The sequence below is a fragment of the Aristophania sp. ESL1142 genome (assembly GCF_058107345.1).
In genome coordinates, this window is sequence record NZ_JBYLUH010000001.1 from 590,001 (window position 1) to 672,500 (window position 82,500).

General features: G+C 47.3%; 63 protein-coding genes, 4 tRNA genes, 2 rRNA genes and 1 riboswitch (2 of these 70 running past the window's edge). Of the genes, 41 read left to right on the top strand and 28 right to left on the bottom strand.

The annotated features are described in order from the left end of the window. The 3 genes from AC3B6P_RS02670 to AC3B6P_RS02680 all read left to right on the top strand — a co-directional run. Positions 1 to 1,131, top strand: a 23S ribosomal RNA gene (locus AC3B6P_RS02670) (it extends 1,609 nt beyond the left edge of the window). A 103-nt stretch (positions 1,132 to 1,234) separates the two neighbouring features. Beyond that, positions 1,235 to 1,349, top strand: a 5S ribosomal RNA gene (gene rrf / locus AC3B6P_RS02675). 32 nt (positions 1,350 to 1,381) lie between these two features. Beyond that, positions 1,382 to 1,458 (top strand) — tRNA-Met (locus AC3B6P_RS02680). Between the two features lie 281 nt (positions 1,459 to 1,739). Here the strand turns inward: AC3B6P_RS02680 and AC3B6P_RS02685 are convergent. The 11 genes from AC3B6P_RS02685 to AC3B6P_RS02735 form a co-directional block, all read right to left on the bottom strand. Beyond that, on the bottom strand, positions 1,740 to 3,098 hold the full coding sequence (locus tag AC3B6P_RS02685; protein ID WP_489804602.1) for an amidohydrolase family protein: 1,359 nt from the start codon (positions 3,096 to 3,098) through the stop codon (positions 1,740 to 1,742). Positions 3,099 to 3,179: 81 nt separating this feature from the next. Next, the gene (gene adhP, locus AC3B6P_RS02690) at positions 3,180 to 4,199 is read right to left on the bottom strand and encodes an alcohol dehydrogenase AdhP (protein WP_489804603.1); all 1,020 of its coding nucleotides are present in this window, start codon (positions 4,197 to 4,199) and stop codon (positions 3,180 to 3,182) included. A 226-nt stretch (positions 4,200 to 4,425) separates the two neighbouring features. Continuing rightward, positions 4,426 to 4,848, bottom strand: coding sequence for an organic hydroperoxide resistance protein (locus AC3B6P_RS02695; protein WP_489804604.1), 423 nt, complete (start codon positions 4,846 to 4,848; stop codon positions 4,426 to 4,428). A gap of 122 nt (positions 4,849 to 4,970) precedes the next feature. After that, positions 4,971 to 6,020, bottom strand: a complete 1,050-nt coding sequence (locus AC3B6P_RS02700) for an NAD(P)-dependent alcohol dehydrogenase (RefSeq protein ID WP_489804605.1) — start codon at positions 6,018 to 6,020, stop codon at positions 4,971 to 4,973. Between the two features lie 156 nt (positions 6,021 to 6,176). Beyond that, complete coding sequence (gene mdoH, locus AC3B6P_RS02705) at positions 6,177 to 8,318, bottom strand: glucans biosynthesis glucosyltransferase MdoH (protein WP_489804606.1); 2,142 nt, start codon at positions 8,316 to 8,318, stop codon at positions 6,177 to 6,179. Continuing rightward, complete coding sequence (locus AC3B6P_RS02710; RefSeq protein WP_489804607.1) at positions 8,315 to 9,859, bottom strand: OpgD/OpgG family glucan biosynthesis protein; 1,545 nt, start codon at positions 9,857 to 9,859, stop codon at positions 8,315 to 8,317. The genes mdoH and AC3B6P_RS02710 overlap by 4 nt, the downstream gene beginning before the upstream one ends. A gap of 119 nt (positions 9,860 to 9,978) precedes the next feature. After that, positions 9,979 to 10,641, bottom strand: a complete 663-nt coding sequence (gene bioD / locus AC3B6P_RS02715; protein WP_489804608.1) for a dethiobiotin synthase — start codon at positions 10,639 to 10,641, stop codon at positions 9,979 to 9,981. Positions 10,642 to 10,643: 2 nt separating this feature from the next. Further along, complete coding sequence (locus AC3B6P_RS02720) at positions 10,644 to 11,429, bottom strand: methyltransferase domain-containing protein (protein WP_489804609.1); 786 nt, start codon at positions 11,427 to 11,429, stop codon at positions 10,644 to 10,646. Then, positions 11,426 to 12,088: an alpha/beta hydrolase family protein gene (locus AC3B6P_RS02725; protein WP_489804610.1), complete on the bottom strand. Its 663-nt coding sequence runs from the start codon at positions 12,086 to 12,088 to the stop codon at positions 11,426 to 11,428. The genes AC3B6P_RS02720 and AC3B6P_RS02725 overlap by 4 nt, the downstream gene beginning before the upstream one ends. Before the next feature lie 2 nt (positions 12,089 to 12,090). Then, the gene (locus AC3B6P_RS02730) at positions 12,091 to 13,269 is read right to left on the bottom strand and encodes an aminotransferase class I/II-fold pyridoxal phosphate-dependent enzyme (RefSeq protein WP_489804611.1); all 1,179 of its coding nucleotides are present in this window, start codon (positions 13,267 to 13,269) and stop codon (positions 12,091 to 12,093) included. Beyond that, positions 13,266 to 14,546 carry an adenosylmethionine--8-amino-7-oxononanoate transaminase gene (locus AC3B6P_RS02735; RefSeq protein ID WP_489804612.1) on the bottom strand — a complete coding sequence of 427 codons (1,281 nt, stop codon included), beginning with the start codon at positions 14,544 to 14,546 and terminating at the stop codon, positions 13,266 to 13,268. The genes AC3B6P_RS02730 and AC3B6P_RS02735 overlap by 4 nt, the downstream gene beginning before the upstream one ends. 196 nt (positions 14,547 to 14,742) lie before the next feature. Between AC3B6P_RS02735 and AC3B6P_RS02740 the strand changes: the two genes are divergently transcribed. The 12 genes from AC3B6P_RS02740 to AC3B6P_RS02795 all read left to right on the top strand — a co-directional run bounded on the left by AC3B6P_RS02740 (position 14,743) and on the right by AC3B6P_RS02795 (position 32,836). Beyond that, positions 14,743 to 15,264 carry a hypothetical protein gene (locus AC3B6P_RS02740; protein WP_489804613.1) on the top strand — a complete coding sequence of 174 codons (522 nt, stop codon included), beginning with the start codon at positions 14,743 to 14,745 and terminating at the stop codon, positions 15,262 to 15,264. Positions 15,265 to 15,295: 31 nt separating this feature from the next. Further along, a complete protein-coding gene (locus AC3B6P_RS02745; protein ID WP_489804614.1) occupies positions 15,296 to 15,832 on the top strand; it encodes a DUF5384 family protein in 537 nt (178 codons plus the stop codon). Between the two features lie 357 nt (positions 15,833 to 16,189). After that, a complete protein-coding gene (locus tag AC3B6P_RS02750; protein ID WP_489804615.1) occupies positions 16,190 to 19,738 on the top strand; it encodes an autotransporter outer membrane beta-barrel domain-containing protein in 3,549 nt (1,182 codons plus the stop codon). 29 nt (positions 19,739 to 19,767) lie between these two features. Further along, positions 19,768 to 20,328: an invasion associated locus B family protein gene (locus AC3B6P_RS02755; protein ID WP_489804616.1), complete on the top strand. Its 561-nt coding sequence runs from the start codon at positions 19,768 to 19,770 to the stop codon at positions 20,326 to 20,328. A gap of 56 nt (positions 20,329 to 20,384) precedes the next feature. Next, positions 20,385 to 21,266, top strand: a complete 882-nt coding sequence (locus tag AC3B6P_RS02760; RefSeq protein ID WP_489804617.1) for a DMT family transporter — start codon at positions 20,385 to 20,387, stop codon at positions 21,264 to 21,266. A 345-nt stretch (positions 21,267 to 21,611) separates the two neighbouring features. Continuing rightward, positions 21,612 to 23,807, top strand: coding sequence for a peptidase domain-containing ABC transporter (locus AC3B6P_RS02765; RefSeq protein ID WP_489805527.1), 2,196 nt, complete (start codon positions 21,612 to 21,614; stop codon positions 23,805 to 23,807). Continuing rightward, complete coding sequence (locus tag AC3B6P_RS02770) at positions 23,804 to 25,285, top strand: HlyD family type I secretion periplasmic adaptor subunit (protein ID WP_489804618.1); 1,482 nt, start codon at positions 23,804 to 23,806, stop codon at positions 25,283 to 25,285. Before AC3B6P_RS02765 ends, AC3B6P_RS02770 begins: the two co-directional genes overlap by 4 nt. Positions 25,286 to 25,299: 14 nt before the next feature. Beyond that, on the top strand, positions 25,300 to 27,090 hold the full coding sequence (locus AC3B6P_RS02775; RefSeq protein ID WP_489804619.1) for an SEL1-like repeat protein: 1,791 nt from the start codon (positions 25,300 to 25,302) through the stop codon (positions 27,088 to 27,090). Further along, complete coding sequence (locus AC3B6P_RS02780) at positions 27,083 to 30,028, top strand: glycosyltransferase (protein ID WP_489804620.1); 2,946 nt, start codon at positions 27,083 to 27,085, stop codon at positions 30,026 to 30,028. The genes AC3B6P_RS02775 and AC3B6P_RS02780 overlap by 8 nt, the downstream gene beginning before the upstream one ends. 143 nt (positions 30,029 to 30,171) lie before the next feature. Continuing rightward, positions 30,172 to 31,083, top strand: a complete 912-nt coding sequence (locus AC3B6P_RS02785; RefSeq protein WP_489804621.1) for a hypothetical protein — start codon at positions 30,172 to 30,174, stop codon at positions 31,081 to 31,083. A gap of 46 nt (positions 31,084 to 31,129) precedes the next feature. Beyond that, on the top strand, positions 31,130 to 32,350 hold the full coding sequence (locus AC3B6P_RS02790) for a glycosyltransferase (protein WP_489804622.1): 1,221 nt from the start codon (positions 31,130 to 31,132) through the stop codon (positions 32,348 to 32,350). 33 nt (positions 32,351 to 32,383) lie between these two features. Further along, the gene (locus AC3B6P_RS02795) at positions 32,384 to 32,836 is read left to right on the top strand and encodes a hypothetical protein (RefSeq protein WP_489804623.1); all 453 of its coding nucleotides are present in this window, start codon (positions 32,384 to 32,386) and stop codon (positions 32,834 to 32,836) included. A gap of 76 nt (positions 32,837 to 32,912) precedes the next feature. On the opposite strand, the gene dps is transcribed toward AC3B6P_RS02795, so the two are convergent. Then, positions 32,913 to 33,422 (bottom strand): DNA starvation/stationary phase protection protein Dps, encoded by a 510-nt coding sequence (gene dps, locus AC3B6P_RS02800; RefSeq protein WP_489804624.1) that lies wholly within the window; start codon positions 33,420 to 33,422, stop codon positions 32,913 to 32,915. 63 nt (positions 33,423 to 33,485) lie between these two features. Next, positions 33,486 to 36,020 (bottom strand): glycosyltransferase family 2 protein, encoded by a 2,535-nt coding sequence (locus tag AC3B6P_RS02805; protein ID WP_489804625.1) that lies wholly within the window; start codon positions 36,018 to 36,020, stop codon positions 33,486 to 33,488. Positions 36,021 to 36,275: 255 nt separating this feature from the next. Between AC3B6P_RS02805 and pstC the strand changes: the two genes are divergently transcribed. Genes pstC through phoU form a run of 4 tightly spaced genes read left to right on the top strand, consistent with a single transcriptional unit; the run spans position 36,276 to position 39,642 of the window. Continuing rightward, positions 36,276 to 37,220 (top strand): phosphate ABC transporter permease subunit PstC, encoded by a 945-nt coding sequence (pstC, locus tag AC3B6P_RS02810; protein ID WP_489804626.1) that lies wholly within the window; start codon positions 36,276 to 36,278, stop codon positions 37,218 to 37,220. Further along, positions 37,217 to 38,089, top strand: a complete 873-nt coding sequence (gene pstA, locus AC3B6P_RS02815) for a phosphate ABC transporter permease PstA (RefSeq protein ID WP_489804627.1) — start codon at positions 37,217 to 37,219, stop codon at positions 38,087 to 38,089. The genes pstC and pstA overlap by 4 nt, the downstream gene beginning before the upstream one ends. A gap of 28 nt (positions 38,090 to 38,117) precedes the next feature. Beyond that, positions 38,118 to 38,924, top strand: coding sequence for a phosphate ABC transporter ATP-binding protein PstB (gene pstB, locus AC3B6P_RS02820; protein ID WP_489804628.1), 807 nt, complete (start codon positions 38,118 to 38,120; stop codon positions 38,922 to 38,924). Between the two features lie 4 nt (positions 38,925 to 38,928). Continuing rightward, on the top strand, positions 38,929 to 39,642 hold the full coding sequence (phoU, locus tag AC3B6P_RS02825; RefSeq protein ID WP_489804629.1) for a phosphate signaling complex protein PhoU: 714 nt from the start codon (positions 38,929 to 38,931) through the stop codon (positions 39,640 to 39,642). Between the two features lie 132 nt (positions 39,643 to 39,774). Here phoU and AC3B6P_RS02830 read toward each other — a convergent pair whose 3' ends face one another. Then, positions 39,775 to 41,193: an amino acid permease gene (locus AC3B6P_RS02830; protein ID WP_489804630.1), complete on the bottom strand. Its 1,419-nt coding sequence runs from the start codon at positions 41,191 to 41,193 to the stop codon at positions 39,775 to 39,777. A 194-nt stretch (positions 41,194 to 41,387) separates the two neighbouring features. Next, positions 41,388 to 42,077: a TetR/AcrR family transcriptional regulator gene (locus AC3B6P_RS02835; RefSeq protein WP_489804631.1), complete on the bottom strand. Its 690-nt coding sequence runs from the start codon at positions 42,075 to 42,077 to the stop codon at positions 41,388 to 41,390. 125 nt (positions 42,078 to 42,202) lie between these two features. Between AC3B6P_RS02835 and AC3B6P_RS02840 the strand changes: the two genes are divergently transcribed. Genes AC3B6P_RS02840 through AC3B6P_RS02855 form a run of 4 tightly spaced genes read left to right on the top strand, consistent with a single transcriptional unit; the run spans position 42,203 to position 48,440 of the window. Continuing rightward, on the top strand, positions 42,203 to 43,390 hold the full coding sequence (locus tag AC3B6P_RS02840) for an efflux RND transporter periplasmic adaptor subunit (protein ID WP_489804632.1): 1,188 nt from the start codon (positions 42,203 to 42,205) through the stop codon (positions 43,388 to 43,390). A 6-nt stretch (positions 43,391 to 43,396) separates the two neighbouring features. Next, positions 43,397 to 46,573, top strand: a complete 3,177-nt coding sequence (locus AC3B6P_RS02845) for an efflux RND transporter permease subunit (RefSeq protein WP_489804633.1) — start codon at positions 43,397 to 43,399, stop codon at positions 46,571 to 46,573. Continuing rightward, a complete protein-coding gene (locus tag AC3B6P_RS02850; RefSeq protein ID WP_489804634.1) occupies positions 46,563 to 48,050 on the top strand; it encodes an efflux transporter outer membrane subunit in 1,488 nt (495 codons plus the stop codon). Before AC3B6P_RS02845 ends, AC3B6P_RS02850 begins: the two co-directional genes overlap by 11 nt. A 27-nt stretch (positions 48,051 to 48,077) precedes the next feature. After that, on the top strand, positions 48,078 to 48,440 hold the full coding sequence (locus AC3B6P_RS02855; RefSeq protein WP_489804635.1) for a hypothetical protein: 363 nt from the start codon (positions 48,078 to 48,080) through the stop codon (positions 48,438 to 48,440). Here AC3B6P_RS02855 and pnuC read toward each other — a convergent pair. The 3 genes from pnuC to AC3B6P_RS02870 are packed head-to-tail and all read right to left on the bottom strand — an operon-like array spanning position 48,437 to position 52,526. After that, entirely contained in the window at positions 48,437 to 49,090 is a 654-nt protein-coding gene (gene pnuC / locus AC3B6P_RS02860) for a nicotinamide riboside transporter PnuC (RefSeq protein ID WP_489804636.1), read from the bottom strand. The two genes, AC3B6P_RS02855 and pnuC, sit on opposite strands and share 4 nt — an antisense overlap. Next, positions 49,032 to 50,177, bottom strand: a complete 1,146-nt coding sequence (locus AC3B6P_RS02865) for a phosphotransferase enzyme family protein (protein WP_489804637.1) — start codon at positions 50,175 to 50,177, stop codon at positions 49,032 to 49,034. The genes pnuC and AC3B6P_RS02865 overlap by 59 nt, the downstream gene beginning before the upstream one ends. A 3-nt stretch (positions 50,178 to 50,180) precedes the next feature. Continuing rightward, positions 50,181 to 52,526 (bottom strand): TonB-dependent receptor, encoded by a 2,346-nt coding sequence (locus AC3B6P_RS02870; protein ID WP_489804638.1) that lies wholly within the window; start codon positions 52,524 to 52,526, stop codon positions 50,181 to 50,183. 73 nt (positions 52,527 to 52,599) lie between these two features. Beyond that, positions 52,600 to 52,711: riboswitch (TPP riboswitch) on the bottom strand. 126 nt (positions 52,712 to 52,837) lie between these two features. Between AC3B6P_RS02870 and rpe the strand changes: the two genes are divergently transcribed. Then, a complete protein-coding gene (gene rpe, locus AC3B6P_RS02875; RefSeq protein WP_489804639.1) occupies positions 52,838 to 53,491 on the top strand; it encodes a ribulose-phosphate 3-epimerase in 654 nt (217 codons plus the stop codon). A 6-nt stretch (positions 53,492 to 53,497) separates the two neighbouring features. Next, on the top strand, positions 53,498 to 55,108 hold the full coding sequence (locus AC3B6P_RS02880) for a heparinase II/III family protein (protein WP_489804640.1): 1,611 nt from the start codon (positions 53,498 to 53,500) through the stop codon (positions 55,106 to 55,108). A gap of 46 nt (positions 55,109 to 55,154) precedes the next feature. Here AC3B6P_RS02880 and tyrS read toward each other — a convergent pair whose 3' ends face one another. Further along, entirely contained in the window at positions 55,155 to 56,411 is a 1,257-nt protein-coding gene (tyrS, locus tag AC3B6P_RS02885; protein WP_489804641.1) for a tyrosine--tRNA ligase, read from the bottom strand. A gap of 33 nt (positions 56,412 to 56,444) precedes the next feature. Further along, entirely contained in the window at positions 56,445 to 57,113 is a 669-nt protein-coding gene (locus AC3B6P_RS02890; protein WP_489804642.1) for an alpha/beta hydrolase, read from the bottom strand. A gap of 425 nt (positions 57,114 to 57,538) precedes the next feature. On the opposite strand from AC3B6P_RS02890, the gene AC3B6P_RS02895 reads away from it, so the two are divergent. The 5 genes from AC3B6P_RS02895 (at position 57,539) to putA (ending at position 64,721) form a co-directional block, all read left to right on the top strand. Then, on the top strand, positions 57,539 to 58,654 hold the full coding sequence (locus tag AC3B6P_RS02895; RefSeq protein WP_489804643.1) for a cysteine desulfurase family protein: 1,116 nt from the start codon (positions 57,539 to 57,541) through the stop codon (positions 58,652 to 58,654). A 111-nt stretch (positions 58,655 to 58,765) separates the two neighbouring features. Beyond that, entirely contained in the window at positions 58,766 to 59,080 is a 315-nt protein-coding gene (locus AC3B6P_RS02900) for a ferredoxin family 2Fe-2S iron-sulfur cluster binding protein (RefSeq protein ID WP_489804644.1), read from the top strand. 37 nt (positions 59,081 to 59,117) lie between these two features. Beyond that, positions 59,118 to 60,206 (top strand): tRNA 2-thiouridine(34) synthase MnmA, encoded by a 1,089-nt coding sequence (gene mnmA, locus AC3B6P_RS02905; RefSeq protein ID WP_489804645.1) that lies wholly within the window; start codon positions 59,118 to 59,120, stop codon positions 60,204 to 60,206. 2 nt (positions 60,207 to 60,208) lie between these two features. Then, positions 60,209 to 60,877: a glutathione S-transferase N-terminal domain-containing protein gene (locus AC3B6P_RS02910; protein WP_489804646.1), complete on the top strand. Its 669-nt coding sequence runs from the start codon at positions 60,209 to 60,211 to the stop codon at positions 60,875 to 60,877. Between the two features lie 208 nt (positions 60,878 to 61,085). Further along, on the top strand, positions 61,086 to 64,721 hold the full coding sequence (putA, locus tag AC3B6P_RS02915; protein ID WP_489804647.1) for a bifunctional proline dehydrogenase/L-glutamate gamma-semialdehyde dehydrogenase PutA: 3,636 nt from the start codon (positions 61,086 to 61,088) through the stop codon (positions 64,719 to 64,721). A gap of 86 nt (positions 64,722 to 64,807) precedes the next feature. Here putA and AC3B6P_RS02920 read toward each other — a convergent pair whose 3' ends face one another. Beyond that, positions 64,808 to 65,746: a hydrogen peroxide-inducible genes activator gene (locus AC3B6P_RS02920; RefSeq protein WP_489804648.1), complete on the bottom strand. Its 939-nt coding sequence runs from the start codon at positions 65,744 to 65,746 to the stop codon at positions 64,808 to 64,810. A 196-nt stretch (positions 65,747 to 65,942) separates the two neighbouring features. Between AC3B6P_RS02920 and ahpC the strand changes: the two genes are divergently transcribed. Both ahpC and ahpF read left to right on the top strand, forming a co-directional pair. Then, positions 65,943 to 66,509, top strand: a complete 567-nt coding sequence (gene ahpC / locus AC3B6P_RS02925; RefSeq protein ID WP_489804649.1) for an alkyl hydroperoxide reductase subunit C — start codon at positions 65,943 to 65,945, stop codon at positions 66,507 to 66,509. 133 nt (positions 66,510 to 66,642) lie between these two features. Continuing rightward, entirely contained in the window at positions 66,643 to 68,208 is a 1,566-nt protein-coding gene (gene ahpF, locus AC3B6P_RS02930) for an alkyl hydroperoxide reductase subunit F (RefSeq protein WP_489805528.1), read from the top strand. Between the two features lie 85 nt (positions 68,209 to 68,293). On the opposite strand, the gene AC3B6P_RS02935 is transcribed toward ahpF, so the two are convergent. Then, positions 68,294 to 68,368 (bottom strand) — tRNA-Thr (locus tag AC3B6P_RS02935). A gap of 119 nt (positions 68,369 to 68,487) precedes the next feature. Here AC3B6P_RS02935 and AC3B6P_RS02940 point away from each other — a divergent pair. The 3 genes from AC3B6P_RS02940 to AC3B6P_RS02950 are packed head-to-tail and all read left to right on the top strand — an operon-like array spanning position 68,488 to position 72,244. Further along, entirely contained in the window at positions 68,488 to 69,972 is a 1,485-nt protein-coding gene (locus tag AC3B6P_RS02940; RefSeq protein WP_489804650.1) for a paraquat-inducible protein A, read from the top strand. After that, positions 69,969 to 71,636: a PqiB family protein gene (locus AC3B6P_RS02945; RefSeq protein ID WP_489804651.1), complete on the top strand. Its 1,668-nt coding sequence runs from the start codon at positions 69,969 to 69,971 to the stop codon at positions 71,634 to 71,636. Before AC3B6P_RS02940 ends, AC3B6P_RS02945 begins: the two co-directional genes overlap by 4 nt. Then, positions 71,636 to 72,244, top strand: a complete 609-nt coding sequence (locus AC3B6P_RS02950) for a PqiC family protein (RefSeq protein WP_489804652.1) — start codon at positions 71,636 to 71,638, stop codon at positions 72,242 to 72,244. Before AC3B6P_RS02945 ends, AC3B6P_RS02950 begins: the two co-directional genes overlap by 1 nt. A gap of 89 nt (positions 72,245 to 72,333) precedes the next feature. Here the strand turns inward: AC3B6P_RS02950 and nusG are convergent, their stop codons facing one another. The 3 genes from nusG to AC3B6P_RS02965 form a co-directional block, all read right to left on the bottom strand. Further along, positions 72,334 to 72,864: a transcription termination/antitermination protein NusG gene (gene nusG, locus AC3B6P_RS02955; protein WP_489804653.1), complete on the bottom strand. Its 531-nt coding sequence runs from the start codon at positions 72,862 to 72,864 to the stop codon at positions 72,334 to 72,336. Between the two features lie 9 nt (positions 72,865 to 72,873). Next, the gene (secE, locus tag AC3B6P_RS02960) at positions 72,874 to 73,128 is read right to left on the bottom strand and encodes a preprotein translocase subunit SecE (RefSeq protein WP_489804654.1); all 255 of its coding nucleotides are present in this window, start codon (positions 73,126 to 73,128) and stop codon (positions 72,874 to 72,876) included. Positions 73,129 to 73,197: 69 nt separating this feature from the next. Further along, positions 73,198 to 73,274 (bottom strand) — tRNA-Trp (locus tag AC3B6P_RS02965). A gap of 183 nt (positions 73,275 to 73,457) precedes the next feature. Between AC3B6P_RS02965 and AC3B6P_RS02970 the strand changes: the two genes are divergently transcribed. The 6 genes from AC3B6P_RS02970 to AC3B6P_RS02995 all read left to right on the top strand — a co-directional run bounded on the left by AC3B6P_RS02970 (position 73,458) and on the right by AC3B6P_RS02995 (position 78,737). Beyond that, positions 73,458 to 73,531, top strand: a tRNA-Gly gene (locus AC3B6P_RS02970). A gap of 277 nt (positions 73,532 to 73,808) precedes the next feature. Beyond that, a complete protein-coding gene (gene atpH, locus AC3B6P_RS02975; RefSeq protein WP_489804655.1) occupies positions 73,809 to 74,381 on the top strand; it encodes an ATP synthase F1 subunit delta in 573 nt (190 codons plus the stop codon). After that, positions 74,381 to 75,919: a F0F1 ATP synthase subunit alpha gene (atpA, locus tag AC3B6P_RS02980; protein WP_489804656.1), complete on the top strand. Its 1,539-nt coding sequence runs from the start codon at positions 74,381 to 74,383 to the stop codon at positions 75,917 to 75,919. Before atpH ends, atpA begins: the two co-directional genes overlap by 1 nt. Positions 75,920 to 75,930: 11 nt before the next feature. Beyond that, a complete protein-coding gene (locus tag AC3B6P_RS02985; RefSeq protein WP_489804657.1) occupies positions 75,931 to 76,821 on the top strand; it encodes a F0F1 ATP synthase subunit gamma in 891 nt (296 codons plus the stop codon). 22 nt (positions 76,822 to 76,843) lie between these two features. Continuing rightward, on the top strand, positions 76,844 to 78,307 hold the full coding sequence (gene atpD, locus AC3B6P_RS02990; protein WP_489804658.1) for a F0F1 ATP synthase subunit beta: 1,464 nt from the start codon (positions 76,844 to 76,846) through the stop codon (positions 78,305 to 78,307). A 4-nt stretch (positions 78,308 to 78,311) separates the two neighbouring features. Then, entirely contained in the window at positions 78,312 to 78,737 is a 426-nt protein-coding gene (locus AC3B6P_RS02995; RefSeq protein WP_489804659.1) for a F0F1 ATP synthase subunit delta/epsilon, read from the top strand. A gap of 1,126 nt (positions 78,738 to 79,863) precedes the next feature. Here AC3B6P_RS02995 and AC3B6P_RS03000 read toward each other — a convergent pair. The 3 genes from AC3B6P_RS03000 to AC3B6P_RS03010 all read right to left on the bottom strand — a co-directional run. Next, positions 79,864 to 80,337: an OB-fold protein gene (locus AC3B6P_RS03000; protein WP_489804660.1), complete on the bottom strand. Its 474-nt coding sequence runs from the start codon at positions 80,335 to 80,337 to the stop codon at positions 79,864 to 79,866. Between the two features lie 200 nt (positions 80,338 to 80,537). Next, on the bottom strand, positions 80,538 to 81,860 hold the full coding sequence (locus tag AC3B6P_RS03005) for a c-type cytochrome (protein ID WP_489804661.1): 1,323 nt from the start codon (positions 81,858 to 81,860) through the stop codon (positions 80,538 to 80,540). Between the two features lies 1 nt (position 81,861). Beyond that, positions 81,862 to 82,500: the 3' end of a GMC family oxidoreductase gene (locus tag AC3B6P_RS03010; protein ID WP_489804662.1), read on the bottom strand. It continues 954 nt past the right edge of the window; only the last 639 of its 1,593 coding nucleotides appear in the window; its start codon lies off the right edge, out of view; the stop codon is at positions 81,862 to 81,864.

The following is an 82,500-nucleotide window of genomic DNA, read 5'->3' on the forward strand; positions in this document are numbered from 1 at the left end:
TATGGGTGGCACAGACCAGGGGGTAGCGACTGTTTAGTAAAAACACAGGGCTCTGCGAAATCGAAAGATGACGTATAGGGCCTGACGCCTGCCCGGTGCCGGAAGGTTAAGAGGAGATGTGAGAGCATTGAATTGAAGCCCCGGTAAACGGCGGCCGTAACTATAACGGTCCTAAGGTAGCGAAATTCCTTGTCGGGTAAGTTCCGACCTGCACGAATGGCGTAACGACTTCCCCGCTGTCTCCAGCATCGGCTCAGCGAAATTGAACTCCCCGTGAAGATGCGGGGTACCCGCGGTCAGACGGAAAGACCCTATGAACCTTTACTGCAGCTTTGCAGTGGCATCAGGAAAATTCTGTGTAGGATAGGTGGGAGGCATTGAAGCAGTGGCGCCAGTCACTGTGGAGCCGTCCTTGAAATACCACCCTGACTTTTTCTGATGTCTAACCGCGGCCCATAAGCTGGGTCCGGGACCCTGCATGGCAGGCAGTTTGACTGGGGCGGTCGCCTCCTAAAGGATAACGGAGGCGCGCGATGGTGGGCTCAGGTCGGTCGGAAACCGACTGTCGAGTGCAATGGCATAAGCCCGCCTGACTGCGAGAGTGACAGCTCGAGCAGAGACGAAAGTCGGCCATAGTGATCCGGTGGTTCCACGTGGACGGGCCATCGCTCAACGGATAAAAGGTACTCTAGGGATAACAGGCTGATCTCCCCCAAGAGTCCACATCGACGGGGAGGTTTGGCACCTCGATGTCGGCTCATCACATCCTGGGGCTGGAGCAGGTCCCAAGGGTTCGGCTGTTCGCCGATTAAAGTGGTACGTGAGCTGGGTTTAGAACGTCGTGAGACAGTTCGGTCCCTATCTGCCGTGGGTGTAAGAGACTTGAGAGGATTTGTCCCTAGTACGAGAGGACCGGGATGAACGAACCTCTGGTGCACCGGTTGTCACGCCAGTGGCATAGCCGGGTAGCTAAGTTCGGAATGGATAACCGCTGAAAGCATCTAAGCGGGAAACCAGCCTCAAAACTAGGTCTCATAGAGCCGTTCAAGACCAGGACGTTGATAGGTCAGGTGTGTAAGTGAGGTAACTCACTTAGCTAACTGATACTAATCGCTCATATCTCTCACACATCAACACATGCACAGTCATCTCCTACTCACAAAATAACTAAAAAGAAATACTTCTCAATAAGCACTAACCCCCTCACTCTTTACCTTAAGGGTGAGCGGGAAGACCTGGTGGCTATGGCAGGGGGATTAAACCCGATCCCATCCCGAACTCGGCCGTAAAACACCCTAGCGCCTATGATACTGCACCTTAAGGTGCGGAAAAGTCGGTCGCCGCCAGGTCCCCTCGCTCACCCTCATATATACCCCACCAATGCGGGGTGGAGCAGCCCGGTAGCTCGTCAGGCTCATAACCTGAAGGCCGCAGGTTCAAATCCTGCCCCCGCTTCCAAATACATACTCCCATACACTAAAAATAATACCCAAAGATGCTTAGCCTCATCTCACTATGAGGGCAGCACATTCAATCAATATGCCTCATTGGTGATATAAGAGCCCCATAAAAAGCTAAAAAGCAGGATACACTCTTTCTAGAAAAATACAGTTCTGCTTGTTACAAGAGCCCCTGTTAAAGGGATTGGAACCCATATCCAGCATCAAGGATCAATGCTGCTCCCTCTCATTACCAATATAATATGACGGTCCGCGCTTATTTGGAGGAAAAACGACTAATCAGGGAACAGTGATAGGTCCTGGAGTGCTTGTTCCACTGTGCCAGACTTCAACTATCTTGTTTAAACTTCCAAAATCGCTGACAGGATTGCCTCTCACTACTAGAAGATCAGCCTTCTTGCCGGGAGACAGGACGCCTCTATCCTGTAAGTTTAACAGATGAGCCGCATTCTCTGTCGCTATATGAATTGCCGCAAGTGCAGGGAGGCCCGCCTCTTTGTAAAGTGCAAGTTCCCGTTGCTCCGCAACTCCAGGAACCCTGCTCGGAAATGCACCACTATCCGTGCCAAAGCCAATTCGTACGTGCGCTTGATAAAGAAGTTGTAGATTTTTTATATTGATAGCAAGCGATTCACGAGCATTCTGTGCATCCTTACTATGGGTGTGCTCTTCCGCCCAAGCAGGGTCATTGATCTGTTTAACAAAAGAAGTCCCTAACCACACCTTATAAAAAGCTTCTCTCGTCCAGGGTTGTTTTTCAGCCCAGGCTGTCGTGGATTCATCAAGTTCCAATGTTGGAATATACCATATCTGGTGCGTTTTCATTTTCTGAATAACATCGCCAGGAATTATTTTATCTCTGACTCCATGGGCAATAATATCTACTCCATCATTAATGACTTCTTCAGCATCGGCCAGATCATGAATATGAGCTGCGACACGAAGGTGGTCTTTGTGAGCCTGATCAATAACGGCTTTTATGATGTCTGGAGACATTTTACGAGGTAGTGAGCCATAGAATGTATCTACCCAGATTTTGACCAAATCTGTTCCTTCAGATGCCATTTCATCAACGGCTTTGCGGGCTTCTTCTGGTGTAGCTGGGCGTATAATCTGGTTGGGACCGATTTTCAGTGGTGGTGCGCCATCAGGGACGCCAATGCCCTTATCAACACCATAAAGATCAATTGGCAGTTTGCCTTCATGGGCTTCTTGCCGCAAAGGATTGAATATTTCGGGGTTGTTTAGACCAAGGGCATTTACTGTTGTAATTCCATAACGTCTATATTGCGTCAGTGTTTGCTCAATATTACTTCTTGTATAAAATTGTGGCCCACTCTCTGTGTCTTTGATGAGGCCTATATGAGAATGGTCAGAGACGAGTCCTGGCAGGACGGTATCGCCGGACCGGTTTATAATCTTTACATGAGATGGTAATTTTATATTTTTACCAAGAGCGATGATTTTATCATTCTGAAATAAAAGCGTTGCGTTTTCGAGTGGAGCCTTTCCTGTTCCATCTATGATGCGGATATGCGTCATAGCAACGGCAGGAGGCATTGTATCCGCCAAGGCCGTCCCTGAAAGAAGGCTTGTGCTTAATATGATGCTAACTATGAGATGTTTAGAAGTCATCATATGCTTTAGCTCCATTCACCCTGAATTATAAAGGCCCCCGTGAAAGCAGGAGCCTTTATAAAAATGTCTCTAGACGGATAATTAAGCCGCTTTAGGTCCAAAATCGATGACCATACGGCCACGGATTTTACCCTGTTCCATTTCTTCGAAAATATCATTGATATCTTCGAGAGGACGCATGGTCACTTTAGGAACGACTTTTCCTTCTGCGCCGAACTTGAAGGCCTCAACCAGGTCTTCACGCGTACCAACCAAAGAGCCGACCAGTTTAATGCCGTCAAACACGAGACGAGGAATGCGCAGGCTCATTGCGTCATTAGGCAGGCCAATAGCCACGACACATCCACCAGCGCGGACAGATTCAACAGCAGCGTCAAAGGCAACTTTCGCGACGGCAGTCACGATCGCAGCATGGGCACCGCCAAATTTCTCTTGAATGACTTTAGCTGCATCTTCTTTTTTGGAGTTGATGACGTAATCAGCACCCATGGATTTGGCAAGTTCAAGCTGACCATCTACAACGTCGACAACAATGACTTTGGCGTTAAAGACGTTCTTGGCATATTGCATGGCAAGGTTTCCCAGACCACCAGCACCGAAGACGACAAACCACTGTCCTGGCTTGACACCAGACATTTTAACGCCTTTATAAGTGGTGACGCCTGCACATGTGATGCTGCTTGCTTCTGCTGAGCCAAGGCCTTCAGGGACTTTTACAGCATAATCGGCAAGAACGATGCACTGTTCAGCCATGCCGCCATCAACGGTATAGCCAGCATTTTCCACACTACGGCATAGTGTTTCATTGCCTGATACACAATATTCACAATGTCCACAGCCAGAGAAGAACCAGGCAACGCTAGCCCTGTCGCCAACTTTCAGAGAGGTAACGCCAGGACCGACTTCCTTGACAATGCCAATCCCTTCATGACCAAGAATCACACCGGTCTTGTCACCATAATCTGCATTTTTGACATGAAGATCCGTATGGCACACGCCGCAACATTCCATATCGAGGAGTGCTTCACCATGACGAAGGGGGCGGAGTGTTTTATCAACGATAGCGACTTTATGGTCTTTCGTTGCAACGGCAGCTTTCATAGAAATTCTCTCATGTTACCGGACCTTCGGTGCTGAAAAGCAGGGGGCCGGCTATAAGGTTAGAACACGTAGGAGAGTATAAGGCCATTATAGAAGTTTGGTCATTACAATAATCTGTGAATGACTGAAAAATTGATGCCTAATAGTAAAAATAAAAAAAAGCATAATAAAAGCCAGTTCACTTAAGATGAAACTGGCTTTTGTAAAAAGAAAATTTAATTTCGATTTAACTTAATTCAATTGTTGTTTTTATATTGTTTCTGGTTGCATTAGCGTAAGGGCAAACATGTTCTGTCTTCTTGAGTAAGTCTTTCGCCTGTTCTTCTGCCATGCCTGGGAGTGAGGCCCTGATATCAACTTCGAGACCAAAACCCTCATCAGAACGTGGACCAATACCTACGCTGACTTCAACTGTAGCCTCAGAGGGGAGAGAGATCTTTTCATGATGTGCTACGAATTTCATAGCGCCCAGGAAGCAGGCTGCATAGCCAGCGGCGAAAAGCTGCTCGGGGTTATTGCCTTGATCATTGCCGCCCAGTTCCCTCGGTGTACCAAGATCAACCTTGAACTTCCCATCCAGTGTTTCAGCGTGGCCATCACGTCCGCCAGTAGCGCGAGCAGCCGTGGAATATAATACATTAACTGACATATGAGACTCCATATATTTCCAGAACTATTCTAGTAATGCGCTCAATTTGTTGTAAATGATTTAATGCAAGAACCATTTTTTAAAGAGAATAAATAGCTCCTGCGTTCAAACCGCATGAAAAGTTATTTTTCCGTGAGGGAGGCCATATCAATAACAAAGCGATAGTGGACATCACCTCGTTCAAGACGTTCAAATGCTTCATTGATCTCGTCAATGCGGATCATTTCACATTCAGGCAGAATATTCTTTTCTGCACATAAATTGAGCATTTCCTGTGTTTCAGCGATTCCGCCAATAAGAGAACCAGCGATGCGTCGTCTTCCCATGACCATAGGCACGGAAGATGTTTCTGATAGTGGTCCGATCTGCCCGACGATTACGAGTGTGCCATCAATATCAAGCAGTGGCATATAAGGGTCAAGGTCATGCTGATAGGGGACAGTATCAATAATGACGTCAAAATGACTGGAGGCCTGTTCCATGGCTGCTTTGTCAGAAGAGACGAGATAATGATGCGCACCAAGTTTCAGGGCATCTGATTTTTTCCGGTCTGAACGGCTGATGACCGTAACTTCGGCTCCCATGCCAGCAGCCAGTTTGACAGCCATATGGCCTAGGCCCCCCAGACCAATCACACCGACTCTTTTGCCCGGACCAACGTCCCATTGCCGAAGGGGGGAATAGGTCGTGATTCCAGCACAGAGCAAGGGAGCAGCACGAGAAAGGTCTAATGTCTCAGGGACGTGCAGGACAAATTCTTCCCGTGCAATGATATGCTTCGAATAGCCGCCATAGGTGTTCTGTCCGTCGATCCTGTCTGGGCTGTTATAAGTCTGTGTGTTGCCTTCACGACAATAAGGCTCATTGCCTTTTTCACATTGATCACAATGCTGGCAAGAATCAACCATACAGCCAATTGCAGCGAGATCACCTTTCTTGAATTTTTTAACATCAGTCCCGGTATCAATAACACGCCCGATGATTTCATGGCCTGGGACAATAGGATAGACAGTCCCATGCCAGTCATTACGGACCTGATGCAGGTCTGAATGACAGACTCCACAATAGAGAATTTCTATAACGACATCATTTCTCCGGGGGGAACGTCGCTCAAATGTAAAAGCTTTCAGAGGAGAGTCGCATGATGTTGCGGCATATCCGATGGTTTTCATAGTGATATATACCTTTTAAGTAGAAATAATATCTGATTATAGTAATTCCACGATCCTTAATAAAGATATATTATTTTATAAAATTGTAATTATATAATGTTATTAAAATACATATTATAATAAATATCCTTAATTTCTGCTTTATTGTATTTTTGTTTAGGATATTGGTTTTTCTTTTAATAAAGCAAGGGCCTCAGGGCAGCTGAGTACAGCAGCTTTTTCTTGGCGTGAGAGAATATCCAGTGCGTTTTTGAGGGTAGGGCTTTCTTTCAGCTTAATCATGCCCGTCAGAAGAGGTACGTTAATGGGTTCGCCCGGTTTGCGAGGGGGGGGGAGGGTATGGAGATGCGCCTCTCTTAATACAGGGTCATTATGCAAGGACTGAAAAGCCTCAGAAGAGCTCTCATCTGTCAAAGGTGGCAATTCCTGTTGGACTAATTTCAGTACTTCAGGAGGGGTGCTTTCCTCAGGGATAAGAAGCAGTTTGTACTTTCTGGCTGTTTCTCCTACCGATTTGCTTGCGGTCAAGGCAACGAGAGGGATTGCTAGAACAAGTCCGATCAGTACGGGAAGCATCCATAGGAAAAGCGGGAGTGAGACCGACCAGGCTGCCACACTGAGGGCAATTCCAACCGCACTATAGAACCAATAACCATGAGTGACCTCTTTAAGGGAGACCCGGCCTTCTATTCTATTTTGGGTTTTCCAACCTGAATCGCGTCCGAGAAGAATGGAAAGAATGGCTGAGGTCTGTATCAGCATGGCGATGGGTGCGATAAGGCCGCCAATAAGAGTTTCTATTACGACTGATAGCGTCAAGCGTAGCCGTCCTCCTGCGCGATGAGCTGTAATGGAGTCCAGACAGGTTGCAATCAAGGCCAGAAATTTGGGTGCCAGGAGAATAATCATGGTCCCGATGAAGACGTTTCGTGCCTGAATGGGGTCTACGTGAGGCCAATGAGGATACAGAGAGCGCTCTGTGCTGAAATATTCAGGGTGATAAAAATGCGCCTGAAGTGAGATCAGAATCCCGCAGAGCAGGAATAAAAGCCATAGAGGTGACATAACATAGGCCCCCATCCCAACTAGCATATGTGAACGGCTGATCCAATGGAGCCCCTTGGCGAAGAGGATGCGGCTATGTTGAAGATTTCCCTGACACCAGCGTCTGTCTCGTATGGCAATATCAGTGAGGGAGGGAGGGCTTTCCTCATAAGAGCCGAAAAGACCGGGTACCATGTGAATGGCCCATCCTCCGCGGCGCATAAGGGCCGCCTCAATAAAGTCATGGCTTAAAATATGTCCGCCAAATGGAGGTTTTCCCTTTAAATGGGGAAGGCCCGCTTGCTCGGCAAAAGCCTGTGTGCGGATGACGGCATTATGGCCCCAGAAATTCCCTTCGGAGCCATGCCACCAGGCAATGCCGTGCGCGATGAGGGGGCCGTAAATACGCCCGGCAAATTGTTGCATACGGGCAAAGAGTGTGTGCCCTCCTACGATGGTGGGCAGGCTCTGAATAAGGCCGATGCCGGGATGTGTCTCCATTGCAGCCGTAAGGCGTACGATCAAGGCACCGTCCATCACACTGTCAGCATCCAGCACCAGCATATGGGGGTAATTTCCCCCAAAATGGGTGACCCAGTCCCCTATATTGCCAGCTTTACGATCAGTGTTCTGGAAACGACGGCGATAGAAAACATGGCCTTGGGCATAAGGCTGTTTCTGTAATTCGATGAAAGTTTGTTCTTCCTGAAGCCAGATATCAGGATCAGTCGTGTCGGAGAGGATGAAAACATCAAATGATTCAGTGCGCCCTGCTTCCTGCAGACTTCTGAGTATAGCGCGGATATTGGTGATGACACGCTCTGGAGGCTCATTATAGGTTGGCATCAGAATGGCAGTGCGCTCCCTTAGTTGAGGGAGAGGGCCGTCACGTGTAATCCCTAAGCCCAATCCGCCGTGACGTAAGAGAGAGACAAAACCACCTAGCGCAGAAATAAAAGAGAGGCTGATCCAGAAACTCAGAATGGCAAAAAGCACAAGAATCACGATGCCAAGTATGGAATAGCCGAATGAGTTGAAGACTTTATTGATTTTCTCAACGCTGTAGGCCGTCAGTAAAAGAGAGCCGCCAAAAACACCAAGGCGGTGCAGCCAAAGCCACGCAGGTGTGGTTGGTAAACGCCAAAACGGCCGACCATGCCGGTCAGGCTTTTGGCGTAGATTTTGTATTGGCATGGCCAGAGGTGCTTCTGGTGGTAGAAAAGCACTTGGAAGAGAGGAAGATAAGTCGTTCATGATGTCCAACGATAGAGCCAGGTTTCTGAAATAGGCCCTTGATCTGTGGCAAGTTGTGCGCGTAATTCGCACAGTTTCTCATCACCCGGAATGAACTCAAATGTCGTTCTAATGCCCTGGATATAAGGGTTCGGCTCAATGACAATATTACGTATTGTTCCTGGTCTTGCCCCGGCAATAAGATGAAAATTCGTGTCTTTAGGGAGGGTCAGGAATGGCTCTCCGGTAAAATCAATGACGAAGAAATGTGCTTCTGGATGATCGACCACTCCCCCTACGCGGGTTGCTGCGACACGGGCTAAATGGGTCGGCCAAGGCGTATCCCATCCCCAATACATGCGGTATGTATAATTATAGACATGTCCTTTTAGTAAAGGATCTTTTGGGCGCCAGAAGGAGACGATATTGTCATTTACTTCACTTGGTGTAGGAATCTCTACGAGTTCAATTGCCCCTTCGCCCCAGTTTCCTACAGGTTCAATCCATAGGGAGGGCCGTTTTTCGTAATGGAGGGCCAGATCTTCATAGTCATGAAAATCCCTTTCCCTTTGCATAAGACCGTAACCATAGGTACCTGTATCGGTAAAAGCAGAGATCTGTAGGTCCGTCGGATTATCTAGTGGGCGGTAAAGCTGTTGTTTGGCACCTGTCCAGATCTGTAAGGCCTCACTATCATGTGCCGCAGGGCGCCAGTCATTAACATGGCTATGATTATTGGTGTCGAAATAGAACATGCCTGTTAATGGGGCGATTCCTCCATTTGCGATATCACGACGGGGGAAGAACGTAGATTGCACGTCAAATAAAGTCGTCTCACCAGGGCGGATTGTAAAGCGGAAAGCACCTGTCAGGGAGGGGCTGTCCATCAGGGCATGGACTACAAGGGATTGGGAGTCGGGCAACGGTTTTTCAAGCCAGAAAGCCTTGAAGAAGGGGAATTCCTCTCCTTTAAGGGTCCCGGTATCTTTTGCAAAGCCACGCGCAGAAAGCCCATAAATCTGGCCTTTGGCGAAGGAACGGAAATAGGAGGCCCCTAAAAAGACGGCACATTCTTCCATGACGCCGGGCGTGTTTATGGCATAGCGGATCCGAAGACCTGAAAAGCCTATATCGCCTGATATTTTCAGAGAGGGATCGCCGTAATTATAGAGATTTGCGTCATAGGCGATTTCAGTCGCTTCACCATTGACAACCTCGAACATATGCACACGTGGTTTATAGAGATAACCACGTGGAAAAAACTCCACGTCAAAAGCGAGTTTGTCAGTATGCCAAAGCGCTTTGTCAGAGATATATTGAATGGACGTAAACTGATCGAACCCCATATTGGAAAGCATGTCGGGCAGATTATGAGAAGGGGCGACATAATCTTTATGGGAAAGAGATCTGGCTAAGGCCCTGACGGTGTTTTCATCAAAACTATGAGACTCATGAGAAGGAGATGTAGCTGCCCGCGCTCTGGACATACCAGCACCTAGAGCTGTGAATCCTGCTCCGGCCCCGAGGCTGGTTTTTATAAGATCGCGTCTGAATAACTTCATAAGAGCCTGAATCCTCAGTTATCTCAATAAATCAGCTCACTCTCTCTTATGGAAGAAATGATACCATAATCTAGAGAAAGGATAAAAAAGCCGAAAAGCCTGAAATTTTTCTGGAGATATTAGCGAAATGTAACCGAGTCTTCTATACCCAGTCTGTGAAGTGGGGGAATAATTTGTGCCATCATTGCGATACTCTCAGCAGACAAGTCTTCACAAAAAGGCAGATGAAACAGATAGTTCGCACCGCTATATCTTTCGATAAGGGAACGATTATCGGGGTTTTCCCCACCATTAAAAATAAAGCCGAGGACAGGGACACAACGTCGTGATAAGGCTTCAAGACTGAGAAGTGTGTGGTTTACTGTTCCGAGACCAGGCCGCGTTACAAGAATGACAGGCAACCCCATCCTGCCGATAAAATCTATCATCAGATGCTCAGAGGTGACCGGGACCATAAGCCCTCCTGCACCTTCTATAATCAAAGGGTGGTCATTACAGTCCGGGATGGACAGGGACTCGATATCAAGGGTGCGGTTTTCTTTCTGCGCTGCCATAAGGGGTGAAAGGGGCGCCTGGAGTGTACAATAAGGGGGGATGATCCGTTGCGGCGTAAGTTGCGCAAGTTTCTGGACGGTTTCGGTATCCCCGATTTCATCAGATAATCCTGTCTGGAATGGTTTCCAGTAATAGGCTCCCCATGCTGCCGTCAGGACGGCACTGACCATGGTCTTTCCCACACCAGTATCTGTGCCTGTTATAAAAACACCCTTGATCTTACGCATCTTCAATCCTTGTGAAACATGCCGAAAGCGACCTGATAGGTAATCTCGTCATAGGTCTTGTCAAACAGGGTCATGGCTTTTCTTAATGCTGGGGCGCTTGGAGGATTATGGCCTAATCGAGGTAAAGAAGCTCCAATTTTTTTCAGATTTCGCAGAAAATCATGCGAGGAAAGCACTTTTTCTTTCATAGCCTCGATAAACCATTCTCCATGCCCTCCTAGAGGCCAGTCTGCCTGTAGACTTGAAAGTTCAGGATAATCAGGAATCCCGCAGGAAATTAAGGCATTTTTGCAGATTATCCGCCATTCATGAAAACTGCCATAGGCCAGGGTTGTAAGACAAATTGTGCCTTCTGGTGCCAGATATTCTGCAAAAAGCTTTAAGGCAGGGGATATGTCTGGAAACCACTGGATACAGAGATTGGAGATAATGAGTGAAACTTCATGAAAAGGAGGTGGTGGCTTTAATGTCTCGCCATCCATCTGGTGGAAGAGAATGTTTGTTTCAGAAAACCCTCCCTGTTTTATTTTCTGCTCCGCGCGTTTGAGCATCTCTGGGGAAATATCTGTAATAATATGTGTCGAGGTGGGGTAAAGGGTGAGCAGTTTTTCGGTCAGGTGGCCTGTCCCACATCCTATTTCCAAAATGGTTGTAGGAGATGTTTTGACGTTCTGGCTAAGGAGATCAGCCAGTTTTTGCGCTGTTTCTTTCTGTATCACAGAGGCTGAATCGTAGTCGACAGCCTTGTCAAAGTGACGGGCGATTTCCTTGGTTCGTGAAAAACTCATGAAAAGGAGAAGCCTATTTTAAGTGTTTCACGAATGATCTGAAGAGAGGCAGCCTTATGCGTTATGGGTAGAAGGTGGCCTCCTTCCCAGCAACAGCTTTTCCATAAAAGTGGGTTATGAGGGCGTGTCAGCCCCGCACGGGCAGGGGAAAGAGGGTCTTGTGAGCCGATAATATTGATAAGGGGTTTTTCCCATTGGGAGAGCTGGGTGCGGGTATCTTTATCGCGTAGAAATGCCAGTCCTGCCTGAAGGTATGATTTTTCAGGCAGGGAGGAGGGTGCTGGAGTATTGTCCCCGCAGAGAGCGCGAAACTGGTTAAGTGTTGTCTGGGGAGCCTGTTCCAGTCGTAGACTCATTCTCTGAAGAATTCGGTCAGGAACGCCCTGAGGGAAGGTGGGAGCGAATGAAAAACGGGGAAATCCGTTAAAAGCAATTAACCCTCTACAAGATGGATCATTCTGGTAAAGAGCCGTCATCACTCCTGCTGAATGGCCAATAGCCAGATAAGGAAGAGCGGGTGGCATCCTGTCGGGCTTATCCCCAAAATAACCGGCCTCATAAAAATAACAGGGAATATCAGAAAGGTTTTCATGGAGTGCGTTCCAGAAAGAACGATCGTACCCCCAGCCATGGATAAAATAAAGCGCCAAGGAAGCCATGATTAAGCCATTTCTACAGTTTGAGAGAGAACAGAGATCAGGCGGGACAGGTCATCTCTTGAAAGAGTGCTATGAAATGCCAGTCGCAGGCGGGCTGTATGAGGCGGCACCGTCGGAGGGCGGATGGCTGTGCAGAAAAATCCCTGCGTGCGCAGATAATGAGCGAGAGCCAGAGCTTTTGAGGAATCGCCAATCATAATGGGAATAATCTGTGTTGTCGAAGGAGCTGTCTGGAGGCCGATTTTATTCATAGCCTCTCGGAAAAGAGAAGATTTTTCTTCAAGTTCGAAGCGGTCAGAATCAAGAGACGGCATCAGGTCAAGAGCTGCGTCCAGTGCCCCTAATATGGAAGGAGGCAGGGCTGTGCTGTAAATAAAACCTGATGCAAAATTGGCTATAAAATCGCAAAGTGCTTTTGAGCCGGTAATAAAAGCTCCCATACCCCCTAGGGCTTTACTGGCAGTGCTCATGGTAATATCAGCTAGACCGTTGCCTAATCCCCTTCCATTCTGTCCAAGCACGCCTGTTGCATGTGCCTCATCTATATAAAGGGCAGCGTGGAAGCGATCTGCCAGAATGCGAAGGGCCGGAATATCAGCTCGGTCACCATCCATTGAGAAGACGCTCTCCGTCATAATGAATTTCAACCCTGGCTGTGAAGCGTTCTGGGTTAGGATTGTCTCAAGATGATTGAGGTCATTATGACGGAAACGATATTGTTTAACCCCTGCAGCCGCACATCCCATATGAAGGCTGGCATGGTTGAGGCGGTCAGTGAAAAAAACTGCGTCGTGATGAGTGTTCTGTCGGGAAAGAAAATTCAGGGCAGGGATAAGAGACGCATTTGCCTGCCAGCCTGTGGCAAATAATATGGCGGCTTCGCACTGTTTAAAAAGCGCCAGTTTTTCTTCCAGAGCCTGATGGAGTGTCAGTGTGCCGTTCACAAGTCGTGAGGCGCAGCTTCCTGTGCCATGGAGGTCTGCCCATTCAGCAGCTCTTCGTCTCAGGAAAGGATGCTGTGAGAGGCCTAAATAATCATTGGAAGCTACATCAACAAGCCATTTTCCTTCGCAGAGAATAGCATTCCCTTTGCGTTCTATGGGTACGGGGATTCTTAAAAGATTTTCTATCTCCCGTTGTCTAAGGGCTTGTTTGAGGCTGTGTTGCAGCGGAGATGTCATGAATATTGTTCTTTCAGGACATCGTAAATTGCAGAAGTCAGGGTTCTCAGTTCTGTGGGTGTAATCGTGAAGGCAGGCGTCAGATAGACAATGTTCCTGAAGGGGCGGATCCAGACATTTTTTTCAAGAAAAGCTCTGTTAAGAGCTGCGGCATCACGCAGTGCCCGTAATTCTACGACACCAATAGCGCCCATGACACGCACGTCTTTGACGTTGGGCAATGTGCGGCAGGGAGCAAGTTCCTGCTCAAGCTGGGTGCTGATCTTCTTTACCTGTTCTAGGCGGGGTTCCTGTTCAAACAGATCCAATGACGCATTGGCAACGGCGCAGGCAAGCGGGTTCGCCATAAAAGTAGGGCCGTGCATCAGGGCATGAAGGGGGTTATCTGAAAGAAAAGCTTCAAAAACAGGTTTGCGCGCAATGGTGGCTGCGAGTGGCATGGTGCCTCCCGTTAGGGCCTTGGAGAGCGCCACGATGTCGGGGACGATTCCAGCCTGTTCGCAGGCGAACATCGTCCCGGTGCGGCCAAATCCGGTAAAAACTTCATCCAGAATGAGTAAGATTCCATAGTGATCACAAAGGGCATGTAATTTCTTAAGCACGGAGGGCGCGTAAAACACCATTCCTCCCGCGCCCTGGACAAGGGGCTCTATAACCATGGCCGCAATCTGGTGGCTTTTTTCATCCAGAAGTTGTTCAAGCCGTCCAAGGCTGTCAGAATTTTGAGGGATATCAGCCAGATAATGATGTGGCAGGCATTGATTGAAAAGAGCGTGCATCCCTTCTTCTGGGTCACAGATCGACATCATCATTAGTGTGTCCCCATGATAGCCGCCTCTGAAAGAAAGGAGTTTCGAGCGTTCTGGACGCCCCATATTCAGATGATATTGAAGGGCTGTTTTTGCAGCGACTTCCATGGCGACAGATCCAGAATCCGTAAAGAAAACGTGATTCAGATCCCCTGGCAGTAATTTAGCCAGCCGTTCTGCCAGCTTCGTGGCCGGATCATGTACTATCCCTCCAAACATGATATGCGGCATAATTTGTGCCTGGTGAATCAGTGCCTGTTGGAGTGCAGGATGATTATAGCCATGGCAGGCAGTCCACCAGGATGCAATGCCATCAATCAGGGTCTGGCCATTGGCAAGCGTGATTGTACTTCCCGCCGTTTTGGTAGCCTGAACTGGACAAGGGGCTGTTTGCATCTGGCAATAAGGAAGCCATATGTGAGGAAGGGAAGAGGCACGCGTATAAGCAGAGGGATCTTTAAGAGACATAGTGTTCATTATGCTGATCAGGACTGTTTCAGCAACTTTATATTGGATGTAAAAATTTCCTGTTTATGACAGAATGTATAATTGCCTTTTTAATTATTTATTTGCTAGAAAATTCTGCCTGAATAAGGTGGAAATATGAATTGTACAATATACTATTTTATTCAGGATATCGTTGCATCAGGACAGGAGCCTAGGGATGATAAAAAAAGCACAATTGACCGTTATAGGTTTGACGTCATTACTAGCTTTGGCTGCCTGCCAGACACCGGGCGAAGAGTCTCGTCCTGATGTTTATGACCAGTCACAGGTTAACACGCTGCAGCGGACACGTATTGTAACGATCATTGCGGTTTCTCCTGCGCGGATTAATGTGGATAATAGAGCTAATCAGAATACGGCCCGTGTTGCAGGTGGTATATTAGGGGCGGCTCTGGGTAGTGGCCTTGCCGCAGGTGTCGGGCATAGTGGCTGGGGTGGTGGTCTTGCCGCAGGTGCTGGCGGTGCAGTAGGTGGTGCCATGATTGGCGGTGCTGTCGCAGGTAGAACAACACTCGTCCAAGGTGTGTCTGTTACTTATCAAGATCGGGCGGGTGGTGAAGCTTATACAAGTACCCAGGTGGGTCGTTTATGTGAATATACGCCAGGGACGGCGCAGCTCGTGACAACAAAAAATAACGAGACACGCGTACAGCCTAATGCGGCCTGTCCTAAAAACTAATATTGGAGAGCTGAAGGAGGAGTGAGACGTAATGGCTAAGAAAACCTTGTCCAAAACGATAATGGGCGTTAGCTTTTTTAGCGTTTTGCTGTGGGGTGGTGTATTACCTCTTGCTTCTGCTCAGACAGACCCAAATCAGCTTGACGCATTGAGTCGGCTTCAGGATGCTCAGGATTCCCAGCGTGTTGCAGTGCAGAGAGCACAACAACAGGCACAGGCCGAGGAGTGGGCAGAATGGAGATCGGCAGAACGTGCTGCCTGGGCCCGTGAAGAAGCAAGGCGAAAACAGGCAGATGCGTTTATAGAAGATACCCGTGAATATCTTCATGCCAAACGAGAAATTGAAATAGAGAAAGAAAGGGCCGGGTTACAGTTGGATCTGGCCAAGGCAAAACATTCTGAAGATTATGTCAAAGCTGATCTCGGCCAAAAACAGGCTGAGACAGATAGTGTCGCGGCTAATAATGAGGCAACACGCAATGTAGCAACTGGTACGCAACAGTTACTGGAAGCTTCAGGTAAAGCTGAAAAAATGAAACAACGTCATTGGTGGGAATCAAAAGATTGAAGAACTGTTTTATATAAATTCGTTTATATGGGACTGTAACTTTGAGATTCTTACGATAAAGATCGTTTTATTTTTATAAATATGCTAGAAACTAACAAAAGATTTAAAATTTTTGTTAGAGCCTGACTATGGAGTTCTGCTAACAGGATTTAACATGGTCTGGCTAAAAGTTGGTTCTAGTTTTGTGATTATAATACCACTCGTTCTTCCAGACACTGATGAGAGTGAGGCCTTGTGCAGCTTTTTAGTATTTGCCGATCATTTGACAAAAAACTGAGGGGTTTTTTCTGTATCAAGAGCAGGAATTATGCTGGGAACCGCTTTCGTAAAGAGCAAGTTGTCAAAGGTGTGGCAGGGTTGTCCTGTGTTGTAAGCTTGCTGCTACTCCCAACATCGCTTGCTGGGGCGGAGGATACTGATCAGGTGGGAGAGGCGTTAGGCCAATATACGCTTAGTGATGATCAACGCGGGATTCCTGCCACCACGCCTCTTAATTATGCGGATGACGACAGTCATGTTTCCACCAGCTCAGCATCCTCTGAAAAAGAACAGGTTCTGAATTATTTTTCAGGGACCTCTGGCGATAATGTTGTCCAGAATAACGATATTCATTCTGACAATGTGGCCTCTATTCCAAAAAAAGCTTCTTCTGGGGATCGCTTCTCACCCAGATGGGGAATTAATGACCCTCCTCCTGAGGTATGGGATAATGCCAACCTTGAGTTGGAAGCAGCATCAGGCACTCCAGTAACAAATAATGCTGACTATTATCTGACAGGATATTTAACATTTAAAGGTGAAGGTAAGCTCATTCTTACTGGTGATACTGAGCTTTATTCGAAAGAAGGTATCAACACGAACTTTCCGGTTGATCCCACATCTCCTCCTCCTATCGGGGCAGCCTCTATTGAAGGAGGTGAGATGATCGTAGATGGGGAGGGTAAAGAAGGTGGAAATACTGTTGGGACGAACAGTTATACTGTTGTCGGACGTGGAGAAGATTCAAGCGCCAAATTAACAATTGAAAATGGCGCCGGATTTATTGTTGGGTCCCCTGAGAATGGTCCTTCAAAAGTGCCAAGTAGTGTAATTATCGGCCTTGGTGGTGGTAGTGAGGGGACGGTAACGGTTGATGGGATAAACCGTGATGGAAAAACACATTCTGCCTTGATTGCTTATGGCTCTAATGGTGCCGTAACGATTGGTAATGGTGATCAGAGTTATGGTTCAGGTTCTGCCCAGGGTACATTAAATGTGACCAATGGGGGAGAAGTATATGCAGACCGTGTTATTCTAGGCAATTACAAAGATGCAAATGGTACGCTAAATGTCGGTTGCTCTACCTGTAACCCTGGGGATAATGGTGAAATATCTACGGTAAATGCAGGAGGAGCTGTTGTTGATAATAGTGATTCGTTGCGGGTTACAAGCGATTCAGGGCTTTATGTAAACTCTGCTGGTAATGGCACTGTCAATATTTATGATCATGGTGTTGTTACAGTTCAGGGGCAATTGCGTTTTGGTGACTCTAAAACTTCCTATGAGAATAATACAGGGCGAGGTGAAGTTAATATTAATAATGGTGGGGTTCTCCAGGTTGCAGATACTCATTCGTCAAATGGTATGGTCTATAGCGGCATCGTAAGTAACGAAAAGAACTACGCTTTGAATATTAATGATGGTGGGACGCTACAGCTTCTTAATGACAAGTCTACCTTGACTACCAATGTTAATATAAACCTGCAGGGGAATGCTAATATTCAGACAAATAATGGCACAGCCTATCTTTCAGGACATTTGCTGGGAAGTGGTGATCTTGACTTGAATGATAACAGAGCCGGAGCTGCAGGTGAATTACAATTAGCCTCTTCTAACAGCTATTCAGGGGCTACGATTATCAATCAAGGTGATGTCAGGCTTGTTGAGCATGGAGGTCTTGATACAGGCGCTATTTCGCTAGGCTCCAGGAATGCTCCAGACGGGAATGGCGGCCAGGTTATTAACCATGGTTCTCTTATTATAGATAAAGACGAAACGACTATTTTAAAACAGGATATCATTCATGATTCTAATGCAGATGATGATATGGATGGTGGTATTATCCAGCAGGGTTCAGGCCTGACAATATTGGAGGGAAATAATAGTTATAAAGGCGAGACCCATATCTATAACGGCACTTTGCGTATTGATGGGAATCAGGGAGGAACGTCAGGGCCTAATGCAGTGGGGCCGGCTGATGGAAGGACGGTTGTTGAAGAACACGGAACATTGTCTGGTAGCGGTACGGTCGGAGGGAATGTTCTTGTTAATGGTGGTGGTAAACTAGCACCTGCTGTGGGGAATCAATCGGGGAATCCAAATAATATTCTAAACATTAAAGGTGACCTTAGTCTTCATAATGCGTCACAGTTGATTCTCGTAACTAATAAGGGAGAACGCCAACTCGCAGTTGTAGATTCAACTGGTCATGAGACTGGTGGCAATTATCTCAATAGTGATAGCGTTACGGTGGACGGCCATGTAAACTTCCAGCCAAATGCGATTGTTGAGGTAAAAAGAGGTAACCAGATTCGTTATGACCGTGCCTATCGTATTTTGTCTGCGAAAGGAGGTATTTCTGGCGATATAAAACAAATCAACAAGAATGCTAGAACGCTTCATTATTACTTTCTGACGCCAAGCTTTTATTTTGTAGATGCAGCGCCTGGTGAAGATTCAAAAGGTATTGACTTTAGACTTGACCGTAATGACAAGAAGTTTGAGAGTGTCTCATGGACACATAACCAGCATGAAGTTGGTCGTATTCTGGATCATTTGACGTCTGATTCTGATATCGCCCAGGCTGTTGCACAGGTTGGTTCTGCGACAGAAGCCAGAGCTGCACAGAAATCATTGGCTGGTGAATTACATGCTTCATTACGGACAGCTCTGATCCAGGATAGTTATTATCTAAGAGAAGCTGTTGTGGACCGTATTGCCCAGTCTGTTTGTGATGATAATATCGTGGGTAGCAATATTCATACAGCTGATCTGAGAACACACAGGCGCGATGATGGACGATGTATCAAAGGGCGCCCCGTCCTTTGGGGACAGGCCTATGGAAGTGAGGGACATGTTTCTGGCGATAGCAATGCTTCCCCGATGCATCATTCAACCGCTGGTTTCATCATGGGGGCGGATGCTTCTATCCGTGGGAATGATGATTGGCGCGTAGGGGCCGTTGTCAGCTATGGCCACAGCATGTTCAATCTTTCCGGTGAGGATTCTTCAGGTAACAGTAATAATGTGTCTGTGGGTGCTTATACTGGTGGAAAGATTGATAATTTCCGTTTGGCAATCGGTGCTGATTATACATGGAACATGATTACCACTAACCGTCGTTTCACAATCGCTGGTTATGGTGATAGCCTGCACGCCCATTATGATGGGGGGACGGCACAGATTTATGCAGATCTGGCATATCCTTTCCATATTGGTCGTGTGAGCGAGGTCGAGCCATTTGTCGATGCCTCCTATGTCAATCTTAATACCAACAGATTTCGTGAAACCGGCAATTACGGGATGCTGATTGGTAAAGCCAAGGATGATAGTGTCGTTTATACGACTGTTGGTGTCAGGGCCTCTACGAAAGTCATGGTGGATAATGTGATGATAACACCACATGTGATGGTGGCTTATCGGCATGGTTTTGGAGATTTACGCTCTAAAATAAAGAACAGCTTTACCGATGGTGGTGGCTCTATGGATATTCGGGGGCTTGCCCTGTCTGAAGATGAGATTGTGATGGACCTTGGTATGAGGGTTAATGTAACGCATAATATCAAGGTTGATGTGTCTTATATTGGTCAATATGGTGGGCGGACGACGGCAAGCGGTGCCAAGGCGGATCTGAAAGCCCGTTTCTGAGTTATAGAGTTTTGGTGTAAGGGGAAGAAATGGTTTCAGATCGGAGCCAGAACAGGCATCATTTTTTATGTGGCTTTATCTTCATAATGTCTGTGTGGTGTGCAGGATTTCTGTTTCCCATGGTCCCGGCCTGTGCAGGAAGTCTTCCTCATGGGGCTACAGCGATCAATGAATCTTATCAGGAATGGCATCTTGATTGTCACAATAGTGAGGAAGGAGTCCAATGCAAGGTTTCCCAGAGACTGCTAGAAGGACAATCACAGCAAGTTTTTTTCAGACTCGAATTTACACCGACAAATAGCGGTCAGCCTCATGGCCTTATGATAACGCCTTTCGGCTTAAGTCTCGTAGAAGGGGTTACTGTGACGACAGAGGGCGAAATGGTAGGTGACGTTTATGCTTTTAGCACCTGCGTCCCAACCGGATGTGAAGTTCCCTTTGATCTGGATGAGATCCAATTTAAGAATTTTCTCAAAACCGAGAATGTCAAATTCGCTTTTACGACCCTTAAAGGGAAAGTTGTAAATTTCCAGCTTCAGACAGCTGGTCTGTCAGATGCTCTGGAGCGTGCTGCTTCATTCATGAGATAATCATCATTGCTATTACGTAAATCGGGGTGATAGTCTTTGAATAAAGATTAACAAAGGTGGCTTTTGTGAATCAGAGACGGCTTTTGCCCTTTTACGTCACTTTATCTATTCTTTCATGGGCAAGCGCTTACCCTGTTGTCCGTCTTGCCTTACGTGATGTTCCCCCTATTCCTTTGGCTGCCTTGCGTTATTTTTTTGCAGCCTGTCTGGCGGCCTTATGGTTGGTCTGGAAAAGACCAGTTCTGCCAGAATTAAGGGATTTTCCCCGATTATTTGCCTGTGGGGCCATGGGCATAACGGCTTATAATATCTTCTTTAACATGGGAGAGCAGAGTGTTTCTTCTGGGGCGACAAGTCTGATTATAGCATCTGCACCGATTATGGCTGGGATTATGGCCGTCTTCTTTGCTGGTGAAACCCTGTCTTTTTTCGGGTGGCTGGGGTCTCTTGTCAGTTTCTGTGGTGTGGCGCTCATTGTTATGGGCCAGGAAGGCGGGCTTTCATTCGGCTCCGGGGCAGGGCTGGAGTTAATTGCTGCTTTTTGTTCTGCCAGTTATGTGGTGCTTCAGCGTCCTTTAGTGCAGCGTTATGGTGGTTTGCCAGTTACGGCTTGTATATTGCTGATCGGTGCTTTTTTGCTTCTGCCCTGGTTAAGGGAGGGAGCAGTCACACTATATCATGCGCCTAAAAGACTGTGGGTGTATGTGCTGGAGCTGGCGATTTTCCCTGCAGCGATTGGCTATGGTGCCTGGAGTCACGTCATTGGGGTTATGGGGGCTGCAAGAGGGGCGATATTGCTTTATTTGCTCCCTCCAGTGACGTTTATTCTTGCATTTATACTGGAAGGTAATTGGCCCGATTTGCCAACCTGGTGTGGAGGAATTATTGTAATGTTGGGTGTGGCTTTGGCACATAAAAAGAAAAAAAAGGGAATTTAATTTTCTTTGGAAGACAGTTTATAAAAACTGAAAACTGATTTACTGTAATCCTGTCAGAAAATATATTGTCAGAGACTTAAAACTGCCATGATTTTATGCTGCTCTGTTTCAGATGGATTTAAGGATGTAACATAAAGTTCGATCCTCTCTATGAGGGGGGCTGGTGATATGGGTTAAAAGTCTGATATTAAGATAATGATCATGGAATTCTGACAATAGCCTGAGTCTATGGATGTGGTGATAAAAGGGAATGTTGAAATGCCCTTGGATAAAGAAGAAGGATAATCTGTGGAGCAACATTCTTCGTCTCAAGATCACTCTTCAGAGCCACAAAACCCTGTTTATATCCGTTTGAGGGCTGTTATAGCTGCGGCTCACTTCCATGGAATTAATCTTGATATAAGGGATTTCGCCATTGAAAAAGGCGAAAAATTTCCCTCACCTGCTACTTTAGCCCGCTGGGTACGCGCACAGGGTGGCGTTGCCAAAGGGATGCGCCTGAGATGGAATTATCTTGTGCGTTTGGGCAATACGCCACCTGTTGTCCTCATGTTTAGGGATGGCTCTGCCGGGCTTATGGTCAGTACTGATCCTGCGAGGGGAATCGTCTGGCTTCGTGATCCCCTGAAAGGTGAGGGTGATCCACCAGTTCCGGTGGATCAGCTTCGTCTGGCTCAGGTCTGGACGGGTGACGTTCTGTTAATCAAACGCCGGCAGGATGAATCAGAAGCTGATTCACGTTTTGACCTTTTATGGTTTGCGAAGCTGGTGCTGAGAGAGAAAAGAGGGTTGCGCGATGTGATCTTCTCTTCAATGGTGCTCAGTATTTTACAGATATTTCCGGCGTTGATTGTCATGCAGGTCATTGACCGCGTTGTAAATTATCATTCCATGGCGACATTGGTCTCTCTGACAGGCTTTGTTGTTATTCTTAGTGTTTATGAAATTCTTCTGACGTACGGGCGGCAGGAGCTGAGTCTTGTTGTCAGTACAAGGTTGGATGCGCGTATTTCGCTTCATGCTTTTAACCGGCTTCTGGCGCTTCCTCTGGAGTTTTATGAACGCCAGCAGACAGGCGAGATTCTGGGACGTTTTTCAGCTGTATTCCGCGTTCGTGATTTCATGACCGGCCAGCTTCTGACAACGATGCTTGACCTGTTCGTGTTATTTGTCGTCATGCCTGTCCTTTTTTATATGAGCTCGACCATGGCATGGCTGACGCTGGCTGCCGCAGGGTGTATCGGCCTGATCGTCGTCATCATGCTGCCTGCAGTAAGCCGCGTGGCAGGGCAGCAGATCAGAACTGAAATGCGCCGGAACGCAACGCTTTATGAAACTGTGGCCGGAATCCGTACAGTCAAGACATTAGCGCTGGAGAACACACGCCGTACAGAATGGGATGAACGAACAGCTGATGTTGTACAATGGCGGCTGGCAGCTGGCCGGATGTCTAACTGGGCCAATACGTTTGTTTCTCCTTTGAACCTGTTTATTAATCGCGGGATTATCCTTGTTGGTGCCTATCTGATTTTGACCGGATCAGACAGCATGCAAGGTGGTGCTTTGATGGCGTTTATGATGCTGGGTGGGCGTGTAGCATCGCCTCTGGTCAGTCTCGCGCGTCTTATGGAAACGGTCAATGAAGTGACTGTTTCATTAAATGAGGCGGGTATGGTGTTAAACCAGCCTACAGAGACGAAAGCCCTGACAACGGGTATGCGTCCGAAGATCGAGGGAGCCCTTAGTTTTACGAATGTGAATTTTTCTTATCCTGGGTCGACAACCAAGGCACTTATTGATGTTAATTTTTCCATTCCGGCGGGCACCATGCTTGGGTTGGTTGGGCGTTCTGGTTCAGGGAAATCAACCATTACACGCCTGCTTCAGGGCGTCAGCCGTAGTTATGAGGGATATTTACGTCTTGATGGCATTGATCTGAGAGAAATTAATCTACACCATTTGCGCCGCTCTTTTGGTGTTGTGTTGCAGGATAATTTCCTCTTTCGCGGGACGATACAGGATAATATTACAGCAGGACGTCCAGGTTACACGATTGACGATGTGGTGCGCGCTGCGCGCCTTGCGGGGGCTGAGGAATTTATTGAACGTATGCCAGCAGGTTATGAAACCTGGATTGAAGAAGGTTCAACAAATATTTCCGGTGGTCAACGCCAACGACTTGCGATTGCGCGTGCTGTTATTTCTGATCCTAAATTGATGATTCTCGACGAAGCGACTTCTGCGCTTGATCCTGAATCGGAAGCATTGGTGAATGCCAATCTGCAACGCATTGGCAAAGGCCGGACGATGGTGATTGTGTCACACAGACTGTCATCTCTCGTCGATTGCGATAAGATTGCGGTGATGGATCATGGTGAGCTTGTCGATATTGCGCCTCACGAGATTTTGCTGGAGCGCTGCGAGATTTATCGTACCTTATGGCTCCAGCAAAACCGCCATATTAATCCCGGATCCTCTCATGAGGAGGAGGAAGAGGAAAAGCGGGAAGGAACGCAACTACCAGGGGGAGAGTATGAATGAGTGATGAAGGTCTTCTCCCCAGTCCAGGACAGAATGACGGTCAGGGGGAGCGTCCCGATGCAACGGACGTTTATAACGTCCCTAAAAAGGCGACTGATCCATTTGCTCCAGATGGTATGCCTTTGGCCCTTTTGGAATTTCACTCTCCAACAAGGGCGCTGGTCAATATGCCGGCAACACCGTCAGCTCAGTATATTGTATGGGTTGTCGGGTGTTTATTACTTGCCTGTCTGGCGGGTATGGCACTTTTCCCGGTTAATAAAGTGGTTTCCATTACCGGGCGTATGATTTCGACCCAGCCAACGGTTCTAATCCAGCCTTTTGAATCGGCGATCGTTCGCTCTATTGATGCTGATGTCGGCGATTTTGTGCATAAAGGACAAGTACTGGCCCGCCTGGATTCAACTGTTAGTCAGGCTGATATTGATAATCTGGTTCAGCAGATTCAGTCTTTGGAGACAGAAGTTGCACGTCTCAAAACTGAGGCGAGTGGTCAGGATTATGAACCTGACATCAATGTTCCCTCTTCGGTCGAGCAAGGGAAAATCTTTTTACGGCGCAAAAATGATTATCAGGCGCATATGGAAGATTTCGGACAGCGTATTGCTGGAATGGAAAGTGACCTTCAGGGGGCACGGGCGAATACGGCTATGTTCAGCAGTAAATTACGCATTGTGACTGCTGTGCTGGAAATGAGAAAACGTGAGCAGGAAGAGCAGGTTGGTTCCCGTCTTTCGACATTGGGAGCACAGGATGCCGTGATGGATACAGAGCGCCAGCTGATCACCGCACAGCAGACAGCCAATGCGACGACGAACAAGCTGGAGGCATTAAAAGCGACCCGTGAAAGTTATGCCCAGAACTGGAAGACTGAAGTTTATGCAGAATTGACCAAGGCAGAGCGTAAGCTTGATGAAGTCAGGAGTGACTATAGAAAAGCCAGAATGAGGCAACGTCTGGTTGTCTTAAGAGCGCCAGAAGATGGAATTGTTCTTACAACAGGGCCTTTTTCCATTGGTTCAGTTGTTGAGGCCGGCATGCGGGTTATGACGCTGGTTCCTACAAGTTCGGGGATGGAAGTCGAAGCGGTCATGAGAGCGCAGGATAGTGGTTTTGTTAAACAGGGAGACCATGCCCTTATTAAATTTATTACGTTCCCATATGATATCTATGGCGGCGCCAATGCGACAGTGCGTATGATCAGCGCGGATTCCTTCATGCCAACTGATGCTGCTACGAGTAATATAAAAGCAGGGATTGATCCTAAAAGCTTGTCAGGGCTGAAAGGGGCTCCCGTATTTTATCGCGTGCGTTTGCGGATTGATCGTTATACATTGCATGGTCAGCCTTCTTTCTTCCATCCATCTCCGGGGGTTCCGGTGACTGCGGATATTGATGTTGGAAAGAGAACAATTCTTAAATATCTTTTCAGCCGGATTGTCCCAACCGTTAGCGATGGTATGAGAGAACCGTCATAAGCTGAGAGAGTGTTATGGTCGTAGAAAAAGCGATGGGGATGTTCTCTCACGGGATGAGAGGGCGGAAACTGGAGAAGGGCCTTCGTCTTTTAAAAGAAAAAAGGCCTTATGACGCTTTTACTGTTTTTGCCGAGTTGGCCCAGAAAGGGGTTGCCGAGGCTCAATATCAGGTAGCGCAATGTTATTTACGCGGGCAGGGAACTCCTCCTTCGTTAGAAGAGGGTGCAAAATGGCTGTATCACGCAGCTCAGGCAGGTCTGGCAGAGGCTTGTTTCAGTCTTGGTACGTTATATGCAATGGGTCTGCCTGAAGGATTTGATCCTTCTTCATCAACCAGTATCCTGAAAAAAGATACATCCTTTACAGATAAAAAACCGGATTTTGATAAGGCTTTATATTGGGCTTTAAAGGGGGCTGAGAAGGGTGATGCTCAGGCCAAGGCTCTGGTGGCACATCTTTATGCTCACGGCCCAGAATCAATCAAGAATCCAGAGCTGGCGCGCTATTGGTATGAAAAAGCCGCAGAGGCAAAAACGCCACAAGGTTTATTTGGCTATGGTCTGATTTTATTGCGTGAAGCGAAAACAGCCGAAGAAAAGAAAACAGCGTTTAATTACCTTAAAGAAGCTGCTGATATGGATGTCGGCACAGCAAATGCAACGATTGCCTGGATGTATGAAGGGGGGATTGGGGTTGAGAAGGATGTAAGCAAAGCGGCGCATTATTTTGCCCGGGCAGCAGAGCATGAAATCGCGCCGGCTCAGGCACGTTATGGCCTGATGTTGCTGAAAGGGGTGGGGGTAAAGCAGAATTTTGTCCAGGCGGAGACCTGGCTCCGCCGTGCCGCGCAAAATGGTCATGCTGATTCAGCTGCTATGCTAGGAGACCTTTATATTCGTGGAGATAATTTCAATACGAATGCAACAGAGGCTTTTCGCTGGTATCAAATGGCAGCGGAAATGGGGCATGCAAGCGCGATGCGGGCTTTGGGTGTTTTTTACCTGACTGGGACAGGTGTTGAAAAAGACGAGCTGAAAGCGGCGTTATGGTTTAACAAGGCCGCCTCATTGGGCAACCGTCAGGCAGATGCTGATTTAGGTAACCTAATTCTTGCTGGTGTTTCATTACCGCCTGAAGAGCAGACAGCATTACGGAATAGATGGCAGGAACGTGCTGAAGAGGGAGATGAATTAAGCGCCTTTAATTTTGGTGTGTGTCTGGCGCAGCAGGTTGGGGGCCGCCTGGATGAAAAGGCGGCGCTGTACTGGATGAGTAAAGCACTCAATAGTGTCGTTAATGCCCAATACTGGTATGGAAGGATGCTTTTTGAGGGGAAAGGCTGTAAGGCTGACCCTGCTGAAGGGTTCAAGTGGCTCAAGAAAGCAGCTGATTCTGGTATGGCTGATGCCTGCGTTGCCGTAGCACGCCTCTATATTACAGGTTATGATTACTGTCCCAGAGACCATCAGAAAGCTCTGGATTATTATCTGGAAGCCGCAGAAAAAGGGAATAGTGAGGCGTATTTCGCCCTTGGAGCGATGTATGGTGGCGGGCATGACATACAGCCTGATAAAGAAAAAGCGTTGCATTATTTCGGGTTGGCAGCTCAAAAAGGGCATGTGTTGGCACAGGCTATGTTGGGTCGTTACCTTGTTTATGGGACTGGTGGAAAGATTGATCGCGTAGAGGGGATGAAATGGCTCCAGAAAGCTGCATCTCAGGGAGCAGAAGAAGCAAGACAGACCCTGGAGGCTCTGGACAGGAGTCCTGAAGAGGCACCGGTAAAAAAGGTCTCTGATGAGTAAAGATCCCAGGTTTATTGGCGATTACGGCACATCTCTGAATAAGGATGCAGAGGCTTTCTGGCGTAAAAAATGTTTGCAGCAGGCACAATATGCTTATGAGGCAGGGCAAAAGGCGTCTCAAGAAGAATTATTACAACAAGCCTGTTTCTGGTTTGGTCGGGCGGCGAGACTTGCGCCGAATGACGTCAAAGTCGGGTTTGATTATGCGATGTCCCTTCTTAAAGTCGGGCATTTTGAATATGCGCTTGCTTATTTACAGAAGTTAAAAAAAAAACTTGATGACCGGGAATTTGTTTTTGCTGAATTTCTGGGATTATGGGGTGCAGGGAAAAAAGCGGAAGCACAGCTAAAGCTCAAGGATGCCCTCTCACGTTATGTTCTCCCAATGGAGTTTCATGATCTGCTTGAAATGCTTAGGGCACAAGGGCAATTACCCGGTTGGGCGATAGTTTCCAATAGCGGGATGTTAAGGCTTTATGTTTCCCAGCCGGTGACTCTCAGCCTTGATGGACGGAAACTTGGCCAGTTTGATGCGCAGGAAATATTTCTCGGGTCTGGTTTTGACGAAGGGCTATGTCCTGATTGGGCGCAGGGTCGTTTTCTCTCGGTTAAGGTCGGAGGAAAACATCTATGGGGAAGCCCGTTTGATATTGCGTCCATTACGGCGTGTAAGTCACTTGTCTGGCCTGAGGCATCAGCCATTACGGGGTGGTTGTGGTATCCAGCAGAGCCGGAGTTCGTGCCTCATATCCAGATCAATGATGGTGCCTGGCTTAAAGTTGAGACATCAGCAGATATCAGCCGGTTTAATCCTCTGGGATATGCGAAGAGATTTACCATTCCCTTAGAAGAAATCACTGAATCAGAAAGCGCTCTTATCAGGGTGCGAAATGATCATAGGGTTCTGCTTTCCGGGACCCCGATGGATCCAAAATTGGGGCGCGTTATTGAACGTAAAACACCTTATCCCGCGCAATATAACCCGGTATCTGTGCAGGCGCGTCCGGTAAGGAATGGCATAAAGCGTCCAAAGGCAACCCGCTATGTTGTAATTATTCCAGTCTATGCAGATTATGATGCGACGATGGATTGCCTGAACAGTGTGCTTAAAACAGTTCCTGCATCTGTCGAAATTATTGTGATTGATGATGCATCGCCGGAAAAAAACATTGTTCGTGCTTTGGATCACCTGGCGGCAGAAAAGAAAATTACCCTTTTGAGGAACGAGGAAAATCTTGGTTTCCCAGCATCAGTGAATAAAGGGTTTCATTACGCACAGAATGCTGATGTTATTCTACTCAATAGTGATACGCTTGTTTTCGAAGGGTGGATTGAACGCCTGAGAGGATGGCTGTCCTATCCTGATGTAGGGACAGCGACGCCTTTCTCCAATCATGCAACCTTGCTGTCTTATCCTTCTATAGATGGGGATAACCCTTTTCCAGATAAGCGGGAAGCGCGTCTACTGGATCAACTCTGCCAGGAAAACGGGGCAAAGACCGAAATAGAGCTTCCAACGGCAAATGGCTTCTGCATGGCGATCTCTGCTGAATGTCTGGCAGAGACTGGCTTTTTCAGGGCTAATGTTTTTTCACAGGGTTATGGAGAAGAAAATGATTTCTGTCTTCGTGCCACAGCCCGTGGTTTTCGTCATCTGGCGGCAGTGAATGTCTATGTTCGTCATAAAGGGGGCAGTTCTTTTCGCAGTAACAGGCTTCCCCTGATTGAGCGGAACCTGAAAATATTGAATGCCCTTCACCAGGGCTATGACATGCTGATTGCGGAATTCATGCACCGCGATCCGCTTCGTCTTATCCGGCGCAGGCTGGATTTTCTGCGTTTAGCCAAGGCATCACGTAAAAAAGATGCTGTACTTTTGATACAGCATAATTACGGAGGTGGGGTTGCACGTGCTGTCCAGCAACGTGCTGAAGCTTATGAGCAGAAAGGTGTTCTGGCACTTAGGCTTCGTCCCGCACCGGAAGGATGTGTGCTTGAGTTCTGTCAGGATCCGGATTTATGGCCGAATTTACGTTTCGCTTTGCCAGAAGAGAATATGTTGCTGGTAACATGTCTGCGTAAAATTGGCATAAACTTTATTGAATGGCATCATCTTGCCGGCCATGCACCCTGGATCAGACGGTTGCACAAATTTCTAGACGTGCCGTACGATATTTTTGTGCATGACCATATCTGGTTTTGCCCACGCGTTACCTTATTGAATGTAGAGGGATATTATTGCGGCGAACGAGGTACGCAGCGTTGCAATCGCTGTGTCAGGCAGGAGCCGGTCGTTCAGGAAGATATGACCATAGAAGCGCTTCTCAAACGTTCCGACGAAGAGCTTCTTGCGGCCCGTTCAATTACAGTGCCTGTTTCTGATGCCGCTAAAAGGCTTGTGAGACATTTTCCGAAGGTTGGAAACATAAGGATAGAACCATTGGAGGATGAATCTGCTTTCCCTCCATTGAACCCATTGATAAATAAGGGAAATAGGCCCTATCGTATAGGGGTTTTAGGAGGGATAAGCCGCTGGAAAGGCTACGATATTTTATATAAGCTTGGGGACTATATTCAGCAGAACGCCCTTCCTCTTGAGCTTGTTCTCGTTGGGGGAACAGAGGATGATGAGTCCTTGATCAATGTCGGTGTGCAGGTAACGGGAAGGTATGACGATAAGGATGTGCTTTTTTTACTGGCGGAGGCAGAGCTTGATATTGGCTTCATTCCTTCAGTGGCGCCGGAAACGTGGTCTTATGCCTTAAGCTGGCTCTGGAAGGCAGGATTAGAGGTTATCAGTTTTGATATTGGTGCTGTGAGTGAGCGTATTAAACGCAGGGGCGAAGGTATGGGGAAAGTCCTTCCACTTGGCCTTCCTGTTGATTCTCTGGCTGATTATATTCTTGGTTATGTAATGTCTCGAAAAAAATATTTATGAGACTTCCTTCTGTCTTACGTTATGGTTATGCTGGATACATAGATATTAAATGCTTTGCGATTTTTCTGCCATAAAGATTTTGTATTTTAGATATTTTGCAGGTCTGAGCAAAATAGTGGAAGCAACATTATTAGTGAGGCGCGATGTCTGAAACCCAGGGCCAAAACCAGTCTGATCGTGTGGTGGATTTAAAAACCGGAGCACATGTTATCTTTCTCGATAAAGGGTTGTATTGCGTTTTGCATGCTCCTGGTCAGAAAGATGCAGATGAGTCCGGGTTGCCGGGTGTACGTGTCTCACGGGCGCCGTCTTCAACAATAGATGATGTTGAGATCAGTACTTTTTCTTCTGAAGGATGGCTGGGTGCGAACGGTAATGCTGCTCTCGTCAGAGTTAATCGTGATCATGCGGGAATTCTTGTGACAGTCTATCAGGATATGGGTAGCCCTCATGAAGGACCGCGCCTTCAGGTCATGCGCCTTTTCTCTGGCGTAAAGCAGGATCAGCAGCAATCTGAGAAATCTGCTTCGTCCCAGCAAAAGGGGGAGCAGATTTCTCTGGTCAGTAAGAGTGAGCTGAAAGAGGTAAGCGCCCATATTCAGAGAGAAGGCGACGTTGTTAAGCCTGTTGGCGTCTGGATGGGAAAGCCGGGAAGTGGTCTGTGGATTGAGGGGTTTTCAGTCAGTCCAGAGGCTCATATTAAGGCTGAAGATATTGAATATCAGGCAGTATTGGGCAAAGGATGGCTCTCTCCCTGGAGTGACGGAGGCCAATTCTGTGGTTCAAAAGGTATGTCACTCCCTATTTTGGGAATGTGTATTCGTCTTAAAGACAAGGCAGCAAAAACGTGGACCTTACGTCTGACGGGCTGCTTTACGGACGGGACGAAAATAGGACCCATTGAAGGAACTGAAGTTATGCTGGAAAGTGAAGGGCTTGCCCCCCTAGAGGCGTTCCAGCTGGAAATTCTGCCAGCTGAAGTGGGTTCAGATCATGGTGGGGTATCGCAGGAGCAGAAAAAAATAACGCGTCGTAGCCGCACAGGCGCTAAATAAGGTGAGATAGAGGATGGTTTTCCGGCTAAAATTACAGGGTGAATAGGTGCGGTATCTTTTCATTCATCAAAGTTTCCCTGCGCAATATGCATATATCCTCAAACATCTTGTAAAGCAGGGAGGCCATGAGATTGTCTTTATTACGAGCCAGTCTCAAGGTGAGATAGAGGGTGTTAAAAAAGTCCTTTATGCTGTGCCCCCGGCTCACGATATTGGGGGTCATCCTTATGCAAAAGAGTTTTCCCAGGCCTTATGGCGTGCCGATACAGTTGCCGTCGTTGCCCGTTCCTTAAAAGCCCTGGGATATATTCCTGATATTATCATCGGGCATCATGGATGGGGCGAGCTTTTAAGAATTGTTGATGTTTTTCCTGATACGCCTTTATTAGGGTATTTTGAATTTTATTATCATCTGAGCGGACAGGATGTGAATTTCGACCCGGAATTTCCTCTTGACCCGGAATTAGCGCCTTTCGTACGGGCCAAGAATCTTGTTAATTTACAGGCATTATCTCTCCCGGGATGGGGGCAGACACCAACGCTTTTCCAAAAAGAAACCTATCCAGAGTGGGCGCAGCAGAAAATCAGTTTATTACGTGAGGGTGTTGATCTGGATGTCTGTGCTCCTGATAAAAAATGTAAGAAGACTGATCTGAAAATTGGTAATCTTGTCTTGTTGGCAAAAGAGAAGATCGTGACTTATGCTGCTCGTGGACTGGAGCCTTATCGGGGGTTTCACAGTTTCATGAGAGCGTTACCTGCTCTTCTGAAAGGTCGTTCGGATATAAGGGTCGTTATTGTCGGGCGTGATACAGTCAGTTATGGTTTGCCTCCCAAGGGCGGGAAAAGCTGGCGGGAGACATTATTGTCCGAGCTGGAGGGGCAGTTTGACCTTGGCCGCGTCAGTTTTATTGAATGGCTGAGCCATAAAGATCTGGTCAAGCTGTTTCAGCGTTCAGATGTTCATACCTATCTGACCTATCCTTTTGTATTATCCTGGTCTCTGCGTGAGGCAATGGCAACAGGTTGCACGCTTGTGGCCAGTGATACGGCGCCTGTGAAAGAGTTTCTGGTTGATGACAGAAATGCACGCCTTGTTTCTCTATTGGAACCAAAGAAAATAGCAGAGGCTATTTTGGAATTACTGGAAAATCCGGTATTGGCACGCCGTTTGGGGAGCAGGGTTCGTAAAGAGGCTTGCGTGACTCTGGATGTAAAAAAATATTTGCAGTGTTATGATGACCTGGTTGCGCATCTGGTTAGTTAATATGATGCTATTCTCAATAGTTGGAAGACCTCTATGCCTGTTGAAATCCTCCCTGCCTTGAGACTTATGGTTGAGCATTGGGTAGTAAAAAAAGCCCCTTCTCTGCCTCCTGAAAAATTATCAACGGAGGATTTAAATGCTCTTTCCATGGCAGCTATTGAAACATTGAGTCAGAGGGCATTAGGTATCGAAGCCAGTGCTTGGGGCCCTCTTGAGGGCGTAACCCGTGGGTGGCTCGTCCAGCGTAAAAAGGGCAGTGCACCGACCCCCATGGGGGTAGAAGATTTCCGCTCTCTCGTGCGTCTCGTGCTGGAAGGTTTTTCAAGACAGCCAATAACCACAGATGAGGGGCCAAAATCCTTGGATGATCTGGCAGAATTTACGCCAAAAACTGATGAAACCCTTCCAGATGGACGGCTCGTAGCAGATGTTTTGAAAGAGGACCCGTTTTTCTTTGCGCGCGAGCATCTGGCACAGTCTTTATAAGACCGCCTGGTGCCACGATAAAGGCGCAGTATTGGAATTACCGCGCCTTTATATGCCAGATATTTAAGAAATCGCCTTAGCTTTTGACGACTTCCTTGTCTTGAAGATGTGCTTCAAGGAACCAGAGGTTCTTATCGAGGCCGCGAGAGACTTCCGTAAAGAGATCGGATGTATCATCATCGCCTGCTTCGTCAGTCGTTTTGATTGCTTCGCGCATGTTATTGGCTACATGTCCGTAACGGTCAATTAGCGCTTTAAGATGATCGTCAACAGAATAGATTTCTGTAGGATATGGCTTGCAGCTTGTTTTTTTATCAACAACCTGGACGGTGCCAAAAGCCGTTCCACCAAGTTGGACGGCCCGTTCAGCAACAGAATCACTATAGCCATCAATTTCCGAACGGAAACCATCAAGCATTAGATGCACACCAATGAAGTGAGAACCTTTCAGGTTCCAATGAGCCTGTTTTGTAACCAGGGCAAGATCAATCAGATCAGCGAGGCGGGCATTGAGCAGTTCAATGGAAACAGCTTTAGTATTGTCAGGTGTATTATTTTTTGTACGAAAATGATTCATTTTTGTCATAAAATATCCTTTCTGAGGATTTTTCTTTATAGGGGAATAAAGGAAAATCGTATTTCGAGTATCTCACGGAATTGTTTCCAAATCGCGAAGATCAAAGAAGGTTTCCCCCACCTCACTAAAGTAACGTGGGTATGCAGGATCATTTTCAAAGAGGGGGGTGCCCCTCCAACGTTCTTTTATATGCTCTTTTTCATGAAAAAATCGCTCTTCATGTTCCAGGCGATCGTCACTTTTACGGGAAAAACTCTCGAAATGCTCAGCAATCGCATCAGCACAATAAATAATTTTCCATCCTTTTTGTCTTACTTTGAGGCATAAATCCACGTCATTATAAGCGATGGCCAGTCCCTCTTCATCAAAACCGCCAACATCTTCGAAAACATCTTTCCTGATAAGCATGGCAGCCCCAGTGACGGCTGTGACTTCATGGCTGAGGCGGATCCGCCCGATATAGCCATAATCATGCCCTGGTCTGGTCCTGTGCATGTGAGCACCAATAACTTCAGGCCCTACAGCGACACCAGCATGTTGAATGGTCCCATTAGGGTAAAGCAGCCGGGCCCCTGTAATGGCGACATGAGGCAGTGCAATGGCTTCTTGCATCATAGTTCTGATAAAATTTTTCTGACTGATAATGACGTCATTATTGAGAAAGAACAGATAGTCACTTTTAGCGTATTGTGCTGCCTTGTTATTGAAACGGGCAAAATTGAATGGCTCTTCCAGTCTCAGGACCGTAACATCGGGGTGTTTCCCAATTTCTTTCAGAAATTCTATGGTTTTTGGATCTGTGGAGAAATTATCGACTAAAATGAGGGAGATATTTTTGTAATTCTGGTGTTTCAGAACAGCTTCAACACAGCGTTTTGTCATCTCCAGCTGGTCACGGAATGGAATAATAATGGTTACAGATGGTTGAGAACGTGCAGTCCAGCTGATGTTGTAAATGCTCAGTTTATCAATTGAGGAAACTTTCGCTTTTATGTGCTGCCGATCGAGATGGTTTTGTACAGCAGCGATCCCTGCCTGAATGGCATAATTTTTATTGGAAATGGTCGCTGCGGTTGAGCCTTGTGTCTTGCGCCAGTGATAAAGAATTTCTTTTACATGGAAAATAGAAGCGCCATTCAGAGACTCAACAACCCTGAGGATAAGGTCATGATCCTGCGCGCCATCCAGCTTTTTTGAAAGGGAGCCAACGGCATGGAGAGTCTGGGCCTCTATCATTGTCAGGTGACAGATATAATTACATCCTAATAAGTACCGGTAATTAAAGTCCGGTTTCAGATTAGGTTCCAGGTAATACCCAGAAGGGTCTATCTTATCCTCATCAGAATAAAGCAGTCTGGCACCGGATTTCAGAGCAGCTCTTACCATGATTTCGAGTGCAACGGGGCTTAGGCAGTCATCATGGTCAAAAAAAGCGATATAGGCCCCTTGAGCGTGACCGATGGCAGTATTTGTAGTTTCAGCAATACCGCTATTTTTCTTAAGGAAAAAAGATCTGACGCGTTTATCCTTATGGCTATAATGCTGCATTATGGTGTGGGTTTCATAATGCTGGCTGCCATCATCAACTAAAATCAGCTCCCAGTTCTGGTAGGTCTGATTGAGCACCGATTGTATGGCTGCCTCGAAATCTGCCTGTAAAGGCTTCCAGACGGGGCAGAGAATACTGACCAAAGGCTCCTGAGAAAGAGGGGTGATTGCGCGGAGCTTTTCGGTCTTTTCGAGAAGGGCTTTCTGATACAGGCGGGCCCATTCATCATAATTGGTCAGATTTAACGGTCTTTTTGGGATAAGGTCCCTGACTTCCCGTCTTAAGGTTGTCAGCTGCCTGTGCAGATTCCCGATTGTTGCTTCAAGTTCAATCAGACGGGCTTCCAGGTCATCCTGAACCAGAGAGCTTTTGAAAGGACTATTTTCCAAGGCTATGTTATCGGGGATGACTTTAACATCAAACTGATGGATCTGCCGGTCTCTGAGAGAGCGTGGCAGGGAAATTTCAAAACCGCAGCAAGGGTTACCTTCCATAATTTCTGCAACATCGCCGCGATAATGGTCTGCACGCGCTGTCGCCAGGGTGACACCGTCCACTGATACAGAGACTGTCAGTGCGCCTTCCCACAATTGATAAGGTGTCTTGCGCCTGCAAACCCAGCCGCGGAGCCAGCCTTTGAATATCCCGTCAATATAGCTGCGATAATCATCCTCAGTTTTTCCTGGAAAAATCAGGGCTTCAAGCGGGTGTCCTTCATTTTTCGGATCTGGAATCGGGAGGATCGTGCGGTCAGGAAAGCGTAACCCTATTTCGTGAGGTTTATGGTCAAAGCAAAATTCGGGAAGAGCAACATGGAACCCTACGTAAGGTGAGGGCAGCCCCAAAGTCTCCACAACGTCAACTCTTGGGACGTTGCATATGAATTGCGCCACTTCCTGCCTGTCTATGAGGAGATGCAGCTTGACTGGTGCAGAAGGAGCACGGATGTCAAAGGCCCACCCATAGAGATAGCCTGCTTTATGTCCTTCAACATAGCCTCTGAAGGTGCTTGCTTCTCGTGGCGTTCCAGGAGACTGATCAGGTGGCGATAGGGTCACAAAATGATCTCCTCAGCAAAGGTAAGGAGGATAATGTAACATTATTTTCTTTTATAACAGACGTTCATTTTAAATTCCTGCTTTGTAGTTATCATAATCTCTTTGAAGATTGTTTTATTCTGCTATTTTAGGAGTAGCTTCTAAAGGCTGTCTGTGCGTGGTTGCCCTCCGCAGTCAGGGGCGCTAAAGCACATAAAAGGGATCGCGAATTTCAGGGCATGGTTCGTATATTAGTTGGTAATAGGGTTCTGAAAGATGAAGATGGCACCTAGGGCAAGGTCTATAAAAAGCCTTCTCAATCCCGATAGACTGTTTCATGGATTATTATGGCTCTGTGCTGTTCTGGTGCTTGTTGTGCTTGGCGGCCTTATCACCTTGATGGCGTTGGGTGGTGAGAAGGCCTTTTCCACTTTTGGCATAGGGTTTTTCACCCATACGAACTGGAACCCTGTTACGGATCATTATGCGGTTCTTGCACCGCTCTTGGGTACGGTAATCAGCACGATCATTGCTGTTGTCATTGCAGTACCATTGGCTTTTGGTACGGCTTTCTGGCTTAATTTTATTGCGCCACCACGTTTTTCTTCTCTGATTGGTACGGCTGTGCAGCTACTGGCGGCGGTGCCTTCTATTATTTTCGGAATGTGGGGCTTTTTTACAATCGTTCCGTTTTTGGCAAATGTTGTTCAGCCATTCTTGAATCATCATGCCGCTCATATATGGCTGATCGGTCCTTTGTTAAAAGGGCTCCCTATTGGGACCGGGCTTGTAACAGCAGGATTTGTGCTTGCAGTCATGATTGCGCCATTTATCACGGCTGTCATGATAGATGTTTTTAAAGCCGTTCCTCCCATGTTGAGAGAAAGCGCTTATGGACTGGGGGCAACAAGGTGGGAGGTCATGAGTAAGGTTATTGTGCCCTGGTCCAGGACCGGCATGGTCGGTGCCATTGTTTTGGGAATGGGGCGTGCCTTGGGTGAAACAATGGCAGTAACGTTCGTGATTGGTAATGTAACCTCTATTGGCTGGTCGCTCTTTTCTCCCCGTAGTACAGTTGCTTCCCTGATTGCCCTCCAATTTCCTGAAAGCCCGGAAGGCTCATTGCGTCTTTCCTCCCTGATGGCGCTGGGCTTTGTGCTCATGATCTTGTCTTGCCTGAGTCTCGCCTGTGCACGCCTGTTAAAGGGGAAACAGCCATGAGCCAGATTCCTGTAACATCTTCCCGTTGGCAAGGTGATAAACGTGCCGGCTATCGTCGCCTCAAAAGCCAGTGCGCGACAGGGTTAAGCCTTATGGCGGGAGCCGTTCTTGTCATAATCCTGCTTTCAATTTTGTGGATGCTGTTAAGTAAAGGCATTTCAGGGCTGTCAGTCTCTGTCTTTACAAAATCGATGGGTCCGCCTGGTACGCATAGTGGTTTGGGAAATGCAATTTTAGGAAGCATTATCCAGACTGGGCTTGCACTTCTGATTGCTGCGCCGCTGGGGCTTTTATGCGGGATCTACCTTTCCGAATATGGGGAGAGAAGGAACCGGTTCGCATCTGTGGTCCGGTTTGTCGCTGATATATTAATGTCAGTGCCATCTATTCTGGTTGGCCTGTTTATCTATCAGTGCCTTGTTGCTCCTTTGGGCCATTTTTCCGGTTTTTCAGGGTCTGTGGCTCTCGCGGTGCTGGCAGTGCCTGTTATTATCCGTACGACCGAAGATATGCTCCGCCTTGTACCTACTGCCATGAGAGAGGCCGGTGCGGCGTTGGGAGCAGCAAAATGGCGTGTGATCCTGTTTCTTAGCCTGCGTTCAGCGAGACAGGGGGTCATAACGGGAATTTTGTTAGCGCTGGCCCGCATGGGGGGAGAAACGGCGCCCCTTCTTTTCACATCTTTAGGCAATCAGGGCTGGTCATGGGATATTTCCAAACCCATGGCAAGTTTGCCAGTCGTCATTTATCAATATGCCGGTGCCTCTTACGAAGATTGGGTTCAGCTTGCCTGGGCAGGGGCTCTGATTGTGACGGTAGGTGTGTTGATGATTAATATTATTGTGCGCGTTTCATCACGTCACCAGTGATAGTCGCTGTAACCAGTAAGGTGAATTTATGACTCAGGACCCGGTAGAGCTTTTTGCTGAAGCGAGCTGGAATGTGCCAGAAAATGTTGCTTTAGCCGTAAAAGACCTTAATTTCTATTACGGAGATCATCACGCATTACACGATATTTCCATTGATTTTCCGGCCCGTCAGGTCACGGCGATGATTGGTCCCAGCGGGTGTGGGAAGTCGACTTTATTGCGAATTTTCAACCGCATGTATGATCTTTACCCCGGTCAGAGGGCGACGGGTAAGGTTATGTTTGATGGCAAGAATATCCTTGATAAGTCGATTGACCTTGATATCCTGCGTACCCGTATCGGTATGGTTTTCCAGAAACCAACTCCTTTCCCCATGTCGATTTACGATAATATCCTTTTTGGGGTTAGGTTACATGAGCGCCTTAGTCGTGGCGAGATGGATGACCGGGTGCAGGACGTTCTGACGCGTGTTGCACTATGGAATGAGGTCAAGGATCGCCTGAAGGCACCGGCAACAGGTTTGTCGGGGGGACAGCAACAGAGATTATGTATTGCGCGTTCTATTGCTACGCGACCTGAAGTGCTCCTGCTTGATGAGCCGACTTCTGCACTGGACCCGATTTCTACAGCACGTATTGAAGAATTACTTGACGAACTTAAGGAAGAGTTCACAATCGCGATTGTGACTCATAATATGCAACAGGCTGCTCGTTGTGCTGATCGTGTTGCATTTTTCTATATGGGGCGCCTGATTGAAGTTGATCAGGCTGATCGTATTTTCACCAATCCTAGGCAGAAGCAAACCCAGGATTATATTACGGGTAGGTTTGGATAAGATTATGTCTCTTGATCGTTCGCATATTGTCAGAAGTTATGAGCATGAGCTGGATCACCTGCGTGCCTTGATGACGCAAATGGGGCGACAGGTTGAAGAACAGGTTGGTCTTGCCCTTGAAGCAATCGCTAATCATGATGAACGTGCTGCCCATAAGGCGGTAGCAGAAGACCCGAAAGTTGATGCGCTAGAGCGAGAGGTTGAAGGGCTTGCGATCCGCCTGCTTGCATTGAGAAGCCCGATGGGGGGGGATCTCCGGGAGATTGTTGCCGCATTGAAAAATACAGGTGATCTCGAACGGATTGGCGATTATGCGGCATCTATCGCCCGTAAGGTCGTGAAGGCTGATTCTGAAGGGGGAAATGTTTCTCTTTCTGGCTTGTTAAGTATGGGAAAACTGGTGAAAGAGAATTTTCACCGTACAGTTGAAGCCCTGACCCATATGGACACTGAACTTGCGGTCGAAGTCTGGCATTCCGATAAAGGTGTGGACGAATATTATACGACCCTGTTTCGGGAGCTGGTGACTTATATGATGGAAGACCCCCGTAATATCCGGCCATGCACTGAACTTCTGTTCGTCGCGAAAAATTTTGAGCGGATTGGGGACCATGCGACAAATATTGCAGAACGCATATATTATGCTGTGACAGGTGATAATCTACCAACCGAGCGTCCTAAAGGGGGTAAAAAAGAGGGTAAGTCCCAGCCTTCCTGAATAAAAGGGGATTGACGCTTTTGTGGTGTGAGTAGTGTTTAGCGTGATGCGCTAGTTTCTGGCATTTTTATAAAAAACCCCCGGTAGTTCCGGGGGTTTTTTATGAGATAAAAGACTATAGACAACAGCTCTTTATGAGGGAGTGGAACCTTTTTTGCGTTTGATCAAAGCCCATCCACCACAGAATAAAATAGCAAGCAATGGGATAGAGAAAACAGCAAAAGTACCTGAAGGGTAATCAAAGACCATCATGGCAACGATAAAGATCAGGAAGGCAATGGTGACCCAGCCACTATAAGGTGCCCATGGCATGTCAAACCCTGTGGAGGGCAGCTCCCCTGAGCGAATTCTTTTATGAAGCTGGAGCTGGCAAAGGACAATGGAAGCCCATGTTCCGAGAATTCCTAAAGAGGAAAGGCTGAGCACCACTTCAAATACCTGAGCTGGAATAAGGTAATTAAGCCCTACACCAATCAGATAAATGAATAAGGTTGCCAGAATTCCCATATAAGGGACTGAACGGCTACTGAGCTTGGAAAGCGTCTGAGGGGCAGATCCACCCAAAGAGAGGGCACGAAGAACACGCCCTGTAGAATAAAGACCGGAATTCAGGCTTGAAAGCGCAGCCATCATGACAACAAAATTCATGATGTTATCAATCCCGGGTACGCCGAGTTTTTGGAAGAAAGTCACGAAAGGACTGACGCCTGCTTTATAGTCGGTCCATGGAAGGACGAGAACGAGAAGGGCGACTGAACCCACATAGAATAATAAAATGCGCCAGATCACGCTATTGACGGCACGTGGGATCACAGTACGAGGGTTATCACATTCGCCAGCGGCAACGCCGATGATCTCAGTGCCGGCATAAGCAAAGACAACACCTTGGACGAGCATCAGAGGGGCAATAATTCCATGAGGGAATAGCCCACCTGAATTGGCGATCAGCCCGATCCCGGGTTTGTGATGGCCAACTTCAATCCCCATGAAGAGAATTGTCCCACCGACGATCAGGAAAGCGATCAGCGTGAGAATCTTGATGAGAGAAAGCCAGAATTCAATTTCGCCAAAATGGCGGACACCTGCCAGATTGATCCCCCCGACAACAACGAGCGCTCCCAGGGCGATGACCCATTGAGGGATATCACTGAAGAGAGGCCAGTAATGCATATAGAGCGCGATGGCAGTGATGTCTGCGATGCCGGTCATTGACCAGTTGAGGAAAGAGAACCAGCCGGATGTATAAGCTGCCCATTCTCCCAGAAATTCTCTGGTGTAGGTTACAAAACTGCCACTGGTCGGGCGATACATGACCAGTTCACCCATTGCGCGTAGAATCATATAAGCGCAGAGACCGCAGATTGCATAAACAATGACAAGAGAAGGCCCAGCCTGCTGAAGACGTGAACCGGCACCAAGAAAAAGACCGGTCCCGATAGCACCACCCAGGGCAATCATCTGGATATGACGCCTGCTTAAGTGCTTGTTATAACCTTCGTGACTAACGTGCTCCTGATCGGAATTTTTCTGTTCTTGGGTTGAGTCTGTCATATAGTTATTCCGAAAAGCGATCTGGAACGCATTGAGCAGTGGTCCTTCGTTAAAGTCATACCAGCTATGTATTTTACGAATAGCACTATAGGCTAAGCTGTGTAATTTGCCAAGGCAAGCGGAAATTGAAATTGTAAAAACAAGATTAGGATTCTGACAGTTCAAGCAATCACAAATATGTTATTTTATACATTTTACGCTGTTACACGGTAAGCATTCAGGAATATGCGGATTCCCTCTTTGATGAAACGGGCAAAATCGTCTTTATCGCGCATGGGACCACAATGGGATAGCTGCCCGAGAAGGGGAACGCATAAGGTAAGACCAAAAAGGTAATCAGCAGCATCCTTGGGTGATGGGATTCTCAAGGTTCCTTCTTCCTGCTGGAGTGCTAGCCATTTCTGGAGTCCCAAATTAGGGCTGGCCAGGTGAAAAAGTTCATTCATCAATTGTTGTACTGAAGCTGAGCGTGTCGTTTCTCCAATAATCGCCCGGAGCAGGCCAAGGCGTTTTTCGTTAAAAAGCTTGTCTGCAAATGCAAAAATGAAGTGGCAGAGTTGTGACTCGAGGTCTTCCGGCCCTTGATCTGGAGAAATTTCAAGCGGTCCAAAAAGTTTTTCTAGAATTAGCTGTTCCAGAAGTGCTCGTTTGGAGGAGAAATAAAGATAAAGGGTTTTTTTGGACATTCCAGCATTTTTGGCAATATTATCCATTGATATATCGCGGTATCCGTGTGCTTCTAGCAGCGTGCAGGTCACATCAAGAATATGCTGTTTTTTTACGTTTTGTGCGGTAAAAGGGACCTTCTGTTCGGGGGGCATAGCCGACAGGGCCTCTGTTCTGGAAGCTGCTGTGCTGCGAAGGACTTCAGGGTGTGAAGACAAGATTACATTCCCCGATAGATAGAAGATTCTGATTGACCTTTAGCGAGGAAACCAGATAGTTTCCATAGTCAAAGTAAGATAAATTCCATTTTTTGTGATTTTTTTTTGAGAGTCATACCGTCCCAATGGCTAATATTGAATTGTCCCGTAAAGCTGTGTCTCAAGTAAGTGGGACACTGAATCATAAGACGTTAGTGCTGCTTGCCAGTGTGGCCTTGCTCTCAGGCTGTCACAAAAAGGAAGCGCCTCCACCGCCTCCGCAAACAGTAGATGTTATTACTATCCAGCCACAAAAAGTTACGTTGGAAACATCTATTCCCGGGCGGACTGATGCTTATGAACAGGCTGAAATTCGCCCGCAGGTCAATGGTGTTATTGTTTCTCGTAATTTTGAACAGGGGACGGATATCAAAGCGGGACAGCAGCTTTATCAGATTTATCTCCCACCTTATAAAGCGGCTTATGACCAGGCCAAAGGTGTGCTCATGCAGGCAAAGGCAACTGCTGTGCGCGCTGAATCTCAACTGAAGCGTTATCGTCATCTTGTCGGGCCTCATGCGGTTAGTCGTCAGGATTATGATAATACCCTGGCTGCTGCCAGAGAGGCGGAAGCACAGGTGGTACAAGCCAAAGCAGCATTGGATAAAGCTGCTGTTGATGTTGATTATACGCATGTTCTTTCACCGATAGATGGTCGTATAGGACGAACTCTTTATACTGAGGGAACACTTGTTACAGCGAATCAGGCGGAACCTATTGCGATCGTAACGCGGTTGGATCCGATTTATGTTGATGTGAATGTCGCTGCAGAAGATATGCTTCGTCTTCGTCGTGAGTTGGAAAAGGGACAGATCCAACGTGTCGGAGAAAAAGATGCAGCAGTCACAGTAGAGCTATCTGATGGATCAGTTTATGAAAAAACAGGTCGGTTGCAGCTTTCTGAAGTGACAGTTGATCCTGAGACAGGGACATTGGTAATGCGTGCTGTCATGCCGAATCCCGATCATTTCCTTCTTCCTGGGATGTTTGTGCATGCCCATATTAAAGAGGGGATTGATTCTTCGGCTCTTCTGGTACCGCAGGTTTCGGTTCAGCGTAATACGAAGGCCCAGCCTTATGTCATGATTCTTGATGATGAAGATAAACCAAGCCAGAAAGTCATTGAACTTGACCGGGCGATCGGCGCTTCATGGGTCGTTAAATCAGGTCTTAAAATAGGCGACCGTATTGTCATAAGTGGGTTGCAGAAAATTTCCTCAGGGAAAAAAGTAGCACCTCATATGGTGGATTTTAAAGAATCAGAGGCGGAGTGATTTAGGATGGGTCTGTCTCGTTTCTTTATTGATCGCCCGATTTTTGCATGGGTGATCGGCTTGATTATCATGCTGGTCGGTGGGGTCTGTATCCTCAAGCTGCCTATAGCGCAGTACCCGAGTATTGCGCCTCCTCTGATTGCGATTACCGTTGATTATCCCGGTGCCTCTGCTGATACTGTAAATAATACGGTTGTACAGCCAATTCTCCAGCAGATGACCGGCATTGACCATCTGGAATATTTGGCAGCATCCTCTTATGGCAGTGGTCATATGGAAATTGACCTGACCTTTGCGCAGGGAACAAATCCTGACATTGCCCAGGTGCAGGTTCAGAACAAGTTGCAGCTTGCCGAACCTCGTCTGCCACAGGAAGTGACGGCCCAGGGTATCAGTGTGACCAAAGCGGTCAAGAACTTCATGGTTGTTATTGCTTTTATTTCTACAGATGGAAGCATGAATAACTATGATATTGCTGATTTTATTGCATCTAATATTTCTGATCCTCTTTCACGTGTTTCAGGCGTGGGAGATCATCAGATATTTGGTGCTGAATATGCTATGCGTGTCTGGCTTGACCCAGATAAGCTTTATAATTACGGCCTAACTGTCCCGGATGTAAAAGGGGCGATTGAAAATCAGAACATACAGGTTTCGTCTGGTGAGCTGGGTGGTTTGCCAGCAAAAAAGAATATCGGATTTGATGCGACTGTTATCGGGCCAACCCGGTTGACCGATCCTGAGCAGTTTAAGGAAATCATTCTTAAAGTTCAGAAAGATGGGAGTCAGATTCGTCTGAAAGATGTGGCGCGTACTGAATTAGGTGCGCAGAATTATTCTAATACAGCCTTCTATAATGGTCATCCTGCTTCAGCTATGGCAATCAAGCTGGCTCCTGGTGAAAACCAGCTGACGACAGAATCGGCCATTCGAGAGAAGCTGAAGGAGATGGCTCCTTTCTTCCCTCCGGGATTAAAGCTTGTCTATCCGCTCGATACAGAACCTTTCATTACGCATTCTATCAGTGAAGTTGTTGAAACGCTTGTCGAGGCGATCGCTCTTGTTTTTGTCGTGATGCTCATTTTCTTACAGAATTTTAGGGCGACACTGATCCCAACGATTGCTGTACCTGTGGTGTTGCTGGGTACATTTGGCGTCATGGCTGCATTAGGTTTTTCCATTAATACCTTGACCATGCTGGCTATGGTTCTAGCTGTCGGTCTTCTGGTGGATGATGCCATTGTTGTGGTTGAAAATGTCGAGCGCGTGATGAGCGAGCAAAAGCTCTCTCCTAAAGAGGCATCCCGTGTTTCCATGGATGAGATTTCAGGCGCTCTGGTGGGTATCGTTCTGGTTCTTTCGGCTGTGTTCTTGCCTATGGCTGCTTTCGGGGGGTCAACCGGGGTTATTTATCGTCAGTTTTCTATTACGATTGTTGCGGCCATGTGGCTCTCTGTGGTCGTGGCAATGATTATGACGCCAGCTCTCTGTGGTTCCATGCTGAAGCCTGTTCACCAGGAGGTTAAATTTGCTCCAGCACGCTGGTTTAATAAATGGTTTGAACGGTTTACAAACCGTTATGTGCATGGTGTTGAACATGTCATAAAACATCGGAAATTGAGTATGATCGCTTTTGTGATCATGACGGCTGTTGCAGCGTTCTTTTTTACACGTGTTCCGCATGGCTTTCTGCCTGATGAAGATCAGGGGCTGATTTTTGGACAGATTACCATGCGTCCAGGGGCAACAAATGCTCAGACTGAAGCGGTAAACAAGAAGATCTCTGATTATATTTTCAAGACCTTTGGTGAAGATGTTCAGTCCGTTTTCTCTGTGAATGGGTTCAGTTTCGCAGGTCAAGGGCAAAGTGCGGGGGCTTTCTTCGTCCGCATGAAGCCTTGGGACGAACGTCCCGGTTATGAGCATACGACAATGTATATTGCCGGTCAGATCATGAAACATTTTATGGGTGACCCGGAAGCATTGATCTATGCGCTGAATCCCCCTGCTGTTCTGGAACTTGGTAATGCGACTGGTTTTGACTTTGATCTTGAAGATCGTGGTCATATAGGTCATGCAGGGCTGCTTGCAGCACGTCAGCAGCTTTTGGCAGAAGCAGCAAAAAATCCTCTTCTCTCCGCCGTGCGACCAATGGGTATGGAAGATGCGCCACAATATGTGTTGGATCTGAACCGTGAAAAAGCCAATTCGCAGGGAATAACGAATGAAGATATCAATACGACAATCCAGGGGGCTTTCGGATCAATTTATGTAAATCAGTTTACCAGGTCTGGACGTGTTAAACAGGTCTATATTCAGGGTGAGCCTTTCTCGCGTATGCACCCACAGGATTTTGGCCGGTGGTATTTGCGCAATAACCAGAATCTCCTTGTTCCTTTTAATACGATCGTTAATGGCCACTGGGAAGTTGGTCCACAGAAAGTGGAAAATTATAACGGTAATCAGGCTTTTGAAATTCAGGGGCAGCCTGCACCAGGTGTCAGTTCTGGTCGCGCCATGCAAGAAATAGAAAGACTGATCGCAAAGCTCCCCAAAGGAGTTGGTTATGAGTGGACAGGGCTTTCTTATGAAGAGCAGGCCTCCGGTAATGCGACGGGGCCGTTATATGCCCTGGCGGTGATCGTGATCCTGTTTTGCCTTGCCGCTCTTTATGAGAGCTGGGCGATCCCGATTTCAGTTTTGCTGGTGCTACCGTTAGGTGTGCTTGGAGCTATTTTTGCGACCTTAGGACGTGGTCTGAGTAACGATGTTTATTTCCAGGTTGGGTTGCTGACAACTGTTGGGTTATCAGTGAAGAACGCTATTCTGATCGTTGAGTTTGCGAAAGCATTCTATGAAGAAGGTGATACGCTTGAAGAAGCGGTTCTCAAAGCAGGTCGTGAGCGCTTAAGGCCAATCTTGATGACCTCAATTGCGTTTGTCTGTGGCGTGTTTCCTCTGGCAATCGCAACGGGAGCAGGCTCCGCAGCTCGTGTTGCTATCGGGACATGCGTGGTTGGTGGTATGTTTACAGCAACGCTGCTCGCGATCTACTTCGTGCCCTTGTTCTTTGTGGTCATTCTCCGCCTTTTCCGTGTGAAACGTCTGTCGGAAAAGCGGGCTATTGAAGAAGAAAATATTAAAAAAGCCCGTGAAAAGGGAGAGTCAGCAGATGCTTCGTAAAACAACGTCATCTTTTGGAATGGGGGCGTTACTCTTGCTGGCTTCCTGCAATCTGGCTCCAACCTATCATCGTCCTGAGGGTAAGATCTCATCCGAATATCCTTCAGATACTGGAGTTAAAAACCAGAAGAGCGCTTATAAAGTTACGGATTTAGGATGGGAAGATTTCTTTACCGATCCACGTTTAAAGAAACTCATTGAACTGACTTTGGCCAATAACCGCGATCTGTCTGGTCAATTAGCGGCCGTGGTTGAAGCACGTGGACAGTATCAAGTGCAAAATGCAGCGCTTTTCCCGCAAATTACGACAGGGGGAAGTGCTATGTATCAGGGGCCGTCTAGTATGGCCGGTTTCTCCTTCTCTCCTGGCTCAGGAGAGGAGATTAGCACTTTAAGATTTTACCAGACCTCAATAGGATTCTCTTCTTATGAGATTGATCTTTGGGGACGCATTCGCAATCTCACGCGTAATCAGAAGGAAGCAACCCTCAATGCTGCCGAAAACTTGCGCAATTTATGGATAACGACAGTTTCGCAATTAGCGACTACCTATATCCAGTGGTTGGCTGACCGGGAATTATTAAATCTTGCTCAACGGACTTATAGAACCCGTACAGCTACAATGAAGTTGACACAGCTGAATTTTGATCATGGTCAGACAGATGCTCTGACTTTGGCACAAGTGAGATCGCAGTTAGAGCAGGCACAATCTGATATCGCTCAGCAGACACGCGCTGTCGCAAATGACGAGCATAATCTGCAATTGATTGTTGGGGCACCTCTGCCAGCAGATCTTCCGTCTCCAGCTCCGATGGGGCAGCAGACTATGGTTGCTGATTTACCTGCAGGACTGCCTTCCGAATTGCTTGAGCAGCGTCCTGACATTCAGGCAGCTGAGCACTCTCTTAAGGGGGCCAATGCTATGGTAGGGGCTGCCAGGGCGGCTTTCTTTCCGAAGGTGACTTTGACAGCATCTGAAGGGACGAGCTCCCTGCAATTTAGGAAGCTTTTCAGTAACATGGCTCAAACATGGGGTATTTCTCCCAATATCAACATTCCGTTGCTGACTTGGGGACAAAATTCTGGAAACTTGCGCTCTGCCAAGGCGCGGGTCATTGAGTCTGTTACACAATATCAGAAAACGGTGCAAACAGCGTTTAAAGAAGTTTCGGATGCATTGACAGCGCGTGAAACGTACAAAACGCAGGATTTACATATGACAAGCCTGGTCCGTCAATCTCAAAAGGCCTATGATCTTGCCTATATGCGCTTTAGAGCCGGGATTGATGATTATCTGACAACCTTGGTACAGGAACGTCAGCTTTATACGGACAGACAGTCAAAAATAGTTGTGCAAGCAGCTCGTTTCCAGAATATGGTTACGCTCTATCGGGCATTGGGTGGGGGATGGAGTCGTAAGACCCTTCAGCATCAGACAATGTTAGAGCCTAAGGATAATATTAAAAAGGTCCGCTAGGAACAAAATTGGAGCAGAGGAAGAGTTATGCTGAATAAATCAATGATGCGTAAAACGGTCACGGGTCTGTTTTTTGCTTCTTCCTTTGCAGCAATTTCTGTGTGTCAGGCAGGAGATTCAGCACCGACTTTTGGGGACATCAAGAAGAAACCCACGATGGACCAGCTTTATCGTTCTTCGGGTATTGTTCATAAATACACGGATTTCAGTATGTTTCATTATGTGCCCAGGGGCGATACAGTTAAGGAAGAACCTGATAAATTACGCCTCATTTTCCGTACAAAAGGGGGGCTTCCTGATGGGTATGCCGAGCGGAAAGGGGAGGTTATCTTTTATTATAATGCTTCCGGAAAACTAATCCGGATTCAGAAATTGGCAGAAGAGCCTTAACTTTCCGTTTCTGAGTTTTCGTGTTTCCAAGCTCTGTAGCCATAAATTGAGATAAGGACAAACCCTGCGTAAAGGCCCATGGTGGGGTAAAGGCCACGGTCGATGAAAAGCCCGCAATAGACGGAATCAATAACAATCCATAAAATCCAGTTGGCGCGGTATCGTCTGGCGGTCCAGAAAGACCCAACGAGACTGGCACTGCTTAAACCAGCATCGAGGAAGGGCAGGGGGTCATCTGTCCAGTACTGGAGTGCTGAGCCCCATAATATTGTGCCAGTTATTGTTGCTCCTAAACCGATAAAAAGGGCGCTGGTTGTTATAGGTTTTATAATGAGATAAGCGGGTGCCTGTGGCTGTTGTTTCTGGCGGATATACTGGATGACCCATGCCCCCCAGCCATAAAGGGCAACAATAAGGAAAAGTCCTTGCAAAATGGCATCGGCATAAAGTTTCGTCTGAAAAAAAATCCAGCCGTACAACATACAGGCGGAAATGGAAAAAGGACCATGCCAGAGGGACCTCTGAGTCGCAAGTAACACACCGACAATGCTGAGAATGACGCCAAAATATTCATACATATTGGTGAGGGTTTCACATTTCCGGAAGGGATTTAAGGATTGTGCCGAGTTTCGAAAGGCAAGACCGGCCATAAGGCCCAGCGAACCAATCTAGATGGCCAATGAGATATTTTCTGTAGGCGATATCAGCAGTAACCCTGTCCTGAGCCAGATTATCGTAATAGGCGATCTCAGAAAGAGCAAAGGTAATATGTGCCAGAGGGAAGAGGAGAGAAATGAGTTTCCTTTCTACTTCTGAAAGAGGATTGCGCTGATAATATCCATATAAAAAAGGCGTCATTAAGGCATAAGAAGCTGCATTGTGGCTCTGGCAATCCATCCAGCGAATGAAGCTGCGTTCAAGGGCAATAGCGATATCAAAACTTATACAGGTGAGGTCGCTCAGGCCGAAGTCAAAAGCAGAGACAGCCTCGTCTTGTTGCCAGACCAGATTGGAGCCATGCCAGTCTCCATGTCCCCAGTGAGGCAGGATCTGGTCAAGAAAAGGGCGTAATGGAGCATGGAAGGCTTCCAGGCGTGGAAATAGCTCTTCTTTCCAGTTCCACTGTTGCAAGCTTGTCTCCAGCCCTGCCTGTCCAGATATCCAGTGAATCAGACTTTCCTGCACAGAATGAGAAAGAAGTGGGGTAAGGGGTGCTGCAAGAAATCTCGTCCGTCGCGCAGATGCTTTGTAGTCTATGCTGGCTTTATGGAGACGTGCCAGAAGCTGGCCCGCAGAAAAAGCATGGCGTTGTGAATGATAAGGTTCCCATGACAGGGTTTTCTGATAAAGATCTTCGCCCGGCATGGGTAAATAGAGTTCAAACACACCGGCTTCTGTAACCGTAATTGTTTGTCTCTTTTTGTTTATGAGTGGCGTAAGAACAGGAAAGTCATTTTTTTTTAGATGAAAAATGAAATCATGCTCTTCCTGTAGGATCCCGGGCGGGCGCAGTCGTGCATCATGGCGTTTGATAAAAATTTTTTCTTCTCTATCGAGGCGGACAAGCGCAGCAGAAGAAAAAGCCCGAGGGCTGTGCCAGAGTATGTCTGCTGGTTTCTGCAATGTCCGGTAATAACTTAAAACGTCGTTACTGACACGTGGACTTAATAAGTCCCAATCCCTGGCATGTGTCCTGTCATCAAGGCCCAGAGCCTCTATTGGTGACGTTTCAGTCATGACCTAAAACCCCGTTCTTGCTGAGCAGAGAACCGCAAAACCTCCGCCAATATAATATTGAGGGGCATTTGCGGCGATGAGTGTTCCATGTTGGCCCACGGTCTGGTGTGCATTAAGCTGTGGAGAAGCAATACCTGAAAGATAATGCTGGTTCGTAAGATTCAGAAAATTCAACATCAGGGTTGGCGCTTTCAGACGATCATAATCGGAAAAGCGATAGCCTATATTCAGGTCAGCTGTGATGTGAGATGGCATTCTCTCATCATTCATAAAGGTGGCATATTGGCTGCTCGTATAACGGGCCGTGAAAAGTCCGAATATGTGACCATTATCGTAACGGAGCCCCAAAGCACCCTGCACATGGGGGCTGCGGACAGCAATCTTCCCGGCAGTATGGAGCGTATCACCGCTTACGGCAATATTATTGTCGATGGTAGTATTAAGATACTCGAAAGACAGATAGGGGCTAATATGATGCCAGGGGCGTATTCCTAGTTCAATATCCACACCGCGCGTTGTCTGACCGCCAGCATTGATGGTTGAAGACATTTCAGAGTTATTCTGCCGGAGGATCGTCATGATCTGGCGGTTAGTAAAATTATAATTAAAGAACGTGATGCTGCCTGTCATGACCGTGCCATTATGGCGATAGCCTATTTCCTCTGCGATGGAATATTCGTCTTTAAGTCTTGGAGAACCTTTCCCAAGTGCTGCGGCGGAAGTGATCTCGTAGCTGTCGTAATAGGCTGTGACCGCAGGAGCCCGAAAATTGGTTGTTGTGTTGAAAAAGAGTTGATCTTTAGGTGTGAAATTCCATCTGAGGCCAAAACGTGGAAGTGGCTGCGCACTATTATGTCCCACGTGATATTGCGGCCCGGGGAGGTTATTACTCCCTGTGCGTGTCAGCATAACCTCCTTGAAGCCTACATCCATGGCAAGCTTGTTATGAAAGAGTGAAATATGATCTCCGATAAAAATGGCATTGACCTGCGCCATTGTATGGAAATCTGCCCCCTTCAGGAGGCGACCGTCAGGAAGATGAATATGAGGACCATGCCCCCAGATAGAGCCTGCATAGCCATTCTCATCAGCGGGATTGAAAGTCTGGCGTTCATGGTCATCTGAATAATCGTACCAATATCCAAGAACAAAGTTATTCCATCCCACTCTGGCATGCAGGGCTGCTGTAAAACCGGAACGGTAGCTCATCTGGGTATAATCTGCCCGTGCCATTGCCGTATTTGCATTGTCAGGCAGGGAGATAGCCCCCACTCTCTCATTGCCCATGGCGTTGCCTGTGGCATTAAGCACCGTTCCCGAAGGAGCACTACCATAAGCCCGCTGGGCATAAGGGGTCAGATCAAGGGAAAAATGCTCATCAAATCTGACATGTACAGGAGCCCCAACATAAAGTGTATCCATGGGGTCACGCCAGAATTTCCAGTAATTTTCGTTACTGGTTGGGTGGTTCTTGTCATAGTGCTGGGTGAGGTTATTAGCGCCATGGATACCGTTTTGACGCCAGCTTTCTGACGTTACTTCGGGATAATAGCTGTTAAGGACATGATTCCAGGACCCAACAAGGCTGACCCTGTTTCCTTCTCCCCATTCTTTGATGAACTTGAAATCAATATGGTGGCGGGAATCATCTCCGGCACCACGCCAGTTTTCGCTATAGCTATTGGAATAAGAGATAAAACCACGGATTCCGCTCTGGCCGAGTTCTCCTGTATCCAGACGCAGAAAGCCGCGTCTCATATTATATGAACCATAGGAGAAAGAGGTCATTCCTCCTTTTCTGAGGGAAGGGTCACGATAGTGCATGGATAAAAGCCCTCCCGTGGCATTGAGCACAGGACTGTCGAGATCAGCTGAGCCTTGCTGGAGAGCAACTTCACCATAATTCTCTGAATCGGCGAACTGTCCTGGGGAAAGCACATAATAAGCCAGATCATTCATGGGCATCCCTTCAAGGACAGCACCTATTGAATCTGAATTAAGCCCTCTCAGACTCATATTGGTCTGGGGGGACAGACCAAAAGGATCAGAAAGGGCGATATTGGCACCAGGTGTTGTGCTGATAATCTGGAAAGCTGTTGAGGTTGGAGCAATGACGTCCATTAAAGGGCGTCCTATGACACTGCGTGCCTGAGTGCCATGTTGAGGGGTTATAAGACCTCCACCACGTAATAATATCTCTTTGGGCCGCTTGACGGTCAGGACTTCTATTTGGGGTGGTGTGGTATTTTTTTGGGAATCTGCGTGGTTGTTCTGGGCTAGAGCCGGAAAAGAACCCAAAATGTAAATTGTCGTAATGCTATAAAAAGATAGATAAAAAGGCGTACGCAAAAGGAATCTTCTCCCCGAACAAACGATGGAAAAGATCCGGATATGTGGCGTCAGTTCAGGGGCCAGTGGGTTCTTCTGGCAGTAATTCCTGTCCCTTCGCCGGTATGGGCCGGATCAGGTTCAAAGGGTCCGGCTCTGCCATCTCAGCCTCTTTTTTCATAATAGAGACACCCCTCGGAACATTCCCTACTTATAAGGAAACCATAATTAAGAGTCCATGAAGGGTTTTGTCTTGTAAATTACCTCCTGTTTACCATAGGATAAGTGGTATTAACCCATTATCTTATAACGCAGAAAAGGCCGGAGTTCGCATGCCAATTATTGCCCCTAGCCTCTTATCAGCGGATTTTTCTAATTTACGTCATGAGCTTGAAGATATCGCATTAGCCCCATGGGTCCATCTTGATGTGATGGATGGACATTTTGTCCCAAATATTACGTTCGGTATGCCTGTTATCAAGGCGCTGCGTCCCTTTAGCAAAGCAAAGTTTGATGCCCATTTAATGATTGCTCCTGTCGATCCTTACCTTGAAGAAATGGCAAAGGCAGGGGTGGATCATATTACCGTGCATTGTGAAGGGAACCCCCATCTTTATCGGTCCTTGCAGACAATCCATGCTTTAGGATGCAAAGCGGGGGTCGCCATTTGTCCGGCAACGCCACCTGAAGCGCTTTCACAAGTGATGGATATTGTTGATATCATTCTTGTCATGAGCGTTAATCCGGGGTTTGGAGGGCAAAGTTTTCTGGAAGGGCAGCTCCCGAAAATCCGTACATTATCCGAAATGATCAAGAAAACGGGGCGCTCTATTATATTGGGGGTTGATGGAGGCATCGACGAAGATACGGCACCCCGTGTTGTAGAAGCAGGGGCGACGTTGCTTGTAGCAGGCTCATCCATTTTTGGGAAACCTGACCGTAGGGCTGCCATTGAGGGTTTGATTAATGTTTCGCGTCGATCATAAAGGATGATGGATCGCCATACATTATGGCGCCAGCTGAAGCTTATGATGGCATCTCTGCCGATCCATCATAAGGCTTCTTCAAGGCCGGCGTTTCAATATAGAGATATCAGACAAGGTGACGAAGAGCAGGGGATCCTCCTTGTTGGCGGACGATGCCGTTTTGACCAGAAAATATACGGATTTCCCTCTCAGAAAAAATGGCAGGGTTCCTGGCCTGAAGAGACGAGACGGTGGCTTTATAGCTTTGTCTGGCTACGTGATCTCAGAGCTTTAGGGACGAATGAAGCACGGCTCTGTGCGCGTAGCTTTATCCAGGCCTGGTGTGACGTTCCTCCCACTGATGCGTTGGCCCAGGACGGATATTTAATGGGGCAGCGTCTGGCAAATTGGTTGGGCCATTATGAATTCTGCCTTGAAACAGCCACGCAGGAGACGCAGAAACACGTTCTGGAAACCATGCTCAGAGAAGGGCGTATTCTCGCAGCCCTTTTACCCCTTCCTCCCCAAGGATGGGAGGGACTGGCCGCTTTGCGCGGGCTTTTGGCAGTTTTTATGGTGTTGCCTGAACAGCAGGGTTTTTTGCTCAGGTTTCAGCGTTATCTTAAACCTGAACTGGAGCGTTTGATTTTAGCTGATGGAACAGTGGCTGAACGCAGTCCGGAGGCGCAACTCCAAACGGTAGAAGAATTACAGAATTTTGCTGAGATGTACACGGCTATGGAAGTTTCCGTGCCTTTTCTCATTACACAGGCTTTGGAAAAAACATGGCCGGTCCTTGATTTTTTTCGTCATGGTGATGGGAAACTCGCTCTTTTTAATGGAACCCTTGAACATAAGCGCGAAGAGATACAGTCTCTTTTTGACAATATGGTTCGCCATCGGGCTCTACCCTCCATATTGCCTCAGGGAGGGTTTGCCAGAATTGCGCTTGGCCGGTCGCTTTTATTGATTGATGCGGCAAAACCACCAGTATTTGGTTTTGATAGCAGGGCCCATGCTGGCACCTTATCGTTTGAGTTTTCTTATGGAGCGCAGCGTCTATTCGTGAATTGTGGTGCAGCAAAAGGGGGAGACTGGAAAGAAGCGCTCAGAGTGAGTGCAGCTCATAATGCCCTTATAGCTGAAGATGAGTCCTGCATTGAGTTTGACATTGATGGCCATATTAGCCGCCACCCTTCTCATGTCAGCCATCATTACAAAAGTACTGCCAAGGAGCATTGGATTGACCTTTCCCATGATGGTTATCATGCTCCTTTAGGCGCTATATGGTCACGGAGTCTCTATCTTGGGAAAGAAGGAGAAGATCTGCGTGGTCAGGAGCAGGTCGAAGGGGAGCGCGACTTATCCTGCACGTTACGCTTTCATATTCATCCCACTGTTCGCGTAGAACAGGAAGATGATGAGATTATTCTGCATACAGAAGGCTCATTATGGCGTTTCCGGCAATCAGGTGGAGGGATCAGAATTGAAGATGACCTGTATCTGGGGCGCGGGAAGTCAGAAAAAAGCAAACAGATTGTTTTGACGACCCAGCCAGGGACCATTATAAAAAATGATGATGGAAAATCTCGGCATCAGCAGAAAATCATCTGGATTCTGGAGCGCGTGCCAGATTAGGAAATAGGCCCGAAATAACGGGCCTACTTTCAATTTTCCTGAACTTTTAAATCAGGCGGACAAGAATATGTTTCTTTTTTCCAAGGGATAATTTCAGGCCATTATCCGTAAAATCATTTTCGGTAATAAGCTGATTTTCATCTGTAATGACATTATCCCTAATCCTTGCACCGCCTCCACGGATGAGCCGTCTGGCTTCTCCGCCAGTTGCGGTAAGGCCTGTCTCAGTCAGGAGACGGAAAGCAGGAATGCCTTCCTTGAGTAAAGCCCTTGAAAGCTCTTTTTCAGGCAGTGAAGCCTGCTGGTTACCCTGTTCAAAGACGGTCTGTGCTGTAGAGGCCGCTTCCTGCGCTGCCTGACGGCCGTGGCAGATTGCTGTGGCTTCAGTCGCGAGGATTTTCTTGGCCTCGTTAATATCAGCCCCTTCAAGTCGCCCTAATCTTTCACATTCTTCAATAGAAAGGTCTGTAAACATTTTAAGGAAGCGCTTGACATCGGCATCTTCTGTATTGCGCCAGAACTGCCAGTAATCGAAGACGGGAAGTTTTTCAGCACGGACCCACAAAGCCCCTTTGGCTGATTTGCCCATTTTCGCTCCTGAAGATGTGGTGACGAGTGGGGTTGTCAGGCCATAGAGACGCACATTGTCTGTACGGCGTGCCAAATCTATTCCAGAAACGATGTTCCCCCACTGGTCTGACCCGCCCATCTGGAGGATCGCCCCATATTTGCGGTGGAGTTCACGGAAGTCATATGCCTGGAGAATTGAATAATTAAATTCAAGGAATGTCAGGCCTTGCTCACGGTCCAGACGCTGTTTGACACTTTCAAAAGAAAGCATGCGGCTGACAGAAAACTGCACACCGACATCCTGCAGAAGATCGAGATAGGAAAGGCGTTCCAGCCAGTCTGCATTATTGGCAAGCAGGGTTTTGTTATGGTCGTCGAAATTCAGAAATTGCCGCAGGGACAATTCAATTCCCGCCAAGTTATGAGCAATGGTTTCAGCCGAAATAAGAGAGCGTGCTTCATCCCGAAAGGAAGGGTCTCCGATTCTGGCTGTGCCCCCACCCATAAGTGCGATGGGACGGTGCCCATGTTTCTGAAGCAGACGCAGCATCATGATAGAGAGTGCGTTGCCGATATGAAGAGAGTCAGCTGTTGGATCAAAACCGATATAAGCGGTGATCGGCCCTGCTAACAGAGCCTCATCAAGGCCCTGTTGGTCTGTGCACTGAAAAATCATTCCCCGGGCTTGTGCCTCTTGTAAAAAGGCACTGCGGGGGGAGAAATTTGACGTCATGCGGCAATTTTCCTGCTTAATGGTCTAGAACGATTATCCTGCTGCCTGCTCGGCAATACGAAATTCAGCCTGACGGTTGGTTACATGGTCTTCCAGAGCGTCAGCGACGTGATCGGCATATTTGGCAAAGATATGATCAGCCTGTTCAAAAATGCGATAATCCACAACCACGTTTTTCTGTGTGTTGAGTTTTTCAACGACTTTGCGAATGCTGCTTTCAGGAGCCATGGAATCTTTACCCCCAGCAATCATCAGGCCGCTACATGGACAAGGCGCCAAAAAGCCAAAATCATAGTCGCTGGCGGGAGGCGCAATGCTGATCCAGCCACTGATTTCCGGGCGCCTCATAAGAAGCTGCATACCGACAAAAGCACCGAAGGAATAGCCACCAATCCATAATTCACTGGAATTCGGATTGACCATTTGCATCCAGTCGAGGGCCGCAGCAGCGTCAGAAATTTCTCCGATGCCGCCATCATAACGGCCTTGTGAGCGTCCGACACCCCGTGAGTTGAACCGCATGACGGAAAAGCCCATTTCCTGAAATCTGCGATACATCGTGTAGGTGATGCGATTATTCATCGTTCCCCCATGCAGAGGATGTGGATGAAGAACCAGGGCCAATGGTGCATTGGCATTGTCAGAATGGTGGTAACACCCCTCAAGCCGCCCTTCGGGGCCAGCGAACATCACTTCAGGCATTCGTCTCTCATTTTGTGACCCCCCTCTTGTCTGGTTGTCTTGTCTGGCCAGAAAAAAGAGGCTGTCGGAAAAAATTTAAATCAGACGGGTTTGAAAACCCGGTCATAGCAGAGATTGAAACTCTTTACTTTGCTGCAAGACAGTAGTTTATATATCTGCTTTGAGAGTGAAATTTCCACAAAAAACGTCATTGTCATGGAATGATCATAATTTGCTTTTGTAATAAGGCCTCTGGAAACCTGAAGTAGAGGGGCGTTTGCAGTAGAAAACAGAAACGATTGTAATTTTATTACATATGAAAAATAAATATTAAAATAACTAAATAATTATTTTAATAATAACCATAAATTTTTTGTTAAAAATTTATGGTTATTATATTTATATGGTATCAATTATTTGTATTTATGACTTGTTGGACGTGAGTTGTGACTGATTATTCTTGTATGTCGAGGCCTGTTTATCTTGATGCAAATGCCACAGAACTTTTACGTCCTGAGGCAAGGGATGCTGTCATAAAAGGACTTGAGGTTTCAGGAAATCCGTCTTCAGTGCATTTTTATGGGCGTCAGGCGCGTCAGGCACTTGAAGAGTCGCGCAAGATGGTTTCATCTTTTTTTGCCAGGGATGCTGGGTGCTGCATCTTTACCTCTGGAGCGACAGAAGCGGATATGTTGGCCCTTCACGCTTTTGGTTTTGCAGAAAAAAGGCGAATTCTCGTCGGTGCTACCGAGCATGATGCCATCTTGCAGGGAGCGCCTGAAGCAGCTCGCTTGCCTGTTGATCGTCACGGCCTGCTGAAACTTGAGATTTTAGAGGACTATCTGCGCGATGGGATGCCGAGCCTCGTTTGCGTCATGGCGGCCAATAATGAGACGGGGATCCTTTCCCCCCTCCATGAGGTGGCCATTTTATGCAGACAGTATAATGCATTTTTGCATATTGATGCCGTACAAGCTGTGGGGCGTGTTGCTTTGGCACCAGAAATCATGGAAGGAGCAAGTATTGCGCTTTCAGGTCATAAATTTGGTGGGCCAAAAGGTGTCGGGGCCCTTATATTGCCAGAAGATCGGCCCATTTCTCCCATGTTGCCAGGCGGTGGACAAGAGCGTGGAAGACGTGGGGGAACCCCTTCCCTGGCGTTAATTATGGGTATGAGTGCAGCTCTTGGATCTGCTCTGCAACAGGATTGGGAGCCGATCAGAGTAATGGCAGATAGGCTGGAAAGTCTTATGCAACAGGCAGGAGGGGTTAGCGTTAATGCTGGTCTTGAGCGTCTTCCGCAAACAATTTCAGTCATTTTACCGGGTGTGCCGGCGCAAACACAGCTTATGACACTTGATCTTGCAGGGTTTTGTGTTTCAGCAGGATCTGCCTGTTCGTCAGGGAAAGTATCTTCTTCTCACGTCTTGCGGGCAATGGGATATGGGGATGGTGCCGGACAGGCGATCCGCGTTTCTTTACCCTGGAATGTAACCTCTGAATCGGTAGAGCTTTTTGGAAAAGCCTATCAGGAGATGGCAAAACGTCTTTTAAAAAGATAGAATGAACCCGATTAAGTAGGAAATTTTGCCTCAGGAAGGCCTTGCGCCTGAAGGTGGGACGTTTTACCTCGTGAGGCGAACCTTATTTTAAACAAGCCAAGGGGGCAATCAATGCCGCATATTGTTTTCGTTGAGCAGGATGGCACGCGTCATGAGGTCGATGCCAAGGTGGGTCTGTCTGTCCTGGAAATTGCTCATGAGCATGACATCAATCTGGAAGGTGCCTGTGAAGGGTCTTTGGCCTGCGCGACCTGTCACGTTATTATTGATCCTTCCTGGGCTGACAAGCTGACTCCTCCGACTGATGATGAGGAAGATATGCTTGACCTTGCTTTCGGTCTTGAAAAAACGTCTCGCCTGGGTTGTCAGATTGTTATGACTGATGCACTGGATGGCCTTGTCGTTCGCCTGCCTAAGACCAATTAAGTTTATTAAGACATTTTATAAAGGCGATTTACAGACTATGCGTATTCTTGTGGCCATGTCAGGGGGAGTGGATAGCTCAGTCGTGGCGGCTCTTCTGAAAAAACAGGGCCATGAGGTTATTGGAGCCACTTTACAACTTTATGATGATCGTGGCCCTGCCAGAGTAGGGGCATGTTGTGCCGGGCGCGATATTATGGATGCCCGTGCCGTTGCTGACCGGATGGGCTTTCCTCATTATGTCATTGATGCGGAAAGCCGTTTTCGTGACAGTGTAATAGAAAGCTTTGCTGATGCTTATGCACGGGGGGAGACACCTGTGCCATGTGTCGCCTGTAATCAGGGTGTTAAATTCACCGATCTTCTGAATATGGCCCGGGATCTAGGATGTGAGGCCATGGCAACAGGCCATTATGTCAGACGTATTGAAGGTCCAGAGCGTGTGGAGCTTCACCGTCCGGTTGACAGGTCGAGGGATCAATCGTGGTTTTTATTTGCGACGACGCAGGAACAGCTTGATTTCTTGCGCTTTCCTCTAGGGGATATGCCCGATAAGGATGCCGTCAGGGCGCTGGCTGCTGAACTGGGGCTGGATGTTGCTGATAAACCCGATAGTCAGGATATCTGTTTTGTCACAAAAGGGTCTTATGTGGACCTTGTCGAAACGATGCGTCCCGAGATCAAGGGGGCAGGCGATATTGTTGACGAAGAAGGGCGTACGCTTGGCCGGCATGAAGGCATTGCCCGCTATACAGTCGGACAGAGCAAAAGGCTCGGTGATATTCATACAAGCACAGGTGAACGGCAGGTTGTCACGCGAATCGATGTGCCAACGCGGCGTATCATTGTAGGGCCCCGAGCCAGTCTAGATGAAAAAGACGGTCATACGCATATTATCCTGCGTAATATGAACTGGCTGACTGATATCGGGCCTGAAGGTGTGCGTTGTGGTGTGCAGCTGCGGGCTCGTGAAGGGTTAAGACAGGCGATCGTCAGACCTTTGGCTGAGGGAGAGGCGGAAGTCATACTTGATGACCCCGCTCTTCCGGCTCCGGGGCAGGCGTGCGTTCTTTATGACGGAACACGCGTCCTCGGTGGTGGTTTTATTACGTCTGAAAAGAGAGATTAAAGATGGCTGGCAAACTTCTCTTGGGGTCATTTCGTTATTCTTCATGGTCACTAAGAGGTTGGTTAGCCGTCCGTCTGGCGGGGCTGGAGGTAGTAGAGGAAATCATTCCCCTCAAAGGAGGTGGGAAAACAGAGGCGATCCATCACCGTTCTCCCAATCGTCTGGTTCCCTATCTTGAGCATGACGGGGCCAGGGTCTGGGAGAGTCTCGCAATCTGTCTTTATTGTGCCGAGCTTCAACCGACTTTATTGCCGCTGGAGCGTAATGCACGGGCACATGCTTATAGTGTCAGTGCCCAGATGCATGCAGGGTTTCGAAATCTGAGGCAGCTTTGTCCAATGGATATTGGGCGCAGTCCGGCCTATCCATCGATTCTTTCGGCAGAGCAACAAGCTGGTCTTGAGGGGGATCTGGCTCTTTTAGGGAAGACGCTTCTGCAGGCTTTAACACGGACTGGTCAGGTGACGTCTTATCTGTTCGGGCCGGAATTTGGTGTTGCTGATTGTATGTATGCCCCCATTATGTTGCGTATCAGACAATATGCTCTGGAGGAATATCTTCCTATGGAAGTCGTGTCATGGTGTGAGCATGGGCTTTCGCATGATCTGATGCAGGAATGGATTGAAAGAGCACTTGCTGAACCTGATGAATGGCGTTTGTCTTACGGCTGAATCATTTCACTTGCCAAACGGTACGGCAGGGGAAAGGCGGATTAGGTTCAGGTTCCAAAAGACGCGTATCAGGTAAAAATTCTTTGTAGAAATAATTCGCCATATGGACAGGGCTTTCCACTTATGGTGTCATTAATCTGTAACTCCGGTTTTTCACCATCTCATTAGTAATATTGTAAAGATGGCGTACCATTGCAGGATTAGATTTATGGCATATCTCGTGGATCTTTTTGAAACTGTTCCAGAACGTTCAGATTTGCGCCGTCGAATTACTGAGCAGACACGCAAATCTGAGGCAGAGTGTATTAGAGGTTTTCTGGAGCAGGAGATTCTGACTCAGGAGCAGAGCACGCTTGCAACAGAGACAGCCATGAGATTGGCTCGTGCTTTGCGTGAACGGAAACATCCCGGGATTGTTGAGCAGCTGGTTCAGGAGTTCAGTCTGGCCTCTGAAGAAGGTGTAGCACTTATGAGTCTGGCAGAGGCTCTGCTAAGGACACCTGATGAGGCAACGAGAGATGACCTGATTCGCGATCAGGTTCGTCTGGGAAATTGGCTTTCTCATATAGGAGCTGGGAAGCCCCTTATTGTGAATGCAGCCTCATGGGGTCTGTCTTTAACGGAGAAGGTCGTTGCGCCTGAAGACCGTTTTGGCCTTGTTATGAAATTGGTCAAGCGTCGGGGGATGCCTTTTATACGCAAAGCCATGCGTTTGGCTATGCAGATGATGGGTCAGCAATTTGTTTTGGGTGAAACAATTGAGCAGGCTTTGCAGGTTGCGCGTAAACATGAGGATAAGGGTTTTGCTTATTCGTATGATATGCTGGGTGAGGCTGCTCTCGATCAGGCCGATGCAGATCGTTACCGGGCAGATTATCATGCAGCCCTTGAGGCGATTGGCAGAAATGCTCGTGGCAGGAATGTCTATGAAAGGGCGGGTCTTTCCATAAAATTATCTGCTCTTCATCCACGTTATAGTCGTTTGCAACGCGAACGTGTTATGGATGAGCTTCTGCCGATTGTAAAAGGTTTAGCCCTTCGGGCACTCCATCATGATATTGGTTTGAATATTGATGCCGAAGAAAGCGAACGCCTTGAGCTTTCTCTCGATCTTTTAGAGGCATTATGTCAGGATCCTGACCTGGCAGGCTGGAACGGCATCGGATTTGTCGTACAGGCTTATGGCCGTCGTGCTCCGGCTGTGCTCGATTTTATTATTGATCTTGGAAAAAGAACGAATCACCGGATCATGGTCCGTCTAGTGAAAGGGGCCTATTGGGATAGTGAGATCAAAAAAGCGCAGATTGATGGGGCTTCTGATTTCCCGGTTTATACACGTAAATGCCATACAGATGTCGCCTATCTTTCCTGTGCGGCCAAATTATTGGCCGCCCCTGAAGAAATTTTCCCTCAATTTGCGACTCATAATGCCCGTACCTTAGCGTCTATTTTTGAGTTGGCTGGTCATGAATTTTCTGTGGGGCGTTATGAGTTTCAATGCCTGCATGGGATGGGGGAGAATTTATATAGTGAGGTTGTGGGACCGGATAAACTTAATCGTCCCTGCCGTATTTATGCACCTGTGGGGACTTATGAGACCTTATTAGCCTATCTTGTAAGACGTCTTCTGGAAAATGGTGCGAATTCATCATTTGTGAATCTTGTTGGGGATCGTTCTGTACCGCTTGAAAAACTAGTTGAGGATCCAGTTGAGCAGGTACATGCCAGTTATCCGGTCGGGAGCCAGCATCCTCTTATTCAATCACCAGCAGGGCTCTATGGGAAAGACCGTAAAAATTCTTCAGGGATGGATCTTTATGATGAAGATATTCTGCGGCACCTCAAGGAGACTTTGAGTCAATGTCCTGACACTCTGGATAGTGAGCCCCTGATTGTTGGTGTAACTCCGGCAACAGAAAAATGTGAGGTTTTGAATCCTGCAGACCAGCGGGATGTCGTCGGTACTATTCGCTATAGTAAGCCTGATGACGTTACACAGGCTATAGATATTGCAGAAAACGCATCACTATGGAGCTCAAAATCACCCGCAGAACGGGCTGATATTTTAGAGCGTGCGGCAGATCTGCTTGAGGAAAATCGTATATCATTCATGGCGCTGGCTGTCAGGGAAGCGGGGAAATCCTACCCAAATGCCATTGCAGAGGTGCGTGAAGCTGTTGATTTCCTGCGGTATTATGCCAGTCTGATCCGGGCAGATTTCAATAATGAAACGCACCGGCCTCTTGGCACGATTATCTGTATCAGTCCATGGAACTTCCCGCTTGCCATTTTCTTGGGACAGGTATCTGCTGCTTTAGCAGCTGGTAATAATGTGGTGGCAAAACCTGCCGAGGCAACGTCGTTAATTGCCGTAGAAGCTGTAAAATTATTACATAAAGCAGGAGTTCCTGTCGAGGCACTGCAACTGGTGCTTGGTCGTGGGAGTGATATTGGTACAGCACTCGTTTCAGATAAACGTATTGCTGGAGTCATGTTTACAGGTTCCACAAAGGTTGCGCAGTCTATCGCCGGCCATTTAGTCGGCCGTTTGGGGCGTAATGGTCAGGCCATTCCGTTTGTGGCAGAAACAGGCGGGTTGAATGCGATGATTGTCGATGCGACAGCTCTGCCTGAGCAGGCTATTGTCGATATTGTCAATTCTGCGTTTGATAGTGCAGGGCAGCGTTGTTCAGCGCTTCGGCTCTTATGCGTTCAGGATGAGGCCATGCCCCGTATTCTGCCACTTCTCAAAGGTGCTATGGCAGAATTGAGAGTTGGGGTTCCGGGTCGTCTGAAAACAGATGTCGGTCCTGTGATTAATCAGCGTGCCCGTGACGGGATCATGGAGCATATCACCCGGTTTAAAGATAAAAGGCATAAAGTTTTCTCTTCATCGCTGGTGGAAGAAGAAACAGATCATGGTTTTTATGTTCCTCCCACTCTTATTGAAGTTCATTCAGTTGAGGAAATCGGGGGGGAGGTCTTTGGGCCTGTCTTGCATATCATGCCTTATCATCGTCGAGGGTTTGAAACACTGATTAATGATATTAATGCGACAGGCTATGGTCTGACATTTGGTGTGCATAGCCGCTTGCCTTCGACGATTGACCGTCTCGTTGAGAAGATCGATGCAGGTAATATTTACGTAAATCGTAATATGGTTGGTGCGGTTGTCGGCGTTCAGCCCTTTGGCGGACGAGGTCTTTCTGGGACAGGGCCAAAAGCCGGGGGGCCTCTGGCTGTGCGGCGTCAGTTGGCTGAAGCGCCACCATGCCCCTGGGGAGGTATTGGTAATGGACTTCCGCCTATGGCGCGTTCATGGTTGCTCTGGTTGAGAGCAAGTGATGCAGAACTTGCTCAAGAGGTCTTACCCTGGATGAGCCATGGTTTATTGGGGATGATGCTTGAAATGCCCTCACCTGTAGGAGAGACGAATCTTTATTCACTTACTGCCCGGGGAAGAGCGCTTATCCTCGCAGAGAGTGAAGCAGGTCTTAAACGTTTGATCAGCTATGCGATCAGTTGTGGCAATTCTGTTTCCATCATGGCTTCACCGGAGCTGACAGACTGTCTGAAAACATTGCCTGAGGTTGTGGCAGAAGAGATCACAATCGTGAAAAATAAAGGCGAATTGAATCATTGTGCCTTTATTTTATCTGAAACAGAGAATGAAACCTTGTGGCAGATTGTCCGTGATCATCTGAATGATGAGAAACAGTCTGTTCCCCTTGTTTATATTGGAAATTCCGAGAGCTTGCGTCCTGAATGGCTTCTTGAGGAAAAACATGTCAGTAATAATGTGGCTGCGGCAGGGGGGAATGCGCGTTTAATGGCTCAGGTTTGATGCTTGGGAAACTACTACGGAAAACGGCCTTCTTTCTTACCGAAGGAAGGCCGTTTCTATATGTATTGATAAAACAGGACGTAGGGTTATGTGGAAGGGAGAGACATTTTACATCCTTCAGGGGTCTGGGAACGTAAAAATTTTGCAAGTTCCCTGAATGAATCGGCACGTGGGTCCGAGTGACGCCACATAAGACTGATAGCGCGTTTGGCTTCCTGACTCTGGATGGGGCGTACTGTTACCAGTGTCTGTAATTCTCCCCGATGTTCAAGGGCCAGACGCGGGATTAGTGAAAATCCCTCACCGGCAGCAATCATATGCCATAGCATTTCAAGGCTTGTTGCCAGACGCTGGTCTTGAGGGCGAAAATTTGCCGGGCAGATAGAAAGGGCCTGCTCGCGTAGGCAGTGGCCGTCTTCAAGGAGAAGAAGGTCAGGCCGTGCGAGATCTTTGAACGAAATGACCTCTTTTTTGGCAAGTTCATGATCCCGGGGGAAAACTGCCAGAAAAGGCTCTTCAAATAAAGGATCCTGCTCAAAACTCGTCGTCATGGAGGTCGGAGACATAATGGCCAGATCCAGTTCTCCATGTCGTAGCGCACTGACGAGATTTTCGGTCGTCATTTCGCTTAAACGCAGGCTCAGCTGGTCATAAGCCTGGCGCAGTTTGGGCAGCAGGCCTGGGACATAGTAAGGCCCCAAAGTCGGAATGAGGCCAATGTGAAGCAGGCCATTTAATGGGCCGGTATAAGCACGCGCAACTTCTAAAAGCCTGCGGGCAGATGTCAGGACATCGCGGGCCATGCCGATTAACCTTACACCATCAGGTGTAGGGGCAACGTGACGTCGTGTCCGTTCAAATAAAGTGACGTTTAAAAGCAGCTCAAGTTTACGTACCTGCTCTGAAAGACCCGCCTGGCTAACGCCACAACGTTCTGCTGCACGAGAAAAGTTGCGTAAGTCATCTACAGCAACCACATATTCAATATCCCGGAGGGATAAGCCGGAAAGAGGGACATAAGACATACCCCTTAGATAGGGTTTTCTTCCTTAATGGGAAAGGGGGGGAAACGTCTTTGTGTAGAGCGGAATAGGTCTGTGCTAAAGGATGGTAGCAACCTAAGAAGCTCTTGACAGCTGCTGGTTCCTGCTGCTTCCATTGGGAAACGGTTCGCTGTGTCGCGACGTAGTTTTTAACCTGAATGTTAATAGGAGATTTTTGATGCCAGCAATTGGTTCACAGGTAAAACCTTTTAAAGCGGAAGCTTTCCATAACGGAAAATTCATCACTGTTACGGATGCTGACCTCCGTGGCAAATGGTCAGTCATTTTCTTTTATCCAGCAGATTTCACCTTTGTCTGCCCGACAGAGCTGGAAGATCTGGCAGAAAATTATGACGCATTTAAAAAACTGGGTGTAGAGATCTATTCTGTTTCAACAGATAAGCATTTCACGCACAAAGCCTGGCACGATACATCACCAGCAATTGGCAAAGTCCAGTATGTTATGGTTGGTGATCCAGCAGGCACAATTGCCCAGAATTTTGATGTTTTGATCAATGATGGCAGCCATTTGGCTGAGCGTGCAACATTCCTGATCGATCCAGAGGGCCGCATTCAGTACATCGAAACGACCTCTGGTGGCGTTGGGCGTAGCGCTACAGAACTGCTCGATAAAGTCCGTGCAGCGCAGTATGTTGCTTCTCACCCAGGTGAAGTCTGCCCTGCAAAATGGAAAGAGGGTGAGACAACCTTGACACCTTCTCTGGATCTGGTTGGCAAGATCTGAGAATAAGCATAACACTTTTGTAAGTGGTTATAGCTATTTGCAGAAAGGGGCGTGCCGCTGGGGAGATGGCACGCCCTTTTTTCGCTGTGTCAAACGCAAGGGCCTAACTGCCCTTACTTATTACGAGGTAAAGATGCTAACCGATGAACTGAAAACGCAACTGCGTAGCTATCTTCAACATGTCAAACAGGACATTTCACTCGAGTCGTCACTGGATAATGGTGAAAAATCGATTGAGATGCGCAAGTTTCTTATAGAAATTTCCGACCTCTCTGACAAGATTACCTTTAATGAAAACGGAAAAAGTGAACGTCGCCCTTCTTTTGATATTAAAAGAGTCGGGACTGATGTTTCCGTAACTTTTGCAGGTATCCCACTGGGGCATGAATTTTCCTCACTGGTCCTGGCTTTGTTGCAGGTGGGAGGGCATCCGCCAAAGATTGAAGAGTCCCAGAAAGAGCGTATCCTTTCTCTGAAAGGGACTTATCATTTCGAGACTTATTTCTCGCTTTCCTGTCATAACTGTCCCGATGTTGTGCAGGCGCTCAATACAATGAGCGTGCTGAATCCACAGATTCGGCACACAGCGATAGAAGGGGGGTTATTTCCAAAGGAAATTGCAGAGAGAGATATCCGTTCAGTTCCGCAGATATTCTTGAATGGAGAGCCATTTGCAACGGGGCGGATGGGCCTCGAGCAAATTTTGGCAAAGATCGATAAGGCAGGGGAAGCGCTTGCGGTTGAAAGCCTGAATAATGAAGCCCCCTTCGATACATTGGTGATCGGTTCTGGTCCGGCGGGGGCAGCTTCGGCGATCTACCTTGCTCGAAAAGGGTTAAGGACAGGACTGGTTTCTGATCGTTTTGGTGGTCAGGTAATGGATACGGCCGGGATTGAGAATTTTATTTCTGTTCCAGAAATAGAAGGGCTAATCCTGTCACAAAATCTCGATAAGCATGTAAGGCGTTATGATATACGCATTCTGTCTTCTCAACGGGCCGACAAACTGGTTCCAGCAGAAACATTGGGAGAGTTCCATGAGATCGTCCTTGAAAATGGAGCTAGGTTAAAAGCCCGTACGGTGATTATTGCAACAGGGGCGAGAGTCCGCTCTCTCAATATTGAGGGGGAGGAATTTTATCGTACCCATGGGGTTACTTATTGTCCTCACTGTGATGGTCCTTTCTTCAAAAATCGTCCTGTCGCAGTTGCAGGGGGGGGAAATAGCGGCGTTGAAGCAGCAATTGATTTGGCGGGAATTGTCTCTCACGTAACTCTTTTACAGCGTAATACAATTCTGAAGGCTGATCAGGTCCTACAGGATAAATTACAGAGTCTTTCAAATGTCACGGTTATCAAGAATGCTCTTCCTGAAGAGATCGTTGGTGATGGCAAAACCATGACTGGGTTGATCTGGAAGGATAAGGAAACGAATGAACGTCATAAACTCAATGTTGATGCGGTCTTTATTCAGATAGGACTGGATCCGAATTCTACGTGGCTTAAAGGGGTGATAGATTTGACCGAGCGTGGCGAGATCATCATTGATGAGAAATGTCGCACCTCTGTGCCGGGTGTTTTTGCTGCTGGTGACGTGACAACGGTTCCTTATAAACAGATTGTCATTGCCATGGGCGAAGGTGCGAAAGCCGCATTGACAGCGTTTGATTATATGATTCGTGTCCCGTTTAAAGAATAGGACGCCAATAAGGGGGCCTTATTGGCTCCCTTTCCCGAATGGAAAGAGATATCCCGATTTCCGGGAAGTAAAAAAACATGGAAAATGGTGCCGACACTCGGATTTGAACCGAGGACCTACTGATTACGAATCAGTTGCTCTACCCCTGAGCTATGTCGGCCTCTTTGGGGGAGGATATATAGGAGAGAACCTCTTCCTGCAACGGCAGATACAAAATTATTTCTATATGATATAGAAGAAAAGCTTGCAGCATCCTGTTCTCTGGCGCAAGAGAAAGATATGTTTAAGAAGAACCGCTTCTATGAAGGTCTTAGGTCCCGTTGGGAGGCCCTGCGTTTCGGTGGTGTCGAATATGATTCTGACACAGCTTCTGAGACTATTATCAAATCCAAGCTGACTCTTATTCAGGGTTTGAAAGAATGTCCGTCTTGTGGGCTTTTTCAGGCCGTTCCAGAGCTTCAGCCTGGTCAGGTTGCGCAATGCAGTCGTTGTGGAACGAAGCTTGAACGCGCTCGTCGTACATCGCCAATTATAGCGCCTTTGACGTTTTGCCTGGCCTCTGTCGCGTTGTATCTGGCCCTTCTGGTATGCCCGCTCATGACGATTGATGTGTATGGGCGTGACAATATGGTTACGATCAGGAGTGGTCCTTATGCGCTGGTTGAGCAGGGATTTAGCTTGATCGCTATTCTGATCAGTATCGCCACGATTCTGATGCCCCCTATAATATTGGGATTTATGCTTTTTATTCTCTATGGGGCTTCTGCAAGTAAAGTGCCTCCATTCTGTAGAGAAATTCTTGCCTGGTATGAAAAACTTCGTCCCTGGTCGATGATTGAAGTTTATGTCATCGGATTGATTGTTGCCTATTCAAAGCTTGTCGATCTTGCTACGGTAAAATTATTGCCGGGAAGTTTTGTATTATTTGCCCTTATGTTGACGATGGCAGCAATGGACTCGACGTTTAACACTGAATTTTTTTGGCACAGATTGGCACCCTCTCGCGATGAGCCTTTACATTTATATGAAAAGGATTTCCGGGAAGAAAAATATTTTGTTGCGGAACTTCCTCGGAACAGGATGCTTTCCTGCGGTTATTGTCATAGTGTCTATTTGGCAGAACACCCGGTCCCTAATGGTGCTGATATGGGCAACTGTCCTGTTTGTGACCAGACCTTACGGCGTCGCAAGCAAAGAAGTGTCATGGCCTCATTCTGCTTTTTGCTGGCGGCAGCAATTTTCTATATTCCGGCCAATCTTTTGCCTATCATGACTTATGTTAAAATGGGGAACGGTGAGCCCAGCACGATTTCAAGTGGTGTCCGGCAACTCTGGCACGCCGATCTCTATGTTCTGGCCTTAATTGTCCTATTAGCGAGTATTATCATCCCGGTTCTCAAAATTGTGGCTTTGACTGTGATGCTGAGCTGTGAAGTATTGCGCAAGGATTGGAATCTGAAGTTCCTGTCGGCTCTTTATGCCTTTGTCTGCTTCATAGGGCGTTGGTCAATGATTGATGTTTTCATGATCTCGATTTTGGCGGCGATCGTGAAATTTTCTTTTTTTGCCCATGTTTCAGCAAATTCGGGAATCGTATTTTTTGCGAGCGTTGTTGTGTTAACGATTTTTGCGGCTGATGTTTTTGACCCACGGGGTATGTGGGATGCCGCAGGTTACAACCATACGGTAACCGAGGGTAACAAAGAATCATTTGAGGAAGTTCTCATTAAAGGGAACAAACAGATGGAGTCCGAACGCACGTGAGTGACACGCAACAAGAAAATCAAAAGAGGTCTTCAACGTCTCATAAGGCCAAAATAAGACCAACACGTTTTTCGGTCCTCTGGATTATTCCAATCGTAGCAATCATTATTTCTGCGGCTTTGGCATGGCGGCATTTTTCCGATCAAGGCCCCACGATAGTGATTTCCTTTGAAACGGCTGATGGGATTGTCCCCGGGCAGACAGAGGTTAAGAACAAGGCTGTCAATCTTGGTGTTGTCCAGAGTGTGAGCTTGAGTGACGATATGAGTCACGCAGATGTAACGGTCCAGATGAAGGCAGAAAGTGCTCGTTACCTGACAGAACATTCACGATTCTGGGTTGTGCGACCACGAATCAATGGTGCCAGTATAACAGGGTTGGATACGCTGCTTTCAGGAGCATATATTGCGCTTGATCCAGGTCCCGTTGGAGAAAAATCACGGGATCATTTTACGGGGTTGGAAACACCTCCAGGCGTGCGTTCTGACCAGCCTGGTTCTACTTTCTGGCTTGTTTCACCGACGCTGGAATCTCTTGGATCCGGGTCTGCTGTGTTCTTCCGGGATCTTCCAGTAGGAGAAGTTCTTGGTTACACAATGCCTCCTGGTGGGGCAGGGCCGATCCTGCTCCAGGTTTTTGTCCGGAAGCCTTATGACAGTTATCTTAAAGGTGACAGCCGATTCTGGAATGTTTCAGGACTTCAGGTCGGTTTTGGTCCTGGTGGATTGAAAGTCCATTTGCAGTCTCTTCAGGCGCTTCTGTCAGGAGGGGTCGCCTTTGGGCGTCCGCAGGATATGCGGGGTAATGAGGCGACTGATGCTGTCCCTAATTCTGTGTTCCGTCTTTATAGCAGTAAGGATGATGCTGATAATACGCATTATCGCCAGAAATTTCGTGTTGCGATGTATACAAGCACATCCGTGGGTAATCTGACCGAAGGCAGTAAGGTCACAATGTTTGGGTTGCAGGTAGGCGTTGTGACGGGTGTTCGTTTGCGGTTGGAAGATAAACAGCATAGCCCTCGTGTAAGGGTTGATATGGAGCTTGAGCCAGGGCGCGTTACCGCAGAAAGTAGCGTGAATAGAGAGCATACTATGGCTGTTTTAAGTGATTTTGTGACAAATGGCATGAAGGCTTCTGTTCAGAATGTCAGCTTCCTGACAGGAGAGGCCATGGTTGTTCTGAGTTTCTCGCCAAATGCGAAACCCAGTAAGTTTATTGAAGAAGATGGCGTTGTGATTCTGCCGAGTGAGCCTGGTGGTATGGATGGAATCCTGCAATCAGTTTCTTCTATTGCTGATAAGGTTTCCAACATGCCGCTGACTGAAATGGGCGAGAATATTAATAATCTTCTAGCTCATACTGATGAGCGTGTGCGTAGTCCTGAAGTAACACGGTCTATGGCTGCTTTGCGTGGTTCACTGCAAGCCCTGAATAAATTACTCGATCATGCAGATGATGACCTTCCGGTTCTGGTGCATAAGGTTCAGGACACGTTGGAACAGGCGCGGCTTCTGCTTAAAACCTATGGTGGTGATGAAGATTTCAGCCGGAATCTGAAATTGCTGATTGTACGTTTGTCAGCAATGTCACGTTCGTTACATCAGACATTGGATTATCTGGACCATCATCCTTCTTCTATTATTGTGGGGCGTAAGAAATAATGAAATTTACGGTGTTATCCAGGCGCGGCCTCTTTCTTGGGGCTCTCCTTGGCCTTGTGAGTGGCTGTTCTAGCGTGGAACCCAGTTATTATAGTCTTGCTCCTTTACCCGGGCCTGTCCTTAACCAGTCTTTTAGGGACTCATTAGGAGGGATAAAGGTATTTAATGCTTCCATTCCTTCAAGACTGGATCGGGATATTATCGTGCAGGGAATCCAGGATTATCGTCTGAAAATGGCCAGTGCCTCCAGCTGGAGTGAGCCCTTAGGAGAAATGATCAGTCAGACTTTAGCGACTGATTTATCTCAAAGATTACCTGGGCGTGTGATTGTGACGCAAAATCAGCCTCTTGCCGTGGAGGCGTCTGAATTTGTCGATCTGGCCATTCAGAATTTTGAACGTAATGCCGATAATCATGTTGTGATCAGAGGCGTGATCTCAGTTAAGAGGACAGATTTATCACTACCGGAAAGACCTGCAATAAACTCATCTGAGGTGTTTGAGTGGATTTCCCCACAGATTGTTTCTGCCGATACGGAATCTTTTGTTGCGTCATTGAGTCAGGGTGTAGCTGCAATTGCTGATAAACTAACAGTCACATTGCGTTGAGAAACGGTCAGTTCGTTAATATCATAAAAAAACCCGCATCTTTCATAAAGGATGCGGGTTTTAATTTTTTATTCTCTCAAATGTGAGAATCAGATCTTTTCGACCTGGTTGTAATCAAGTTCCACAGGCGTTGAACGACCAAAGATCGAAACACTGACTTTTAGACGCTGATGCTCCGCATCCACTTCCTCAATGCTGCCATTAAAGGATGTGAAAGGACCGTCAGAGACGCGAATCTGTTCACCGATTTCGAAGGTGAGATTGGAGCGCGGACTCTCAATTCCTTCTTGAGCCTGTTGCAGAATGCGTTTGGCTTCAGCAGCAGTGATGGGTGTTGGCTTGTTCCTTGTTCCTAGAAAGCCGGTAACTTTGGGAGTATCTTTTACCAGATGCCAGGCCTGATCGGTCAGTTCCATCTTGATCAGGACATAACCAGGGAAGAACTTGCGTTCAGAATTAACCTTCCGGCCGCGTCTGACTTCCGTTATTTCTTCTGAAGGGACAAGAATTTCTTCAAAGTGATCTTCCAGGCCCTTTTTAGCAGCCTGTTCACGAATATGTTCGGCGATCTTTTTCTCGAATCCGGAATAGACATGCACAACGTACCAACGTTTAGCCATGATATGCTTTTAGCCCCCGACACCAAAAAGACCGCGGATACCAAGGCCAATCACCTGGTCCACAATAAAAAAGAAAACACTTGTTATGGCAACCATGACAAGCACAGCACCAGTAGTGACTATTGTTGTGCGGCGCGAAGGCCATGTCACGCGTCGCGCTTCCGCCCGTACATCCGCAAAATAGCTAAATAAATTAAGCCCTGAGTTTTTAGGAGCCGGAGGGATCTTCCGGGAATCTCCTTTCGGGTTACTCGCCGACACCATTCATCCTCGAATTCTAATAGTAACTCTCGATCTAATAGGGAAAATATACCCGATAGACCGGGAGTAGAGTGGCAGGGGTGGAGGGTCTCGAACCCGCAACCTCCGGTTTTGGAGACCGGCACTCTAGCCAATTGAGCTACACCCCTTTGTATCGAATCGTAACGATAAGACCTCCATGAGGTCAACCCAAAACGTCGATGTGCGGAAAAGAGAATGACTGGCTTATAAAGTCAAGCCCTTTATGAAAGATTATCAAAAAAAGCTTTATTTTTATGAAAAGCTCTTGCCGGGGGATAAAGAAAAGGGTAGTGACTTTCTCGCTTGGTTAAGCGGGCGTAGCATAATGGTAATGCAGTAGCCTTCCAAGCTTCTGACGAGGGTTCGATTCCCTTCGCCCGCTCCATATTCCCACAAAATTTTTATTAATATCAGGTTCCCAGTAGCAATTTGTGGCAAGTATTCCGCCTATTGGAGTGCTGCTGCGAAGTTATGAGGAATTCTTATAGTCCGTATTGTTGCCTTTTGCCTGTAGTGCATGCTAGGGAACGGAACAGAATTTAAGGATAAGATCAGACTGGACTAATTTTTACTTTCGTGTAGATGTTCCTCCTGTCTAACTTGTGAGAACCTGCTTGATTGCAGGTTTGAGCGAATGAAACTTTATATGACGGAATACGCCCGTGACTGTAGCACAGCAACAGCGGAACAAAGTGCCTGGTGAGGTTGCACGACGTTACGCCCGTGCATTTTATGAGATGATTGCAGGAAAAGCAGACAGAACTGCTATTCTGGAGGGTCTTGGCTGTCTTTCGAAAGCCATAGATGATAACGCGGATTTTCAGGCTTTCCTGTCCGATACGCGCTTCAACTCACGTAACGCATCTCAATTTGCCTCCGCACTCAGCAAAACCCTCAATCTCAATGATGACATACGCCGCCTGATAGGGACCGTTTCCCAGAATGGCCGTCTGTCCAAGCTGAGAGAGATTCTGGAGACAGTCCAGTTGCTGGAAGCTCAGGCTCATCATGTGGTTAGTGTCGAGGTTAGCACGGCACAGCCAATGACCGATGAGCAGCGTGGTCGTCTTAAAACCAGCTTGGAAGAAGCTGGTTATGCACGTACCGCCATTACCGAACATCTCGACCCGTCACTTCTTGGTGGTATGGTCGTACGTGTCGGTTCAGTTCTTTTTGATACATCAATCGCCGGGCGTCTGGCCCGCTTGCAGCACGCCATGAAGGGAGCCGCGTGATGGACATCCGTCCCGCCGAAATTTCGGAAATCCTCAAGCAGCAGATTGCTACATTCGACCAGCCAGAAGCTGTTTCTGAGACGGGTAAGGTTTTGTCCATCGGTGATGGTATTGCCCGTGTCTATGGCCTGACCAATGTTATGGCTGGCGAGATGGTTGAGTTTGAAGCCACAGGTCTTCGTGGCATGGCTCTTAACCTTGAAGCCGATCATGTTGGTGTTGTCGTTTTTGGAAGCGGCAATGAGATCAGCGAGGGTGATACAGTCCTTCGTACAGGCAAAGTTGTTGAAGTGCCTGTTGGTAGAGGTTTGCTCGGACGCGTTGTTGACGGTCTGGGTAACCCGATTGACGGTCGCGGTCCTTTGACCGATGTTGAATACCGTAAGGCGGATGTTATTGCCCCTGGTATCATGCTCAGACAGTCAGTGAGCGAGCCAATGCAGACCGGGATCAAGGCGATCGACGCCCTTGTCCCCATCGGACGTGGTCAGCGTGAGCTGGTGATCGGTGACCGTCAGACTGGTAAAACCAGCATCCTGATGGATACGATCATTGCTCAGAAATCTGTTAATGACCGTGGTGACGACAAAGCGTCTCTTTATTGCATTTATGTAGCTGTCGGGCAGAAACGCTCCACAGTTGCCAATCTGGTCCGTACCCTGACAGAAACAGGCGCGATGAATTATTCCATCGTCGTTGCGGCAACGGCTTCTGATGCAGCGCCTATGCAGTATCTAGCTCCTTATACCGCCTGTTCCATGGGTGAGTATTTCCGTGATAACAGCATGCATGCTCTCGTGTGCTATGACGATTTGTCAAAGCAGGCTGTAGCATATCGTCAGATGTCACTGTTGCTCCGTCGTCCTCCAGGACGTGAGGCTTTCCCTGGGGATGTGTTCTACCTCCACTCACGTCTGCTTGAACGCGCTGCGAAAATGTCTGACGCCTGCGGTGCAGGGTCTCTGACTGCTCTACCAGTTATTGAAACACAAGCAGGCGATACAGCTGCTTATATTCCAACGAACGTGATTTCCATTACAGACGGTCAGATTTTCCTTGAAACAGACCTGTTTAATAAGGGAATTCGTCCAGCTGTTAACGTTGGTGGTTCAGTGTCACGTGTTGGTTCTGCTGCTCAGATCAAGGCGATGAAACAGGTTGCAGGGAAAGTGAAGCTCGAGCTGGCTCAATATCGTGAGATGGCTGCTTTTGCCCAGTTTGCTTCTGATCTTGATCCAGCTACCCGCAAGCAGCTTGAACGTGGTGCACGCCTCGTTGAGCTTTTGAAACAGCCTGAAGCGCATCCTCTAGCTGTTGAAGAGCAGGTGGTCGTATTATTTGCTGGTATGCGCGGTTTTGTTGATAGTGTGCCTGTGAATAAGGTTGTTGCTTATGAAGCAGCTCTTCTTTCAGAAATGCGTCATGGCCAGAAAGAGCTCCTTGATACGATTCGCACTCAGAAGCAGTTGACACCGGAGACGGAAGAAAAGCTGAAAGCTGTTTTGACGTCCTTTGGAAAACGTTTTCTGGCGGCGTGAGGATATAAATCATGCCTTCGTTGAAAGAACTGCGCGGGAGGATTTCAGGCGTCAAATCGACGCGGAAAATCACCAGCGCGATGAAAATGGTCGCAGCCTCGAAATTGAGGCGCGCCCAATTGCAGGCTGAGGCTTCGCGGCCTTATGCCGAGACGATGCGTAAGATGATGATTGAACTGGCCTCTTCTCTTGAGAACTTGGAGGGTGTCCCCCTTCCGGCTCTCCTTAAAGGGACGGGGGAAGACCAGGTCCATCTTTTCGTGGTCATGACTTCAGATCGCGGTCTTGCTGGTGGTTTTAATGCCAATATGGTACGTGCCGTCCGTAAAAAGGCTGATGACCTTATCAGTCAAGGCAAGACAGTAAAGTTCCTGCCGATTGGTATAAAAGGCGCTGACGTTCTGACACGTTATTATCCAGAATCCATGCTTCCAGTTATGAGAAGCCTGGAAGGAAGCGCGCCATCATACGATTATGCAAGCAAGATTGCAGCAAAGATTATTGCCCTTCTTGATGAAGGTCAGTTTGATTGTTGCACGTTATTCCGTAATCGTTTTGTAAACGCGATGACGCAGATGCCAGAGCAATTAGGTTTGATCCCCCTTCCTGTGAGCGAAAATGATAATCGCGCAAAAGAGGGAGAGGCAGTACCTTATGAGTTTGAGCCTGACGAAGAAACTCTATTAACCCGCCTTCTTCCACGTAATCTCGAAGTACAGCTTTATGCTGCTATGCTTGAGAGTGCGGCAGGAGAGCAGGGAGCGCGTATGACGGCTATGGATAATGCCAGCCGCAACGCAAGCAAAGCCATTGACCGTTTGTCGTTGAAATATAACAGAACACGACAAGCAAATATCACTAACGAGCTGATCGAAATTATTTCCGGCGCAGAAGCCGTCTAAGATCACGCAGGAGACGAAATAGATGTCTGAGACACTCAACCGTTCTGCTGACCCAGCGGAGACTGCAACCGGCCGGGTCATTCAGGTTAAAGGCCCTGTAGTAGACATACAGTTTGAAGGTAAATTACCTCATATTTTAAATGCCCTTCATGTTGAAGTGGGTGATCGCACCCTTGTGCTGGAAGTGGCGCAGGAAATTGGCGAGCGTCAGGTCCGTTGTGTTGCGATGGATAGTACTGATGGATTGGTCCGTGGCGCAAAGGTTCGTGATACAGGAGCGCAAATCACTGTTCCTGTTGGACCAGCCACTTTGGGGCGTATCTTGAATGTCATTGGCGAAGCTGTTGATGGCCTTGGTCCTGTCAAGACCGATACATATTTCCCGATTCACCGTCCTGCCCCAAGCTTTGAAGAGCAGGCGGCTGCGAGTGAAATTCTCGTCACCGGTATCAAGGTTGTTGATTTGCTCTGCCCATATTTGAAGGGTGGTAAAATTGGCCTGTTCGGTGGTGCTGGCGTTGGTAAGACAGTCATCATTCAGGAGCTGATCAATAACATTGCAAAAGCGCATGGTGGTGTGTCTGTTTTTGCCGGTGTTGGTGAGCGTACCCGTGAAGGTAATGACCTGTATTTCGAAATGCAGGATGCTGGTGTTATCAAAGTTTCTGAAGATGGAAATACAGAAGGCTCAAAAGTGGCTCTGATCTATGGTCAGATGAACGAGCCTCCTGGAGCCCGTGCCCGTGTTGCGCTTACAGGTCTGTCCGTCGCCGAATATTTCCGCGATGTAGAAGGTCAGGACGTTCTTTTCTTTGTTGATAACGTCTTCCGCTTCACACAGGCTGGTTCAGAAGTGTCCGCTCTTTTGGGACGTATTCCTTCAGCCGTGGGCTATCAGCCAACACTGGCTACGGAAATGGGTGCCCTTCAGGAACGTATTACTTCAACAACAAAAGGTTCAATTACTTCGGTTCAGGCTGTTTACGTCCCTGCTGACGATCTTACAGATCCTGCTCCTGCTGCGACCTTTGCCCATCTTGATGCAACAACGGTTCTCAATCGTGCTATTGCTGAAATGGGTATTTATCCAGCCGTTGATCCTCTTGATTCAACATCTCGTTCTCTTGATCCTAAAATTGTGGGTGAAGAGCATTATGAGGTTGCGCGGAAAGTTCAAAGCATCCTTCAGAACTATAAGGAATTGCAGGACATCATTGCAATTCTCGGTATGGATGAGCTTTCTGAAGAAGATAAGCAGATCGTTGGTCGGGCGCGCCGTATTCAGCGCTTCCTGTCTCAGCCTTTCCATGTGGCTGAAGTCTTCACAGGTGCTCCAGGCAAGCTAGTCTCATTGGCTGATACAGTCCGTTCCTTTAAGGCTGTTGTCGAAGGTGAATATGATCATCTGCCGGAAGGCGCTTTTTACATGGTTGGTCCTATTGAGGAAGCCATTGAAAAAGCTGAAAAGATGAAGCAGGAAGGTTAAGTCAATGACCCTACGGGCCGAAATCGTAAGTCCTGAAAAGCGTCATCTCGAAGTAGATGCCGATATGGTCGTCGTACCCGGTACCGAGGGGGATATTGCGGCTATGCCGGGGCGTGCTCCGGTTATGCTGCAGCTTGGGGGAGGGATCGTTACAGTCTATAAAGACGAAAAGGTTATTGCGAGATTCTTCATAAGTGGTGGTTTTGTGGATATGTCTGCTGACCGTTGTGTCGTTCTTGCTGATTCTGTTCGCGCTTTGGAAGATCTGTCCCCAGATGATGCTCGTCAGCGTCTGGGTGAGCTTGAGGCACAATGGAGTCATGTTGGCCCTGAAGAATATCAGGAGCACGATAATTTGACGATGCAGATCCAGTCTGTCCGTGCTGAAATTGAAGCTGGAGAAGAGTTCGCCAAAGGTGAACTCAGCTAAAGGACCTGTCATAAATTATACTAAAAAGCAGAGACATATGTTCTCTGCTTTTTTTATGTCCGAAAAATGTCTCATTGAAATCTATTGTGCCAGATCCATTGTGCCGGTGATTTCGATACAATGAAAAGAATGACACCTTGCGGATCTATGTCTCAGAACTTTGACATCATTAGCCGTAATTTTCAAAGCAGAGTTGCCGAATGTATATTGTACGACTGTAGTAACCCGATCGGTCGTTAAGCTGATCGCTAAAGGTGGGATGGAGACATCCCCCACATTTGTCTAACATGGTTGTGAATGTGGTTTTGCTGTTTTAGGTAAGAGGTATTTGGTTTTAAATCTGAATTCAGTAAGCTGTCGTAAACTATATTCGACGACTTTCGCCATGAGGCCAGCTGGCAATGTTACTGAAAGGATCAGGAGTGATGGCGGGAACAACTATCCTACGTCTCAGTATGTTGTCAGCTATAAGGCCATTACCAGCCTCATGGCGGGGAAGAAAAATTAAATCTCTCGGGCAATGATGCGATCGAACGCATATCGGGTTAACGACACTTGCATTGGATAAGTTGCTCAAAAAAGCTCGAAACGTCGATTCAATGGGCGTTCATATGACAAATATGTTTACCTAATGGAAGTTCTCGGTAATTGCCCGATTCGGAACTGTCTGGCCCCAGAGCATATTTAATAGTTGAGTGCTGTTTCTTGGAAATTCTTATGATATAAACTGAAAATTCCATCCCACTGACATAGGTTTATCAGCGAGGGGTTAGAACTCATTTGCCGTATGTTCCATCAGATAATGATCTTTCAGTTCCAAAGAATTGGCAACGTCAGACATGAACAATGATGTAGGCGCGCGTTTCGAGCTGGTTTTCAGTGATGATAAAATAAAGGCGGTAAGAGATGGCAGTTGAATTGGTTAGAATTTCTGCATTAGTATTTGGGTAAGGGGATTTGACTATATAACTCTGATTAATACGGCATATAATGATTATTACCAGAGCCACCCTGTCACGGAGAAATTACAGGTATTTGAAGTGGAGGCGGTCAAAAGACGCGGCCTCCGTATTTAAGAGCGGGATTAACCAGAACAATATTGCGTTTCGGGATATGAGGATTGCGACTATTGAATTACACAATCTTTCAGATAAATTATGCCCACTGCATTTCCGTTACCCGTGCAAATCAAGGTAATATCTTGGCCTTTTTTCATTTTGACCACTTTAGAGATTTCGCTATTGGTGATATAAGCCCATGGTTGATCAAATTCTGATTCATCGTTTACTTCTAAAGCTAGATAAGGTCTATCAAGAACATCTGTGTCGAAATCTGCGATAGTAGCATTTAACTTCAATTTCTTGTTTTTGTATTTTTGATTGGCTGATATTGCATTATCTTTGTAATCTTTACTTAATTTATCTGGCGTTACTTCGATAGTGGATGAATTTGTTTGAGATAGTGTAGATTCTGTAATATTATTGCCTGTCGTTTTAGCTACTGCTTTATCGCCTTGACTTGAGTTAAAAATATCAACCATAACAAATAAAGTAGAAATAAGTGCAAAAAAAAACAAAAGGCACTTAAAAAAATTCTTCATACTATGAGATTCTCCGGTAAATAATATCCTATCTATTATAAATAAGCATTCAAAAAAAGAAAATTGATAATATTAATTTAATAGAAATTTTTATATAGTATGATCAAATTTTCTCTGCTACGTGCTAATAATTTCAAAGTTAGTCAGTTCATTAAAATCCATTGTGCCGCTAATCCCGGCACAATGGAAAGAATGACACCTTACGGATTATGTCTCAAAGTTTTGACATCATCCGCCGTAATTTTCAGAGCCGGATTACCGAAGTTGGTGGCTGTATATTGAGCAATTGCCGCAATCTGAGCGTCACTAAGCTGATCATCAAAGGCAGGCATAAAGACATGTCCTTCATTTGTCTGGCGGTTCACACCATGCAAAATCGTCATGATAAGATTTCTGCTCTCAGTCGCGCCAACAACACTATTTGACGTCAAGGATGGGTAGAACTGGTCTTGAGTCCCTTCTCCTCTGGTCTGGTGGCAGGTTGCACAGGCATTTAGATAGAGCCTTTGACCGTCAGTGCTGTTTCCTATCGTCATCCTCTCGGGGCTACGATCTATAGGATAGTCGAATGTTGCCTTATTAACAGTGACAGCGCGGTTATAGCTGAAACTTGCTTTCGTCTGATCTGGATTGGAAATTGGCTTTACTGTTTTCAAATATGAGGCCATGGCTTTCAGGTCTGAATCAGTGAGGTAACGTAAGCTATATTCGACGGCTTCTGCCATAGGGCCTGCTGCCTGCGCTTTACCGTGGGCAGCACCATTTTTGAGGTAGGAAACAATTTCATCTTCATTCCAGCCACCGATACCACTGACCGGGTCAGAGGTAATATTAGGAGCAGCCCATCCCTGAATGTTAGGATTCCCTGCCAGAAACCGGGAAGATTCTTCGGCCATGAGTTTATTACGAGGCGTATGGCATGTGCCACAATGTGCCAGAACCTTGACGAGATATTTCCCTCTTTTCTCTCCGCCTGGCGCTGCGTCATGCTCTGACATCGGGTGACCACCAGCGTAAAGCAGATTCCATCCGATCATGGCAAAACGGAGATTATAGGGGAAAGAAAGCTTCGTTTTATGGTCAGGCTCTTTATCAACAGGAGTAACCGCGTTTATAAAATAGAGATAGAGCGCGTGCATATCCTGGTCTGAAATTCCTGCATAAGCTGTGTATGGCATGGCAGGGTAAAGATGGCCTAATGTCGGGGAAACACCTTTTCTAACGGCCTTCGTGAAGTCTGCCTCACTCCATTTGCCAATACCAAACTCTTTTGAAGGGGTGATATTGGATGAGACAATCGTGCCGTAAGGCGATTTCAGAACAAGCCCACCAGCGTAAGACGCCCCCCCTTTGCTCGTATGGCAGGCCATACAATCAGAGGCTCTGGCAATATAACTCCCTTGTTTGATAAGGTCTTGCTCAGAGGTTGATTGTGCTTGCGCCTGTATCGCTTCTCCATAAAAGAGTGAGCTAAGGGCTGTGCCGACCGCAAGAATCGCAAAACGGGAAAAGAAAGAAGGCATATCAAATCTCCCGTGCAATGATGTCAGCTGAGCGCAATGCCAGAGCCACACCTGCCAATGTCGGATTAACAACGCTGGCTGTAGAAAACACGCCTGTTGTTGCCATAAACAGGTTAGGATGATCCCAGGTACGGCATTCGTGATTCACAACAGAGTTTTCCTGACGGTCCCCCATAATAACAGTGCCCATAATATGGTCACGATTCTGGAAACCGGTGTTATCTTCAATGACCGTCCCATTCATAATGCGCACAAAATTAGCAAAATCCTGTTTCGCGATCGGAACAGCTGCCTTGATGTAATCATCTGGATCATAATGAATCGTCATCATGGGAATCCCAATGGATGTTTTCCTTGTTGTGGAAGGCTGTATCCGGTTTTCTGGATGAGGAAGCTGCTCAAAGACAGTTGAAACATCAACCCACCGTGCTGCCATATGGCGAATCTGTTTGTCGAGTTCCGGCCCTACAATACCCTTTTTAAGTAGATACTGCGTAACAGCCCGATTAGGGACAGTATTGGTCAAGGCATGTTTAATGGCTGAGTGCTGACTGCGAAACGCACCGTCACGTTGTTTGAAAATGGCTCCTTGCTGAACCTGTCCACGACCAGGCCATAAAGGTTCACCCGCCAGAAACTG

Coding starts and splice junctions, on each gene's coding strand:
- AC3B6P_RS02685 (WP_489804602.1), bottom strand. CDS start 3,098: ATGATGACTTCTAAACATCTCATAGTTAGCATCATATTAAGCACAAGC.
- adhP (WP_489804603.1), bottom strand. CDS start 4,199: ATGAAAGCTGCCGTTGCAACGAAAGACCATAAAGTCGCTATCGTTGAT.
- AC3B6P_RS02695 (WP_489804604.1), bottom strand. CDS start 4,848: ATGTCAGTTAATGTATTATATTCCACGGCTGCTCGCGCTACTGGCGGA.
- AC3B6P_RS02700 (WP_489804605.1), bottom strand. CDS start 6,020: ATGAAAACCATCGGATATGCCGCAACATCATGCGACTCTCCTCTGAAA.
- mdoH (WP_489804606.1), bottom strand. CDS start 8,318: ATGAACGACTTATCTTCCTCTCTTCCAAGTGCTTTTCTACCACCAGAA.
- AC3B6P_RS02710 (WP_489804607.1), bottom strand. CDS start 9,859: ATGAAGTTATTCAGACGCGATCTTATAAAAACCAGCCTCGGGGCCGGA.
- bioD (WP_489804608.1), bottom strand. CDS start 10,641: ATGCGTAAGATCAAGGGTGTTTTTATAACAGGCACAGATACTGGTGTG.
- AC3B6P_RS02720 (WP_489804609.1), bottom strand. CDS start 11,429: ATGAGTTTTTCACGAACCAAGGAAATCGCCCGTCACTTTGACAAGGCT.
- AC3B6P_RS02725 (WP_489804610.1), bottom strand. CDS start 12,088: ATGGCTTCCTTGGCGCTTTATTTTATCCATGGCTGGGGGTACGATCGT.
- AC3B6P_RS02730 (WP_489804611.1), bottom strand. CDS start 13,269: ATGACATCTCCGCTGCAACACAGCCTCAAACAAGCCCTTAGACAACGG.
- AC3B6P_RS02735 (WP_489804612.1), bottom strand. CDS start 14,546: ATGTCTCTTAAAGATCCCTCTGCTTATACGCGTGCCTCTTCCCTTCCT.
- AC3B6P_RS02740 (WP_489804613.1), top strand. CDS start 14,743: ATGATAAAAAAAGCACAATTGACCGTTATAGGTTTGACGTCATTACTA.
- AC3B6P_RS02745 (WP_489804614.1), top strand. CDS start 15,296: ATGGCTAAGAAAACCTTGTCCAAAACGATAATGGGCGTTAGCTTTTTT.
- AC3B6P_RS02755 (WP_489804616.1), top strand. CDS start 19,768: ATGGTTTCAGATCGGAGCCAGAACAGGCATCATTTTTTATGTGGCTTT.
- AC3B6P_RS02770 (WP_489804618.1), top strand. CDS start 23,804: ATGAGTGATGAAGGTCTTCTCCCCAGTCCAGGACAGAATGACGGTCAG.
- AC3B6P_RS02775 (WP_489804619.1), top strand. CDS start 25,300: ATGGTCGTAGAAAAAGCGATGGGGATGTTCTCTCACGGGATGAGAGGG.
- AC3B6P_RS02780 (WP_489804620.1), top strand. CDS start 27,083: ATGAGTAAAGATCCCAGGTTTATTGGCGATTACGGCACATCTCTGAAT.
- AC3B6P_RS02785 (WP_489804621.1), top strand. CDS start 30,172: ATGTCTGAAACCCAGGGCCAAAACCAGTCTGATCGTGTGGTGGATTTA.
- AC3B6P_RS02795 (WP_489804623.1), top strand. CDS start 32,384: ATGCCTGTTGAAATCCTCCCTGCCTTGAGACTTATGGTTGAGCATTGG.
- dps (WP_489804624.1), bottom strand. CDS start 33,422: ATGACAAAAATGAATCATTTTCGTACAAAAAATAATACACCTGACAAT.
- pstC (WP_489804626.1), top strand. CDS start 36,276: ATGAAGATGGCACCTAGGGCAAGGTCTATAAAAAGCCTTCTCAATCCC.
- pstA (WP_489804627.1), top strand. CDS start 37,217: ATGAGCCAGATTCCTGTAACATCTTCCCGTTGGCAAGGTGATAAACGT.
- pstB (WP_489804628.1), top strand. CDS start 38,118: ATGACTCAGGACCCGGTAGAGCTTTTTGCTGAAGCGAGCTGGAATGTG.
- phoU (WP_489804629.1), top strand. CDS start 38,929: ATGTCTCTTGATCGTTCGCATATTGTCAGAAGTTATGAGCATGAGCTG.
- AC3B6P_RS02830 (WP_489804630.1), bottom strand. CDS start 41,193: ATGACAGACTCAACCCAAGAACAGAAAAATTCCGATCAGGAGCACGTT.
- AC3B6P_RS02840 (WP_489804632.1), top strand. CDS start 42,203: ATGGCTAATATTGAATTGTCCCGTAAAGCTGTGTCTCAAGTAAGTGGG.
- AC3B6P_RS02845 (WP_489804633.1), top strand. CDS start 43,397: ATGGGTCTGTCTCGTTTCTTTATTGATCGCCCGATTTTTGCATGGGTG.
- AC3B6P_RS02850 (WP_489804634.1), top strand. CDS start 46,563: ATGCTTCGTAAAACAACGTCATCTTTTGGAATGGGGGCGTTACTCTTG.
- AC3B6P_RS02855 (WP_489804635.1), top strand. CDS start 48,078: ATGCTGAATAAATCAATGATGCGTAAAACGGTCACGGGTCTGTTTTTT.
- pnuC (WP_489804636.1), bottom strand. CDS start 49,090: ATGGCCGGTCTTGCCTTTCGAAACTCGGCACAATCCTTAAATCCCTTC.
- AC3B6P_RS02865 (WP_489804637.1), bottom strand. CDS start 50,177: ATGACTGAAACGTCACCAATAGAGGCTCTGGGCCTTGATGACAGGACA.
- rpe (WP_489804639.1), top strand. CDS start 52,838: ATGCCAATTATTGCCCCTAGCCTCTTATCAGCGGATTTTTCTAATTTA.
- AC3B6P_RS02880 (WP_489804640.1), top strand. CDS start 53,498: ATGGATCGCCATACATTATGGCGCCAGCTGAAGCTTATGATGGCATCT.
- tyrS (WP_489804641.1), bottom strand. CDS start 56,411: ATGACGTCAAATTTCTCCCCCCGCAGTGCCTTTTTACAAGAGGCACAA.
- AC3B6P_RS02890 (WP_489804642.1), bottom strand. CDS start 57,113: ATGCCTGAAGTGATGTTCGCTGGCCCCGAAGGGCGGCTTGAGGGGTGT.
- AC3B6P_RS02900 (WP_489804644.1), top strand. CDS start 58,766: ATGCCGCATATTGTTTTCGTTGAGCAGGATGGCACGCGTCATGAGGTC.
- mnmA (WP_489804645.1), top strand. CDS start 59,118: ATGCGTATTCTTGTGGCCATGTCAGGGGGAGTGGATAGCTCAGTCGTG.
- AC3B6P_RS02910 (WP_489804646.1), top strand. CDS start 60,209: ATGGCTGGCAAACTTCTCTTGGGGTCATTTCGTTATTCTTCATGGTCA.
- putA (WP_489804647.1), top strand. CDS start 61,086: ATGGCATATCTCGTGGATCTTTTTGAAACTGTTCCAGAACGTTCAGAT.
- AC3B6P_RS02920 (WP_489804648.1), bottom strand. CDS start 65,746: ATGTCTTATGTCCCTCTTTCCGGCTTATCCCTCCGGGATATTGAATAT.
- ahpC (WP_489804649.1), top strand. CDS start 65,943: ATGCCAGCAATTGGTTCACAGGTAAAACCTTTTAAAGCGGAAGCTTTC.
- ahpF (WP_489805528.1), top strand. CDS start 66,643: ATGCTAACCGATGAACTGAAAACGCAACTGCGTAGCTATCTTCAACAT.
- AC3B6P_RS02940 (WP_489804650.1), top strand. CDS start 68,488: ATGTTTAAGAAGAACCGCTTCTATGAAGGTCTTAGGTCCCGTTGGGAG.
- AC3B6P_RS02950 (WP_489804652.1), top strand. CDS start 71,636: ATGAAATTTACGGTGTTATCCAGGCGCGGCCTCTTTCTTGGGGCTCTC.
- nusG (WP_489804653.1), bottom strand. CDS start 72,864: ATGGCTAAACGTTGGTACGTTGTGCATGTCTATTCCGGATTCGAGAAA.
- secE (WP_489804654.1), bottom strand. CDS start 73,128: ATGGTGTCGGCGAGTAACCCGAAAGGAGATTCCCGGAAGATCCCTCCG.
- atpA (WP_489804656.1), top strand. CDS start 74,381: ATGGACATCCGTCCCGCCGAAATTTCGGAAATCCTCAAGCAGCAGATT.
- AC3B6P_RS02985 (WP_489804657.1), top strand. CDS start 75,931: ATGCCTTCGTTGAAAGAACTGCGCGGGAGGATTTCAGGCGTCAAATCG.
- atpD (WP_489804658.1), top strand. CDS start 76,844: ATGTCTGAGACACTCAACCGTTCTGCTGACCCAGCGGAGACTGCAACC.
- AC3B6P_RS02995 (WP_489804659.1), top strand. CDS start 78,312: ATGACCCTACGGGCCGAAATCGTAAGTCCTGAAAAGCGTCATCTCGAA.
- AC3B6P_RS03000 (WP_489804660.1), bottom strand. CDS start 80,337: ATGAAGAATTTTTTTAAGTGCCTTTTGTTTTTTTTTGCACTTATTTCT.
- AC3B6P_RS03005 (WP_489804661.1), bottom strand. CDS start 81,860: ATGCCTTCTTTCTTTTCCCGTTTTGCGATTCTTGCGGTCGGCACAGCC.